Genomic DNA, 114828 nt, shown 5'->3' on the forward strand with positions numbered 1-114828 from the left:
TCACCGATAACCTAGGCAAGGCTAGCGCTGCTGATCAGGTCGTCGTTACCGTCAACTCCACCACGACCACCCCAGCAGGTCAGCAAGTAACGAGCTTCACACTTATCAATGCGGACACGGACCTGCCCATTCGCGACTTGGTCGCGGGCGATGTCCTGAACTTGGCCACCCTGCCCACCAAAAACCTCAACATACGGGCCAATACCAACCCGACGGTGGTAGGGAGTGTGGTGTTTGTCTTAAGTGGTGCCGTCAACCTGACCGAGAGTGAGAGCGATCCAAATGCGCCCTATGCCCTTTTCCCTACGACGGGCTATAATTACCACCCCTGGACCCCACCCGTCGGTAGCTACTCGCTCAAAGGCACCCCCTACACACAAAGCAATGGGGCCGGCACGGCGGGAACCGCGCTCACTGTCAACTTCACCGTCACTGATCAGACTGCTCTAACGGCTTCTACTACCTCCACTACTCTTAAAGAAAAGGAATTAAGTTTTTCAACCTCCCTAGTAAATGTGTATCCAAATCCCTCATCTGATGGGCATTTTACTGTGGAATTGCCAGAAGCTTTCCAGGGTGAGATTACCTATACATTAGTGTCTTCCACCGGGTCGAAGGTGAGTAGCGGCAAGGCTATTTTGCCTGCTGCCACTTCCCTGCTACAGCTCAATTTCGCAGATCAAATGAGCATAATAGGTGAATATTACTTGCATTTACAAGGAGCTAAGATTCAAACTCACCTAAAATTAATTCGTAAGTAAGCGGTACTCCAAAGTAAAGAAGCCAGCAGGAAGCAGTATACGTTAATAATGTATGCTGCTTTCTGCTGGCTTTCTGACTTACAGTATTGAGCGGCATAGAAGGCGACACCACCGAGGCGGAAGTAGCGTTCAATCATGGCATCGATCTTTTGCTTGGTCTGGTTCTTAGTAAAATGAAAGTGCAGGTTGGGCGAGCCGTCTAAGTATACTGATTCGCTTTTTCGGGTGGAGCGAAATGCACGGGCTTTTGCCCGGCTTAGTGGACACGGAGGAGCCTGGCCTACCAGTGGGGTGCTAAGAAGATACAAGGGCAAGGCAGCGGTTCCTCGATAGCCAGCACGGCGGCGTAGCCGAGGCATGCATAGCTTTCTGGATCGGAGTGATGCTGCCGCCTACTTCGGGAGACTATCAGGCTTTTTTAGGCGGTTTGCGCCCTCTCTCCTAGCCCATGGGGTGGGCTCTGAGAGCAGAAAAAGTTTCTACTTTAGGCTTTGAGCTAAAACATAGTCTTATAAACTCGGACTCTGGTCTTACCAACCTGAATTGCAAGACCACAATTTGGTCAAAATGTAAGACTATGTTTCAAATTACTTTAACTGAAATAGGCCAAACCTTATAAGGTTATATAGAAACATATTAGAAACAAAAAAGCCACACGGTTAAGAGTGGCTTTCGTGATCCCGCTGGGATTCGAACCCAGGACCCATACATTAAAAGTGTATTGCTCTACCAGCTGAGCTACAGAATCGTTTATTTGCAACTGGAAAACGCCTTCCTTGATTGCGGGTACAAAAGTAGAGGGCCGCCCCTTAACCACCAAACGTTTTGCTAAAAAAGCTGTATCTTTTTTTTCTTTTTTGGGCTTTTTACAGCCAACCTGTTCTGGGCCAAAAGAATAGCTTAGCTCTTGCTAAAGCAGATTCTCTGTTTGAAGCTAAGGCTTATCAGCAAGCTTATCCCTTATACCGACAGGTATTAAGGCAGGAGCAATTGGTTTCGACGCGCTTGCTGCTGCGTATGGCTTACATCCAGGAAGGATTGGATCATTATCCGGCCGCGCTTTATTATCTGAGTCTTGCACAAGCACATCAGCCTCGAGCGGCGACCTGGCGCAAAATGACGGAACTGGCCCAAAATTATCGGCTTACTGGCTATTCGAACACCTGGCAACAGCAGCTGCTCATTACTATTCGACGGTACTATTACCGCATTCTACAGGCACTATTAGTGGGCGCAGTTATAGGCGGCACGCTGCTTTTGGTGCGGCACCGCCAGATGGGCGCTGGCTGGTGGGCGGTATACGCTGCATATTTAGGGTTAACGGTTGTGTACCTGAATACATTCGGGCCAGAGAAGGTGGGTATCGTGTCCAAATCTGCCGCGGCACTGATGGGGGCTCCTAGCCCTGGAGCTGCTTGGCTAACCACCGCAGCCGCCGGCGACCGGCTGGTGGTAGTAGGCCAGCGCGACATTTGGTACGAAGTTCAATGGCGCGGGCAGTCAGCTTACATCAGACGCCATGACTTGATGCTGGTACAATAAAAAAGCCCCCCAGCCCCTACTTAGAGGTGACTGGGGGGCTTTTTTAATTGGCGGTCAGGCAGAGCGTCTTATGGATGGTTAATCCTTCATGCTTATCTCACCGGCGAGCCTTCTTCCTTGCGAAAGTGATTGAGCACCAGTTTGTCCGTAATACCAGGCAGCCATTTATTCAGGAAAACGGTCAGCTTGCCTTGGCTAGTGAGAACAAGGTCGCGGCGGCGCTGCTGCACGGCGCGCAACAGGTGGCCGGCTACTTCTTCGCTGCTCATCATCTGGCCTTCGTCGCGGGGCGATTCGCCTTGGGCCGATCCGTCGGCAGCCAGGGCCGTTTGGCGGATGTTGGAAGAGGTGAAGCCAGGGCAGGCTACCAGCACATGCACACCTTGGGGCAATAGCTCTGTGCGTAGGGCTTCCAGGAATCCTTGCATGGCGAATTTGGAGGCGGAATAGCCCGTGCGGCCCGGCAACCCACGGTAACCGGCGATGCTGGAAATACCCACGATGGAGCCTTTAGCGGCCAGAATATGAGGCAGAGCAAACTTAGTGGTGAAAACAGTGCCGAAGAAGTTGGTCTGCATCAGTCGCTTAATCACTTCCAGATCAGCATCCTGAAACAAGGCCCGCATAGAAATACCAGCATTATTGATCAGAACATCGATGCGGCCAAAAGCGGCTATAGTTTCCTCGATGGCACGGGCTGAGTCGGCTTCAACGCCTACGTCGGCGCGTACGGTGCGGTGCTGAATGCCGAGTTGGGTGAGTTGCTGGGCAGTTTCGGCGAGCTTGGCTTCGTCGCGGCCCGTGACGACGACACGGGCGCCGGCTTGCCCAAATACCACGGCGCAGGCCCGGCCGATGCCTGAGGTTCCGCCGGTGATGAGCACTACTTTATCTTTCATATGCAGTTGTTCAAGCAGAAGTGGGCCTACGACTTTGCAGCCCACCGGAAGCAAAACTACGGTTTTTGCAGCGCCGCGGGGGGCTTTTTCGAAAGCCTTACGCTTGGCTAATACGCCTCATCTTCTGGCGAGGCCGCTACTTTGCCCTACCTTTGCACTCGTGACTACGACAGCAAAAAAACTCAAGACGGAAGGACTCCGCGAAATAGAAATCACCACTATGGTAGCCGAGGGCAAATGCCTCGTGCGCCATGATAATCTGGTCATCTTCGTGACTGGCGTAGCGCCCGGCGACGTGGTGGATCTGCGCATTACCAAAGCCAAGAAAAGCTTCCTAGAAGCCGTGCCCACGCGTTTCCACAAGTATTCCGACCTGCGGGTGGAGCCTTTCTGCCAGCACTTTGGCACCTGTGGGGGCTGCAAGTGGCAGCATTTGGGCTACGATACTCAACTTCAGTACAAGCAACAGCAGGTAGAGGACACCTTGCAGCGCATTGGCAAGGTAGAAATGCCCCCCGTGGCGCCTATTCAGCACTCGCCGGCCCGCACATACTACCGCAACAAGCTCGAATACACCTTCAGCCACAACGGCTGGCTTACCAACGAGCAGATTCAGTCGGGCGCGGAGATTGAGCGCCGGGTGCTGGGCTTTCACACTCCGGCCCGCTTCGACAAGATCATCGATGTGCAGCACTGCTGGTTACAGCCCGAGCCCTCGAATGAAATCCGGTTGGCCGTGCGCAACTACGCCCACGAGCACGATTTGCCCTTCAATAACCTAGTGACGCAGGAAGGCTTCCTGCGCAACCTCATCATCCGCACGGCCAATACCGGCGACCTGATGGTGATTTTGCAGTGCTATTACCACCACGATGCCCTAATACCCCTGCTGGATTATCTGCACGCGAAGTTTCCCCAAATCACTTCGCTCAACTACGTGCTCAACAACAAGGGTAACGAGACTTTCCACGACCTGGATGTGGTGTGCTACAAAGGTGAGCCCCACATTCACGAGGAAATGGAAGGGCTGCGCTTCCGCGTGGGGCCGAAGTCTTTCTACCAGACCAACTCTGAGGGGGCATACAATCTCTACAAAATAGCCCGCGACTTTGCCCAGCTAACTGGCAACGAGCTGGTGTACGACCTATACACCGGCGCCGGCACCATCGCCAACTTTGTGGCCCGTCAGGCTAGCAAGGTACTTGGGGTTGAGTATGTGGAGCAGGCCGTGCAGGATGCCTACGTGAACTCAGAAATCAACAATATCACGAATACGGCCTTCTTTGCTGGCGACATGAAGGACGTGCTCACCGCCGACTTCACCGCCCAGCACGGTCGCCCCGACGTCATTATCACCGACCCGCCCCGTGCCGGCATGCACCCCGATGTAGTGCAGCGTCTGCTCGAAATACGCGCCCCCCGCATCGTGTACGTCAGCTGCAACCCTGCCACCCAAGCGCGGGATTTGGAGCTACTAGACCCTGCGTACCGCGTGACGCGTGTGCAGCCCGTGGATATGTTTCCGCACACGCATCATGTAGAGAATGTGGTAGCGCTGGAGCTGCGATGAGTTTTCATTAAATAACCGCCTGTCATCCTGAGCTTGCGAAGGACCTTATCACGCCTGAACAAGTCGCTGCAAAACCATTTACACCCAATTAGCGATGCCGTATTACGTGTACATCACGACCAACCCGGCCAAAACGGTTTTGTACATCGGCATCACGAATAGTCTTCTTCAGCGAATGGCGCAGCATTACAGTAATCGTGGCACGAACCAAACTTTTGCTGGACGCTATTTCTGCTACAATCTGTTGTATTTTGAAGAATACTCTGATAGCAAGGCAGCTATTGAGCGCGAAAAGGAGTTGAAGGGCTGGAGGCGAGCGAAAAAAGAGGCGCTAATTGCTTCGGATAATTCTGACTGGCTTTTTTTGCAGCCGCAGAAAACGCAAGACTGCATCGGCGATAAGGTCCTTCCTTCGTCAGGATGACAATGTTAACAACGACTGCTACGTATTATGGATTACTCTAACGACCCCGAACTGAACGGCAAATACCTCGGTACCATCACCAAGGACTTCGCCACGGTATCGGATACGCTGAAAGAAGCTTCTTATCAAATTCGGAAGCGGGAGATTTCGAAGTATCCCATTTTCGTGTTTGCCCGGCAGGAGGTGCCGTTGGGGGGCCTTTTGGTGAATGCCGACGAGCTGAATCTGGAGTGGCACGTCTTCGCCTCGTATCTGGATGTATTCGTGCAGCAACGCGTTATCAGCCCTGAAGGCATTGAGGCTTTTGAACAGACGTATAAAGACCCGGAGGAGTATTGCTGCTTATTCGTGCTGGATGAGGAGTTTACGAATTTCGTGTACGTGCCTTATCCTGAGGATTAGGTTTCAGATGAGTTCTACCAATAAAAAAGCCCCCCAGACTAGCCTGGGGGGCTTTTTTATTGGTACTTCACACGATACTATGATCTAGAAATGTTGGAACCCTTGCGCAGTAATTGGGACGGGCTGGCCGGCTTTGGTGATGAGGTTTACGCCATCGCTTTTCTCCGTGATGTGGCCGAGGATGGTGATATCGGGGTGGTTTTTGATTTTGGCGTGATCGGCCAGGGGCAGCGTGAAGAGAAGTTCGTAGTCCTCGCCGCCGTTGAGCATACACATGATGGGGTCGAGGTTGAACTCGTTGGCGACTTCCAGCATGGGGTTGGCGGCGGGCAGATTCTCGGAGAAAATGCGAGCACCAGTGCCGGAGGCCGTGCAGATGTGCAGGATTTCGGAGGCTAGGCCATCGGAAATATCGATCATGCTGGTGGGTGTGAGGCCCAGGTCGCGCAGCTCGTGGATGATGTCCAGGCGGGCTTCGGGGCGGAGTTGGCGCTGGAGTACGTAGGTGTAGTTGGCTAGCTCGGGCTGCATTTCGGGGTCGGCGAGGAAGGCGGCTTTTTCGCGTTCGAGCACTTGCAGGCCCAAAAAAGCCCCCCCGAGGTCGCCGGTTACGCAGATGAGGTCGTTGGGCTGGGCGCCGCTGCGACGCACGGCGCGGCCGGTTTCTATTTGGCCCATGGCCGTGATGCTGATGGTGAGGCCGCCGCGGCTGGCGGTGGTGTCGCCGCCTACTAGATCTACGTTATACGCCTCGCAGGCTAAGCGCATGCCTTCGTATAGCTCCTCAATGGCCTCCACGGAGTAACGGCTGCCGATGGCGAGGCCCACCACGATTTGCGTGGGCAGAGCATTCATGGCGGCAATATCCGACACGTTGACGGCAACGGCTTTGTAGCCCACGTGCTTCAGGGGGCAAAATGTAAGGTCGAAGTGGACGCCTTCCACCAGCAGGTCGGTGCTCACCACGATGTCGTGTTGGGCAGCGGGTGTCAGGATAGCGGCGTCGTCGCCGATGCCGAGCGTGGTGCTAGGCTGGCGCAGGGTGATGGTTTCTTGGATGCGGCGGATAAGGCCGAACTCACCGACTTTATCGAGAGGTGTAATGTCGCTCATAGGTGCAAAGGTACGTGAGGTTTTGGGCTGGCGTTGGCAGCATTTTGCTCAAGAGAGCTACCGTTGAGCAGGATCGCGGTTATGCGGTGATTTGCAGCACTATACTAAACGCAACTTCTGCTTGCTAACGAACGTTAGGAACCTTAGCTTTGTTTACTAGAATATGGAAGCCACTGCCCCTACCCTTTCGCGGAAAGCCCAAATCGACCAGACGGCTACGGCCCTGTTTCGGACGCGGGGCTTTGCAGCCACTAGTATGCGTGAGCTAGCGGAGGCCTTAGGCTTGGAGGCAGGTAGCTTGTATTCACATATCAAGTCCAAGCAGGAGTTACTGCACCGTATCTGCTTCCGCTTGGCCGACGACTTTTTTGCTGGCTTTGCCGCCGCTACCCACGATGCGGCCGAGCCGGCTGCTGTGCAATTGCGTCGGGCCATTGAAAGCCATGTGCGAGTCCTGACGCAGGATGTAGCTGCCTCCGCGGTGTTTTTGCACGAGTGGCGCCACCTGAGCGAACCCGCCCGCACCGAGTTTTTGGCTTTACGCGAGCGATATGAAGCCGGCTTTCGGCTTTTAATTCAGCGGGGCATTGAGCAAAACGACCTGCGCACGCCTGATGTCGCTTTTGCAACGCTCACTCTACTGGCCAGCCTGAATTGGCTGCCTTCTTGGTACAAACCTGACGGCAAATTGCCCCCCAGTGAAATTGCGCATCGCTTGGCCGACCAGTTGTTGCTTGGTCTGGCTAACTCCTAAATCTTAGCATTCCACCCTCATAATCCCACCCTTATGTACGGCTCCGCAAGCACCCACGATATTCCGGTCAGCGCCACTACCGGCCTCGAAAACGAAGATCCAATCCTGTTGGCTGAGTTTGAGGCGCGCATTGCCCGCGGCGAAAAAATCGAGCCCCGCGACTGGATGCCGGCCTTGTACCGCAAGCAGCTCATCCGTATGATTGAGCAGCATGCGCACTCCGAAATCATCGGCTCCTTGCCCGAAGGCACCTGGATTACGCGGGCTCCGGGCTTCCGTCGCAAGATGGCGCAGATGGCCAAAGTGCAGGACGAAGTCGGCCACGCGCAACTGCTATATTCGGCGGCTGAGACATTGGGCAAAACCCGCGAGCAGATGCTTTCTGACCTGATTAATGGCAAGAGCAAGTATTCCAACGTCTTCAACTACCCCGCCTTCACCTGGGCCGATTCCAACGTTATTTCCTGGCTGATTGATGCTGGTGCTATCGTTAACCAGATGGCGAATGCCAAAGGCAGTTACGGCCCCTATTGCCGGGCTCTGGAGCGGATTTGCGCCGAAGAGAGCTTCCATCTAAAGTATGGCCACGATGCCGTAGTACACTTGGCTACCGGTACCCTTACCCAGCGCCGCATGATTCAGGAAGCGCTGAACCGTTGGTGGCCGCCGATTATGACCTTCTTCGGTCCTTCGGATAAGATGAGTGTGCACACTGAGATTCTGATGCGCTGGAAGGTAAAAATGGCCTCCAACGACCATTGCCGCCAGCAATTCCTCGATATGTACGTACCTAAAATTTGGGAACTAGGACTTACGGTGCCCGATGCTAAACTGCGCAAAAACGAAGATGGCGTGTGGGAATTCACCGAGCCTGACTGGGAAGACTTTAAGCGCGTAATCAACGGCGACGGTCCCTGCAACGCGGAACGCTTAGCCGTGCGTCGTGCTGCCGAGGAAAATGGCGCTTGGGTACGCCGGGCTTTACTTTCGCCCAAAGCGAAATACGTGAAACCGTTGGCATAAGCAAGTTGAAATAAACAAGAACGTCATGCTTCGCTACCACTCTGCATGACGTTCTATCTGTTTGACATACGATTTTCCAATGTCCCTTTCCTCTCTTGATCCCCGCATTGCCCGTTTAGGGCTGCCCGATTCGCCTCCGCCTCCACCGGATAAGCCCGCTTTAGATCAGTTCGAGACCTACGAAGTATTCCACCAGAAAAAGGAAGGCACTGCCTACGCTTATGTAGGGCCAGTGCATGCGCCTTCTCTGGATGTGGCCTTTCTGTTTGGTAAAGAGCAATATAGTCGTCGTTTTGCCTGCACCGGTTTGTGGGTGACTCCAACCAGCGCGGTGCAGGTAACTGCTTACGGCGACGACACGGGCTCAGTGTACGATACGCTGCCTGGGGGGCAAAATGAGCCTACTGAAGCACCGCTTTCCGAATCTGCGGAGGAACAAGTGGCTTACGCGGCTGGGGAGGAAGATTACGACATTTTCCACCTGAAGAAGCGCGGCAAAGCGCACGTTCATGTTGGGAAGGTGCGGGCCAGCTCGCACACGATGGCCTTGCAGCAGGCAAAAGCAGTGTTTGGCGACCAGCGGCCAGTAGTGAATGTATGGGTGATTCGGTCGGCCGACATCTTGCGCTCGGACGAAGATGACCGCGACATCTGGTCGACTACTCCCGAGAAAAAATATCGCGATGCCCTGGCTTATAAAGTGCAGGACAAAATTGAGCGCTTCAAAGCCGAGAACCCCGAAAACGCCCCCCAAGCATGAACACCGACGCGCTAAAAGACCTGCTCTACCGCCTGGCCGACGACCAGCTTATCCTGGGTCACCGCAATTCCGAGTGGAACGGTCTGGGGCCTATTTTGGAAGAAGACATTGCCTTCTCTTCCATGGCCCAAGACAAGCTGGGCCACAGCCTTCAACTCTACACGCTGCTCCACCAGCTCGGCGAAGCGGAACCCGACACGGTAGCTTTCACCCGAAATGCCCCCCAGTTTCACTGCGCGCAGCTGGTAGAGCTTCCCATCGGTGAATACGACTTCAGTTTGATTCGCCACTTCCTGTATGACCACGCCGAGATTCTGCGCTTTGAAGCGCTCAGCCACAGTAGCTATGAGCCGCTGGCGCAAGTGGCGCGCAAGCTGAAGGGCGAGTTGAAATATCATACGCTGCACGCCAACACCTGGATAAAGCAACTCGGCAGCTCGACGGAAGAAGCTATTGAGCGGCTGCAAAACTCACTGAATTACACCTTGCCTTTCGCACTGGGTTTGTTTGAGAAGACAGCAGCCGAAGACCAGATAATCTCGGAAGGCATCTTCGTAGGCGAGGACGAAATAAAGGCACGCTGGCAGGAGAATATCACCAAGATTCTCAGCCAGACAGCTTTAGATATACCTGACCTGGCTGCATTGACACCGGTATTTGGTGGTAGAATAGGCGAGCATACGGAGTATTTGCAGCCGTTGCTCGATGAAATGGCGGAGGTGTTTCGGGTTGATCCGACAGCGGAATGGTAATTGGATGCAGCTTGTTATATAGCCGCTCATCGGAAACCTGCACTACCTATTCCTAACCTAATCATGGACAAAGCCACTATTCTTACTTGGCTCGAAGCGGTAAAAGACCCTGAGATTCCGGTGCTTTCGCTGGTGGATTTGGGGGTAATTCGCGACGTGCTGATAGACGAAAGCGGCCGCGTGACGGTGAAGATGACGCCTACGTTTTCGGGCTGCCCGGCCATGGACTACATGCAGCGCGATGTGGTGCAGACTTTGCAGGCGCACGGCATAGCCGATGTTCAAACAGAAATGAGCTTTGAGGAACCTTGGGACACGAATATGGTTTCGGAGAAAGGTCGGGAGGCGCTTAAGAACTTTGGGCTGGCTCCTCCGCCCGCGTACCAGGGAATTCTGGATCTGGACATCTTGGAATACGCTCAATGCCCTTTCTGCAACAGCCACAATACGGAGCTGCGAACGCCTTTTGGAGCCACTTTGTGCCGCTCCATGCACTACTGCAACGACTGCCGACAGCTATTTGAACAATTTAAACCCGTTTAACAACCTAACAGCATATGCTATTCGCCGATTTCCGGCGTTATTTCCGTTATGAAAAAAATATTTCCATTGGCCTTCATTCTTTTTATGGCCGCCTTCTCTTCCTGCAAAACTGACCGCGCTAACAAAGTAGCTATTGTCGATCCGGTATCGCCGGCGGCGGCGAAAGCTCAGCTTGATGTATTCCGCGATACACTGGACGTCCGCTGGACTCGTATGATAGCCAGTGACGACGCCAAAATGAGCGCTACTACACAGGTTTTAAGCGAATTGCGCAAGCAACCTGATACCAATGCAACGCAGATACAGCAGCTTGCCCGCGCCAACGAGCGACTCAAAACGTTGCGCTACTCCCAACAAAGCATGGCTGCCTCTGAGCGTATCGATGCCTATGACGCAGCCCAGGATTCGGTACTGCGGGCGATTTACGAGGTAGCTCTTCCTGCCAGCGGCCCTGCCAACGAAACCGTCCAGACGCTCACTGAAAGCATTCAGTCAGCTGATAGTGAAGTAGTTGGTCACCGTGTCCGCTATGATCAGGCAGCGAAGCAGTTCAACAACTACCTCAAGCTACACGAGTCTGAGATTTCCAAGATAGGTGGCGAATACAGCCAGTTGCAGCCCCTACCCTTATTTGAGTTGCAACAATAATTGTAACCTCTAAACCTAAAAAAGCCCCCCAGAAATATTCTGGGAGGCTTTTTTAGGTTTTATTTCTACTAGGAGGCGGTCATGCTTCGTGGCCTCAGCATGACCGCCTCTTACTTGTTTATACTTCTTACAACCGGGCCATTTCCTCGCGCACGAAGTCGGCTAAGGAGCGCAAATACTCAGTGCTAAAATCGAAGCGAATACCGGCGGCAGCATAAATCTCGCCGATGGGGGCAGTATAACCCAAAGCCAAAGCGCGCTTGTAAGCCTCTAAGCCCTGTTGCGGATTCTGGCGGAAGTTGCGCCACACGGCAATAGCACCAAGCTGAGCCATGGCGTACTCAATGTAGTAGAACGGCACTTCGTAGAGGTGCAACTGCTTTTGCCACAAGTACGGCTTGTATTGCTCCAAGCCCTTCCAGCTCACTGTGCGCTGGTTGAACTCGTCGAACACCTGCACCCAGCGCTCGTGGCGCTGCTCCGTGGTGTGCTCCGGGTTTTCGTAAATCCAATGCTGAAACTTGTCGATGGTGGCTACCCAGGGGAAGGTTTCGAGCACACTTTCCAGGTGCGTCTTCTTGGCCCTGCGTAGCTCATCGGCATCCGGGAAAAACTCGTCCCAATGGTCCATGCTCATCAGTTCCATGCTCATGGAGGCCAGCTCAGCTACCTCACTCGGCGGGTGCTTATCGGCTGATAGCGGCAAGGTGCGGGTCAGGAAAGAATGCACGGCGTGGCCGCCTTCATGCAGCATCGTTACCACGTCGCGCAGGGAAGAGGTGGCATTCATGAAGATGAACGGCACGCCGGTTTCATCCAGCGGATAGTTGTAGCCGCCGGGCGCTTTACCCTTCCTCGACTCAAGATCGAGGTGCCCCATTTGCCGCATTGTGCGCAGACAGTCACCTAGATAAGGGTCAAGGTGTTGAAAAACGGTGATGGTTTTTTCGAGCAATTCCGCACCCGTCTCGAAGGGCCGCAAGGGCGCTTTGCCGCTCACATCCACATCCAAGTCCCAGGGCCGAAGCTCCGGCAGATTCAGATCCTGACGGCGCTCCAAGTCGAGGTCGTCGATGAGGGGCACTACCGTTTCGCGGATAGCGCGGTGGAAGTTGAAGCAATCCTGCGGCGTGTAGTCGAAGCGGCCCAGCGCGGCAAACATGTAGTCGCGGAAGTCCTTGAACCCCGCATTCAGCGCCATCTGGTGGCGCAGCCGCACCAACTGCGTAAACAGCTTATCGAGCGACTCTTTATCCTGTAAGCGCCGCTCCTGAATAGCTATATACGCCTGCTCGCGCACGGCCCGGTCGGGGTTTTTCAGAAAGTCGGCGGCCCGCGGCAGCGTCATTTCCTCCCCATTAATGCTAACCGTCATCGCGCCCACGGTGGCCGCGTATTGCTGCTGCTTGGTGCTGATATCGGTTTTGAGCGGAATATTCTCGGCCCGGTAAATCTCCAGCGCCTGCCGCACCGACCGAATGAAAACGCGGTAGCGCTGCGGGTCCAGCTCGCCCACGTACTCTGATTGAATGAGCTTTTCGTTCAGGGCGTGGTCGTAGGGCGCTACATTGGGCTCTATCTCGCTCACGAAATACTGGAAGGCTTCGGCGCGCTCTTCGTCCTGGGTGTCGCAGGTCATGCGGATGTAGCGCCAGGCCAGGTTTTCGCTTAACGCGCTTTCCAGCTCACTCCGATCGAGCAGCCACTCTTCCAGTTCCTGGGGGGCATTTATCTGCCGGTCGCGCAGCTCAATGAAGTAGGACTCCAGAGCAGACCAATCCGTTACAATAAAATCTTCGGGCAAATAGCGGCGGGCGGGACGCTGGGTATCAGTGGCCGAGGCGAGCTGTATTTCGGGGGCGGCGTGTAGCATAGGAAGTACAAGATAAGCCAGCGATTTAATGTTGTCGAAAGTTGAGGCAAATTCCAATCGACTTACTACAAATCTACCTCAACAGGAGATATTTTCGCGAAATCCCGTTTCGCTAGTTCCTTACGCTATCTCAATAACAACGTCGGCTGTCAGCGGATGACCCACGCAGGTAAGGACGTAGCCTTGTTTCATCTCAGAATCGGATAAGCCTTCACGCTCGTCCAGGTGTACTTTGCCCGACAGGCACTTGCCGCGGCAAGCCGTGCACAAGCCCGCCTGGCAGGAATAAGGCAGGTCGATATCCTGATCGAGGGCGGCTTCGAGAATCGTTTGGTTGGGTTCAACCACCAGTTTGTATTCGCTGCCTTCGTAATTGATGGTTACCGTGCGGGTCACGATTTTGCCGTCATCGTCGGCCGATGATACGTCGCCGTGCCCATTGGGCTGAGCAACAGCAGCTTCAATAGTGTCGGCGGCCGCAACAAAGCTTTCCCGATGGATACGGGCAGCAGGAACGCCTAGCAGCTCCAGCGCGGAACGAGCTTCCTGCATCAGGCCATCGGGGCCGCAGAGGTAATATTCGGCTTGCTCGGCCGGGAACTGGTGGCGCTGCTCCAGAATGCGCAACAGCATCGTGCGGTTCAGACGGCCTTTATGCTGCGCAGCTTCCGGATTGGCAGGCTGGCTATACACATGCTCGACCTGCAAACGCCCCCCCGACTCCTGCTCCAGCGTAGCTAGCTGCTGCCGGAATATTACTGATTCCTCATTCCGGTTGCCATACACGAGCAGAATATGACTCTGAGGCTCCTCGCGCAGCACCGATTTCAGAATACTCATCAAAGGCGTAATACCGCTACCGGCACCAACCAGAACCAACGAGCGAGCCGATTTGGGACTGGGCTTTACGGTAAAGTTGCCGAGCGGCGCCATGGCCTCTATCTGCTGGCCTACGCGCACTGTATCAAGCAGATAGTTGCTTACCAAACCTCCGGGCACCCGCTTCACCGTGACGGACAAGCGCGGGGCTTCGTGCGGCGTGCTACTCAGGGAGTAAGCGCGGCGCTCTTTTTTGCCCCCCGGACCGCAGGGCAGAATCAGGGTTAGAAACTGGCCGGGCTGGCAGGCAATGGGCTGGCGGGTGGGTAGCTCAAGGTGAATCGTAACGGCGTCGGGCGTTTCGTGGGTGAGCTCGACAACGTGGAGGGTGAGGTAAGGACTGCTCATTCTGGATGGAAGACTGGGGCTTAGGAACTTGGAAACCTAGGGGGCAAAAGTACGGGATTAATGCTGCTCAGACCTTAGCTTGCGCCCGACTTTATGTGGTAAAGCCAGCGCGTGTATACGCTTTCTTCATTTTCAAATACCTCATAAACGGTCATTTTCTCCCGAAATTAATATGACTGAACTTTCTCAACTCTTACAACGGCATCAGGCGCAATTCGGTCCGGTGCTGCCCATCGACCTGAACAGCCCGGAGGTATGCCGGCTCGATTTTACCGACCGCAATCCGAGGGTAGTATCGGCTGATTTGCGCGATACCGCTGCTTTCGAGGTGTTAGTAGCTGAGCTGCTGGAGGCTCAGGAGGGACTGATTGGGGTGGGTGGCTATTTGGAGAATCGTATTATCTACCGCCGCAGCCCCGGTTTGTTTGGCGACCCGACTGTGCATCCGCGTTCTTTGCACTTGGGCGTCGATGTGTGGGTGCGGGCCGGCACGCCCGTTTGGTCGCCCTTGCCCGCTACTGTGCACAGCCTGGCCGATAATGAGAATTTCGGCGACTACGGGCCAACCGTTATTTTGGAGCACGAGCTGGAAGGCACCACTTTTTATACCCTCTACGGCCACTTAGGCCGCCGCGAAGTTGCTTTGCTACGGCCGGGAATGCTGGTCGAGCCCGGCGTCACCTTTGCCGAAGTAGGCCCGCACCCCGAGAATGGCGACTGGCCGCCTCACCTCCATTTTCAGGTAATAGCTGACATGCAGGGCCGACAGGGTGATTTTCCGGGCGTGGCGCCTTTGGAGGAGCGCGAGAAGTGGGCCGCGTTGTGTCCCAATCCTAACCTGATTCTGCAAAGCCGGCACCTTGACTAATACAGAAATTGTGGCTAGGTATTTCATCAATAAAAAAGCCCCCCAGCGCATTGCTAGGGGGCTTTTTTATTGATGAAATACCTAGTTTAGTCGAATTTGATAGCGGCTACGGGCATGATGCGCGAAATCAGGTACGTTGGGATGAGCACGGCCAAGAGTGAAGTGAGGAAGGTAGCCACGTTCAGGACGATGATGATGGTGAGGTCCCAGTGAATCGGCACGCGGTCCATGTAGTAGTTCTCGGGGTCGAGCGGAATGAGGTGGGTGTAGTACTGCACGGCACAGAAACCCAGACCAATCAGGTTGCCGATGAGCATGCCGCGCAACGTCAGGCTCAGGCCCCGAAAGAAAAACATGCTCCGAATCTGGTTGTCGGTAGCGCCAATGGCTTTGAGTACACCAATCATGTTGGTGCGCTCCAGAATCATGATAAATATGGTGGCCACCATGTTAAAAGTAGCCACGAAGATGATGAGGATCAGGAAAATAACAACGTTCTTATTCAGCAGCTTCAGCCAATCAAACAGCTGCGCATACTGATCAGTTATCTTATCCAACTTTAGGTCGTAGGGCAGCGTTTCGTACAGGTTATCCGACACGGGGTCGAGGCGCTGAAAGTCGCGCAGCGTTACCTCTAGCCCACCCACCAAGGTATCAGGCCAAGCGTTTAGCTCCCGGATTTGCCGAATATCGCCGATAATGTACACCTCGTCAAACTCGTCGAGGCCAGTCTGGTAGATACCGCGCACCTGGAATTTGCGCACGCGGGGTGGGTTCTGAATAAAATAAAACAGCGCCTCGTCGCCTACCTTCAAGCGCAGCTTATCAGCCACTTTACGGGAGAGCAGTACGTCGTTGCTGGCGCTGGAATCGGGAAAGGTCAGAAACTCACCGGCCACCAGATTTTGGCGCATAGGCGAGCGGCTCGTCTTCTCATCAATTCCTTTGAGCACGATGCCCAGCACCTCTTCCTTGGTTTTGATAATAGCCGTTTTGCGGGCAAAAGGCTGAATAACATCTACCTGCGGCGAGCGGCGCAGCGTCTGAATAAGACGCGGCCCGCTAATGGGCTCGGCGTTCAGGGAGTTGTTGGTGTCGTACTTGCTGATTTGCAGGTGCGCGCCAAAGGAAAAAATCTTGCTTTGGATCTCGTTTCGGAAGCCCTCCAAGATGGAAAATGACACAATCATCACAGCCAGCCCGAGGGCAATGCTGATAATGGCTATTTTTGTCACCGACGAAGTAAACGACCCAGAGTCGGCTCCGTCAATCTTACTGGAGATGTAGCGCGATATATTCACTGCCGTAAAGCTACTCTAACCCGTCCAGTTTTCTAGCCCCATTTCCGCATGTATTCAACCTTCCTTCCCGGCCTATTAAGTTTGAGCGTATTGATGGCCAACTGCTCCGCAGCCCAAACTACGCCAACTTTGCCCCCCAGCGCAACCACCGAAGCCAGTACGACAGTCGCGCCGGTAGCAGTGCAGTCGGCGCCGCAGCAAATCGTGGAGGAGCCGCGCATGGGCGCTGAGTTGGGCAACCGCTACTTGCCGCTGCTGAAGGGCAAACGCGTGGGGCTGGTCGTAAATCAAACCTCCCTGGTGGGCCGCTCCCATCTGGTAGATACGCTGCTTCGGCAAGGCATTCAGGTCAAAACCATTTTTGCCCCCGAGCACGGATTTCGGGGCGAAGAGGCCGATGGAGCGACAATTAAGGATGGGCGCGATGCCCGCAGCGGCCTGCCCGTGCGCTCCCTTTACGGCGCCACCCGTAAGCCCACCCCCGAAATGCTGAAGGATCTGGACGTATTGGTATTTGACATTCAGGACGTTGGCGCCCGGTTCTATACATTTAGCAGCACGCTGCACTACGTGATGGAAGCCGCTGCCGAGCAGGGCAAGACGGTAATCGTGCTGGACCGCCCCAACCCCAACGGCCACTACGTAGATGGCCCGGTGCTGGAGCCGCAGTTCAAAACGTTCGTCGGTCTGAACCCGGTTCCCGTGGTTCACGGCCTGACTATGGGCGAGCTGGCTCAGATGATAAATGGGGAAGGCTGGCTGGCGGGGGGCAAAAAATGCTCCCTGACGGTGATTCCGGTGGAAGGCTACACGCATGCCACGCGCTATAAGCTGCCCGTTCGCCCCTCGCCCAACCTGCCCACCGCGCACTCAGTCGATCTATACGCGACGCTGTGCTTGTTTGAGGGCACCGATGTGAGCGTGGGCCGGGGCACAGCTATGCCTTTCGAAGTGATTGGCGCGCCTACTCAGCCTTCTACCCGCCCGTTCAGCTTCACGCCTACTCCCAATCCTGCCTCCACCGCGCCTCCCCAAAAAGGTAAGCTTTGCTACGGCCTCGACCTGCGCCAAACCAACGGCGACATCGGTTTTACGCTGAAATACCTGCTCGACTTCTACCAGCAAAGCACCGACAAAGCGAACTTCTTTAATAAAGGATTTGAGCGCCTGGTTGGTACCGCAGCCCTGCGCCAGCAAATTATAGCGGGTAAGTCGGAAGCCGAAATCCGTAAGACCTGGGAGCCGGCGCTGGGTCAATACAAGGCCATGCGCAAGAAGTATTTGCTGTATCCTGAGGCATAATTTCCCGCAGTGTTACGCAGTGTGTTGACACCTGAACACTGCGCAACACTGCATTTTTTCACTGCGTAACACTGCGAGAAATCAATTATGCTTCAACCCCTGCGCATCGTCTTCATGGGTACGCCCGAATTTGCCGTACCCACGCTGGAAGCCTTGCTTTCCTGGCCCGGTTGTGTGGTGGTAGCTGTCATAACGGCTCCCGACAAGCCAGCAGGGCGCGGACGCCAGCTAGCCGAATCGGCAGTGAAGCAAGCCGCGCAGGCGCACAACGTGCCCGTATTGCAACCCACGAATCTGAAAGATCTGGAGTTTCAGGCTGCACTGAAGCAGTTAGAAGCTGACTTGCAGGTTGTCGTGGCGTTTCGGATGTTGCCGCAAGCGGTGTGGAGTATGCCTCCTATGGGCTCTATTAATATACATGCCTCCTTGCTGCCGCAGTATCGGGGAGCGGCGCCAATCAATTGGGCCCTGATTCATGGAGAAACGCAAACCGGCGTAACGTCTTTTTTCCTGCGCCACGAAATTGACACCGGCGACCTGATTTTTCAGGATGTCGTGCCGATTACGGACGAGGATGATTTTGGCTCCTTGTATGAGAAGCTGAAAACGGCCGGAGCGGCCCTAGCTCTGCGCACAGTGCAAGCTATTGCGGACGGCACCGCGCCCAGCTTACCTCAAATGGAAAGCGGGGAGCTACGCCCTGCGCCCAAGATTCAGAAGGAAACCGGCCGCCTCGATTTCAAGCAAAATGCCCCCCAGCTGGTGAATCTGGTGCGTGGCCTCTCCCCCATCCCTACAGCCTTCACTACCCTGCCCGACGGCCGCATCCTGAAGGTATTTCGCGCCCAGGCCCTCGACGATGAGGACTCTACCGGCCCGACCACCACGTATCCAGGCACCTGGTTTTCCGACGGTCGCACCTATTTGCGCGTACAAACGACCAATGGCCTGCTGGATCTATTGGATGTGCAGCTAGAAGGTAAAAAGCGGATGCCGATTCAGGAGTTTCTGCGTGGTTTTAATCAGTCGGCATTGCAGAAATAGCCGTTTGCCCTTCGACCAGTAAATAAGCTGCTAGTATGATCCGGCTGAGCTTGCTGCAGCACGACATTACTCAGCAGAGTGAGGAGAAATTACTTCTCGTTAATCAAAAGAATTATATGATTGCTTTAGTAGTTGCAGTAGCTCAGAATGGTGTTATTGGTCGTGATAATCAGCTTATCTGGCACTTACCGAAGGATTTAAAACACTTCAAAGCCCTGACTTTGGGCCACCCAATTATCATGGGACGGCGCACGTTTGAGGCAATCGGAAAGCCGTTGCCGGGGCGTCAGAATATTGTGGTTACGCGCCAGCCCGATTGGAAAGCCGACGGCACAGAAACAACTTATTCCGTGCCCGAAGCAATAGAACTGGCACAAACCCACGATGAAAATATCTTCGTTATTGGCGGCGGCGAAATATACCGTCAGTCACTATCAGCAGCCGACACGATTTACCTGACCGAAGTCCACCACGACTTTGAGGGCGACGTTACCTTCCCCGACCTCAACCACACCGAATGGCGCGAGGAAACCCGTGAACGCTATGAGCCCGACGAGAAGCACGCCTATCCATTCAGCTTTGTAACCTTGCGCCGGCGTTAATTGCGAATGCATATTACTAAAAAAGCCCCCCAGATAAGTTCTGGAGGGCTTTTTTATTTGAATATTCGAGGCTAACGCAGTAGCACCAGCTTGCCCCAATCCTTCTTAAAGGCTTGGTCGCCGGCGGTGCGGCGGCGCTCAAACTGGCCGGGGTTGTCCATCACCACGCGGTAGAGGTAGGTACCGTTCGCCAGCTGGTCGCCAAATTCGTCGGTGCCGTCCCAGGCATAGTCGGTGATGTTGTTGCCGATATGCAGAGGGCCGAGTTCAGCCATCATTATTTCACGTACCACTTTGCCCGTCAGCGTCATCACCTGAATTTTTAGGTCGCGGGGCAACTCGGCGCCTGTAAGCATGAAGATAAACTTGGCTTTGCTGGTGATAGGATTAGGATACGGATAAAAGTTGGTGATGGTAGACTCATTAATCACCTCGAAGCGAATAGAGTAGCGCTGCGTACTGGCCGCCAGATTAGTAGCGTCGCGGCCTTGTACTTCCAGCTTATAAATGCCATTTGGTAGAGGCGTTTGCTTGCCAGGCTGATACTCTACGCGAGCGATGCCCTTCTCCACGTCGGTCGTGAAGAGTACGTCGGAGCCCGTCATCGGCACCTTGATTGGGATAGATTCGCCGGGTTTGGTCAGGAACAAATCAAAGTTGCTGGGGTCGCGGACGGCGCGAAGTTTATCCTCATCATTGAGTTGTACCATGATAACGGGCATCGGCGACACGATGTCTCCATCCAGAATATGCTGCCCATCGAAGGCCACATCGAGCACAGGTGGCGTATTGCGGTCTTCTATGGTGAAAGGCGGCAGTATCAACTCATTATTAAAGTAGAACTGCTCCGGCAGCAGGCGCGGATTCACGTTTACCTGCCCCGTAATGGCCCCCAACAAACCGCGTACATCGAGGCGGATGTTGAAGGTAGCCGTCGAGTCAGCTTTAAGTGGGCGGAGAGATTGAATCTTGGCCGTACGCACATTATTGCTGGCATCGCGCACCGTGATTTCGGCAACAAGCGGCTGGCCGAAATCTAAGGACGACACATTTTGGAAGTAGACAGGGAAGGTCAATTCGCCGCGGGTCATGGCCTGTTGGGCCAACGTCGCAGCATCGTACACTTTCGCGTCCTTTGCTTCCGCTAAGTCGCGGCGAACAATTCCTTCCGGTAAGCCCTCATAGGTTACTAGCCATTGCTTCAGTTGCGGTGCCGTCCTATTGAGCGTGTCGCGCATCTGTAAAACCAGTTGCAGGTATGGGTAATCCTGCGCCGATACCCCAGCCAAGGCCAGCTGACGGTTCTTCACATCAGGGTTCAACTGTCGCTGATTACCGTCTTTGTCGATGCCAATCAGACGAAGCGTGTAGCTGTCGGACGGCTCCGTGCGCACGGTATGGAAGAGCGTGCCCCACTGCTTGGCCGGCCCGATCAGGGTAGAAGTTATCGTGCCGCGGGCGGCGCGGGTGCGCAGGAAAGCGTCCAGTGTTATGATCTGCTCAGCGCGAGCCACGGTGCTAGCCGCGTCAAACGTGCGCTCCTGAGCCGGCCGGGCTCCGGGACCCTTTTGTCCCAAGAACACGAACGGGTCACCATCCTGCAGCTGATCAATCAGCTGAGAGCCAAGGGCCTTCAAAGCAGCTTTTAACTCGGGTGAGAAGGCAGAGAAGTTTACCTTATTCATCGAGACCAGCGCCACATACTGACCGGGTTTCAGGTTGGTCAGCAAAGCCAGCAGCTGGGCTTGGCGGGCAGGCGTATTCAGGTTATCAGCCGTGCCTTCGCGGGCAAAGTGATAGTACATATTAGGGTTCAGGCCGCAGGAATCGTATGCGCCCGGCACGTTGCGAACGGCCTTCAGGGTCAGGCCATCAAACACTGCCGCCAGCATATTGGGCGTGGAGGGCGCACAGTTAATGACGTACGGGCTGGTTCCCTCGGGAGCAATACCATAGGAAGTGAGGAAAGTAGGGCCAGTGCCGGTGCTTCCGCCGCGGGTAGAAAGCTTCACGCCAATACTTTGGTCGCTAAAGTCCCACTTGCCCGAAGGTGCCGCGACGTCCACGGTCGTGCGCCCGTCGCGGCGAAACTGCCCATGGTGGCTCTGCGACCAGCCGCCGGGGCTACCGTTTATGAGGCGGAAAGAGCTGACGGCCCACTCCTGGTTTTCGCTAGGACCACTGGTTTGAAACCGCAACCGCCAGTACCATACTACACTGTCGCGGCCGGCCGCGGGGGGCAAAGTTGGCTTCCATTCTGGGGCAACTGCAGCCTGCACGGTGGTGCGGCGCACCAATGGGCTGTTAAACGTCGGCACCGTATCCAACTCCATTTCATAGAAGCGCAGCTGGCCTTTGGGGTCATTGTTTTGCCCGATTAAGCGTACGGCCGGGCTGGATACAATCGCAAACTCGGGAGGGCTGAGGGCCGTAACGCCGCCTTGCAGGAAATTGAACTTAATAGCCGCTTGATTATTCGTCTCGCTTAGCTCAGTTACCTTATTATCAGGATCCAACACCACCACAAACTCGTTTTCCCCGAACACATTACCCGTGTTTGGAAGCTCAAAAACATAGGTCGTATCGCGGCGGGGCTGCGGAACCTCGAAGCGCAGCACCTCGGCGGGCCGGGCAGCACTAGCCGGATAGCGGCGCGTTACGGAAATACCCAGGCTTGTGCCGCCAGAGCAGAGGCTACCGGCATTGCTGACACCCACCCGCAGCTGAAACCGGGACGACGAAGCCTGAACGGTGGTTTCGGGTGCCTGGGGGGCAATTTGCAAGCGCGAATCAGCCGTGGCAAAGTCCGGCTTGTCGGGGGCATAAAGCTTCAGCGCGGGGTCGCCTTGCCACGTCGTGTTCATCAGCAGCGAAACACCATTCGGGTTATTGCCAAACACTGCCTGCAAGCGCCGGTTCGCTTCTGCCTGAATTACGGCAATGGGCTTCCCATACCAATTCGGGTCATTGAAGAGCAGCTGGTACATCCGGTCGCAGAAAGCATCCAGCTGACCATCGTAGCCAAAGTCGGAATCAGCCAGAAATCCGATAGCGCCCTTGTCAGCCGCCAGCGTCCAGTCTTCACCAATAGAGGTAAAAGAACCATAAGCGAAGCCCCCGGCACAGCCATTAACGATAAAGACCGGGTACTTGCCCCGGTTGTTATAGTTGTTGCTGGGGTCGTTGATATCGCCCAGGTTCAGGTCGAAGACTAGCGGAGAGCCGTGGCCGAAGTAGGTTATCAGGCTTAAGCCAGCGTTCAGCTCCGGCGCAATATTGATGGTGATCGGAAAGCGCTGATAATCGCCCGGCGTGTCGCGGGTGTAGGTTTTTACTACGGTACCTCCAAAGCAAGGCTTCTCGGCCCGCTCTTTATAGCCGTTTACATAACTTTGAAACTGAGCGAATTCACTTTCATTGGCACCGCCTGCCATGTGCAGCAGATTCTTGCGCCAGGGTTCTGGCCCGAGGCCTTCATGCTCCCGCAGCTTGTTGAGGTAATTAACGACCTGCTGGGGCGTTTGGGCCGATACGCGCCCCGTGGGAATGCGAGCTACGTATTGGTTACGCTGCCACTCAGCCGTAAAAAATATATCAGATGGCGAGCGGGTACTGGTTGGCACCAAATCCAGTACCGGAGCATCTTTTTCCGGCACTTGCCGATGATAAAAAGAACCGGCAGCAGTGCGTACACCTTCTGCTGTGGCCAGCCCTTTACCCAAAAGCAGCAAATACTTCTCGCGGTTGCTTGTCAGCATCCACTGCGCAAACTGTCGAATAGCGAGGGGAGATTTCTCACCGTAGTGAAACTGGTCGTAGAGCTGCTGACTTGTTACCACGAGGGTATCGTGGCGGCCGCCGGCCGCGGAGGCACGGTAACTAGCGTAGGCCCGCACAGGGTTTGCCACATTCCCGACGGGGCGCATTAAAGAACCGTGACTAACTACCAGAAAACTGTAAGCGGCAGGCGTAATCGTGCGAAACCGAATAAGGCGGGCCGGCAGCGGCACCCTGGGACGGGCGGCATCGACCAGCAACAGATTGCGTGTGCGGCCTGCCGCCGCCGGAAACACGTAGCTGCGCTGGGCACCGCCTGTGCTATTGCCTTCAATTCGTTGAACTGCCGCGGCATCCGTAACATCGTAGCCGCGCAGGGTAGCGGGCACATTTTCGAGCACGTAGGTAGCGGGCCCCTGCAAAGTAGAATCATTGCTAAAGGCGGTACTGCGCCGTTCGCTGAATACGCGATTATCGCGGGGAGCGACCACCGTTATATAAGCCAGCCGCGACCGGTCGCGGGGGAAGCGGCTATCATTGGGGCCAGTGTTTTCGAACCGCAGTTTTACTTTTCCATCAGAGCCAATATCTGAGCGCAGCAGCGGAAACTGCGCCTTCACTCTATCAAAGCTGTCGTAATTAGCTACCGTACCTAATAGTCGCACCGTGCCGCCAGGCTGCACCACCGATACCTGCGTGATGTGTATGGATGGACTAGTCCCGACCAGCCCAACAACTACGTGCGGCGTACCACTGCTGGCTACATTCTGCAGCGAATCCACCTCAAAATCAGCTGGATTAACTGCGTTACGACCAAACTGGCCCGACAAAAAGCCTTCTCCCGCACTAGCCCACGGCATATAGGCAAGCACACCTTCTGTTATATCAGAGTATTCGCTAGAAAATATACGCTGCCGCTGCTGTAAGTGATAGGGCTGGCCACCAGAGGCAGCTACTGTTGGCTCCGCCATGCGCCGGCCGGTAGCTGTGGGGGCCACCGTCAGAAAATAAGCAGCCGTATCTGTGAAGAGGCTGTACAGCGGCTGCGGCTGATCAACGGCCTTCTTATACATGCCGCGGTCCAGACGCCCATCATTGCGCTGGCCGTAAAACTCGATGAAGGTGCTGGGGTCGAGGCTGGTTTGGTTGCCGCCCACATACATGGCTACTTCCTGGCCCCGCCGCCAGAGTTGGAGGCGGCGCGGATCGGTGCCGTTGCTGAGGCCAGCGCGGGTCAGGTATTGGTTGTCGAGGCGGTGAATACCATCCTGCGTTACCCGGATTTTATAGTAAGACTGGCCCGGCACTATCCACTCGTTGCCGTAAGGTCCTGACTGTGCGACGGCTTGGAAGCTGCTTAGTAGCAATATCAGCCCCAAAAAGCCCCCCAGCAGGTAGCGTAACTTGTAATGTTGTTTCATGCTAATTGTATGGCTGAATAATCGGATGGCGGAATGGCTAACCCAAAGCCACGTACTCATTCACTTTCTTATTTAAATCCGTAGCCCAGCGAAACGATAATGGAGTTGGTTTGGGAGCGCTGCCCCAGCTTCTCCACCGCCAGCCGCGACAATGCCAGATCCAAGCGGAGGCCACTGGTGGCTATGCCCACGCCAAGGCTGGGCTGGGCTTTCCATTCCTCTTTGCCGCTGAAGGCCTGTATCTTCTGAAAATTGCTAACCCCGCCGCGCAGAAACACGACGTTGTTGTAGCCGATTTCCAAACCAGCGTGCGGATCAATACTGATTAAGCCTGTAGAAATAGGCGTGTTGCGCTGCCCATCGGTGGTCATCTCCAGATCGGTGGCGACGAGGGCGGTAAACTGGCCCGGCAATTTGATTGAGCGTCCCACACCTAGGATGAGGCGCGGCAGGGTTACTTCCGAGCTGTTGCTGGGGATTTCGTCGATGGTAGTAGCGGATCCTTTGAACTCATCGGCATCAATAGACCAGACATTGAAGGTGGTGGTAATATCGCGGGCCATCAGGCCGAGGCGCCAGCCTTGATGCTCGTATTGTAAGCCTGCATCAACGCCAAACCCATAGGCGTTGGCGAATTTGCCGACGTTGCGGTAGATAATCTTAGCGTTGACGCCCAGTTTCAAGCCTTCGATAGCGCCAATGCGCCGCGCATACGACAGCAACAAGGCGTAATCGGCCACGGAGAAATAGCGGATTCGATCATACTGAATGTAGCCGTACTCATTCACGAGGTCGCGGGTGTCGGCAATATCATCGACGCCCAGCCGAATTAGGCTGGCCCCGATGGCGCTGTTCTCATCGAGCGGCATAGCGAAGGCCGCGTAGTCATTCTTCACGATGCCCGAAAACAGCTCGGAGTGCATGAGCACACCGTCGTATTTAGTTTTCAGATCGAGCAGACCGGCTGGGTTCCAGTAGCCAGCGGTGGCATCCTGCACAATGCTGACCTGGGTATTGCCCATGCCGAGGGCCCGACCGCCTACCCCAATATTGAGGAACTCATTGCTGTACTTGGGAGTGGCATCGTTCGACTGTGCCCACGCGGCGGGCGCCGCGCCCAAGCTCAGCCCCAAGCCAATCAGCAAAGGGACTACTTTGGAGAAGTGCAGCATAGAATAAAGTAGGGGAAAACGAATAATTGCAGCAGCAGCGCAAGTTACTTATTTCTAGTGCGTCTGCTGGTTTAATCGAGCTAATAGTGTCTGCGACGTCCGCATAAATCGGGCCGGGCGATGGCTGGGGGGCTTTTTTGAGCGCGATAAATGCGCACAAGGCCAATTTCCAATCCTCCGCTTCCAAGCATAAGCTACTGCATGAGGGCAAGCGCTACCATTTGAATTCATCTGGTATCCTGATTTTTATTAGTCAGCGAAAGCCCTTTATTTTTTATTTCAGTTGCTGCGAAGAAATAATTGATATCCAAAAAAGCCCCCCAAGATGCCAGGCGGGGCTTTTTGCTTTCATTTTACTCGCCTTTTCTCTCTATAAAAATTGTCCTTAGAGTACTTCACAAAAATTATTTTGACAAGTACCTTGCGTTACATAGTACCTTCTGTTATCTTTGACTCATTCTTCACCGATATCTGCCTCAAGCCCATGAAAGTAGAGAACACCCAAGTGCAGATGCGGAAGGGCATCCTGGAATTCTGCATTCTGGAAATTATCGCCCGCGGCGAGGTCTACGCCTCCGATATGCTGGAAGAGCTAACTTCCGCTCGCATGATCGTAGTGGAAGGCACGCTGTATCCGCTCCTGACCCGACTAAAAAATGCGGGTTTACTTGATTATACTTGGAAGGAGTCCACGTCAGGACCACCGCGCAAGTATTATACCCTAACCTCCGTTGGTCTGGAGTTTTTGCACCAGCTGCGCTTGACTTGGGAAGAGGTCGCCGACTCTATCCGCATCATTCGCCAAAAGCCGCATGTGAACGGCACTGCTCCGGCGCAGCAGTAGCGCCGCTTCCACCTTTCTTTCGAAGTTTTCCTGACTTGCAGCACTGAGATGAAAAAGAACATCAGTATCAACCTCCAGGGCATCATCTTTCACATCGAGGAAGATGGCTACGACGTACTCAGCCGCTACCTAGCGGAGGTAAAAGCCCACTTCAGCGGCTACCGCGGACACGAGGAAATCGTGGCCGACATTGAAAGCCGCATTGCCGAGCTATTCGTGGCTCGTCTCTCCCCTACCAAGCAAATTATTTCGCTGGAGGATGTAGAGGCCATGACCGCCAAAATGGGCCGGGTGCGCGATTTCCAAGCCGCCGACGATGCCGAGGACGACGAAGAGCTGTTAGCCTCCGCCGTAAATAGCGGTACGGCTGCTGGCACTTACGCTCGCCCCGAGTACGCTTATAATACCACTGGCGCTGGTGCTGGGGCGGCTTCCGCTACCGCCGCCGCTGATGATGCCGAACCCCGTCGTCTTTTCCGCGATGTGGCCAACAAAAAGATAGCTGGTGTATGCGCCGGCTTGGCCCACTACTTCGGCATCAATGCCGTCTGGATCCGGCTGATAGCACTGGCCTCCCTGTTCTCGGTAGTTATCGGCGACTTTGTGGGTGCGCTGCCTGCCTTCACCATTCTGGCCTATGTTATTCTGTGGGCCGTGCTGCCCAAGCGCAACGACCTGCCCGATCCCGTGGGAATCGGCGAGACAGCCGGCGAACGGAAGCTCTTCCGCGACACGGATACCGGTAAAATCGGTGGCGTATCGTCCGGTCTGGCCGCTTACTTCAAAGCCGACGTCACGCTCATCCGCATCCTGTTTGTGCTGAGTTTGTTTACCGGCTTTGGCCTGTTGCTCTACCTGTTGTTGTGGATTGTGATACCCGAAGCCCGCACCGTATCTGAAAAGATGCGGATGCGCGGCGACGCGGTAACGCTCTCCGGCATCGACAATAGCCTGCGCAACAACGCTTTTGAAGCTGGCGGCACAACAGGGAGCGGCCGCCAGGTAGGAACATTTTTGGAAGAGCTAGCCCGCAACCTCCGTCCGCTGGTTAACTTCCTCGGCTCCCTGATTCGTGTGTTTGCCGGGATTCTGCTCGTGATAATCGGCTTTTCTATGCTGCTGGGCCTCACAATAGCCTTGGGTATCGGCCTAGGCATGGTTCCAGCTACGAACAGCTTCATGACAGGTGACATTCCAGCTCACGTCTTCCTCAACGGCGTTCCAGTATGGGCAATGTTTGCCTTCTATCTGACCGCTGCCATTCCTGCTCTTGCGTTGCTGCTAGGCGGCCTGGGTTTATTGCTCCGCCGCTCCATTCTTACTCGCACTGTTGGTCTGACGCTGCTCGGCCTGTGGTTGCTGGGTGTAGTGGGTACTTCCATTGGTGCCACCCGCATCAGCCATGATTTCCAGGAAGAAGCCGACGTAACTCAAAATCAGGCCTTTCCAACCCTGCGCGCTTCCAATATCTATCTGGATATCCGAGGAACCGACAATGGCCACGACCAGTGGGTGAACGCGCAGATAGCCGCCGTAGACAGCAATCAGGTTGTTTCAGTTGACAAAACATTCCGGGCTGAAGGCGCTACCGAGGAAGAAGCCCGCCAGACGGCCCTTAGCAGTGTAGCGTATAACGTACGCCAGGTGAACGACACCACCCTGCGCTTCGATGACCACTTTACTTTTCGCCCAACCGCCCGCTTCCGCGATCAGGAAGTGAACGTGACACTCAAATTGCCGCGCAACCGGACCATTCGGTTGAGCCAAGGCGCTGCGCACTGGCTCGGCAGCGACAACTTCGTCGACAATGACATGCCCGAGAACGTGGAGCAACACCTCTACCGCCTAAAAGGCAACGAACTCGAGTGCGTGGACTGCACAGAAGAAGATCTGCACGGAACTACGGACGAGGACGAGAACACAGACGAGGAAGGTGAAATCAACATCGACATTGATGAAGACGAAGAAACCGGCGACACAAACGTGTCGCTGGACTACGGCGGCGCGCCTAGCTTCTCCACCAACGCCGATGACTATGGCTCGGGCCGTGAGACGTATAACCAGGACGGATTTCGCGAAGTAACCGTGGCTGGTTCCTACCGGACAGTTATTCGGCCGGGCGACACCTTTCGGGTGACGGCTGCTGGTCCAGAGCGGGAATTGCGTGATCTGAAAGTAGACCGCGAAGGCAATAAGCTGTTAGTACGCAACCGCAACCGTTCGCTTTTTGGTGGCAACTGGGGCCGTGATACAAACCGCGAAAAGGTGCTGATTACCATTGAGATGCCTGCCTTGGACAAGCTAGTTCTAGCAGGAGCCGTTCGAGCCGACGTATCGGGCTTCACGAATCAATCGACCCTAGAAGTGGACCAGGCCGGCGCCAGCCATTTACGGCTGAATGGCGACTATCGCACCCTGAATCTGGATTTGGCCGGTGCCTGCCGCACTACGCTGCAAGGCCGCGCCGAGACGCTGGAAGTGGATGGTGCCGGAGCCTGCGAGCTTGCGGCAGCCGGCTTCACTGCCCGCTCGGCCGATGTTGATCTGGCTGGCATGAGTAAGGCCCGCCTGCGGATCGAGGAGTCGCTTCGTGCTGATGCCGTAGGTGCCAGCGTGATTGAGTACAGCGGCAACCCTGCCAGCGTGAAAGTGAGCGACGTAGGTGCCTCGCGCATCACCCGCATTAACGAGTAAAAAAGCCCCCCAGCACCTAACCGGGGGGCTTTTTTACCAAGCATGTAGGCGAGCCGCTAATTCTGCGCAACAAAAACGTGACAACCGGGCAACCTTGCCTTCACAATCACCATCTATTATTGCGGTGAACAAAGGTGAACAAAGTATAGGGTCTAAAAGTGAGTGAAAGGTGGACCCTGAGGAAGTCTTTCTACCATCGAGCTGCAACTGGTGGTAGAGGCTTCCTCACATTTGTTTCAGGGCCAAGCGGTCCGCATTCAATTGAGTGCGAACCGCTTGGCCCTGAAACTTTTAATCGCAGTGTATAAACAGCTACTGCTGAGCTGAGGGCTGAACCGGAGTCAGCCCTTTTGCTTTTCCAAGCTTCAGTAAGAAATCATACGCCTCCTCCAGCTCGTTCCGCACCTTTCCATCCAGAATAGCTTCCAGTACGGCCTCCTTTAACTCCCCCACTTCGCGGGAAGGCTTCAGATTGAAAGTCTCCATGATGACTTCGCCGGTAATCACCGGCTTGAAGTTGCGCAGGTGGTCCTTCTCTTCTACCTCTTTCAGCTTCTGCTCTACCACGCCAAAGTTGCGCAGGTAGCGCTCCTTCCGCTGGTGGTCTTTGCTGGTAATATCGGCCCGGCAGAGCAGCATGAGGCGGTCGATGTCGTCGCCGGCTTCAAATAACAGCCGCCGCACAGCCGAGTCGGTTACGGTTTCCTTGACCAGGGCAATGGGGCGCAGATGCAGCTTCACCAGCTTTTGTACCTGGCGCATTTCTTCACCCATGGCCAGCTTCAGCTCCGTGAATATCTGAGGCACCCAGCGCGCCCCGCGGTCTTCGTGGCCATGAAACGTCCAGCCTACTTTGGGGTCGAAGCGCTTGGTAGCGGGCTTGGCAATGTCGTGCAGAATGGCAGCCCAGCGCAGCCACAGGTCGCCGCCGGCCGCCACCACGTTGTCGAGCACCTGTAGGGTGTGGTAGAAATTGTCTTTGTGTGCGTGCTGGCCTACTTTGTCTACGCCTTGCAGCAAGGCCATTTTCGGAAAAATAAGCTGCAACAAGCCTGTCTGAAACAGCAGCTTAAAGCCGTAGCTAGGCTGGGGGGCTAATATAATCTTGTTCAACTCATCGGTAATCCGCTCCTGCGATACAATGCGGATACGCTCTTTGTTGCGGGCAATGGCGTCGTAGGTATCCGGCTCAATGTCAAAGTCGAGCTGGGTGGCAAAGCGCACGGCGCGCATCATGCGCAAAGGGTCGTCGGAGAAAGTAATATCCGGATCGAGGGGCGTGCGGATGGTTTTGCGCTTGAGGTCGCCCATGCCATCGTAGCGGTCTACCAGCGCCCCGAAATCATCCGGGTTCAGACTCAAACCCAAGGCGTTGATGGTAAAATCGCGCCGCGCTAGGTCCTCTTCCAACGTGCCAGCCGCCACTTCCGGCTTCCGCGACTCACTGCGGTAGCTCTCCTTACGGGCACCCACAAACTCAATTTCTACCTCCGGCGTAGGCAGCATGGCCGTGCCGAAGTTTTTGAACACCGTTACGCGAGGCCGGCCGGGCAGCTTTTTGCCCACGGCCTGCGCCAACTGTATTCCGTCGCCCACGCACACTACATCGATGTCCTTACTGGGCCGATTCAGGGCCAAATCGCGCACGTAGCCGCCAATCACGTAGGCCGGAAAATTCAACTCACCGGCGGCATCGGCAATAACTCGAAAAATAGGCAGGTCGGGTAGCTCGGGAGACTTCATAAGAGTACTGGGGGCATTTTATGCCGCAAAGGTAGCACTCCCACGTTGGCTGGGGGGCAAATTCGTGGCCTGAGCCTCTACTCGCGCACCACTTCCAACTGTCCATCGGCGCCAAAACGCACCACTCGGGAAGGCGCGGTGCTGCCCACATCTTCCTGCCGCCAGCCTACCACGTGGTCCACGGCACGCACAAGCTTTGGGTCAACGGTGGCGTAGGTAGCCGGCGTGGGCTCCCCGGCCCGGTTGGCGGAGGTAGAAACCACACCGTGACCGAGGCGGCGCACCAGTTTGTGGCAAAACTCATCCTGTGGAATTCGCAAGCCTATAGTGCCATCCGGCCCCAATAGCTGTGAGGCCAACCGATGATTGGCCGGAAGAATATACGTAGTGGGGCGGGTTTGCTCGGCTATAGCTTGCTCCAACCCAGCGGGCACCTCAGCAGTATAGTGGCGCAGCATATCCAAGTCAGCAACCAGCACAATGCTGGGTTTGCCTTCGGGGCGCTCCTTTAACTTGTAGAGGCGCTCTACGGCACGTGGCACTTCGGCGTCGCAGCCGATTCCCCACACTGTATCGGTCGGATACAGGATGATTTGCTGAAAGAGCAACGCCTCGACGGCAGCTTCTACTTCTTGTTGAAAATTGGCCACGGAGGTAGTAAATGGAGGACAGAATAACGTTTTGCTTGCTCAGACAATCTCCTGACACAGCTCTACCAATACGCCGGCCGCGCTTTTCGGATGCACGAAGCACACTAGTTTATTGTCGGCACCGCGCTTGGGCTCCTCATTCAGGAGCATGAAGCCCTGCTCCTTTAGCCGCGCCATCGTCGCCCGAATGTCAGCCACTTCAAACGCTACGTGGTGAATGCCTTCGCCCTTCTTGCTCAGATAGCGCGTAATGGCGCTATCGGGCGTGGTACCAGCTAATAACTCAATCTTAGAGCCGCCCACCCGAAAGAAGACCGTATCTACCCCTTCGCTGGCTACATGTTCCTTTTTGTACGGCTCTTGGTTTAAGAGAATAGTGTATAGCGCAGTGGCGGCTTCTAGGTCGTGTACGGCTAAGCCGAGGTGTTCTAAATTTGTAAACATAGGGGGCGAACGATGCGGGTGAAGAAGCTTACTTAGAATATCTCTACTTTTGTGGGCGCAAAGTAAAACCAGTTTGTTTGTTTTGCTGTTCTAGATGCGAATGATTCTCCACTGAGTTACCTTTGGACTTTCATTGGTTTTCCGCTGACTTACTGAAATTCGAGCCATGCTCAAGCTACCTATTTACCTCGATAACAACGCCACCACGCCCCTCGACCCGCGTGTACTGGAAGCGATGATGCCTTACCTCACAGAGGTATTTGGCAACGCGGCCTCCCGTAACCACCCTTTTGGCTGGGCAGCGGAAGAGGCTGTGGATTATGCCCGCGAGCAGATTGCTCAACTCATCAATAGCGACCCCAAGGAGATTATCTTCACCTCAGGCGCTACCGAATCAGACAACTTAGGTATCAAAGGCGTGTTTGAGATGTATTCCCAGAAGGGTAATCACATCATCACCGCTACCACTGAGCACAAAGCTGTACTTGATACCTGCAAGCATATCGAGAAGCTCGGGGGCAAAGTGACGTATCTTCCGGTTAACCGCGAAGGTCTCATTAGCCTAGCCGACCTCGAAGCCGCCATGACTCCCCAGACCATTCTGGTGACCATCATGTACGGCAACAACGAAACTGGCACCATTCAGCCTATTCGTGAAATTGCCGCCATTGCCCACAAGCACGGCGCGCTGTTCATGACGGATGGTACCCAGGCTGTTGGCAAGATTCCAGTTGACGTTCAAGCTGATGGTATCGACATCATGGCGTTCACTGGTCACAAGATGTACGGCCCGAAAGGTATAGGTGCGTTGTACGTACGTCGTAAGAACCCTCGGGTAAAAGTTACTGCTCAGATGGACGGTGGCGGACACGAGCGTGGTATGCGTTCTGGTACGCTCAACGTTCCTGGCATCGTCGGTTTAGGCAAAGCTTGTGAGTTAGCTCGCTTAGAAATGGACAGCGACGCCAAGCGCCTCTCCGCTATGCGCGACCGGCTTGAGAACTCTCTGCTGGAACTTGAAGAAAGCTACGTAAATGGCTCCCGCGAGTATCGCCTACCGCACGTAACCAATATTTCCTTCACGTATGTAGAAGGAGAAGGCCTGATGATGGGCGTGAAAGACCTAGCCGTATCATCCGGTTCTGCCTGTACTTCAGCCTCTTTGGAGCCTTCTTACGTATTGAAGGCTTTAGGTCTGAGCGACGACTTGGCGCACTCCTCCCTTCGTTTTGGATTGAGCCGCTTCACCACCGACGAGCAGATCGACTACGCCATCAACCACGTGAAAGAAGCGGTGAACAAGCTTCGCGAGATGTCTCCGCTATGGGAGATGTTCAAGGAAGGCGTTGACCTCAGCAAGATTGAGTGGGCTGAACATTGATTTAGACCTAAGTATTGAGACATGAGAAGTGAGACTCTTTTGTCTGTTGCTAGTTTTAGTCTCACATCTCATCTCTAACTTCTCAACTCTACCATAATGGCTTACTCCGATAAAGTAATTGATCATTACAGCAACCCGCGCAACGTGGGCACGCTGGACAAAAGCAAAAAGAACGTAGGCACCGGCCTAGTGGGCGCTCCTGAGTGCGGCGACGTAATGCGTCTGCAAATTGAGGTAGACGAAGCCACCAATACCATCACCGACGCTAAGTTCAAGACGTTCGGCTGTGGTTCGGCTATTGCCTCTTCTTCGCTAGCAACTGAGTGGCTGAAAGGCAAAACGGTAGACGAAGCACTGAGCATCGACAACATGGAAATCGTGGAAGAACTTGCTCTTCCTCCCGTGAAGATTCACTGCTCGGTACTGGCTGAAGATGCCATCAAATCGGCCATCAACGACTACCGCGTAAAGAATGGCTTGCCAGCCCTGGAAGAAGCCAAATCGCACCATTAATCTGTTGCGAATGTTAGTATGAAGAGCTTGCTTTTGATTGAAGGCAGGCCCTTCATAATTGACAACTTACAACTCGTAACTGGCAATTCACATGATTACTGTATCTGATAAAGCAAAGGAAAAAGTAACGCACCTGATGCGCGACGCACAGCTCGACGAGACGTATCGTCTGCGTGCTTCCGTGGCAGGGGGTGGCTGTTCGGGCCTTTCCTACAAGCTTGATTTTGATAACGAAGTTAAGCCTATGGACCAGGAGTTTGAAGATAAAGGCGTGCGTGTAGTCGTAGATATGAAGAGCTTTCTTTATCTGGCTGGCACTGAACTCGACTTTTCCGACGGTCTCAATGGCAAAGGTTTCTACTTCGATAATCCCAATGCATCCCGCACCTGCGGTTGCGGCGAAAGCTTTTCTGTATAGATTCCATTATCTATAAAAAAGCCCCCCAGACTAGTTCTGGGGGGCTTTTTTGTGATTAACAGGTTCTCTTTGTGCTGACTAGTCCGCCTGCTTGATAAACTTACGAACTAGCCGTCCTTCCGCGGCCGCTATCTCCAGATAATAGAATCCAGCAGGCAGCTCTGATATATCGAGTGTAGTTAAGTCGCTGGAAGACTGTCCTTTTTGTAAAGTCCGACCAGTTGAGGACAGAATCCGGTAGTCGGCCGCCCCATTGTACGGCAAACGAAAGGTAAGCTGGTGGCGAGCAGGATTAGGAAAAAGCGCCTCCTTATACTCACCCTTCACGACTACAACGTTCGAGTAGGTTACTGTACCATCGAAGTCCAGCTGTCGCAAGCGGTAGTAGGCTGTAGAACTGCTGAAAGGTGCTGTATCCACGATGCTGTACGTTTGTTTTTGAGTGCTCTGGCCTTGCCCTTTTACGTTACCGATAGTCTCAAATAGGCGACCGTCAGCGCTACGTTCTACCTCAAAGCCAGTGTTGTTCTTTTCACTGGCAGTAGCCCACCGCAGCAGCACGCCTTGCGCCCGACGTTCAGCTGAAAATGAAATAAGCTCAACAGGAAGCGGATTATTTCCGGTCGTAGAACTCACTTCTGTACTGGATAAAACAAAAGTGCCGAGGCTAGTTAAAGGGACTGTGGAGGTAATAATACCAGCAGGTATAGCGCTGCCCGTTCCGCCAATATTTTCCCAACTCTGATTATCAAGTGAGGATTTAACGATACGCAGTTTTTCCGCATTATCTACTTGATCATCGGTGCCATAGCTGAGCTGAATGCTACCACTAAGTAGGTTGCTGGCAGCAGTACTGCTGCTCACGTTGAAGTATCGTACCGCCGATACTTTATTGACTTCGGCAGAGAAGAGCCGTGTGGTTGGTTTCCCCTTTATTTGCTCAGCCGTATAGCGCACTTCTGTCCCGTCGCTGTGATTGACGCTCAGTATCAAGGGACGAAATGCCGTGCCGAAGCCAAGTGGAAATGTTAAGCTAGTGTTGCCGCTTGCCGCCACCACTCTGGTAAGCGGACCGCTCACAAAGCTCTTATCATGAGCTGCAACAGTAGCCCCAGCCAGTAAAGTAAGCGTTCCGGCAGAAGTGTTTACGACCCCATTGACAAGGGTTAATGCTTTGGATATCTGAACAGGTGTTTGCAGGGTTACACCAGCAGCATTGTCAACGGCAAGCGTAATATTGTTACCAAACAGGACAGGTATGGCAGCTGTACTTGTAACAAGCTGGCTACTAGCGCCCTTGAAAGTTATAGTAGATGCGCCTATTGTATTTGCTAAGGTGCCGCCATTCATTATCAAATTGCCCTGAATAGCAATATTGGCAAGATTCAGTCGAACATTTCCTGTTGTAATAATTAAGTCGTCAAGAATTAGCAGAGGCAAACCGGTGAGGCTCACAGTGGCGCTGCCTCCGACAATGCCGGTAGCCGTAGTCGGGCGATTATATTCTATATAACCGTAAGTGCGACCAGGTAATTGTGGCCCAGCTGCAGTCGACGTAACCGAGTATATGTAGCGATTGCCTTTTTCCAGAATAGTCACTGGGGCAGTAGGAAGACTTGTGCCAAATGGCGCTCCACCGCCGCGATGATCGTAGGTAGAGCCGCTTTGAAAAATAGTGGTGCCACCAGACTCTGATTTATCATTAAAAGGAGAGCCTGTAAATGTCTTATCGGCCCTAAAAGTGCTACCGGCGACAAAATGGATAGTGTTAAATCCCTTCTTCTGAGAAATTAATTGATGTGGGTCGTTAGTAAGTGATGCTGTACTACTGCTGCCGAATATAAGGGCACCAGCAATAGTAGCTGTGCCTTCTGTACCCAGATGAAAGCCCATTCCAGCCGTTGACTTCACTCCATCTGGGCTTTTTACCTGCACAGAGCTACCGGCATCAATCTCGAAATTGGCCCCCGTTAAAGCAGTAGCCATCGACAATTGCCGGGCTGGCGGAGCTGCAGTTGCATCAGAATTAGGCTGCACCATCAACACTACTGTTATGTTGTTAATAAACCGTAACTGACCAATAACCTGTGGTGAGGCAAAGTCTACGTACACGCTGGCCGAAGCCGTTCGGCTGCCGTCAAAAATCAGCACGTCATCGTTGGCTGGAGTGCGTGCCGGATCCCAGTTATTGGCATTAGACCAATTATTATTACCGCCTGTTCCTACCCATGTATAGGATGCTGCATAGACTGTTGGTACGAATAGAAAACAGATAAGTAAGGTACCAATTGTAAACAAGGCGTGTCGTAAGCGTAAGTAAGCGGCAAAAAATCTCATGCTTTAAATAAGAGGAAGAATATGAATAAAGAACGAAGTGAGGATGCCGCTTACCTCAAACCGTGCCAAGTCAGTTGACTAAATAAAAAAAGCCCCCCAGAATCTGGGGGGCTTTTTACTAGCTATTTATATACAGGTTAGTTCTTCACGATTCTGCGAGTAACCTTCTTCACTCCATCATTCACGGTCACTAAATAAGTACCGTTGACCAAAGAACTGATGCTTACTTCACCGTTGGCAGCCAACTTCTCTGTGCGTACTACACGGCCGCTCAGATCAGTTATGGTTACCTGCGCTTCTGCTTTGCTGGTGTAGGGCAAGCGGATATTCAGGACGCCGTGGGTTGGGTTAGGATACATCGCAACTTCCGCTAACTCGGTGTTAGTAATGGTAACGATTCCTGACAAGCTGATCTTGCCATCATTATCGATCTGCTTGAGACGATAGTAAGACACGCCAGACAATGGCTGCTCGTCAACAGCAGCGTAAGTGCTCTTATTGTTCGTAGATCCCTTGCCGTCTTTGAACAGAATAGTGGTGAACGACGTGGCATCTTGGCTGCGCTGAATTTCAAAGCCTTTGTTGTTCTTCTCAGAAGCAGTAACCCAGCCTAAATTGACTTTATTGTTTTGCAGCTTAGCCGTGAACGACACGAGTTCTACTGGCAGGATGATAGGAGGCAATCCCACAGACTCAATTCCCACCAGCGTGGTTGGAGTAGTGGGGGTAAGGTAATTCTCTGCTCCTGTTACGCTGATATTCTGCGTAGGGTCGATGTTGTTGTAGCCATAAACGTAGAAGTAGTATGTCTTGTAAGGATCCAGACCGGTAATGGTTGTGCTTGGAACAGCAGTACCCGCAAATACGGTGTAGAAGCCCGGAGCGATTGTTCCCTGATTTTGACCATTATACACGCCATTAGCTGTCTCATACCCCTCACCATCATTAGGCTGGCTAGCCGGAGCGTTGGTTAAAGTACCATTCTCACTCGCTACAATCAGACGGCCTTCGCCGTACGTTGAAGTGCCGGTACGCTCTGGTACTGGATTAAAGGTTACTGTAGCTGATTTTCCATCAGCGCTACGAGTAATGGACTGTTGTGCCGCTACCAATGTTTGAGCGGGCTCAGTAGCAATCGACTGGCCAGTAATCAAACCGTTAGCAGTAAAAGACTGGGCTGTCTGCACTGCGAAGTCACCACTTTGATACTGCAATGCAGCATCTGCAACACCTAGGTAAGTAGGATTATAGCGAACATAAACTGGCTGATCTACAGTATAAATCGCCGCGCTACTTGGGTCCAAGTTGGGACGCAGAACTACTGTTGATCCAAACGTTTTGCCGTCCAGTGACAGTTGATACTGAGGAGTTACATTCGGGTTGAACGAATTAGGCGATTGCGCTACTGAGAGAGTAATATCGCGCTGTACTCGTGAGGCACGCACAGTAATCGGGGTTGACGCATCCTTGGAAGTGTAGATCACTACCTGCTTGATAAGAGCAACATCGGCCGTTTGAATAGACGGAACGCTGGTCGCAGATACTGGAATGCTGGTACCAGTGGCCGGAGCGCTTGTGTTTCTGACACCATCCGAAACCGTTGTAGCAGTAGTAGGATAGAAACGTACATAGACATTGACAGCTGGCGTTAGATCACTGCCTTTATTAGGAGCAAAAGTGATTGCGTTACCAGTCGCTCTTGGGTCTGCCAAGTCACTGAAATCAGCAAACTTTGATACTTGAAAAAGAAGGGGGGCAGTTACGGTAATAGGCTGTAACAGGTTTTGTCCTGATAGCTGATAAGACTGTACCGCCGAAGGCACATTAGGAACAGTGGTAAACTGTGAAAATGCGCCAGGAGACGTTACAATAACAGACTGATTACCGGTACTATTGGCTTCAATTGTCACAACCGTCTGTCTGCCTGAGCTGCTCAGAATTATGGAGCCACGAAATTTACCAGTGGGTATTGTTCCAGCCAGGTTCACTTCAATCGTACGAGTCTGAATGTTACCGTTTACTTGGTTAATCGTCAGCGGACGGTTTTGAAATAGGCTTGGCACCGAAGTATCACGGAACTCAATATTGCGAATCTCTTCACCACCAGAAGTAATGAATGAAGGAGTCAATACGAGGGCCTCAGTAAGGCCGGTGGCACTCAAAGTAAACGTCAGGGTAGTAGCCGAACCATTGCTGCTTACCGTTCCAAAGTCAAGTAGAGTTGGTGAAGCAACAATTGCAGGCTGGCCAACAGCTGTACCTGTTCCGCTAACCTGAACTTGGGCAGATGTAACACCTGAAGAGGCAATGGCAATTGCACCACTTACTGCACCAGTAGCAGTTGGTGCAAATACTACATCAACCGTGGCCTCTACCGAACCATCATTGGCGATGTTTAAGGTGATGGTATTAGTAGAGAAAGTGCCTGTTCCCGTACGGATCCGGAAAGAACCATTGGCGGGAGCAGCAACAGTCACTTGGCCTTGCAAGAACGAACCCGTTACCCTGAAAGACTGAATAAACGAGGTCTGTCCTTGTACAACTGCCCCGAAATCTGGTAGGCTAGTAGGCTCTACTACCAACAGAGGCTGCGGAACTCCTGAACCATTAAGTTTTATTATTACAGCAGGTGTAAGGTTAGTGCTTGTAATCTGGAGGGGCACTTCATTGTAGTCCTTCACCGCAGTAGGCGAAAACACTACGTCAAAACTAACATTGGTTAGCCGGTTGTTCGCTTTATTAGGGATCGTAACTGAATTGGCTGTAATACCATCATATACAATTTGATAGCCTGAGTTAGCAGGAACTGTGAGCGTTAAATCTCCTTGTAGATCTTCTCCATTTATAATTACTTGCTTTGTAGATGAAGTGTTGATTGTAACACTACCAAAAACTAAGCTATTGGTACTGGGCGTAACAGAAGGAGCAATACCTGTGCCTGCTACGTTGATCCTTTTTGTAGCTGCATTTGTGCTGCTTAGCGAAACTTTATCATTATAAGCTTCTCCTAAAGTCGGAAAGAATACAATATAAAGTTGTCCACCATTTGCTGGAAGATCGATAGAAGTACTATAAGCGCCACCGCTTGTCAAACTAACAAGAAAACCATCGGGAGCGGTTACGGTAATAGGAGAAGTTAGGCCAGTACCTGTTACTGTGTAAGTTACTTCATCCGAATATGTATTAACCGGTGTTGGATCAGGCTCGAAGAAGGTTCCTCGGTTAGGTGTGAAATCAATTCTCTGCGCCATGCCTAGAAACGGCAAAAGCATCAAACATAAAAGAGTCCAAACTCGAGGTCGCATCTGTCGGAATGCGAGACTTAGGTAAGTGTTTTTCATACGCTTGGGAAAGAAAGTTTAGTGGGAATGAGAAGTGACTTGTTCAAGATCATTTTAAAAGATGATAGATTTAACTCTAATACGAATTTTACAAGAACCTGTTGTTAAATATTTTAAATACTATTTATAACTTTTCTATACAATTAATACATCTAAAAGTTTTCACAGCATATAAAATTGACATATATCGTGCTTAACAAGCAAGTGTAAAATCAAACTATTACTGTATCACTAGATGCATTGAATCACAAGAGGTACGAATATATTGCGACAGGTGCATATATAAATTCCGTTATTAAAATAGCGATGAAATACAATTTTTTTTTGGATTAGCCATACTGCTGATTCTCAGCATTATGCAAACTCGCTTTTTAGACCTCCTACTACAATTAGCATACCTTAATTCTGTCGTCGGCTTATTTTTTTTCGACAATAGAAAACCCAGCCTACATAGTTTTCACCATCTGCATGGCGACCTATATAGGCTGGGCATTTTGTAAGTCTTCCACCTCTACCAGACTAAGTAGAAGTGCTTGCATCTATACACTGAATGAAGCGTCATTGCTGTCAGCGTAATTGCGTTCGTTCAGCAATGGATAGCAAACTAAGTTCATGCTATCATAAAGGGGTAACTTCAACTTAGAATATGAGGTACAAACTCTGAAAGGTTGGTTATAAAGCCTTTGTCACGACGGAAGCCCAAAGCGCAAGCTTCACCAGCCCAGAACACACCTGCCTGATACAGCCGCTGCTGCTCATCGGTGGGGAGTTCGGCCCAGCGCTGACGCACTTGGGGCTGGGGGGCAAACTCGCCCGGAACTTCGTGAGCCACCTGCCCATTTTGCATCTCAGCTACGTTTTGGCCTTCGCGTCCGAAAAGCGGCTTGCGCACGTTATGGCCCGGCAAATCCTGCAAGGCTGCCTCCAGCAGCAGCGGGTGATGTGGGTATACTTGCCAAAGCCACGCTAGAATACCCTTACTTTGAAACAAAAGAGCATACGCCGGATTAGCGATAATTACGTCGCGACTTAACAGTAACTCGCTTAAGTCAGCGGTAAGTGCGGGTTCTTCCTGGGCCAGAATTTCCCACGGTACCAGCTTAAACAGGAAACCGAAGCGTTGCCATTGCCCATCTTCAATCGGGGCCCATACGCCTCGCTCCTCCCCTGCCACCGATACCTGCATGTTATCTACCGGACATAGCTCTACCTGCTCGAAACCAGCCTCGCGGGCAGCTTCGGCCAACACGGTACAGTTGGCTTCATCTTCTGGGCTGCCGGGCAAATACACGATTAATAAGCTGGGCTCCAAATCAGGATTGAGGTCAAGCCACTGGGTAAATTGTGCGCTCAGCCCCTCAAACAGCCCATTAGATTGCCGGCTTTCGTCGGAAGTGCCTGAGGCCACCAAGCTAGCCCATTGCACCACGGCTGTTTCGGGAAGACTGGTTGCCGTGTCGGCGTTAAACTCAAGCAGCTTAGGCCCATCGGGCGTGGCAGCGAGGTCAAACCGACCATATATGTGCCAGTGGCGGTCATCATTCCAGGAGTGGCGCACTGCCGCCCAAAGGTTAGGAGGAATAGCCAGTAGTTGAAGAAGATCATCCGGAATGGGGTCGGGAATAGAGGCCACGAGCATCTCGTAGAGCGTATCGGCAGCTTGGAGAAAGGTATCGGCCTCGGCCTCAGTCAACACAATGGCTTCGCGCGCTACGTAAGCCGCACAGGCTTCCTCGATGGCCCAATCCCAGCCTAAGCCACGGACAGCAGGCACAATATCACCTGTCAGAGGTAACAGCTTTATCATACGTTGGTAACTGTATACTATGTATTTGCCCCCCAACTCCTTATATAAGGTGCTGGGGGGCAAATTATAAGAGGAACACTGTTTTTTATCTAACCACCGAAGCTGCCGCCTCCCCGATTCGAGAAGCCACTGCTACGTCCGGCCCGCGGTGCGGTACTACGCACCCCCGACCGGTTTACTGAGGTACTCGGACGAATGCCAGCGCCAGAAGTGCGGCTGCCAGTAAAGCCACGTCCGAAGAAGCCACGGCCCTGTTGTTGCTCCCGCGCTACATTCTGGCGCCAGCCGGCATTCTGCTGCAGCAGGCCCGGGTTGGCATATGCCCCTCGATTGGGGGTCAGGAAGCGGCCAGCCATGTAGCCGATGCCACTCCACATCAGAATATCCATCATGCCGGTGCCAGCCACCCGGTTTTCGGGATGTTGCTGGCTGTAATCCTGCATTTGCTTCTGTAAAGCTTGTCCCTGCAGCGTGTCTACCTTGCCATCAAAGTGCTTCAAAATGGCGGCCACTTCCTCTTTGCCAGCGGGGCGCTCAGCGGTTACTTTCCACTCGCCAGGCTGCACCTCGGTCATTTCCGTGATAACACCCTGCGAATAGGTTTCGCCCCCACTCCACTGTTCCTGATTAGTTTCGGAGCTGCTATTGCCCGAGCAAGCCGGCAGCACCGACAAGCCCAAAGTAGCAGCTGCCGCTACCATTAATGTATTGCGGCGCCAGTCGCCGAGACGGTGATAGGTCTTTTTCATGGTTTTTAACTCCTTGATGCGTATGTCGGAGGCTTTGCGGGCCTCATGAAAGGCAAATTAATCCGACTTCCTAAACGTGAATAGTGCTGAAAAAGGTCGAATCCACTTTCGCTTATTATTAGCTGCCAAGCGGGTCCAAAGTGCTGTAAAATAGCCCGCTGGATTCGTTGGTATATAGACTACTCCCAGAGCGGATAGTGCTCCAGATGAACCTCCTGCCCAAAGAAGATACGGGTGCTTTCCTCGAAAGACTGGGTGAAGTCAGAAACGTAAAAATGATGCGTGGGAGGCTTTTTGGCGGGCCGCGCAGCCAAGTTGTGCTCTTCCAGATACGCTTGAGCGTGGGTGGCCACGGCGTCGGAGGCGTCCAATACTTCTACTTTGCCCTCGTAGAAGTGGGCAATTTGCTCCTTGATCATGGGATAATGCGTGCAGGCCAGCACCAATGCCTCAATATCGTCAAGGGCCGGATTGGTGAGATAATTCTGAATAATCTTGTCGCTGACACTATTATTAAAGAAGCCTTCCTCTATCATCGGGGCCAGCAGCGGCGTGGCCAGGGAGTGTAGCTGCACGCCGGCGTCGAGGTCGTCCAGCTTTTTTTTGTACACGTTGGAATTGACGGTTTGCTTGGTGCCAATAAGCCCCACAGCGCGACCAGCGTACGCTTTGCCCACATGCGCTACAATCGGGTCAATTACATTGAGTACCCGCGCTTTAGAGCCCACATATTCCCGCACCAGCTCGTAGGCCGCTGCCGAAGCCGAGTTGCAGGCAATCATAATTACCTTACATTGCTGCTTGAGTAGTAAGTCGCAGATTTTGATCGAGTAAGCCTGAATAGCAGCCGTGCTTTTGTCGCCGTAGGGCAGGTGGGCCGTGTCGCCGAAGTAAATGAGTTGCTCGTGGGGCAAAAGGCGGCTGACAGCCCGTGCCACGGTAAGCCCACCGATACCACTATCAAACATTCCAATGGGCCGGGTCCGCAAATCGGCGGAAGCAGAAGAAGATGCCATGGAGGCGAAGGTACGGGCTTTAGGCAACCTCGCTGGCAATTTGAGGTCTTCTGAATTACGTAATTTTTAGTAATCTTCTATCTTGGCGCTTCTCTCGCTCAAGTTCTCCCTTTCCATGAGTAAGATTCTGAATGAAATTGACCATGCCCTTGCTGCCTTCGATCTTAGCCGAGGTCGACCGGTAGCTATTGAGTTGGGTGAGCTGAAATACACGCAGCTCGTGCTCGACGTAGCTCACCTATACCGCGACGGTGGCGAGCTAACAACCAATACTGGCCGCCCTCTTGCCTACAAAGGCCTCGAAATTCTGCGCGACGAGTTGCATGTAGACCGCGTGCGGGTCATCTAGGCTTATCCATAAGCAGTGTATCGAAAGTGGGCAAGCGCAGTGCCATGCGGCTTACTGTCGAGTTTGCACGTTCTCGAATTTTCTTTTTGAATGTCCAGCAGGATAAGTGTTAATACTTATTTGGCATCGGTATTAACTCAATATTTCTCCTTTTCCCTGTATATTGTTGAGATAAACTGGGCTCTTGAAGCTGCAGTTTCAGTGAATTACCAATAAGTAAATTGAGATTTTATCTATAAAAAGAAGGCCGACGTGCTGTTAATGCGATGAAGCGAAGTGGTGTTCACACGTCCTCGATACCAGCGCGGGTGACTCCCAGCAAACTGCTTGAGGACACCACGCTGCCCATTGGCTTAACGGATCAGTTGAAACAGGCGCTACTACTGATTCAACAAGCTTTTGCGGCCGTGGCTATCATCGACGACCAAGGCCGTCTGGAATGGGTGAACGAGAGTTTTTCTACGCTTTTTGGTAACACGGCCAGCACGCTATCAGGGCAGATCCTATGGCAAATTTTGCCCCCCGAGCACGCTGATGTAGCGCCACATTTGCCCCCCACAACCAGCCTGAACGCTCAGACTTCTTTGCACTACGAAGGCCAAGCAATTGCCTCCGATGGTAGCACTCGTTGGTTGCGTGCCAAGTTGCAGGCCAGCGCGCCGACCACTCCGCACGAGCCTACTCGCTTTTTTGTACTGCTAGAAGATATCACCAAATGGAAAGCTGAACAGGTAGCAACCCAAGCTTACCAAACGCTACAGCGCCACTTATTAGAGCAGGTTCAGGGCGTACTTTTTCAGTGGCGAAATAATTACGACGGCGCCTCGCACCTCACCTACCTGAGTGACAATGTGAGGACAGTATTTGGGTTTGAACCAGCCAATTTAGCCCAACTAGAAGAAGTCATTCACCCCGACGACTTGGCAGCGTGGGTTAAGTTCTGGAAGCAGCCTCCCAGCGCCGAAGCAGCCTCGTTTGAGGGCCGTCTGGTGGTACCGGGCAAACCATTACGCTGGATTCAAGCTAATTATCAACCCACGACCACCGATTCCGAGGGTGTTCTGTACAGCGGAATTATACAGGATATTACCCCCCTGAAAGAGGCTGAAGAAGCGGTGCAGGATAGCGAACAGCGCTGGCACTTAGCTATAGAGCGGTTTGGCGACGGCGCGTGGGAGTTTAACTACCAAACGGGCGATGAGTACTTCTCCAACGCCTACCGCACGATGCTGGGTTACCCGAACGAGGACTTTCCGACGGGCTTTCATGCCTGGCAAAACCACGTTCATCCCGACGACCATGTGGCCAGTATGCAGGCCTCCGACGCTTACCTGCGCGGCGACCTGCCCATTTATTCCGTTGAGCGCCGGCTGCTGTGCAAGAATGGTGAGTACAAATGGGTGCTGACCCGCGGCCTTATAACCAAGCGTGACGCCAATGGTGCGCCGCTCATTATGACCGGCGTACACACGGATATTTCGGCTATCAAGCAAGCTAATCTGGCTATTGAAGCCTCTACTCGTCGTTTGTCGACTACCATTGCCAACTTTCAGGAAGGTATTTTGATAGAGGATGAACACCGCCGCGTGGTGCTGGTAAACGAGGCCTTCTGCCGGATGCTGAACACGCAGGTGTTGCCTGAGCAGTTGGTAGGCGTAGAAACGGCGGCGCTGCTGGCCGCGGGCGGGCTTCCCACAGAGCTGGGCTGGCTGGAGGGCTCCGATGGCCGCGTTCTGGAGCAGCAGGCCGTAATTGGCGAGTTGCTTCCGCGCCGCAATGGCAAAGTATTCCAGCGCGACTTTATCCCCATATTCAGCCACAACGCCTCGCTGGGCTATCTATGGAAGTTTCAGGACGTTACGGAGCAGAAAAACGCGGAGGATATTCTGAAGCGGCGCGAAGAGAAGTACCGGCGCATCATCGAGCGGATGAATCTGGGCCTTATCGAGACTGATTTAACGGAGCAGGTTCTGTATATCAACCAGGCTTTCAGTGATATGCTCGGGTTTTCCAGCGCCGAAATTCTGGAGCAGCAACTCTTGCATTCGCTGCTGGCGCAGGAGGCATCGGCGGCGGTGCAGGATGATCCGGATGCTTATGAGCGCATGGTGTTAAGCAAAGATGGCAGCCAGAAGTGGCTTATGGTAAGCCGTGCGCCAGTATACAATGATGACCGCCAGGCCATTGGCTCCATTCATATCACGCTGGATATCACCCATCAGAAAACGCTGGAGCATAAGCTGCGGAAAGCCAAGGAGCAAGCCGAGGACTCGTCGAAAGCCAAAGAGCTATTTCTGGCTAATATGAGCCACGAAATTCGGACGCCCATGAACGCCATTCTAGGCATGGCGCAGCTTCTTGCCAAAACCCCGCTCGCTCCAGATCAGGATGAGTACCTGCGCGCCATTACTATATCGGGCGAGAACCTGCTGGTCATCATCAACGATATTCTGGACCTTTCTAAAATTGAGGCAGGCCAGCTGCAAGTCGAAAATATCGGCTTCAGCGCCAGCCAGTTTATGGCTCAGATTGAGCAAACCCTGCACTACAAGGCGGAAGAGAAAGGCTTGTTCTTTGAAACGAAAGTGTCATCGGAACTGCCGCCGGTGCTGCTCGGCGACCCTTACCGCATCACCCAGATTCTGCTGAACCTGGCCGGCAACGCCATTAAATTTACGGAGAAAGGCCGCGTCACGATTTCATGTGATTTGATTCGACAGTTTGATGACGCCGTGGAAATCAGGTTTGCAGTAGCCGATACGGGTATTGGCATCGACCCAACCTACCTGCGTCATATCTTTAAAGAGTTTAGCCAGGAAGACCCCTCTGTAACCCGCAAATTTGGCGGCACCGGCCTCGGGCTCAGCATCAGTAAAAGTCTGGTGAACCTGATGGGGGGCGAATTGCAGATTGAAAGCGAGAAATACCAAGGCACAGTCAGCTCGTTTTCTCTGGTGTTGCAGATAGGCAGCGAAAGTGATTTGCCACGCAAGGAATCCGTCGACCAAGGCCTACGCGAAAAGCTGCGCGGGAAGCAGGTGCTGCTAGTGGAGGACAACAAGTTTAACCGGCAGATTGCAAAGGCCTTACTTAACAACTCTCATATTCAGGTAGTTGAGGTGGAGAACGGCGCGCTGGCAGTAGAGTTATTGCAGACCCGGCGCTTCGACCTGATTTTGATGGATATGCAAATGCCCGTCATGAATGGACTGGAAGCTACTGCTATACTGCGTGAGCAGCTGGACTTAAGAACCCCAATTATTGCGCTAACGGCGAATGCCATCAAAGGCGAGCGGGAAAAATGCTTGGCGGCTGGCATGGATGACTACCTGGCGAAGCCGTTTCGGGAAGATGAGCTGCTAAAACTGATTGGCGACTGGGTGCTGGGGCCCGCTGACGCTGACCTGGCTGCGCTGCCCATAGCTCCTGCCCCGTTCGTCAGTTCCAGCTCGTCTCTTTATAAGCTTGACCTGCTGCACCAAGTAGGCCAGGGCGACGACGATTTCGTGGTCCTTATGCTCGATAGCTTTATGGAGAGCTGTGAGGAAGCAGTGCGCGACTTTGCGCAGGCGTTGCAAACCCACGATGTGAAGCTGCTGAAAGCCGCTACTCATAAGCTTAAGCCCAGCCTCGATCACCTACATGTGCAGCAGGCACGTCACCTGGTAGAGCAGCTGGATTCATGGGAAGGCGACTTCAATCTGCAGGCCTTGAAACCCCGCATTGAGGCCGTGAATAGTCTGCTACGACAGATAATTGAGCAGATGCGCCTCGATGTGAAAGCGTTAGCCGAGAAAAAAGCCCCCTAGCGGCTTATTCGGCAGTATAAAGCGTATCGTTTATGCCCTGCTGGCCAGATTACTCTTCCGGGAATCGACTCTTCTGCTTCCTTGCTGGAATGCCTTGCCTACCTTTGTGGCATGAATCTGTTATCAGCTGAGAATATCTCAAAAAATTACGCCGACCGCTGGCTGTTCCGCGACCTTTCTTTTGGCCTGAGCCAGGGCCAGCGGGTGGCTTTGGTGGGCATCAACGGGTCGGGCAAAACGACTTTGCTTCGCATTCTGGCTGGTTTGGAGCCCGGCGACACAGGCTCGGTGAGCGTGCGCAAGGATATCCGGGTGGCTTTTTTGGGTCAGCAGCCCATTTTTGATGAGGCCCTGACCGTAGAAGAAACCATTTTTGCCAGCCAAAACGACACGCTGGCCGCCATCCGCGACTACGAGCACGTGGTGAATGACGCCAACCACAAATCCGACGACTTGCAGCGCGTGATGGAGCGCATGGACGCGCTCAATGCCTGGGACTACGAGTCGCAGGTAAAGCAGATCCTGGGGCGGCTGGGCATTCTGGGTGACTTGCTGGAGCGGCCCGTTAGTAAGCTTTCAGGGGGTCAGCGCAAGCGCGTAGCGCTGGCGCGGGTGCTGATTGAGGAGCCGGAAGTGCTTATTCTCGACGAGCCTACCAACCATCTGGACCTCGATACCATTGAGTGGCTCGAAAACCGGCTGGCGTCGCCTAATTTGACCTTATTGATGGTGACCCACGACCGCTACTTTCTAGATAAAGTGGCCAACGAAATTGTGGAGCTCGACCAGGGCCGCGTGCACCGGTATCAGGGCAATTATTCCTACTTCGTAGAGAAAAAGGCCGAGCGCGAGCAGATTGAAGTAGCCGAAGTAGAAAAGGCCCGCAACCTGCTGCGCAAGGAGCTAGACTGGATGCGGCGGCAGCCGCAAGCCCGCGGCACCAAGCAAAAGGCGCGCATCGATGCCTTCTACGAAACCCAGGAAAAGGCCAAAACCAAGATCAGCGGGCCGCAGTTGGAGCTGTCGGTGAAAACCACGCGGCAGGGGGGCAAAATCATTGAGGTGGAGCACCTGCACAAGCAATTTGGCGACAAAGTGGTACTCGATGACTTCAGCTACGTGTTCAAGAAAAAGGACCGGATTGGCCTGATCGGGCCGAACGGTGCCGGCAAGTCGACGCTGCTGAATATGCTCACCGGCCGTCAGGAGCCCGATAGCGGCACCATCGACAAGGGCCAGACCACCGTTTTTGGCTATTACACCCAAACGGAGCTGGAGTTTGACCCTACCCAACGCGTCATTGATATTGTGAAGGAAGTGGCCGAAGTGGTGGAAATGGCCAACGGCGAAGTGGTGACGGCCTCGCAGTTTTTGCAGCACTTCCAGTTTCCGCCGGCCCAGCAATACACGCTGGTCAGCAAGCTCTCGGGGGGCGAAAAGCGCCGATTGCAGCTGCTGCGCGTGCTGATCAAGAACCCGAACTTCCTAATTCTGGACGAGCCAACAAACGATCTGGACATCATCACGCTCAATATTCTGGAAGATTTCCTGCTGAATTTCGGCGGCTGTCTGCTCATCGTGTCCCACGACCGCTACTTTATGGATGCGCTGGTGGAGCACGTGTTTGTGCTGGAGCCTGGGGGGCAAATTCGCCACTTCCCCGGCAACTACACTGATTACCGCGAGTGGCAGAAGGAAAATAACGCCGAAGAATACGCGAAAGAGCAAGCCAAAACGGCCAAAGCTGCCGCTGGCGTGGCGCCCTCAGCCGCACCAGTAAAAGCGGTTGCGGCTGCCCCCGCTGAAGCTCCGAAGCGGAAAGCCACGTTTGCTGAGAAAAAGGAGTACGAAACCCTAGAAAAGGAAATCGAGAAGCTCGAAGAAACTAAGCAGCAGCTCATCGAAAAGCTCAACGCTGGCACCGGCTCCCATAAAGATATGGCCGATTGGGCCGCCGAGCTCAAGCGCACCGACGCGGCCCTTGACAGCAAAGGCGAGCGGTGGCTGGAGCTGGCCGACTTGATCTAGCAGCGCCAGCATGTTACATAAAAAAGCCCCCTAGATATCTGGGGGGCTTTTTTCTTGGATCAAACTTCATCTTCCAGCTCCGGCGGCAACGTGTGCTGGCCATCGGAACCAGTTTGGAAAGGCAACGCCCGCACAATGGCCGCCAACGGAACCGGCGCGAAAATGTGAGGAAAATAATCGTTGCGAGCTTCGGCGTACTCGCGCTTCACGGGCACGGCTGCCACCCACAGTTCCGATTCATCTAGTTCCAGGAGCAGAATATCGGAGCGGCCGGCGTAGTAGCCGTTGGCGGTGGCTTCTACCTGGTACAGCTCGGAGGCGTGAATAAAGCCTTCCGCCGATAAGTCGGCGCTGGCGAAGAAGCCGGTTTGCTGGGCTGCTTGCCAGTCGGCAAGCTCCGCGATTCGGTAAATCATGCTGCTATTCTATTCAGAAAAACAAAGACTGAAAAGCCTGTCATGCTTCGCTACCGCTCTGCATGACAGGCTTTTCAGTCCCTACTGCAAGTTGTCCTGACATACGTCAGCACCATAAGCTTACGCCTGCCACACTTCCTTGCGCACCTTTTTGCCTACCGACAAAATCAGGCGCGTGGGATTGGGCACGAGCACCAGGCGAGCTTCTTTGCCCGGAAATTCATCCGAATCGACCCAGACGCCTTCCTTATGCGAAGGCTCGTAGCCAGTGTCGCCGCCTACATCGTTGGGTAGGTAGGCGGTGGGCAGCAGCACGTCGGTATCGGGGCAAAGCTGCTGGTGAACTTTTTCCAGTACTTCTTCCAGATAAGCGCCGTACTCCTCGTTGAAGTCGTCTTCCAGATCGTGCAGTTCCTCCTCGATGTCGTCGTAGCTGTCGTGGTTGTAAGGCAGCTTGTGCAGTTCCTGCTTCTTCTCGATCAGGGCGACCAGGGCTTTATTTAATTCCTCTTTATTCATAGCTACTCAGGCATAAGTGTAGTACAAAGGTGCGTAGGATTCGGCAATTCTGTTTCGGGTCCGACACCGCAGAATTTTGCCCCCCAGCCTACCGGACTGGCGTGCTTGCCCGAACGATTTAGGCTAAACTCTTATTTTTACCAAACTAACATTTTTCTCACCCGATTTCCACCCCATCCGCTATGCAGACGATGACCTCGCCGGCCGTGCAGGCCCACCCCGCCCACGACTTCCTTCCCCTGAACGGTACCGATTACGTCGAGTTTTATGTCGGCAACGCCAAACAGTCGGCCTACTATTACCAGGCTGCCTTCGGCTATGAGCTGGTAGCCTATGCCGGCCCCGAAACCGGCCTGCGCGACCGGGCCAGCTACGTGTTGCAGCAAGGCAAAATCCGGTTGGTACTCACCACTTCCCTCCTTCCCGACTCCGACATTTCGGAGCATGTGCGCAAGCACGGCGACGGCGTAAAAGTGATGGCGCTGTGGGTGGATGATGCCCGCAAATCCTTCGAAGAAACCACTAAGCGCGGCGCCAGGGCCGCTTTCGAGCCCTATACCATCAGCGACGCAGATGGGGAAGTAACGCTGTCCGGCATTTATACTTATGGCGAAACCATTCACACGTTTGTGGAGCGCCGCAACTACCGGGGGGCATTTATGCCGGGCTTCGTGGCCAAAACCAGCTTGGTGCCCCAACAAACTCCTGTGGGCCTCCTGCACGTGGACCACTGCGTAGGCAATGTGGGCTGGGGCGAGATGAACCAGTGGGTGAAGTTTTACGAGGACGTGATGGGCTTCAAGCTCCTGCTCACCTTCGACGACGAGGACATTTCCACCGAGTATTCGGCCCTGATGAGCAAGGTGGTGAGCAACGGCAATGGCTACGTAAAATTTCCCATCAACGAGCCGGCCGAGGGCAAGAAAAAGTCGCAGATTGAAGAGTACCTCGACTTCTATCATTCGCCCGGCGTGCAGCACATTGCCATTGCCACCAAAGATATTCGCCACACCGTCACGGAGCTGCGCCGCCGCGGCGTAGAGTTCCTGACCGTGCCGGCCGTATACTACGACGACCTGCTGGAGCGCATCGGCAGCATCGATGAGGATTTGCAGACGCTGAAGGATCTGAACATTCTGGTGGACCGCGACGAGGAAGGCTATCTGCTCCAAATCTTCACCAAGCCCGTGGAAGACCGCCCCACGGTATTCTATGAAATCATTCAGCGCAAAGGCGCCAAGAGCTTCGGCAAAGGCAATTTCAAGGCCCTGTTCGAATCCATTGAGCGCGAGCAGGCACTGCGCGGCAACTTGTAAAATCTGTAGCAAGGCGCTCAAGAAAGACTGTCATGCAGAGGCGAAGCCGAAGCATCTCGCGTGTTTGGTGAGAATACTAACCTCACTTCCACACGCGAGATGCTTCGGCTTCGCCTCTGCATGACGTTCTTTTGCTAGGCTGCTTTCAGTAAACCTCTTTTCTTTACACTCGTTCTTCAGCCAAACCGCATCTAATCTCTTTTCTCCCAATGGCCATAACCTCCGACGTTCAGCAGAAAATAAACACCTGGCTCAAAGGCAACTACGACGCCCAAACCCAAGCCGACATCCAACAGCTGCTAGACAGCAATCAGGAAGAAGCCCTGAATGACGCCTTCTACCGCGATCTGGAGTTCGGGACCGGCGGCCTGCGCGGCGTGATGGGTACGGGCTCCAACCGTATGAACCGCTACACCCTGGGCATGGCTACCCAAGGCCTGTGCAATTACCTGCTGGACTCATTTCCGAGTCAGGAAATAAAGGTGGCCGTGGCCCACGACTCGCGCAACAACAGCTCCGAGTTTGCGCGTATTGCTGCCGGTATTTTTTCCGCCAATGGCATCACGGTTTATCTGTTTGAAGCCTTGCGCCCCACGCCGGAGCTGTCGTTTACCATCCGTCATTTGGGTTGCCAGAGCGGCGTGGTTATCACAGCTTCGCACAACCCCAAGGAGTACAACGGCTACAAAGTATACTGGAACGACGGCGCCCAGGTAGTAGCCCCCCACGACACGAATATTATCCACGAAGTAAATCAGATTCAGAGCGTGGATGCGGTTAAGTTCAAGGCCGTTGAGTCGCGTATCCACCTGATTGGGGGGCAAATTGACGATGCATATCTGAGCGAAGTCCAAAAGCTCAGCATCAACCCCGAAGCCATTAAGCGTCAGCACGACCTGAAAATCGTGTACACGCCTATCCACGGCACCGGCATTACGTTGGTGCCAAAAGCGCTGGAGCGCTTCGGCTTTACCAATGTCAGCATTGTAGAGGCGCAAGCCACCCCCGACGGCAACTTCCCAACCGTGCAGTCGCCCAACCCCGAGGAAAAAGTAGCCATGCAAATGGCCCTCGACCAGGCCCGCGAGCTTGATGCCGACCTTGTTATTGCCACTGACCCCGACGCGGACCGTGTAGGCATCGGCGTAAAAAACACGAAAGGCGAATGGGTTCTGGTAAACGGCAACCAAACCGCCGCTCTGCTAACGTATTATCTGCTGTCGGCGCGCCAGAAAGCGGGCAAAATGACGGAGCAGGATTTCATTGTGTATACCATCGTAACCAGCGAAGTGCTGGGTGATATTGCCGAGGCCCACGGCGTGAAGTCGTACCAGACGCTGACCGGCTTCAAGTATATCGCCGGCCTCATCCGTAACCTGGAAGGCAAGGAAACCTATATCGGCGGCGGCGAGGAAAGCTACGGCTACATGATTGGCGACTTTGTGCGCGATAAAGACGCCGTGTCGGCCTGCGCGATGCTGGCCGAAATGGCCGCCGTAGCCAAAGACAACGGCCGTACCCTGTATGAGGAAATGGTGCAGATGTACGCCACCTACGGCCTCTACCGCGAAGACCTCATTTCTCTCACTAAAAAAGGCCAGCGCGGCGCCGAAGAGATTCAGGAAATGATGCGCGACCTGCGCGCTCAGCCGCCTCACACTATTGCCGGCTCGCCGGTAGTAGAAATCCGCGACTATCATACGGGCATCGTCCGCAACCTGCGCAACGGGCAGGAAACACGCACTGGTTTAGAGGCATCCAACGTGCTTCAGTTTATAACCGAAGATGGCAGCAAAATATCCGCCCGCCCCTCCGGCACCGAGCCAAAAATCAAGTTCTATTTCAGCGTAAAACAGCCGCTCGATTCAGTAGATAAATTCGAGCAGGGCTACGAAGCGCTGGGGGGCAAAATAGCCAGCATAATTGAGGATATGCAGTTGAAGTAAATCACTGAAATAGTGTAGATAGCAAGTAGCCCGGTAAGCGTTTTTGCCGGGCTACTTGCTATTTAAATACATTTATTTATTGCGTGCATTCTTTTAAAACATACGCTTCGTCCAATACAAGCACCCTTTCCTGTTAATGAAAAAACTTTTACTATTTGCTATTTCTTGCTTGATTTTCAAGGGTGTAAATGCTCAAAGCAATGGACCTTATTATGTAGTAACGGCTAAAGGCGACACGTTACGTGGACGTGTACAGCTTGTTGGAAAACAAAACAACAAAGTGCGTCTCTACCGCCCAGGCATAGAGCCAATTGAGTTTGGCGCCGAAGAAATCAGCAGCTACGGCAGCAATACCGGGCCCGTCAGAGTTAGTAAAAAAATTGGTTTAGGTGGCCCCTCTCAATTTCTGGTTCCACTCGTAGTAGGCTATGCTAGCTTGTACACTGCTGAGAATGAGAAGCAAGAAAAGCTGTACTATTTGCAAGTAGCCGACTCCGCCCATGTAAAGGTGGTTGAACGGGCTACGCATCAGCTTACGTTAGCCCAAACGCTACCTGGATGCCCATCGCTCAACTTTGGCTCCGATGAAATTCAAAGCCGTTATCCCTATACTACTCAGGGAATGATTCAGCTCATCATGGCTTACAACCAGTGTAGTCACCCAACACAACCTAGCACTGTAGTTAAGCATGCGTTAGGTTGGCAAGCTTCCTTCGGCGTGAAGGCAGGTATTAACAGTTCAAGGTTTGACTTGGATGGAATATCCTACGCTGGTTTTGGTGAGCGGAAAGACGCAACTGGTTATCAGGTAGGTGCTAGTGTCAATTTCTCTACCCTAACGCATTTCTCGCTACAACTGGAAGCTAATTATGTACAGTTGCGGGGCTCCTATGGCCCCTATGAACTTTATTACTATAACCTCGGGAATCCGGAGAATATCCACACGATTCGCATCAATTATTCTCAAATTCAAATCCCTTTATTAGTACGTTACGAGTTTGGGCAAGGTGTGTGGCGGCCTTACTTGAACGCAGGCCCAAATGTGGCAATCAAAATCAGTGACTCCTCGGCAGACACATTTGCCCCTACTACTAGCCCGCAGAGTGACCCCATCGAAGTAAGTAAACGCGCCTTTGGTGTAGCAGCCGGAGGTGGAATTATGATTCACCGGCCTTCTTCACCTATTCTTAGCCTTGAGATGCGCTATAATAGAATGAATCATGGAGTCGCACATACAGGCTACGCTGTGCATTTAAGACGACAGCATTCTATTCATCTGGTTTTAGGTATTGCTTTCTAAAAGTTGTACGAAGTAGAAAAGGCCAAGCTTTAAATAGCTTGGCCTTTTCTACATTTATTATCTATTTCCACGAAACCTATGACTGAAAACTCTACCGTTATTATTAAGCCATCTAGACCTTCTAATGCTGTATTCATATTAGGTCAAGCCAGTGTATGGCAAGCGTTACTACTGGCAATAGGAGGATTGTATGTCATTTATCACGGCTATATGTTTCAGGGCTTTATCGCAATTATCATTGCGATACTAACCGGTACTACACGTAAAGGAATTGAGGTAGAAACAGACGCCCAGCGTTATCGTTTTTTTACCCTAATACTAGGATTTAGAATTGGTGAGTGGGAAATATTGCCGAATGTTCAACGCGTAATCATGAAGTATTATTCCGACTTAGTGACGCACGGTAAACCTGGCCGTATGCGGACTGACGCGGACCAACGCTACATCATTATGTTTTCCATTCCTAATTCTACAGAAGGAGTAATCATCCATAAATCGTATGGCCGCCAGTCTGCTTTAGATCTGACTTATGCTCTCGCCGATTTTCTTGGTGTAGAAGCAAAGGTTTATGACAAAGTAGTTTGAGCATTTGCTTTACAAAGCAAATGCTTAATGATCTAGTCTCGCGGCTTCCGCAGCCCCATTATCACCAGCACCAATAATAGAAAGCCCGTTACGCCCAGCCCGAACCACGTCAGCATGGGAATGCCGCGGTGATAGGCCATTTCGGCTGAATATCTGCCCATCAAGCTCAGACCTGAGAACAGCAGAAAAGCCACGGCCAGCAGGGCAATAATTGTGCGGCTCACCAACTGATCGGCTTTGCGCAGCAGCGACTGATAACCGCCCAATTCTACTTTCACCCGCAAATCACCGCGGGAAATTTTGCGCATAATCTGCCGCACATCCGTGGGCAATGTGCTCAGCAAAGACAGGAGCTGCACGCCCGTATATTGGGCTTCGCTCATCAGGTTTTCGGGCGAGTATTGCTCGGCAATGATGCGGGCGCCGTAGGGACGCACAAACTCAAATGTGTTGAATGACGGGTGCAGCACCTTGCCGATACCTTCCAGAATTACCAGCGCCCGCAGAATCAGGAAAACGGCCCCCGGCACCTGCAATTTGTAATCGTAGATGATAACTTGCAGGCGGTCGGCGAGGTCCGACATGCTCATCTCCTTCACGTCGAGTACCGTAAAGTCCTCAATCAGCTCGTTGAGGTCGGCTTCGAAGCGGCGCATATCCGGAATTTCGGCGTGGAGCGCGAGGCGGCGGAAATTGAGCGCCATGCTGCGTGCGTCCTGCCGCGCCATCCCGATAAACACGCCGGCAAACGCGTATTTCTGCTGCTTGGTGAGCTTGCCTACCATGCCGAAGTCGATGAGCACGATGGTGCCGTCGGGCCGCACCAGTACGTTGCCGGGATGCGGGTCGGCGTGAAAAACGCCAAACTCAAAAATCTGAGTCAGGTAGATATCCATGCCCGTTTCGGCCACTTTAGCCGGGTCGAGGCCCCATTCCAGCAGCTGCGGCTTGTTGGATATTTTGCAGCCGCTCACAAACTCAATAACCAGAATTTTGCTGGTAGAGAACTCGCGGTAAGGCTTCGGCACATAAAACGTCTCGTAGTCTTCGTAGAGCTTGCGAAACTGGTCCATGCTCCGGGCCTCTGAGGTGTAGTCCAGTTCCTTGGTCATGCTGCGCTCGAAGGCGTCTACAATATCTTGCGGATTGCTCAGGCCCTGCTTGCGCAGAAAGCCGGCCGTGAGGCGCACCAGCTCGCGCAGCAAGCTCAGGTCGGTGCGGACTTTCTCCTGCACGCCGGGCCGCTGCACTTTCACCACCACTTCCTCGCCCGTGAGCAGGCGCGCCCTGTGTACCTGCCCGATGCTGGCCGAACCCAGCGTCGTATCATCAAACTCGCTGAAGACTTCCGAGATGGGCCTTCCCAATTCTTCCTCGATCAGGCGGCGAGCCGTGACCACTGGGAAGGGCGGCACGTCACTTTGCAGCTTTTCAAACTCGTCGATCAGGGCCTCGGGAAGCAAATCGGGGCGGTTGCTCAGGGCTTGGGCCAGTTTGATAAACGTGGGACCTAGTTCTTCAATAATCAAGCGAATGCGTTGCCAGCGGTTGGTGTCAAACACCGTTTTCTCCGCGTGCTGCCACGATACCCGGCGTCCCTGCGGCACTAAGCGGCGCAGCGCCGTACTGGTTACTACATCCTCAAACCCGTAGCGCACCAGCACCTCCATTACCTGCCGGATGCGGCCCAGATTAGAAATCGTGTTTTTGAACATGCCCGAAAAAAGAAGCCCGTGAAAAGGTAGCTTGGCCAGCCTCGACAGGAAAGGTAAGCAAAATGCCCCCCAGCAAAGCAAAAATCAAAACTGCACTGCTGCTATTGCAACACGTAGTGTTTGCCTACGAAAAAGCCAGCGCCCGCAGAAGCGGCGCTGGCTTTTCACGCGTTGCGCTAACAGCAGAATTACGAAGCGCTGGGGGCGGCGCTGCTGCCACTGTCAGCAGCCTTTGGCGCATCTTTTTTAGCGGCTGGCTTGGCGGCACCTGCTTTTGCAGCGGCCGATTTCTGGGCGGTGCCAGCGGCGCCGCTCACTTTGTCGGCGGCCTTCTTGGTAGCACCAGCGGCTTTGGCCGTAGTGCTGGAGGCAGGCTTCGCGCTGCTTTTGCTGCCGGAAGCAGAGCTGGTTGCCGCTTTAGTGCCACGCACACTGCGCTTTAGCTCCTCTACGTCGGCGTTGGAGGCTACACCCACACCTTTCATGAGGCGGTTGGCGATGCCCGTGATCTGGGCTTCCAACTCCTTACGCTTGGTGTCGGTGTTCTTTTTCAGATCGTCCATGATTTTCTGCCCCTCCTTCTCCGACAACTTGCTTTCCTTCACCAACTTATCGATGGTGGTTTGGACACGGTCGTTGGTCAGCGATACAAAGCCAACGCCTGCATTGATGAATTTTTTAAACAGATCTTCCATGTTGTTGGGTTAGTTAAAAGGAGGTGAAATGAAACGAAAAACGGCGTTGCGGTTTCGCTCGCCGGGAAAAATAGTATGCAAGCCGACTACTTTCGACAAACCTACGAAAACATAGCTATATAGTTGGTGCTGAGGCAGAAATTTTTCAAGCTCCTTATCACAGCCATGCTATACTATCAGGTTTGGGGGGCTTTTTCACCTATTTAAAGTGCCCGGGGGGCTTTTTTTCGTCTCCATTTTATGCGGCCCTTTTGCGGGGGCGCGCCGCACTTGCAATGACTATCGGGCTAGTGGGCCTGAGAGTGGGCAAGTGCAACACAACCGGCTGAGTTGCCCAGATGCTATCTACGAATATGGCTACACCGTCCAGGGCTTCGCGGGCTTCGGGCAACAATCGCCAGAACAGGTGCCACCAGTGCACTAAGCCTGTAAATGACTGTAAAGTAACCTCTACGCCCGCTGTGCGGGCTTTATCGGTGAAGCACAATACGCTTTCGCACAGCACTTCCGAATCTGATATTTGAATGAGCAGCGGCGGCAACCCGTGCACCGCGGCGCGGGCCGGCGACACTAACGGGTGAGAAAGAGGCGTTTCGCCGGCGTAGTGAGGGCCCCAGCCGCGCATTTCAAGCGCCTCCAGCAGCTGGGTTTCCTCGCGTGCCACCCGGCGCAGCAGGGCATCGGGCATATCGAGGTCGGTCCAGGGAGAGAGGCCGACGGCAGCAGCCGGCAAGGGCTGGCCTTCTTCGCGCAGGGCAATAAGCAAGGCCAGCGCCAAGCCGCCGCCGGCCGAGTCGCCGGCCAAAATGATGTTGTGGGGGGCAAATCCTTGCTTCAGCAGCCAGTGGTAGGCCAGCAGGGCATCGTCGAGGGCGCCGGGGAAAGGATAGTCGGGCGCTTTGCGATAGTTGATGGCTAAGGCATTGGTATTGCAGCGTTTGGCTAGCGTGCCCACCAGGCTCCGGTGGGTATTCAGGGAGCCCAGCACGTAGCCGCCACCATGCAGGTACAGCATCACCCGGTGCGGATTGGCACCAACAGGGCGGGCCCACTCGGCACTCATGCCTTCAATCGTTGTCTTTTCGAGGTGAACACCCCACGGCATAAACTGAAACAACGAGCTCATTTCCATGGCTAGGCGCATGGCTCCAAGGCCGGGCCGCCGCCGGGCAAGGGGCCCGGTTGCCGCCGTCAGGATTTGTTTGAGCAGTAAATGCTGGGTGGAGGGCATTTTTCTTAATTAGTAATTAAGAACTAGTAATGAAGAATTTCTTTATGTGTTTACGCCAAATTTCTTTTCAATCTCTCTCGTTTTAACAAACATCTTATAGATATAATCACACGCATCATTCTCAGAATCAAAACTTTTCTCATCGTTTCTTCCCCCTCGTTCATCTAAATAAAATACTTCCCATTTATAGTAGTTACGAACTAATACTACAGTATCCGGTGTCAGCTCGCCAAACAATGAATAACTTTTGGATTTGACTCCTAATAAATCAAGCTGTCTTTTTAATTCACTTGTACTCATGACTCGCCAATTATTAATTGCTAATTCTTAATTAATAATTGATTTCCCAATCCGATGACCTTTGTAGCCCCGGATAGCAATGGGTATCCATCCTAATACGGGAATGAAGAAAGTGAGGGTGAAGGGGTTGCGCCAGATCATGCGCAGCCAGGAGCCGGGCTTGGTGAGGCGAAGATCTACACCCTCAGGACCTCGCTCGGCATACTGGCGCTCAAACTCCCGGAAGAGCTCGGGCCAGGCGAAGGGCAGAAAGAAGGGGAAGTAGCTCCAATTGGCCTTTATCCTTTGCCAAAGCTCGCCCCAGCGGTACGGCTGCTGCCCGTGGGCACGCACGGCGGCATCCAGCTCGGTCTGCATTTGTTGGCGCACCTGCTCCGACAGCGCCAAGTAATCTTCGCGGGTCAGCTCGCTGGGGGGCTTTTCGGTGAGCTCGTAGGGCTTGATGCGCGTGCCCAGCACAAAGGTGAGCTTGGCCGGGTAAGCCAGATAAAAAAACCAGGGCTGAAGCAGCACCATGATAATAATGGGCCCCACGGGAATAAAGGGAATACCAATCTTCTTGGTCCATTTATTCAGCCAGTCCCAGCTGTAGGCGTAGGGGTTCAGGTATTCCCCATTCACGGTATAATAGGGCATAATATCGGTGCGGTGCTCGATGCCGAGCCGGATAATGCTGGTAGCGAGGCGCTGCAGCTGATACTTGCGGTTGAAGCCTTTGCCAATGCCCGGCACGCCCTCGGGGTAGAGCATCAGGTTGTGGTCGTTGCAGTACATCATCGTCTCAAAATTGAGCGTGGTAGCATCAACACAGCCGCATTTCTTCCAGAAGTTCGGTATCAGATACGGGTTCATTAGCACCGACTGGGAGAGCATAGGCGCTGAAAGGGGCCGCGGTAAGTGGTACATACCAGGCAGGATGCGCAGCAAGTGCGACAGGGCCACCATCGCATCCCAGGGAAACGCCATGCCCGAATGGTTGCTGGCAAAAAGCAGCGGGCGCTCCGGGTTATTGCGCTGCGGATAGTTTTCGAAACCCACCAGCTTGGAGCGAAACCACACCCGGTCGAGTAGCTGCAAAAGGTGCTTATCTACCGCTCGCACGTAATCCTCGTCGAAGTAATCGGAGTAGATATGCTGATTAGCCAGGATGGCAGGCGACGGTAGCGGCAGCGCGGGCGAAGGGGCCGTTGGCATCAGGCGAAAAGCAAAGTAGGTGGGCTTCTAATGTAGTGGTTTTACGGGCAATTTGTAAGCAAGGTCAACCGCCGCCGATTGCTCAGATGGCTAAATCTGACGCCTCAGACGCACACTGGTTGTAATCAACTCACCATTGGCGCGGCGCACGATGAACAGGAGCTGGCGGCCATCGTCGGAGTGCAGAATCCGGCTGATCTGAGTGAGCGAAAGGCCCGCGACGGGTATCAGATTGATGGCGATAATCTCGTCGGTGGGCTGCAGACCGGCTTCGGCGGCCGGCGAGCCTTCTTCTACTTTGAGAATAATATATTTATGATAGTCGGAGCCGGTAGCCAGCAAATCCAGGCCGCTCATGTCGTGCTCGAAAGGGTCGCGGTAGAGACTATTGGGGCGCAGCCAGAGCTGATTACGTGAGTAATCAATGATAATATCAAAACGCTTGAGCAGCTCCAAGCCGATGTTGCCATTGCGAAATACCTCTGCCCGGTGGCTTACATCGGCAGCATCGGGGAAAGAGGTAACCAAGGATTTGACCTTGTATTTACCTAGCTGCAAAGAGGTTACTCGTCCCAAATACCCATTGATCAGGCCATTGAGCCCCCGGCCCAGCTGCGACCGCACCCGCCGGGGCGGCAGGGTAAGGCGCGGGTCGGAGGCAGTTTCGAGCGACAACGCGTGGCCCGCGCCGGTGTCGAGCACGAGCTTGAGCGGCAATTTCAGCGAATCGTGCACCACGGCCTCGGTACGCAAGTAGGCTTTGCTGCCTTCCAGATCGATGCCCATCGTAGTCCAGCGACGCCCCTTAGGTGCCCGAAACGACGCAGGATTAATGAGGATTACCCGGGACTCGGCGGGGTGAATGCGCACCACAAAGCTGCGGAAGACATCGTAGCCCAGAATGCCGTGAATGGGCATACCCACGTAGCCCGACAGGTTGAGCACGTCGCTGGAAAGAATCAGGAACGTGAGTGCCGGCGCTACCACCTTTCCATCGGCTAAGGTTACGTGCACACTATCGGTCTGGAAGGCTTCCAGGGCCTGATCCTCGCCGGCCCCGGCTACGCGAAAGCGCTGCCCCAGCCGTAGCCCCAACTTCGTGCGCAGCGTCGGGTCGGTGAGAATGGACGTACTCACGCCGGTATCCAGCAGAAAGTTGAAAGGCCCCTGCCCGTTGAGGGAAGCGCTGATAATAATCAGGTTGCGCTGCATTTCTACGGGCACCGTGAGGCTGCGCGTGCGGTCGCTCTTGAAAGCGAACAATGCTGCTGTGGACTTAGCCGGCTGGCCAGTGGCTGTTAAGCTTAGCAGCAACCCCAAAAAAGCCCCCCAGCCCCGTAGGGTTCTACCTAAAAGCAGCAGGGTAACGAGCCAAGAGGCAATCATGTAGGGAGGGTGGTGGGTTGGGTAAGTTACTGAAAAAACCGCCTTACCACCAGTTCTCAACAACCTATGTTAGCACGGAATTTCCCACTCCCCTGCCGGGTCATAATGCAGGTGGCCGGATGCTATTCGGAGCGGTGCCGCCACGTTGTTATGATAAAGCTGGCCCGTGCCCAGCCCTTGGGGAAAATCGGGGCGAACGTACTCGCCCGCTAGCTGGCTAACGGCATTCAGCCCCACATTCGACTCCAGGGCCGAGGTCAGCCACCAGTCGGCATTATGGGCCTCTGCCGTGCGCAGCCACTGCCGCGTAGCATGCAGCCCGCCCACCAGCGTAGGCTTGATGATAATGTAGGCGGGCTGAATCTGGGCAAGCAGCGCGTGTTGCTGCTCGGGCCGCGTTACGCCAATCAATTCTTCATCCAACGCAATAGGAACCGGCGACTGCCGACACAGGTCCGCCATAAGCGCCGGCTGTCCGGCGGCAATGGGCTGCTCAATGGAATGCAAATCGAAGCGGGCCAGCTGCTCCAGCTTGCTCAGGGCTTCGTGGGGGGCAAATGCACCGTTGGCGTCCACGCGCAGCGTCAGCTGCTCGGGGCCAGCCACGGCCCTGATTTCGGCCAGCAGCTGTAATTCAGTGGCAAAATCAATTCCCCCGATCTTCATCTTCAAACAGGAATAGCCATCGGCCAGCTTTTTCTGAATCTGGGTTTGCATGAAGGCCGCTTCGCCCATCCAGACCAGCCCGTTGATGGGAATTCCGGCCTCGCCCCTGCTGAAGGCATTGTCGAAAAGCTGGCGCCGGCCGCCGTGCTGCCAGTCCAGCAGAGCCGTTTCGAGGGCGAACCGCAGCGCGGGCCAGGTTGGCTCTACCAGCTCATCGACCAGCTCGTTGGTAGCGCTGGGGGGCAAATCGGGGAGCTGGCAGCGGTTGAAAGCGGCGCATAACGCGGCTACGCGCGGCTCGAAAGCTAACCCAAAATCGGGGCTGAGACCAGCTAGCGGCGCTGCATCCCCTATACCCAGATGCTCCGGCTGCGCCGAATCGCGCAATAGCAGGTAATAGGCTACATGCTCCGTAAGCGCACCGCGCGAGGTACGGGCCGGAAAGTTGAAGCGCAAGGCGCGCTGGCAATAGGTGAGATGGAGCATTAAAAAACAGGAAACGATGTTTCTTAAAACATCATGCTTCGTATCCTCAGCATGACAGACACGTTGGAACATATTCAACCATCGGACAAGTAACTAACAAAAAAACCAGCCTTCGCGCTAAGCGCGGAGGCTGGTTTTTAAAGTCGGCGGCACCACTACGGGAGCAGTGCCGTCGTTACATCAATGGAAACTATCGGGTAGCACCGCCCTGGTTGCTCCGTCCGCGGCTCGCCTGACCCCCCTTACGGCCGGCGGCGCGGGCTTCCTCTGATGTAAACCGGTGGCCGCGGCCGCTTTCGTGCGAGGCTTTACCGCCTTCGCTGGCGATGCGGCGCTGTTCGGCAGGGTCCATGGCAGCGAAGCCGCGCAGGCTTTTGCCTGAAGAAGTTGTCTGCTTAGCCGCACCAGTGCGGCCAGAAGATTGGGCTGCGGCAGAGTCGCGCTTGTTTTGCTGGTTCGTTATCATAGCGTTGAGAGTTAGGGAGAGTTAAGTGTGTTATTTAAATCGCGTGCAAAGGAGTGCAAAAGGGAGGCGGAACCGCTTATAAGTTGAACGGGATACCGACAGTAAGGATAGCGATTTCGGAAGCAAAAAACGCCTTTACAGCTCAAAATACCGCTTTGTACCGACGTGCGCTCCGTAGTCGAGCTTGCTATAAACGCGATAAGTACCCGCTACTACTGTCGTGCTACGTACTAGCCGCGAAGCATCATTTACATAGTCTTTTTCGAGCGTTTTAATCCGGTATTTTCCGAAGTATTAGAGCCGATGAATTGGGCTCTAAGCCACCAGAGGCAAAACCCGTCGTCGTTTTTTCAGTTAAGGTTAATAAGTAGTTAACCCCACTCCCTTGTCTATGTCTTCCTCCGTATTTGTCCCCCAGATCGTCGCCGAGCCCGCGCTGGCGCAACTGCCTGTCCGCTACCACGCCGTGCGGCAGCAAACCGAGGAACTATGCCGGCCCTTGCTGCCGGAAGATACCGTGGTGCAGCCCATGCTCGATGTGAGCCCGCCGAAGTGGCACCTGGCGCATACCACCTGGTTTTTTGAAACCTTCCTGCTACGCGAATATCTCACTGACTATCAAGTCTTTCATCCTGATTACGCTTACCTGTTCAACTCCTACTACAACTCGCTGGGCAGCCGCGTAAACCGCGCCGACCGGGGCACGATCTCCCGCCCTGCCCTCGCCGATGTGTACGCCTACCGCGCCCACGTAGATGAGCACATGGCGCGCTTGCTTACCACGCTCGCTGCCAACGATTTGCCCCCCAGCTTCGCCGAAATCTTTGAGCTGGGCCTTCAGCATGAGCAGCAGCACCAGGAACTGCTCGTTACGGACATCAAGTACATTCTGAGCACCAGCCCGTTGGCTCCGGCGTATAAGTCGGCGCCAAAAGCAGCGCCCACGCCCGAGCCCACCCCGGCTACCTGGCTGCCGGTTGCGGGAGGCGTTTACCGGATTGGGTTTGAGGACGAAGGCTTTTGCTTTGATAATGAAAAAGCCCCCCACGACACCTATGTGGCTGATTTCTCGCTGCAAAACCGCTTGGTGACCAACGGCGAGTACCGCCAGTTTATGGAGGCCGGTGGCTACCACGATTTTCGCTACTGGCTGGGCGAAGGCTGGGACTTAGCACAGCAAGCTGGCTGGGAAGCACCGCTGTACTGGGTGCAGAAAGAGGGCGTGTGGCACCGCTTTACGCACCACGGCCTGCAACCCATCGATTGGGCCGCCCCCGTCACGCATATCAGCTTTTACGAGGCCGATGCCTATGCTCACTGGACTGGCTATCGTTTGGCCACTGAGCAGGAATGGGAAATAGCCGCCCGTCAGTTTCAGCCGCAGATTGAGGCCGGCAACTTCCTGGAAAGCAACCTACTCGACCCTCAACCACTTCCCGCCGATGCTGACCCCGAGCAGTGCCATCAGCTGTTAGGCGACGTGTGGGAATGGACGTATTCGGCTTATCACCCGTACCCCGGCTACGAGCGCGCCGCCGGCGCTTTAGGCGAGTATAATGGCAAGTTTATGCTGAATCAGCTGGTGCTACGCGGCGGCTCCTGCGCCACTTCCGCAAGCCATATCCGACTCACATACCGCAATTTCTTTCACGCGGATAAGCGCTGGCAGTTCACGGGTATCCGCCTGGCACGCTGAGTTTTGACTACCATTCCTGGTCAAAGTCTCTAAGCTTATTATAGCTGCGGAGTCAAGCCGAAAATACTACTGATATATCTGTCGTCTGTAACTGCTCTTTATGCCCCACCTTGCCACTGCCACCACCGAACTTGCCCGTCATGTAGCGGCTGGTTTGCAGAAAACACCTAAAACGCTTTCCTCTAAGTACTTCTACGACGATGCGGGCAGTGAGCTGTTTCAGCAGATTATGGCGCTGCCAGAGTACTACCCAACCCGCACGGAGTTTGGCTTGCTGACTACCCATCGGGCCGCCATAGCCGCTGCCCTGCGTCCGACTTCTGACGAGCCGTTTTACCTCATAGAACTAGGCGCCGGTGATGGGCTCAAAACCAAGATATTACTGCGTGAGTTACTGACACTGGGGGCCAATTTTAGCTACGTACCCGTTGATATTTCGTCGGGCGCTTTGGATGGGCTGGCAGCTAGTCTGCGTACCGAGCTGCCCACACTGCGGGTAGAGCCGGTAGCCGCCGAATACACGGCGGCACTGACGTTGATGGCCGCCCGGCCGGGTCGCAAGGCGGTGCTGTTTCTGGGGTCGAATATTGGCAACTTTTCCCCTTCCGACCGCCGCGAGTTTCTGCGCGCCCTCACCCAGCCTCTTTCCCCCGACGACCGCCTGCTCATCGGCTTCGATCTGCAAAAAGCCCCCCGCCTGATCCGTGCCGCCTACGACGATGCGCAGGGCGTAACAGCGGCCTTCAACCTCAACCTGCTTACCCGCCTAAATAGGGAGCTGGGGGGCAATTTTGACTTGGCTTATTGGCATCACTACACCGATTATGATCCGATTGCGGGGGTCGTGCGGTCGTTTTTGGTCAGCACCTGCGCCCAGCAGGTGCATCTGGAAGCGCTGGCTCAAACCATTGATTTCGCGGCCTGGGAGATTATTCATACCGAAAATTCATACAAATTTACCCGGCCCCTCATCAGTCAGCTAGCGACGGAAGCGGGGCTGGAAGTGCAGAATTTTTTCACCGATGAGCAGGCCTATTTCGCTGATGTAGTCTTGGCTCCGCAAGCATAAAACCCGTGGCCGCTTTGCTCCCCGATTCCTTACAGACCGCACCGCCCGCTGCGGCGAATTTCCCGGCAGTTATCAATCTGGCTTCGGGCTACGGCAATTTTGCTACGCCAGCAGTAGCCGCGGAGCGGGCCATAGCCGCTATCCAGGCTGACCGCCTGCTGCAGGGGCCGGTGGAAGGCTTGCTGGCGCTGCGAGAGGCAATAGGAGTCAATTTTCATCGCCAAAATGCCCCCCAGGTCACGCCCGTCCATATTATGATCACGCCTGGAGTGAAGGCGGCGCTGTTTGCATTGTTGAAAACCATTCTGCGCCCCGGCGACGAGGTGTTAGTACCCACCCCCAATTGGTTTGGATTTGGTGAGTTAATCACGCAAGCGGGCGGTATCATTCGCCCACTCCCGCTTGCCCCGTCCGATGGCTACGCCTTGCCACCCGAGGCATTGGAGGCCGCCATTACGCCCCGCACTCGGGTGTTTCTCTTCTCGAATCCGAACAACCCAACGGGCCGAATCTACCAGCATGATGAGATAGAGGCGCTGTTAACCGTCACGCGCCGCCACCCAGGTTTGTTTGTTCTTTCCGATGAGATCTACAACCTCATCAATTTCAGTTCGGCTCCGGTGCCTTGCCTGCTGGCGTTTCCCGACCCACACGGGCAGCACCTGGTCGTGAATGGTTTCTCCAAATCGTTGGCGCTGATTGGTTGGGGCGTGGGTTATCTGGTAGCGCCGCCAGCCGTAGTTCAGGCCGCTGCTGGGGGGCAATTTGCCACCGGCGCGGCCGTACCGGTGCCAAACCAGCACGCGGCACTGGCGGCTACGGAGCATAGCGCGGCCATTGCGAAGGAGCTGCTGGTGCAATTAGCTCCCACCCGTGCTTTGCTGCTGGAGGCCTTGTCGGCGCTGTCTGGCGTCCGCTTCGTGGAGCCGGAAGGCACGTATTACGTTTTTGCTGATTTACGGCATTTTTTGCCCCCCACTCAATTACCGGCAGAAGCTTCGGCTGCATTGGTGGCCAAGCTCCGGACCGGCGGGGTGGATGTAGTGGATGGCGCCACCTGCGACGCTCCGGGCTTTGTGCGCATCTCCTACGCCCTACCGGAGCCAGAATTGCGGGAGGCACTGCGGCGTTTGCAAGTGGTGCTCCTGGAGCAGAAATAGCAGGTAAGCCAGCAGTAAGATACCTGTTTACTAGTATCTGACTGATTCATAGCCCGAATTAGAGGCGTACCTTTGCGGCTCTTTTTCTGCTTCATCATGCCGCTCACCGCTGTTCGTCCGCATATCAAACCCATGCTGCTACTGGCTTACCCAGTAATACTGAGCCAATTAGGCCACGTGCTGGTAAACGTAGTCGATAGCGTGGTAGTCGGCCAGACCGGCAAAGTAGCCTTGGCGGCCGTGTCGTTGAGCGTGAGCGTGAGCACCGTGGTGATGGTGCTGGGGCTGGGTTTATCGATGGGTATCACGCCCCTGGTGGCGGCCGCCGATGGCAAGCGTGATATGCCCCTGCTGGGGCGGCTGCTGGTAAATGGTGTGTTGCTCAGCACCCTGGCTGGCGTAGGATTGGCTGGTTTAGGGTTAATAATTGCCCCCCAGCTCCGCTACCTCAATCAGCCTGCGGAAGTAGTGGCGTTGGCAATGCCGTGGGTACGCCTCATCTTCCTGTCGTTTCTGCCCCTGATGATTTTTCAGGGCTTCAAACAGTTTGCCGAGGGGCTTGGCCTTACGCGGCAGGCCATGTATTTGTCAGTGGGGGCCAATTTGCTGAATGCCCTGCTGTGCTACATGTTCGTGTTCGGTAACCTTGGCGCCCCGCAGATGGGCATGATTGGAGCGGCCTGGGCCACGCTCATTTCCCGTGTTCTGATGGCCATCCTGATGGCTACGTATGTGTTGCGGGCGGCCCGCCTGCGGCCCCACCGCGAGGCAGCGGCAAGCGGGCTGGGCCTCCACGGCCCCACGCTGCGCCGCCTGCTGGGTTTGGGCTCGCCTATTGGCGTGCAGATGATGTTTGAAATGGGCGCGTTCAGCTTTTCGGCCATCATGATTGGCTGGTTGGGCACTACCAGCCTTGCGGCCCACCAAATTGCCATCAATGTGGCTTCGGCTACCTACATGGCGGCCAGCGGTATTGCGGCGGCGGCTACCATTCGGGTGGGCAATATGCGCGGCCTCGGCGACGCGGAAGGTGCGCGGCAGGCTGGCTTTACCGCCTACGGCCTCACGTTCCTGTTTATGAGCCTGATGGCTCTGATCTTGATCTTGGCCCGCGACTTTATTCCGTACTTCTACAACAACGATGCGGCCGTGGTAGCGCAGGCGGCTACGCTGCTCTTAATTGCGGCGCTGTTTCAAATTTCGGATGGCTTGCAGGTAGTAGGGCTGGGCGCACTACGCGGCCTGGAGGATGTTAAAATTCCTTCGCTGGTGGCTTTGCTGGCTTATTGGGCCGTGGCGTTGCCGCTGGGCTACTTCCTTGGCTTTAAGCTGAATATGGGCGCAATCGGCATTTGGATAGGCTTGCTTACAGGCCTTACGCTGGTAGCCGGGCTGTTGCTCTGGCGCTTCCGTCAGCATAGCGCGGTGCCGGTGCCGGCCGCTATGGCGGTGCATTAAAGCCAGGCTGGCATTATTTTTTAGAAAGAACGTTTGCACGCAACCGGCAGGTAGCTGCGTTCATACCCCAGAATCGCTTTTCTTTCCTAAAAAGCCCCCCAGACTCCTCTCTTATGTTGCATGGCTTATCGCTTTCCTTTATTTCCCTTCTGCTGCCTTTCCTGACGGTTGTTAGCCCACCCCAAAGCACCCCGGCACCGGCCGATGCGCCTGGCACCATCGTTTGGTCGGCGAACCGGCCGCTTACCTGGGCCGACTTTAAGAGCAAGCCTACCCCGGCCGACCGGCTGGCGGCTCTTACCTCAGCCACCATTGATGTAAAGGCGGGCTGCGTCGATTTCAAATTCACGTCTTCGGTGCAGGCCGTATTCGTACCTACCGAATCATGGGTGCGCAACTCAGCCACGGCCACGCCCAACTTGCTGCGTCACGAGCAGATCCACTTCAACATAACGGAGCTGCACGCCCGGCGCATGCGCCAGAAAATAGCGCTGCTTAAGCTGGACTGCAAACGCCTGCAACCCGCTTTTAAGAACGCAACCAACGCCATTTTTACGGAGTGGCAAAAAGAGGAAGCACGCTACGACCAGGAAACCAACCACGGCCTGAACCTGGACCGTCAGAAAACCTGGGAGATTCAGGTGAAGCAGCGAATGGCTTTGCTGGAGCAGTACGCGTCTAAGCCTACGTCCGCGAAATAGTTGTTTTTGCTACTTTTCGGGCATGGAAACATCCTTAGCTCCGCTTACCTGGTCAGAGTTTGAGCGCGTTGATTTGCGTGTCGGTACGGTGTTAGAAGCCCGAACTTTTCCCGAAGCACGCAAACCCGCTTATCAGCTGTTGATCGACTTCGGCCCCGAGATTGGCACCAAACGCTCCAGCGCTCAGATTACCCGCCATTACCAACCCGAGGATCTTGTTGGCCAGCAGGTGCTGTGTGTGGTTAATTTTCCGGTTAAGAAAATTGGTCCCTTCCGTTCGGAAGTGCTGGTCACCGGCGCTGCCGACGAAAACGGTGATATCGTATTGGCGTCGGTGGCAGGCGCAGTGCCCAATGGCAGCCGGCTGATATGATTCTTAAATAAGCATTAAGTCAACGAGGCCATTCGGCCGTCATGCAGAGCGGAGCGAAGCATCTTGCGTGTTTACTAAGATTAGTAATCCTTCATCAGCACGCGAGATGCTTCGCTCCGCTCTGCATGACGGCCGAATGGCGATTAAATAAAAAACTTCTTACTGCCGACGCTTGGCGGCTTCCGCCTGATCTTTGGCCCCCAGCTTCGCTTCGCGGGCTGAGAGGCTGTCAATTACGGCGCCATAAATGTCGTCCAGGTCTTTGTCGTGGATGGCGTAGTAGCGGTAGCTGCGCTGAAAAATGGTGTCGGTAACGTTGTAGCGAGTAAGCAACTGACGATGCAGCAGGTTGAAGGCAGCGCGGGCCGAGTCGGGGGGCAAAGCGGCGGCATCCACGCGGCTCTCGTTCAAATGCACGTCTATGAGCATAGCCACCATTTTGGCTTTAGGTAGCAACGGCTGTGGCGCCAAGGGCTCTTCGGGGCGCTGACACTGCGTAAATGCCAGCACTAGCAGCAGAGTCAGGGTAGATAAAAGGGATGCAGGGAGCTTTTTCACAACGGCAAAGTTAGGAGGAACCCGTAGTTTAGCTGAAATGAATACCGCCGACCTCACTCCGCTCCAGCAACTCATACGTAAGCTTCGGCAGATGGAGATACGCATCATCAAGACAGTGGATGCGCAGCTGCAGGGCAATTTTCACTCCGTCTTTAAAGGAACGGGGCTTGAATTCGACGACGTGCGCCTCTACCAGTACGGCGATGAGGTGCGGGCCATCGATTGGGCCGTATCGAGCAAAGGGCACGGCACGTTCGTCAAAACCTACAAGGAGGAGCGCGAGCAATCAGTTCTGCTGCTGCTCGATGTGAGCGCCTCCCAGCAAGTTGGCGCGGCCGGCCGGCGTAAGCTCGATGTGGGCCGCGAAATCTGCGGCCTGCTGGCGTTGGCGGCGGCCCGCCAGGATGCACAGCTCGGTATCCTTGCTTTTTCCGACCAGAAGGAGCTGTATTTGGCCCCCGGAAAGGGCATCCGGCATGCCTATAGCCTCATTAAGCGCCTGTTTGAATTGACGCCCCGCTCCCCGCGTACGGCAGTAGGGCCCGGCATCAAACAGGCCTTGGGAATGCTGAAGCGCCGTAGTATTGTGCTCCTGATTTCGGATTTTATCGACACCAACTACGAGCGGGAGCTGACCATGCTGGCCCGCAAGCACGACTTGGTGGTACTACAGTTGCTCGATAAGCGCGAACGGGAATTTCCGCCGCTCGGCATTGTGCCGCTGCATGATCAGGAAACCGGCCGTACCATGTGGGTAAATACTTCGTCTGAGTCGTTTCGGGCGCGGTATCGGGCCACGTATGAGCAGAACCGCGAGCAGATCGGGCAGATCTGCCGGCGCCACCGCACGGAGTTTTTATCCATTGCCACCGACGCCGACTATGTGACGCAGTTGGCCAGCTTGTTTCGGCGGCGCAATCAGCGGGGCGGCCGTGCGTAAGGTTTCAGCTAAAAAAAGCCCCCCAGCCAGGCTATTGTGGAGCTATCTACAGTCGATGGCACTTAGCGCAGGGCTGCTGTTTCTTCCGTTTTTTGTGCAGGGTCAGGAATTGCCCCCCGAGCAGCCACAGGGGCGATTTTTGCGCCAAACGGTGCGCGTGGGAGAAATCGTGAGCTATGAGCTTACCTTTCGGCACGACCCCAAGCTGGAGGTAGTGTTTCCTGACTCTACGGCCGCGTTTAAGCCTTTCGAGTATGTAGGCAAAACCTTCCAGCCTACGCTCACCCGCCGCGGCCGCAGCTTCGACCGCACCGTGTATCGGCTCCGCACGTTCAGCCTCGACTCGGTGCAGCGCCTGAGTCTGCCGGTGATGATTCTGCGCGGGCACGACACGCTGACGGTCAACACTTCAGCTGCCAGTATTCGACTGGTACGCACGGCGCCCGTGCCAGAAGTTATTCCGCCCACTACGCCCGTGCTGAAGCAGAACACTACGTTACTGCCGGTAGATGAGGCTTTTAACTACCCGTTTTGGCTAGCTGGGTTGGGCATTGCAGTCCTTGTGAGCGCGGGCTTGTGGTTTGGGTTTGGCAGCTACTGGCGCCGCCGCTACCAGCTCTACAAGCTGCGCAAAAACCACGCGTACTTCCTGGCTCAGTATGCGCGCCACATCGAGCGGTTTGAGCTGTCGCGCTCCCTCACCAATATGGAGCGCGCCATCACGCTCTGGAAAAATTACCTCACAACCCTCGAAAACAACACCATCAACAGCCTCACCACGCGCGAAATTGTGGCTTACTATCAAAACGACGTGTCGGTGAGCCGCGCCCTGCGCATTACGGATCGGCTGATTTACGGCAATCAGTTCAACGAAGACGATACGGAAACCGGCACCGCGTTCGACCTGCTGCGCGACTTTGCTGACCGGCGTTATACCTTGCTTAGCGGAGCTGCCCGAAGCTGATAATAACGGGGGGGGGTTGCGGCAGCGACAGAAAAGCATGTGATGCATAGCGGGCATATTTGCGCAGTATTTAAGGACTAAAACCAACCATGATTGAACAGCTTTGGCAACGCTTTTTGGCTCCCGTAATCGATGGGCTGCGCTATGCCACGCTGAGCAGCTACACCTGGCAGGAGCCGCGCCTGTTGTTGCTGATTCCGGCCTTGCCCCTGCTGTTTGGCTTGCGCTGGCTGCTGGTGCATCGGCGGCGCCCGCACCTTGATGTGGCTTTCGTGGCGGGCCAGGCCCGGCGCGACTGGAGCGCTTTGCTGCGCTTTTTGCCCGATATCGTGCTGCTGTTCAGCCTGGCCTTCGGCATCGTGGCGTTGGCGCGGCCCCAGCGCACAGACGAGCGCGTAGTGCAAACCGGCGAGGGCATTGATATCCTGCTGGTTATGGATGTATCGGGGTCAATGGAACTTCAGGATTTGCTGCCCAACCGGCTGGAGGCGGCCAAGCGCGTAGGCCGGGAGTTTGTTGCCGGGCGCATCGGCGACCGGCTGGGCCTGGTGGTTTTTGCCGGTGATGCCTACTCGCTGGCGCCCCTCACCACCGATTACGATTTGCTGCGCGAAAGCCTCGACGGTCTGCGGCTGGGCATGATTGCCAACGATGGCACTGCCATCGGTACGGCCCTGGGCGTAGCCACCAACCGCCTGCGCGACTCCCGCAGCCGCACGAAAGTCATCATTCTGATTTCGGATGGCGAAAACACGGCCGGCAGCCTCGACCCACTCACCGCCGCCCAGTTGGCCCACGCTTTCGGCCTTAAAATCTACACCGTGGGGCTGGGGCAAGATGGCACGGTGCCCTACGGAACGGATGAAACTGGCCGGGTGCGCTACGTTGAAACCCGCCTCGACGAGACCACGATGCGCCAGATTGCCGAGGCCGGCGAAGGCCAGTTTTTCCGCGCCACCGACAATGCCGGCCTGCGCCGGGTGTTTCGCCAGATTGATACGTTCGAAAAATCAGAAATTAAACAGACCCGTTTTCGCAACACCAAAGACTATTACCGCTTGTATCTGTTCTGCTGTATAGGTTTGTGGCTTGTTTGGCTGGGGTTGAAAAATACGTTTTTGACCAATGCCTTGGAGGACTAAATCAAAACTTGCACTGTCCAAAACGTATGTCATGCAGAGCAACGCGAAGCATCTCGCATGCTGACGAGAGATTAGTAATCCAACGGTGTGAGCGAGATGCTCCACTTCGTTCTGCATGACGGGCTGATGTTAAGCAGCATTAATTGATCATTACTAATCGAAATTAAATGTCTATTGCTGAGAATTTCCATGCTTTTCAAAACGAGTTGCAGGGCACTAACTGCCGCCTGGTAGCCGTCACCAAAACGCATCCGGTAGAGCGTTTGCGCGAAGCGTATGATGCTGGCGCGCGGCTTTTTGGCGAGAATAAAGTACAGGAAATGGCCGCCAAGCAGCCCGATTTGCCCCCCGACGTGGAGTGGCATCTTATCGGCCATCTGCAAACGAACAAAGTGAAGTATATCGCCCCATTTGTACATACCATTCAAAGTATCGACAGCCTAAAGCTGCTACTCGAAATTGAAAAGCAAGCCGCTAAAAATAACCGCGTTATCTACGGGTTGCTCCAGTTTCATATAGCCGCAGAAGAAACAAAGTCGGGCCTGAGCCTGCCTGAAGCGGAAGAAATCCTGCAATCAGAGGCATTCCGCACCTTGCAGCACGTGCAGCTGACGGGCGTGATGGGCGTGGCCACCTTCACCGACGATGAGGACCAGCTCCGCCGCGAGTTTCGGGAGCTGCGAGGCTATTTTGAGTTGCTGAAGCAGCGGTATTTTGCCCCCCAGCCCGAGTTCAAGGAGATTTCGATGGGTATGAGCGCCGATTATAAGCTGGCCATTGAAGAGGGAAGCACGCTTATTCGGGTGGGCAGCGCTATTTTTGGTGCCCGGCCAGTTCCACAAGACTAACAACAAAATTCAAGCTCAGTAGCCACTTTCTTTCCTGGTTTAAAAACCGCTTCTCCATCACACGATACATCTCATCCGATCTACTATGACGGCTCGCTTAATTCTACAAATCGCGGCTTTACTTGGCGCTTTAGGCGTGGGCATTGGCGCCTTCGGGGCACACGGCTTGCGCAAAATGCTGGAAGAAACCGGCCGCTTCGATACGTTTGAAACCGCTGTGCGCTATCAGTTTTTCCATACGCTGGCGCTGCTGGCCGTGGGTATTCTGCTGGCCATGCGCCCCGACATTCGCGGGCTGAGCTTAACCGCCTGGCTGTTTCTGGGGGGCATTTTACTGTTTAGCGGCTCGCTCTACACGCTTTGTTTTACTGGCATTACTAAAATGGGAGCCGTAGCGCCCATTGGCGGCCTGCTGCTGATTGCCGGCTGGTTAGGACTGCTATGGGCGGTCCGCCAACTATAAGGGCAGGAATTCACTTTGCTATCAGCCCACAAAAAAGCCCCCCAGAAGCTTATTTAGCATCTGGGGGGCTTTTTTGTGGGCTTTCTAATTACGAAGACTTACGCTTCGCTTTGATTTTGCTGTCGCCAATCTTGGTTTTCTGCTTGGCGTCGCCTTCCCCGGTCGAAACGTCGGTTTTGGCCGGTATAGCTTCGGTAGTGGCCGTGGCGGCGTCTTTTATTTCGCCTACCAGCGCTACCATCGTGTTTCCACCGGCTGAGTTCGACTCAATGGTGAGGACTTTATTCTGCATTCCCAGCTTACCGGCGCTGTTGAACTTGGCCGTTACGGTACCCGATTTGCCGGGCATAATGGGCTCCTTGGTCCAGTCGGGCACGGTGCAGCCGCAGGTAGTACCGATATTAGCAATGACCAGCGGCGCAGTGCCTATGTTCTTGAATTTGAACACGTGCTCTACGATATCGCCCTGCTTCACGCTGCCGAAGTCGTACTTCATTTCCTCAAACTGAATCTGCGGGCCAGCTACTTTTTGCTGGGCGTTGGCCGGCTTCACGGCCGCCGTTTGGGCTTGGGCGGCAAAGCCAGCCAGCGAAAGCGACAAGGCCAGAACAAGTGCTTTTTTCATGAGTTGAATGCTTAAAGTGTTGAGAGGTAGAAATGGTTGAGTTATCGATTTCAGATAAGAAAGGCTTAACACAAATTGCTTGCCCCAAGTCAGATATACGTTTTAACTTATTCAGCCAGCAGCTTACTATTGAAATTAAGCAAAAATAACCGATCGGCGGCACGCGTGATGGCGGTGTACAGCCAGCGGGCAAATTCGGCGTTCACCATGTCTTCTTTCAAAAATCCGTGGTCGACGAATACGGCCTGCCACTGCCCGCCCTGCGCCTTGTGGCAGGTAAGAGCATAAGCAAATTTCACCTGTAAAGCGTTCAAATACGGGTCTTTGCGTAAAGCGGCGCTTTTCTCGCGCTTCGTGCCCAAGTGCGCATAATCGGCCAAAACGGTTTGGTACAAGGCGTTGCTGCGGTCGGCGGGCAGGGCGGGCGCGTCGGTGTGCAGGGTATCCAGGAGCAGCTTTACCTCTATTTCTTCCTCGTCGGGGTAATCGACGAAGCGGATGCGGGCATCGGCGAAACGGAAGCCAAATTCCTCCTGCCGCCGCACGATTTTGCTGACCTGCACGAAGTCGCCATTGGCCAGAAAGCCCATTTCGGAGTCTTTGGGCAGCCAGAAGTAGTTGTTGCGCACCACCATGAGGTAGTCGCCGGCCTCTATCTCCTCCTCCGCCCCAAACAGCGCGTGCCGGATGTGCTGGTTATACATATTCGCGTTCTTGTTGGAACGGCAAATGATGGTCGTATTCTCGTGGCCGAAGTTTTTGTAGGCCCAGCGCAGCCCGTCTTCCAGCTTTTCGCCCCCCACCGGAAAAATATCGGAGTAGCCGCGGGTATGAAACTGGATGTGGGGCTTTTCTTCCCGCAATTCTTCCCGCAGGATAGTCGCATTCACCAGAATCCCCGATTCCTCGGCCTGACGCATCACCTGGCGCAGCTCCACCGAATCTACCTTCGCTCGGAAGCGCCCGGCCAGCAGCTCAGGGTCGAGGGCAGGGCTAAGCAATTGGCCTACAGGCGGCAACTGGGCCGTGTCGCCGATAAGCAGCAGGCGGTTGGTGGGCTTTTCGAACACGTAGCCCAGCAAGTCATCGAGCAAGCCATTCTCGCCAAACGCTTTCTCGTCGGAAATCATGGAGGCCTCGTCCACGATATAGAGCGTATCGGCGGTGCGGTTGGGCTGGCGCTGGAAGCTCAGGCTTTCGGAGGGCGTACCGGAGGTTTGGCGATAAATTTTCTTGTGAATAGTGCTGGCCGCTACGCCCGAGTAAGCGCTCATCACCTTGGCTGCCCGGCCCGTAGGCGCCATCAGCGTGTACTTTCGACCCAGCTGATGCAGCCATTGCACCAGAGCACTGACCACGGTGGTTTTGCCCGTACCCGCGTAGCCGCGCAGCACAAAAACCTTGCGGCCGGGCAGGTCGTCTTTCAGAAATTCATCGAGCTGCCGAAATAGCTGGGCCTGATCCTGAGTGGGTTCGTAAGGAAAATAATCGCGGACAGAAGGCGTGCGGACAGTGAGCATAATTTAAATATGTTAAAACCAGAACGTCATGCAGAGCAACGCGAAGCATCTCGCTCGCGCCGTTAGGTTACCATTGCAATCAAACACGCGAGATGCTTCGCGCTGCTCAGCATGACGTTCCGTTCATCTAAAGTAGATATACCCTACTGAGGTTCAATCACGGCCATTGTCGCGGTGGCTTTGGCAATCAGCACGTCATCGCACCACACCTCAGCTTCGCAGAAATGCAGGCGGCGGCCGGCTTTCAGCACCCAGCCTTTAGCTACTATTTTTTTTCCAACTCCCGGATTCAGGTAAGACACTTTCAGATCGGCCGTCACCATGCCGTAGTTATCCGGGATGAGCGTGACGCCGGCAAAACCAGCTACCAGGTCGGCCATGGTGGCAATAACGCCGCCGTGCACGAAGCCGCGCTGCTGCTGGTGCTTAAGTTCGAGGGGTAGCTCGGCTTCGACGCGGCCGGGCTCAATGAGCGTGAGGTTGGCACCAATGTGGTGCATAAACTGCTGGCGGGTGAGCTTTTGCCGGATTCGGTCGACTAAATCGGGCGCTGGGGCGGAGTTTTGCGTAGGAGGCATCAATAGTCAAAGATACCCGGTTTTGGCCGGCCCCACCAATCCATTTATGCCCCCCGAATCCCACCCCGATTTGCTCAACGCCTATACTGGCCAAGTGCGCGTGCGCGTTTGCGGCCTGCTCGTGCACCAAGGTGCCATCTTACTTACTGGTCACCGCGGAATGCTGCCCACTGCTGCTCTCTTTTGGTCGCCGCCGGGCGGGGGCTGGCATTTTGGCGAGTCGGTGAAGGAATGCTTGGTCCGGGAGTTTAAGGAAGAAACCGGGTTAGATATTAAAGTAGGCCGCTTTCTACATCTCCACGAGTTTCAGCGCGATAATCTGCAGGCGTTGGAGCTGTTTTTTGAGGTAAAACCCGTAGATGCCGCTGCCCTTCCCAAGCTCGGCTCCGACCCAGAACATGCCGCAGATGCACAGCTACTTACGCAGCTGGCCTTCCACACGCCCCGGCAGCTGGTTGGAATGCCTCTTCCACAGGTTCACCCCATTCTCCATCAAATCATCAGCCCTGATGACATCTACATTCCGAATATCCAGTTTAAGTAAATAGAACAATGGTTAGACACCTGGCGGTTAGATAGTTAGTTGCGTCTACAGCTCGTTGAACAATCAGCCATTTAACCGCCAGCCATTTAGCTATCTAGCCATTCAGCCATTCTCTCATTACCTTTAGCGGCCTACCTGGCGCTTATTGCCCTTTCTGCCGTGTCCGCTTCCTCTTCTACTTTTTCCTCCTCGTCGCCTACTTCCCTGCTCGATCTGCGCGACGAAACCTTCGATGCTGCCCAGCTAGGCACTTACAATCTTTACCTGACAGCAGGACCTGCGGGTTTGCGCGTAGGTGTAGCCGATGTGCGTCGCAATAAGTTTGTGGTGTTGGAAGAATACTCCGCACCCTCCGCTACCTCGCTGGCCGGACAATATCGCACCCTGGCTGCCCAACACGATCTGGTAGGTCAGGCGGGCTGGAACCACGTTCGGCTGGCGGTGCAGAACCGTCATTTTACGCAGTTGCCCCAGCCTCTTTTCCGGGCCGGCGACGAGAGCCGTTATCTGCAATTGCACCACGCCTTCGATCCGGGCCATGAAACCGTGCATCACTACACGCACCCGGGTTTGGAGATGGTGAGTGTGTTTGCAGTCGAAAGAGCGCTTGCTGATTGGTTTCGCAGCGTATATCCCACTGGACGCCTCATCCACCAAACCAGCGCTCTGCTCGAAGGAGTAGTACATCAGAGCCAGCAGGCCACGCCCCGCCGCCTGTATCTGAGCATTGGCCATCAGGAGGTTACGATTGTGGCCGTGCGGGGCAAGCGTCCGGAGTTTTGCAACACGTTTGCCTTCACCACGGCCGAAGACCTCATTTACTACACCATCCTGGTGATGCAGGAACTTCAGCTCAATCCTGATCAGGACCCAGTGGTGCTGTGGGGCGATTTAATGCACCACTCCGAGCTGTTTACTATTCTGCGCAAGTACATTCGCCACCTCAAGTTTGGCAATCGCCCCCTGGATCTGTCGTACAGCTATCGGCTGAATGAGGTGTTTGAGTACCGCTATTTCGAGTTATATAGCCTGCATCTTTGTGAGTAAAGCAGATTGTCTGCTTGCTTATCCTGTGCGTGCTCAAATTCTTTGTACTGTATGAAAACCCGCGTTGCCTTATTTCCCGGCTCATTTGACCCGTTTACCAATGGGCACCTTGATGTAGTGCGCCGGGGGGCAAATTTGTTCGACGAGGTGATTATTGCCATCGGCAACAACAGCAGCAAAAGCCGCTACCTGCCCGTAGAGCAAATGGTGACGATGATTGAGGAAGTTTTTCGGGATGAGCCGCGCGTGTCTGTACGATCCTACAAAGGATTAACGGCTGACTTTGCCCGCGAGGTAGGCGCGCGCTACCTGTTGCGCGGACTGCGCAACACCACGGATTTTGAGTACGAGAATACCATCGCGCAGGCCAACCGCCACCTGAATCCGGAACTGGAGACCGTCTTTCTGATTACGGCGCCTGCCTTAGCCGCCATCAGCAGCACCATCATCCGGGAGGTTCACCGCTTTGGCGGCAATGTAGACAGCTTTGTGCCCTTCAAATTACCGGCTTACGCAGCTGCTAGCGGCGCTTAATTACCCGTACGCCCAATAGTTCTGTGGCTGCCTCAGGGGCAAATACTGGCAGCACGATGTATGAGGGTGCCGTAAGAGTCAGATTACCGCGCTGCATGAGTTCTTCCTCATTGCTGCCGGTAAGCACGATATCGCGCACTTTACGGGTGCGGGCGTTGAAAGTAACAATGAGCGTAACGCCGCCTGTCTCAAACGTGTTTATCCAGCCCTCATCTATTATCCGAAACGACCTGCCTTTCCGTGGTTTAGGCTGGGCAGCAGGCGGCTCCACCTGCGTTTCGCGCGGTGCGCCAAGGTGTTGGCGAACTTCCTCGATTGAATAGCCAATTAAGGAAGGCAGGTCTACGGCCACTGGTACAGTGACGGGAGGCTCTACCGCAGTGGGGGGCTTTTTTTCACTCGGTGACTGCGAGCGGGTGCATGCCCCCGCGCTCAGGACCAAGACTACAAAAACAAACGAGTAAAATAAACGCATAGGCTCCCACGTAGCGAAGATGCTACTTCGCGGGAGCTTCTTCGGCAGAGGTCGTGCCAACCTTTTCGCTCAAGTAGTGCCGCACGACTAAAGTGATTGATGCATATGACTCCGAAAGTACTGCCAGCGCCTCCTGAGGCGTCATCCAGCGTACTTCCTCAATATATTCCTCGGCCTGAGGCTTGATGAGCGAATCGTCGAGGCATTTCATCACGTACCAATTCGTCTTCTTCAGAATCTTATTGCCATTGTAGGCATAGGAGTGCCAGGTGCTGGGCAGCTCATCACCTAGCTCAACCTTCACGTTGCACTCCTCCTCTACTTCGCGCAGGGCGCCCAAAGCCGGATCTTCATCCTTTTTGAGTTTGCCTTTGGGCAAATCCCACTTGCCAAGCCGGTAGATCATCAGCACCATACCATCCTTCACTACCAAGCCCCCGGCCGCTTTCACGATGCGGAACTGGTCTTTAAGATGCAGAATGAGGCGCTTCTTTTTGCGGGCTAGCAAGGTCAGCGAGGTCAGCTTTTTCAGCTTTTTCACTTCCATCAGCCGCAATAACCGATCGACGAACACGTCGGTTACGTCGCGTATCAGCACGTCGCCTACCAGATCCTTGGAGATAAACTCATCTTCCGCGTTCAGAATCAGGTCGTAGCGGTGCTTGTATACTTTCTCGCTGTTCTTCTTGATGATCAGCGGAATGTCGTTGATGAACACATTCATCGGGGCAATATGAAGAGAGGGCGGAAAGAGAAAAATCAGGCAAAGCTTGCCGTAAAACACCGGATAAATATCCGCAAACGAAAATTACTTAACGGATGGGCAAGATACGAGGTAGTATGTTTAAGAGTTGGTGAATGCCGTTGTTTCAACTAGTATAGTTGATTTCTAAGCCGTATTCAATGTTTTATGCGTTTTATACTCTCCTGCCTCCTATCCTATTCCTGCTTTGAATGAAGAAAATTGGCTTACTATCAGATACCCACAGCTACCTCGATGAGCGCATTTGCCACCATCTTACCGGCCGCGACGAAATATGGCACGCCGGCGACTTCGGAACTGCTGCTGTAGCGGAGGAACTGGCCGAAATTGCCCCCCTACGCGGCGTCTACGGCAACATTGATGGCCAGGATGTACGCCGCACCCAACCGCTGGTCCAGTCGTTTGAGATTGAGGGCCTGCACGTGCTCATGACGCATATTGGTGGGTATCCGGGCCACTACAGCCCGGCGGCCAGACCATTGCTTGCCCAAGAGCGTCCGGGCTTATTTATCAGCGGTCATTCTCATATTCTCAAAGTAATGCCCGACCCGAACCTGGGATTATTACACCTAAATCCGGGCGCTGCTGGCCGGCATGGCTTTCACAAAGTGCGCACGCTGTTGCTATTTGAGGTGCTGGGGGGCAAAATTCAAAAGCTACAGGTGGTAGAGCTAGGGCTGAAATAACTATTTCCTCTAACTAAATCTGCAACAAAAAAGCGTCTTTCCCTTGCAAGAAAGACGCTTTTTGTAATTTATAGAGCCAACCGACACCGGTGGCAGGCCAATTTAGAGGGCAATTTCAGGCTTAGGCTTGTCGCCTTCCTGGCCGTCTTCGTTTACTGGCTTGGTTACGGCTTCAGCCTCGTCGAAACCTTCAGTACCAGTCTGGTTGGCTTCTACCGACTGGGTAGGAGCTGACTGAGATGCTGCATCGGCAGCGTTAGCATCAGCCTGCTTTTGTGAGCGGGCAGCAGCTTTTTCAGCCTTCGTTGCAGATTGGGCAGGCGCAGCGCCGCCATTGAAGCTGGCTTTCAGCTCTTCGATGTCCACGTTCTTAAGAACGGGCGTGAGGAGTAGCTGCTTAATGATACGCTGCTTGTTATTTTGGCGCGCAATGTTCTTGCGGTGCTTGCGCTTCAGTCGGGTGACGCTCATATCCGGGTCGGTTAAAGTCGATTTGTAAAGGAGGGGCAAAAGTAAGTCTTATTTTTGAATCCTGAAACCATCGTTTGTATATCTGTATTCTCACGCCCAAGCCCTATGTCTGAACCTATTATCGATTTGCGCTCTGATACCGTCACCCGTCCAACACCAGCCATGCTGGAAGCCATGTTCCGCGCTCCGGTCGGCGACGATGTGTACGAAGAAGACCCCACCGTACGGGAGCTAGAAGCAACCGCCGCCGCTCAGTTTGGATTGGAGGCCGGCCTGTTCTGCCCTTCCGGCACCATGACTAACCAGATTGCTATCAAAGCGCAGACTGAGCCTTTGGCTGAGGTTATCTGCGAGCAGACTGCTCACGTCTATCTCTGGGAAGTGGGGGGCATTGCTTTTCACTCGGGTGCCTCAACGGCCCTACTCCCCGGCGACCGTGGCCGCATCTCAGCGGCGCAGGTGGAAGCAGCTATTCGCCCTGTTCATAACGTGCACTATCCTGACACCCGCCTTGTGTGCCTCGAAAATACCAGCAACCGTGGCGGTGGCAGCTGCTATTCGCTGGAAAGCATTCAGCAAATAGCAGAAGTGACGCGTCGCCACAGCCTGAGCCTACACCTTGATGGTGCCCGCGTTTATAACGCTTTGGTTGCCACTGGCCAGTCGGCGCAGGAATATGGCGAGTACTTTGATTCTATCTCGGTATGCTTGTCGAAAGGCTTGGGCGCACCGGTTGGCTCTGTGTTGCTAGGCAGCAAGGCGCTGATTCAAAAATCGAAGCGCATTCGGAAGGTGATGGGCGGCGGTATGCGGCAGGCGGGTTATATAGCAGCAGCTGGTTTGTATGCGCTGCAAAATAACGTAGCGCGCCTGGCCGACGACCACCGTCGGGCGCAGCAACTAAGCACCGTGCTCCAAAACCAGCCCTATGTAGCTGAGGTACTGCCCGTTGAAACTAACCTAGTAATCTTCCGCTTAGCCAACGAAATGCCCCCCAAAGCTTTCCTAGAGCACTTGGAAGAACAAGGTATTCGGGCGTCATCATTTGGCCCTCAGATGATTCGCTTCGTCACCCACCTCGATATTGATGACGCTATGCTGACCCGCGTAGAAGCGGCGCTGGCGTCGGTGCCAGTAGCTGCGGTAAGCGCTTAGACTTCCTTAACCAACTCGGGTTTTTCGGACGTTGCGGCAACCATATTTGGGCGTGGACGCAGCAGGAAAATACCCACCAGGGCAGAAAGGACGGAGCCTAAAATGACGGCTAATTTGGCTAAGTCAATGCGGCTGGCATCGGAGAAGGAAAGGTTGGCAATAAATATTGCCATCGTGAAGCCGATGCCAGCCGTGAAGCCCAGCCCCAGCAAGCGCCGCCAGTTCACGTTGGCCGGTAACGAAGCCATTCCGGCTTTAATCATCAGCCAGCAGGCGCCAAAAATCCCGATGGGCTTGCCCAGTAGCAGCCCCAATACAATACCTAAGCTCAGCGGTGTGCTTAACTCCCGCAGCGTATCAACAGAGAGGATGATGGCCGTATTAGCCAAGGCAAATAAGGGCAGAATGATATAGCTGACAGGCTTTTGCAGGGCATGCTCTACTCGCTCGATAGCGTCGGTGGGGATAGTGAGCGCCAGTAATACTCCCGCTATGGTAGCGTGTACCCCCGATTTTAGCACGCAGTACCACAAACCCAGACCAAGTAAAAAGTACAGCGGCAGCCACCCTATTCTCAGCCGGTTGAGTGTGATCAAAACTGCCAACAAGCCCGCACTACCGAGCAAATAGGTTATGTTCAGATCGGCAGTGTAGAAGATGGCGATAATCACGACCGCCATTAAATCATCGATAATAGCCAGCGCCGTCAGGAAAATACGCAGGCTGAATGGCACTCTATCTCCGAGCAACGACAGAATACCTAGCGAAAAAGCAATGTCGGTAGCGGTGGGCACAGCCCATCCGTGCGTCAGGTCGGTGCCCGCTGTAAATAGCAAGTAAATCAGGGCCGGCGCCGTGACTCCACCCACAGCCGCCACTACTGGCAATAGTGCCGCCCGCAGGTTAGTTAGCTCACCGTAGAGTACTTCGCGCTTGATCTCCAGCCCTACCAAAAAGAAAAAGATGACCATTAACCCATCATTTATCCAATGGGACACGGTTTTCTCAAGCGGAGCAACACCTACATGCATTTCCCACAGGCGCAGATAGCTTTCACCCCAGGCCGAATTACTGATTGCCAGCGAAAATATCGTAGCTAGCAGCAGAAGCAGGCCCGAGAGCTTTCCACTATCTGATAACTCGCGGATGGGACTGATAATTATTCGAAACGATATAGACATTAGGGGCAGTGGTAAGGCGCAGGCAAAAGAATAGTACGGATGGGGGGCAAATTTACGGCTCTTACCAACGATAACTAAAAAATAGGCGACCTTAGGCACGTTCGGGCCGGGTGCCCGCCATCTATTTTCGTTTATCGCTGCGCATGAAGCTCTATAATGTATTCGCCGTTTTAATGGTGGTGGCCGCCTCTTTTGCCTACCTCAATCACCGGTTTTTGCGGCTGCCATCAACCATCGGCCTGATGATATTGGCCCTGGTTTCGTCGTTGCTGGTTGTTGTGCTGGGGCGCCTGGGAGTGAGCAGCGTGCTTACCATAGTGGAGTTGGTTCGCAGCGTCGATTTCAACACCATACTCATGCAGGTGATGCTCAGCTTTCTGCTTTTTGCGGGTGCCATTCACGTGGACGCACAGAGTTTGGGCGAGGAGCGGGTACCGATATTTGCCCTAGCTACTGTGGGCATGCTCATCTCCGCCCTACTGGTAGGCGGCACTATGTACCTGCTGCTGCCGCTGTTCGGGCTGACCATCAATTTTATTTACTGCCTACTATTTGGCGCCCTCATTGCCCCCACCGACCCCATCGCAGTGCTCGGTATCCTGAAGCAGGCCCGTATTCCCAAGAGTCTGGAAGTTAAGGTCGTGGGCGAGTCCTTATTCAACGACGGTGTTGCCGTGGTTGTTTTTGTAAGCTTATTTCAGATTGCTCAGGTGGGTTGGGAAGAGCTAGGGCCGAGCGGCGTAGCCCTTTTGTTTCTGCAGGAGGCTGTGGGGGGCATTTTGCTGGGCGCACTACTCGGCTATGGCGGCTACCACCTGCTCCGATCCATCGACAACTACAAAGTCGAGGTGCTGATTACCCTGGCGCTGGTAACAGGCGGCACGGCCTTAGCAGCGGCACTGCACACTTCCGGGCCGCTGGCTATTGTGGTGGCGGGTCTTATTATTGGGCAGCAAGGCCGCTCGCTGGGCATGTCGGATATGACCCGCGAGTACGTGGATAAATTCTGGGAAATCATTGATGAGATTCTCAACGCCGTGCTTTTTGTGCTCATTGGCCTTGAGATATTGGTTGTGGATATCGGCACCACTGATTTGCTAGTGGGCGCGGTAGCTATTGTGGTGGTATTGCTGGCCCGTTTCGTGGCCGTATCTCTGCCCCTAAGCGTTCTGCGCCTCCGCCGCAGCTTCACCCAGCATTCCGTCAAGATACTGACCTGGGGCGGGTTGCGGGGGGGCATTTCTGTAGCCTTGGCGCTTTCATTGCCTCCTAGCCCCGCCCGCGACCTTATTGTGGGTATCACTTATGTGGTGGTTATTTTTTCTATCATCGTGCAGGGCCTCACCATCGGGCCATTGGTAAAACGCCTGGGCTTAAGTATCTCGGAAGTGCCGGCAAAAGAAGAAGACAACAACTAGGGTTTGTGCTACTTTTGCTCAACCATTCCGCAAAGCTCCCCTGTGGTTCGTCAGCGCGTATGTGGGCGGCCACCACGGAGGTCTGTTTTTGTCCTCCGGCTTTTAGCTTGATTGCTTTCGTATGAACCTGTTTATAGTTGGTGATGTGCATGGCTGTTATTTCACCTTTCTGGAGCTGTTGCAGCACTGGAACCCAGCCCGGGAAATGCTCATTCAGGTGGGCGACCTCGTAGATCGGGGTAACTTCTCGCCCGAAACGGTAGCCGCCGCCATTTCTCTCAACCTGAAGCACCCTAAGCAGACTGTATTTTTGAAAGGCAACCACGAAGCTGGTATGCTGAAGTATTATGGCCCCCAAGGCCCGTATCCGAACTGGCTGGAGTGGGGCGGGCGCGAAACCATGGAGCAGTATAATGTACAGCCTCATTTGCAGTTGCCCCACCTTATCTGGCTAGCTCAGCGGCCCTTGTACTGGGAAAACGAAGCCGTGTTTGTGAGTCACGCGGGCCTGGCCAATACGCCCAACCCGCTGGATGAGGATGACCAAGATGGCGTGCTGTGGCGTCGGGGGCCCTTGCGTAATATTGGCCGCTTGCAGATAGTTGGCCACACGCCTACTCAGGATTGTCGGCCGGCTTTCGATGCGGCGCATCAGGCCCTATACCTCGATACGGGCGCCTATATGGGTAACTGCCTGACCGGCGTAAAGCTGACTGCTGACGGCGAGGTTCTCGAATATATTGCCGTAGACACGCACCGCACTGATATCAGTTTTCGTTAAGCCAGCTTTTGCTCCTATGCTTACTGACTTTTCCCAAGAAGAAGCCTTAGCGCACCTGCGCCGCGACCCTGCCCTGGCCGCCGTTATTGATAGCTGCCGCCCCGTTCAGCCCCGCCCCCACGAGGATATCTATCTGGCCCTGCTCAAAGCCATCGTCAGTCAGCAAATTTCGACCAAGGCTGCTGCCGCCGTTTGGAAAAAGGTAGAAGCCTTGTTTATGCCCGATGGTTACCCCGAGCCCAGTATGCTGGTGCTGATGAGCGATGATGAGTTGCGCGCTGCTGGCCTGTCGCGACAAAAAGCAGGCTACCTCCGTGCCATCGCCGAATTCTCTCTGCAAGACAAGCTCGAATACACCTTCATTGCAGGCTTGAATGAGGAAGAACTCACGAATCATCTTACGGTCATTCGAGGGGTAGGACGCTGGACGGCGCAGATGATTCAGATGTTCGCTCTGGACCAGCCTGACGTGTTTCCTGAGGGTGACCTGGGCGTGCAAAACGCCATGCGCCGCATGTATCAGCTGGAAGAAACCGGCCGGCCGCTGCTGCGCCGCATCACGCAAATAGCGGAAGACTGGCGCCCTTACCGAACGCTGGCCTGTAAGTACCTATGGCAGTCGTTGCCAACTACCCCAAAACCAGAAGAGTAGCCGTATTCTGCCTGGTGGGGGGCTTTTTACCGCACTTTTCCCCGCTTCACCAGATACGCATAGAGCGCCTTATCAAACGGCTCCCGGATATCTACCGGCACGAAATCAATCTTATACTGCCCACAGCGCAAAGCTAGTTCCTGCTCGTAGCGCTGCATGGCGGCGCGGTATTGGTCGCGTACTTGGTTGGGCTGAAGCTTGATTTGCTCCCCGGTTTCTATGTCCTCAAACAGATACGGGCGGTCGGCAAAAGCAAACTCCGACTCTGTGGCGCGGTCCATGATGTGAAACAGTAACACCTCGTGATGCTGGTGACGCAGATGTTGCAAAGCCGCCAACATGGTAGTTTGCTCCTCAGGAGCCCGACCCAGCATATCACTAAAGAGCACCACCAACGAGCGCTTGGGAATTTGCTGGGCAATCTGATGGATAACATGCGCTACATCGGTAACGCGGCGCGTGGGGGGCCTTTCCAGCAGTTGTTGCAGTGTGAGCAGCAATGTATGGCGGTGGGTGCTGGTGGAACGAACCGGCGTTTGCAGCTCTACTTGGTCGGCAAAAGTTACCAGACCTACAGCGTCGCGCTGCTTTTGGAGCAAGGTGATAAGGGCAGCGGCGCAGAGGATGGAGAAGCGCAGTTTGTCGTTGCCCGGCGCCGGATAGTACATACTCGGGCTCACGTCGAGCAGTAGGTGGCAGCGCAGGTTGGTTTCCTCCTCGTAGCGTTTTACAAACAGCTTATCGGTGCGGGCAAACACTTTCCAGTCGAGGTGGCGGGTACTTTCGCCGGGGTTGTAGAGGCGGTGCTCCGAAAACTCCACCGAAAACCCGTGATACGGCGACTGGTGTAAGCCTGTAATAAAGCCCTCGACCAGCTGACGGGCCAGAAACTCCAGGTTCTCAAACGAACTAACGGCAGCTAAATCAAGCGGTTGGGCCATATAAAACAGGGATATGATACGCTGAGAAACAGCCTAAAGAAACAGGCAGGCATGCAGAGCAATAGCGAAGCATGACATTCCTTTATAGGTGGTTAATTCTCGCACAAATTATAAGTACAAGAGTAAAGATACGTAGCAAATTGCCCCTGATGATAGTAACTGCCGCTAATACGCGCAGCCGAGCTACTCCTATTCTGGGGGGCTTTTCTATTCAAAAACCTGAGATTAAAATTTTTATATCCCATTCGAGAAGAGTACTTTGGTCGGCCATTCAACTATTTAACAAGAAAACTTTACCGTAGGAACCGTGGAAGACCGTCACGATCAGGAAGAAATTTATTCGCAGCGCATTAAAGCCGGTAAACGCACGTACTTCTTCGACGTGAAAGCCACGCGCGGCCAAGACTATTACCTCACCATCACCGAGAGTAAGCGTAAGCTCCGCGACGACGACACCTTCTCCTACGAGAAGCACAAGATTTTCCTCTACAAGGAAGACTTTGCCAAGTTCGTAGATGCCCTGCAGGACGCCGTGGATTATGTACGTGAAGAGTTGTTGACAGAGGAAGAAGTGGCCGAGCTAGACCGCCCCCGCCCCGCCTACAACGACGAGCCCTACAACGGCAACACCACCGACACGACTTACTAAGCAAGCCTAGCGAAACAAGCTTTTACTCCGATTTATCGCGCGGCGCGCTTTGGCTTCGGCCAAAGCGCGCCGTTTTGTTGTTAGCAAGCGGCGTCATAGGCATATCGTTGGCCCACCGTGCTTTCCCGGTGAACAACCCGTACCTTTGCCCCTCGAATTTGCCCCCCAGGGCTAGTTCATCCCTTACTATTCATCCCTCAAAACTTCAAAAGAATGGGTCTCCGCTGCGGAATCGTCGGTTTGCCGAACGTGGGTAAGTCCACGCTATTCAACGCCCTCTCGAATGCCAAGGCCGAATCGGCCAACTATCCTTTTTGCACCATCGAGCCCAATGTGGGCATCATCACCGTGCCCGATGAGCGCCTCCAGATACTCGAAGCGCTGGTAAACCCCGAGCGCGTGCTGCCTACGGTTATTGAGTTCGTAGATATTGCCGGCCTCGTAAAAGGTGCCAGCAAAGGCGAAGGTTTGGGTAATAAATTCCTGGCCAACATCCGCGAGGTTGACGCTATCATTCACGTGGTACGCTGCTTCGATGACCCCAACATCGTTCACGTAGCCGGCTCCGTTGACCCTGTATTTGACAAGGAAGTTATCGACACCGAGTTGCAGCTCAAAGACTTAGAAGGCATTGATAAGAAGCTGATTAAGTCAGAGCGCTCGGCGAAGGCCGGCGATGCGAAGGCCAAGAAGGAAGTAGCGGCTCTGCAACGCTTCAAAGCCCACTTGGAAGCTGGTCAGAATGCCCGTTCACTCCAAGTTGATGCCGATGAGCTGGAAGCCGTAGAAGACCTGCAATTGCTTACTATTAAGCCCGTTATCTACGTGGCCAACGTAGACGAAGCCACCATCCGCTCCACCAATAACCACCTGGAAGCGCTACGCGAGTACGTGAAAAGCGAAAATGCCGAAGTAGTGCCAATTTCGGCCGCTATTGAGTCGCAGATTGCTGAGATGGAAGACCCTGAGGAAAAGGAGATGTTCCTGGGTGAGTACGGTCTGAAGGAGTCGGGCCTGAGCCGCCTGATTCGTGCCAGCTATGAGCTGCTCAACCTGATTACCTACTTCACGGCCGGCGTAAAAGAAGTGCGCGCGTGGACCATTCACCGCGGCGATAAAGCCCCCCAGGCCGCCGGCGTCATCCACTCCGACTTCGAAAAAGGCTTTATCCGCGCTGAGGTAATCAAGCTGCCTGATTATCAGAACTATAAAACGGAAGCCAAGATCAAGGAAGCCGGCAAAATGGCCGTGGAAGGCAAAGAGTACGTGGTGCAGGATGGCGACATCATGCACTTCCGCTTCAACGTCTAACTCCGTCGCTTTTCAGCTAGCCACATGGAAGTAAAAGACAGCAACGGCACGCTGCTCAACGAAGGCGACTCCGTTACGCTCATCAAAGACTTGAAGGTAAAAGGCTCGTCGCTCACGCTGAAGCGCGGCACGATGGTGAAGAATATCCGTCTCACCAACAGCGATAAGGAAATCGAAGGCCGCGCCGGTGGCAGCACCATGGTGCTAAAAACTGAATTTGTGAAGAAGGCTTAATCCCCCGGCACGTCATGCAGAGCGGAGCGAAGCATCTCGCTCGCGGTAGTGAGATTAGTAATTATACATCAGCACGCGAGATGCTTCGCTGCGCTCTGCATGACGGACGAAAAAACTGCAGTTTCTTTAGCGGCAATCAGTAACTTAAACGCCCCGGCCAGTATTTGGTCGGGGCGTTTAAGTTGTTATTCAAACAAAGCCCAATATGAAGCTCCTTATTTTTCTTTTGTCCCTGATTATCTGGGTTTCGAGTTGCAGCCAGCGTAAGAAATATATTCATGAGAACGGCATATTGGTATTAGACAGTGCTCGAAATCATGGCAGCTTTGATTATTTTATTCCGTGCAATATTAATGACACTATCAATCTATGGAAAAATCTTAATAATATCAAATTCCCTATAGCAAGACGTGTCAATCCTAGCATTTATGAATTTGACATTCTTGATGTATCCTGGATTTCAACTATTGATTCTTTTTATATCTTTAATAAGACCACTAATGCGCCGCTTCGATATATAACAGCGGTTCAACTGACGCTTGAAGAGAGTAAATATTTTAAAGAAGAAAATGATATAGTAAAACGTGTGGATACTGTACGTTTAGCAGGAATACTAAATATTGACAAGTTTCACAATAAATATTATCGAATAGTAAGAGTAAAGAAATTCATTTTGCCAAATTACAGCGAAGATGAAACAAGAGAGAATATGCACTAATGTGATATTCTCTCTTGTTTCATTAATCTCAGTCTGGACTATTTCCCAACCACCTTATATAAGCTCCCCGCGCTTAGCGGATCTGTGAGCTTCATACCATTCAGCACAGCTAGCTCTTCGCGGCGGGCGGCGGGAATACCGTTAGCGGCCAGCGCCTGGGCCAGCGTAGTAGCTTTGGCGGCCGTTTTAATGCGGATTTTCTCCGACTGGCGGTTTAGCTTGCTGGCGTCCGTAAGGCGGGCGAAACCTTGGGCGCTGCGCTGAAACTGGGGGGCATATGTGTTGAAATCGTTGGGCGACGTAAGGCCTACCAGGGCGTAGATGGTCTGGCCATCCTGGATGAGGTAGGAAAGCGTGCGGGCGCTTACCCCCTGCTGACCATTTTGGGCCTGCTGTACCTGGTCGGCCTGGATGGCAATGGCGGGGAAGCTGTTGATGGTAGTGCGTTGCGCCTGAGCCGACTGCAAGCTCAGCTGCTTCACTAATGCTTCAGCGGCAGCGTCCAGAGAGTTGCCGGGAGCAGGTAAAAGCACCAGGATGGCTTTGCCATTAGGCTCGGCCATCTGAAACTGGGAAGGCGAATTCTGCGACTTCCAGCCCGACGGAATAGGAAAGCGGAACTTCAGATCGGGGTGGTAAAAGGTGCCGGCTTCTACATAGCCCTGGCGCGGGTCCTCGCCGTAGGGCAAGCCTTCAATCAGGCGCAGATACTGCTCGCGGTTAACGGCCAGCTGACGACCAGCTTGCTGCTCGGCCTGCTGGGCCAGCTTCTTTACGTTCTGGTAGCGGTCGGCGGAGTTGGGGTGCGACGAGAGAAAGGTAGGAATAGGAGACGCGCCGTTACTTTGCTCGGTGCGCTGCAAAGTCAGGAAGAAGTCGGCCATAGAGGCCGGGTCGTAGCCGATTTTGCTGGAATATTTCACGCCCAACTGGTCCGATTCGTTTTCGTCGTCGCGGCCGTATTTGAGCAGGCCCAGCCCAACTACCTGCGAGGCTGGCTGCGCAATAGAGGCAATGCGTTTGGAAAAGATAGAGCCCAGCAAAATGGCCCCCGTGGCTACAGTGGAGCGCGTTTGCTGCTTCTGGCCGTGGCGGGCCGTAATGTGGCCGATTTCGTGGCCCAATACGCCGGCAAACTGCGCCTCATTATTAAAATGAGCCATGATGCCCCGCGTGAAATACACATGGCCATCGGGTGTGGCGAAAGCATTAATAACCGGCGAATCGACGACGGTAAAGCCTTTGACATCGGCGGGCCGGTCGGAGATTCGGCCCATCTCCATGCCTTTGCTATCGATGTAGCTCTGTAGCTTGGCATTATCAAGCAGACCAAACTGCGCCACAATCTGTGGATCGGGCTGCGCGCCTTGCACGGGGGCAGCGGCTTTAGTAGGGTCTGAGTTCAGGCTGACAGCACTGGACAGGGGCAGAAGTGCTGTCAGCAAAGCTGCGGCACTCAAACGACGAAATTGGGTGGATTGCATAGGAATGAGGTGTGAGTGAGGTGGCCGCCGGGCGAAGGTAAGACTCATAAAACCAGCAGGTTGTCCTCGCTCTAAACGGCAGGGCTGCTGGATTTTATTTTGCTACCACCTTAATCAGCGTGCCGGCCGTCAGGCGGTCGGTGAGCTGCATGCCATTCAGAATAGCCATTTCTTCGAGGCGGTCATTGGGTACCTGGAAGCGGGTCATGGCCTGTGACAAGGTAGTGGCACTGGTTACCGATTTTATCCGGATGCGTTCAGGCTGGCGGTTAAGCTTGTCGGCGTCGGTGAGTCGGCGGAAGTTTTGCATCGAGCTGCTAAACGTCGGGAAGTACGTGGCAAAATCCGGGCCGCTGCTGGCTCCGATCATCGCATAGATGGTTTTGCCATCCTGAATAAGGTAGATCAGCGTGCGCACGGCCGGCGCCTGTTGTTGCTGTTGCTGAGGCTGTTGCTGCTGTTGGTCGGCCACCTGATCTGCCACGATAGCAATGGCCGGGAAGCTGTTCACCGTCACCTGCTTCGACTCGACGGGCTGCAACTTAAACTGCTGCACCATCTGCTGGGCCGCTGCCTCCAATGACTCGCCGGGGGCCAGAGTCAGCAACATCATGGCTTTGCCATCAGGGGCGGCCATCTGAAACTGCTGGGGGGAGTTTTGGTGCTTCCAGCCAGTCGGAACCGAGAATTGAAATTTCAGCTCAGGATGATAAAAGGTACTATTCTCCACGAAGCCTTGCTTGGGATCATCGCCATACACAAGCCCCTCAATCATACGCAGATACGAATCGCGGCCTACTGCCAGGTTGGTCGCCCCAACCTGCTGCTGCGTTTCGGCGGCGAGCTGCTTTACCGTATTGTAGCGGTCTTCGGGGTTGGGGTGGGAAGAGAGGAAACTGGGAATGGGCTCGGCGCCAGCACTAGCTTTCTCTTGTTCACGCTGAAGCGTGAGGAAGAAATCGGCCATCTCCTTGGCATCATAGCCGATTTTGGTGGAATACTCCACGCCCAGGCGGTCGGATTCGCGCTCGTCGTCGCGGCCGAATTTGAGGAATAGCACCTGCAAGCCCTGCATAGCCTGCTCGCCATACTGGGCCAGCTGGGGCGAGGCAATCATGCCGCCGATAAGCAGCAATTGTCCGAAGGTGGCTTTGGTTTGCTGCTGAGCCGAGTGGCGGGCTGTGATGTGGCCGATTTCGTGGCCCAATACGCCGGCAAACTGCGCCTCATTATTAAAATGAGCCATGATGCCCCGCGTAAAGTACACGTAGCCGCCGGGTACGGCGAAAGCATTAATGACTGGCGAATCGACTACTTTAAACTCGTATTTCAGTTCAGGGCGGTGCGAGACTGCGGCCATCTTCTGACCTTTATCCTGAATAAAGCGTTGCAAAGCAGGATTTTCGACCAAGCCAAACTGAGCAAGCACCTGGGGGTCGGACTGTTGGCCCAGTGCTACTTCCTGGCTTTCCGACATCAGGCTGACTTGCTTTTTGCCCGTGACGGGGTTCGTCGTGCAGGCCGCCAGCAGCAACAGAAACGCTGCGTTGCAGGCGAAGAGAAAGGGTCTTTTCATAGGAGTGGGTGGCAAAAAGCCCCCCAGCGCTAGTCTGGAGGCGTGGAAGAAGCAGGGCACTGGGAAGTGTTCCTGCAACGACAACGTAGCTGAATGGTTGCACTGTTCACCCTCAGGAATACACTATAGCAGCTATATATTCCTATGTATCTTCTAATTATAGATATTAGGGCCGCCGGAATGCACGCGTATTTCATACTCAGACAAGCGCAGCATCATCTGAATCGAGCTTATCGACAGCAAAAAAGCCCCCCAGCGCCGCCGTATGTTCTCCTGACGATTGGAAAGCATATGCTGGAGCGCTGGGGGGCTTTTTTGCCGCTACTCTGACAACTCAAGTGCCTTGCTTAGGGTCGCCGGCCGTTTGCGGTTATCGTCTGGTAGCCGATTAGCAAATCGGCGCGGGTGCCGGGCGGGCGGTAGTAAACCAGCAGATCATACTGGTTTTCGGTTTCCTGGTGGCTGCCTTCCCATACTACGCTGTTCGGGCCCTGGGGCGTTTGGGTGGCGTAGTAATAGTTGTAGTAGCCTTGCTTCAACAAAGCGGTGGTGCTGTAAATCTGGTTTTCAGCGTCGTACGTAAGCTTGAACTCGTCCTTGAACTGCCAGTCGGTGAGGGCGCCAATGATATAAACGGGTCCCGCGGCGGGTTGCTCTGCCTTTAGCTCGAACGTAACGTTGGCGTAGTCGGCGTTGGAATCGCCGTTGCCGAACTCGCGGTTTTCGAACACTCGCTGGCCGTTGATGTCCTCGTACTGCGTGTAGCCCTGGCCGTTTCGGGTTCCTTCCAGGGTAAGCAGCACGGCGCGCGGGTTTGCTTCGGGGTCCAGTTTGGCCATGCCCTGGCCCAGCACGCGCAAGGAGCGGGTATCAAAAAAGCGAAACTCACTGAGGCCAGGGAAGGCATTTTCGAAGTTGAAATACTGGTACTGAAGCAGGCGCTCCGCATCGCGCACGAAGGTGGGCCGCAGGTTGATTTTGGCGTTATCCCAGCGAAAATTCTGCCGCAGAATCACCTTTACCTCCTGCGCCGGATTCACCAGATTCATGGCCCCATAGCGAATGGCGAAGTCTACCTGCTGCAAGGTGTAGCGCTCCTCCCCTGCCACCGGAATGCCCTGGCGCAGATCTACTTCCACGTCGTTCTGGTACACCATTAGCCGCCGGGTGAGCAGCGGAACCCGGCCGGCGCTTTGCACCACCAGCAGGTAATTGCCGCTAATTTTGACCGGCGGCACGCGCAAACGGTAATGGTAGTAAGGCACTTTGGTACCTACGCCGGTACGGTAATCGGTGAAGAGAAACTCGTTTATCTCGTTCAAAAACTGCATATCCGTCAGCACGGAGGGCTTCCAGTCCACATCGCAGTGCACGAGCTTGGCCGTCAGCCGCTCCGACTTACTGCCCAGCAAGTCAAACTCTAGGGTGAAAGCCTGCCCTTGCAAAGGCGCTACGGGCGGCTGAAACACCTCCGTGGGCTGTCCCGTGGCCACGTAGCACTGCACCGACTTTACATCGGGATTATAGATGAAGTCCTGATAGCGCAGGGTTTTGTCGGCGTAGTACTCCGGGGGCCGCTGCTGACCGGGCGAGCGAGCGGCGTTGGGGTCGGTGATAGGCGTACCCAGCGGCACGCAAGCAGTGGCAAGGATAAGAAGAGAGAGGTATCGACGCATAAGCGAATGTAGTATTAAGCTTCCGCTTCGCGTGCCGTTGCTTAGTTAAAGAATTTAGCTAAATAACGATAATAAAAGCCCCCCAGATGTCATTGTTCAACGATACGCGAAGCAGAAGATTGGCTCTGCTGTCCTTCGGTTCGCGCTACCCTCGTTCTATCGGTCGCTTAATTGAAATGAACCTCCCTCCATACACCGTTTTTCCAACTATTGCGGGCGATAATATTTCGCTAAGGGAAATTATGCCAGCGGATATTAAAGACCTTGTTGAGATTTCATTTTATGACTCTGTTCAGGCCATAACGGTGCAAGAGGCGACAGAAATGCAAGCTAAAATCGACAAGGATTATGTTGACGGCAATTCAATTCATTGGGGTATTGCGCATAAAACAACTAATAAAATTGTAGGGACTTGTGGTTACTATCGGGGGTTTGATAAAGGTGAGGGCGAGCTTGGCTGTGTTTTGTTGCCTCACTATCGTGGACAAGGCTACATGACTTCGGCCATGGTATTAGCCATTCAATTTGGCCTACATACAATCGGACTAAAGCGTATTTGGGCGAGCACAAGTCAACATAATCTGGGAGCAATTAAGCTTCTCGAAAAAATTAACTTTATAAAAGTTGCCAATTTAGACGGCCAAGAAGTAGAGTACGAATTAAGATAGTGTGTACTAAATAGGAAGCTGATGGAGTCTACCCACAACCTGAGTTCACAGCCGTTTTATCATGGCACGAAGGCCAATCTGAAGCCGGGAGACCTGATCGAAGCCGGCTTTAATTCAAACTACGGTAAGCGGAAGCAGGCAGCCTATGTCTACCTGACCGCCACCTTGGATGCGGCTATTTGGGGCGCGGAACTTGCCGTGGGCGAAGGACGCGGCCGAATTTATATAGTAGAGCCAACCGGCCCGATTGAAGATGACCCTAATTTGACGGACAAGAAGTTTCCTGGCAATCCAACCAAGTCCTACCGCTCTCGGCATCCGCTTCGGGTCGTGGGTGAGGTGCTGGAGTGGCAGGGGCACTCCCCCGAGCAGCTTGACGCCATGCGTGAGAACCTGGAGCAACTGAAGCAACTTGGGATTGAGGCAATTGAGGATTGAGTAGAAAGGTGATAATTAATTTGTCGCTTCACATAGCTAAAACATCCAATTAATATTGGGGTCGCAGTATATCATTTGATGCACTGTTATCATCAATTTTATGAGCACGAAATAATTATTGCGGACCGACAACACGTAACACTAGTTGAAGTATTAAAAAACGAAAAACAGCAAAAAAATGGAATCAAAAAGCATGTTCAAAGAATTAAAGAGCGACCTGCCCGCCAGTATTGTGGTTTTCTTTGTAGCCGTTCCGTTATGTCTCGGCATTGCGCTTGCCTCCGGCGCACCTTTATTTGCAGGTATCATTGCCGGCATCGTCGGTGGTATTGTTGTGGGGGTGGCAAGTGGTTCAGCTCTCGGTGTTAGCGGCCCTGCTGCCGGGCTTGCGGTTGTAGTTTTGAACGCTATTGCTTCACTAGGGTCGTGGAACACGTTTTTATTAGCTGTTGTCATTTCCGGCGTTTTTCAGCTAATAATGGGGTTTGCCAGAGCCGGCTTTATAGCCTACTACTTTCCATCCTCTGTTATTAAGGGCATGCTCACAGGCATCGGATTGCTGATAATTATCAAGCAAATACCCCACGCCTTAGGGTATGACAAAGATGCAGAAGGCGATTTAGCATTTATGTCTACTACGGGAGGAGAAAACTCATTTTCTGCCCTGACCAACGCTTTGCAGCATGTTACACCCGGCGCCGTATTGATTTCGGCAATATCGTTAGCGATACTTATATTATGGGATTCGGTGCTCAGCAAGAAACATAAAATATTCCAACTGATACAAGGGCCTATAGTAGTGGTTATTATAGGCATTGCAATGAATTACTTGTACCAGTCAGGAACTCTTAATTTTTCCCTTGAAAAGGATCAACTAGTACAACTACCTGTGGCAGGTAATTTAAATGAGTTTTTTAGCCAGTTTACTTTTCCTGATTTTTCGCAGATAACAAATCTGGAAGTTTATAAAGTAGCAATTGTATTAGCTATTGTGGCCAGCCTCGAAACTCTGCTTTGCGCAGAGGCAACCGATAAACTTGACCCTTATAAGAGGGTTACACCAACCAACAGGGAATTAAAAGCCCAGGGGCTCGGAAATATGGTATCTGGCTTAATTGGGGGACTGCCGATTACTCAAGTGATCGTGCGCAGCTCTGCCAATATTAACTTCGGAGCGAAAACAAAAATGTCAGCCATACTGCATGGGGTATTCATCCTGATTTCTGCTATAACAATTGCAGAAATAATGAACATGATACCGCTCGCAAGTTTAGCCGCCATTTTATTAATGGTAGGCTATAAACTGGCCAAACCGGCTCTCTTCAAACAGATGTACAAATTCGGTTGGGAGCAGTTTGTACCGTTTACCGCTACGGTAGTAGCTATCCTACTTACAGATCTGCTGAAAGGTATCACTATAGGTCTTTTATTCGGCCTCTTCTATACCCTTAGGCATAGCTATCGTAACTCCCACCACATGAAGGATGTGGCAACAACGGAAGACGGACGCGAAGTGCATCATCTTGTACTGGCTGAGGAAGTATCTTTTTTCAATAAAGCGAATGTTCTAAAAACATTGAATGCAATACCTGAAAATTCAAAAGTGATTATTGATTTTGGAAAATCAAAGGCTGTTGCCCATGATGTACTTGAACTGATAGATGATTTCCAAGCGAATGCAAAAACAAAAAATATAGCTGTTGAAAAAATACATATTAATGACTACAACACGCTTCATCTCGATTGATATCAATAAAACCAAGAAGATCCTACCGCTCTCGGCATCCGCTTTGGGTCGCAGGTGAGGTGCCGGCTTGGCAAGGCACTCCCCCGAGCAACTCAACGCCATGCAGCAGAACTTGGAGCGACTGAAGCAACTTGGGATTGAGGCAATCGAGAACTAAGTAAAAATCAAATCAACCTTGGTTTGCCATTACTTGCGAAATTCAAATGTTAGCGGTAATGTGCTGACATCAAAAACGAACTATAAATATTCAAACTTGAGGAAGTTCGAGATACTTTCAATCCTGGTGTCAGCTCTCACGATTATTAACTTAGTTGTTGACTATTACCACGTAGAAGAATTTAGAGTTGAAAGTGCTTTCCTTTTTACATTTGCCATTCTTCTGATGTTCAATATAATACGACACACGAACCCAAAACTTTGCAAGAAATTATACTTGGGTCTTTCAATTAATACATTGATAGAATCCTTTTCACTATTTGGATTTTATGTTTTAATAATAACCCTATTTGGATACGGCTTCACAGGCAAAGAGATACAAATAATTTGGTTTACAATGACATTCAGCAATAGTTTGCTATTCATCTTGACATTCGTTGACATCAGACGTATTTTGTCAATTAAACGGGAAGTTGGTGGCATTTAAAATAATGGAGGATTTATGACTCAATTAGTATTAGCATTAAATTTTTCTTCTTCGAAAATTCTGAATTGCAATCCGGTGTAGCCGAAAGAAAAAGCCCCCCAGAAATATTTCTGGGGGGCTTTTTGCATATCCAAGAGGCTACTTTATATTTCCTCACACTAGTTCTTCCCAGCGCTTAGTTTGGGCGGTCAGTTCTTTCTGCACTTGCTCAAATTTCAGCGTGGCGTCTTTTAGTTGGGCGGCGTTGCTGTAAATGTCGGGGTCAGCGAGCTGGGCTTCGTACTGAGCCAGCTCCTTTTCAAGGGTGGTAATGCGGCTTTCTACTTCCTGTAGTTCCCGGCTACTTTTGGCGCTGCCGTTGCTGGTTGGTTTGGCCGGCTCGGCTTTAGCAGGTGCTGACTTTTGGTTGGAGGTTGCTTTAGCGGAGGGCGCGGGGGCAATTAGGGCAGCTTTCTTGGCGGCTTTGTCGCGGTCTTCCTGCCACTGCTCAAACTCGGAGTAGGTGCCGGGGTATTCCTTGAGCTGGTAATCCTCGATAAACCAGATCTTGTTGGCCACATTCTCCACGAAGAAGCGGTCGTGGCTGATGACGATGTAGGTGCCTTCGTACTGCTCCAGGGCCTGAATCAGGATGTTCACTGACTGCATGTCCAGGTGGTTGGTCGGCTCGTCAAGCAGGAGGAAGTTGGCTTCCGAGATAAGCGTTTTGGCCAGGGCCACGCGGCTTTTTTCGCCCCCCGATAGCACCTTGATCTTCTTGTATACCTGCTCGCCGGTGAAAAGGAAGGAACCCAGCACGGAGCGCAATTCCATCTCGTTGCGCTTGGAGCCGGCCTCGTTCATCTCTTGCAAAATCTCGTTGTTCACGTTCAGGCTTTCCAGCTGATGCTGGGCGTAGAACGACATAATCACGTTGTGGCCGAGCTGGTGGTTGCCGTTAGAAGGCGCCTCCTGCCCCGCTACCAGGCGCATCAGCGTAGATTTGCCCTTACCATTAGCCCCGACGAGCGCGATTTTGTCGCCGCGCTCGATGTGCAGGTTGGTGTCGCGGAAGATGAGTTTGTCGCCGTACTTCTTGCCCACGTGCTCCATGCGCAGAATGTGGCGGCCGGGCTGCACCGTGAAGTTGAACTTGATGTTCACGCGGGCCGCGTCGTTGGCTACGTCGTCGATGCGTTCCAGCTTGTCGAGCATCTTCACGCGGCTTTGCGCCTGCTTGGCCTTGGAGGCTTTGGCTTTAAAGCGCTCAATAAACTTCTCTGCCTGCCTGATTTGGGCCTGCTGGTTCTCAAATGCGCCTTTCTGAATGGCGTTACGCTCTTCCTTTTCCTCTAAGTAATAAGAGTAGTTACCGGCGTATTGCACCAATTTGCCCCCCGTCACTTCCACCGTCGTGTTGCTGGTGCGGTCAAGGAACTCGCGGTCGTGCGATACGATAATAACGGCGCCCTCGTAGTCGGCCAGGTAGTTCTCGATCCACTTGATACTGGGAAGGTCCAAGTGGTTCGTTGGCTCGTCGAGCAGGAGCAGCGAGGGTTTCTGGAGCAGAATTTTGGCCAGCATTACCCGCATCCGCCAGCCGCCGCTGAAGGTTTTGAGCGGACGCTGTAGCTCCTCCGTCGTGAAGCCCAGACCTTCCAGAATCTCTTCGGCCTCTGCCTGCATGGTGTAGCCGCCGAGGGCCTCGAAGCGCTCCTGCAAATCGGCGAGCTTCTGCACGAGGTCGTCGTGGTAGTTATTCTCAAACTCAACCAGAATCTGGTCAATCTTCTTCTGCACGTTCAGGGCTTCCTCAAAGGCCTGCATGGCCACGTTGAGGATGCTCTCGTGGGTATCGTAGCTGAGCAAATCCTGATTCAGGAAGCCCAACGACACTTCTTTACCCATCTGAATGCTACCACCGTCGGGCTTGTACTCGCCCACCAGAATGCGCAGCAGCGTGGATTTGCCCGTACCATTCAGCCCAATCAGGCCGATTTTGTCTTTGGGCTTTATGTGGAGACTGGCCTTGTCGTAGAGCGTACGCGAGCCAAAATGGAAGTCTAAGTCGTTAATGGAAATCATCCTACTTTGCTATGAAGCTGCAAAGGTACGATGTATCAAGTTGTTGGTGAAGGAGAAAGTGTAATCTGAGGCCCTTGTCACTTATAGTCTAGTCAGTATAAGTGACATTGAATCGCCCATTGGTAATGGTAACATAGTTATTGGGTTTAAGGCTATTACTCAAACGTCCCTCGAAAGTGCCTGATATAATATGATTAACAGTATCCAATTTAGTTAAGACAATACGTGTGGAATTTTGAGTTAGACTAACGTATTCAATGGAATTTAACTCATCACTAAAAGTTAAGCCATTGGGTGTATAAATAATGGTGCTGGGAGGCAAATTAACAGGTCGCGTACCAGCTGTATATATACCAGGCCCACGTACCGTATCAATGCGCAAGCTAAATCCTTCATCCCGTGTCCCCCTAACAGTATATCCAGTCCATATATATAAGCAACGCACTCCATTACAGCTTCCGTAATCCACTTGTATTTTATTATCAAAACACCCCGATAAAAGAAAGCAGCGCTGTCCATAATTCACCCATACGCGACCATCCACTTCAAAACCAAGTGTATTGGCACCAACTGCTGAAATAGGTGGTAATGTAAATTCTGGCTCAGGATCAGCCTTGGTACAGCCGTACAATAAAAAGACACAAAGTATTAATAGCCTATATGACCGTTTCATAGCTTCATTAATTTGTTAAAAAGCACATATTAAAACACGCACATTAATTGACTTGACCTACTTACATGCCTGTGCAAACCGACAGAAGAATACAAGTAGGTCAAGCTATAATTGCACCAGTCTTAATCTGCTAGGACCTAGTCTATCAGTGAATCTACCCCACAAAAGGCCCCCGAAACTCCGGTGCCTTGCGCTGCTTCGAGGCTTGCTCGTAGGCATAGGCCAGGCTCAATAACCCCGCCTCCCCGTACGCCGGCCCGACGAAGGACAAGCCCACCGGCAGGCCGTGCGCCTGGCCCATGGGCACCGTAATGTGCGGATAGCCAGCCATAGCGGCGGGTGAGGAGAAACCGGGGCCGGGCCAGGAGTCGCCGTTGATCAGGTCGATGGCGGGGGCCGGACTGTTGGTGATGCCGATGATGGCGGCCAGCCTATTGTTGCGCAGCGTAGAGCTGAGAATCTGGCGGGCGCCGGCGTACGATTTGCGGCGGGCTTCCAGGTATTTGGGAGTGCTCAGGTCGCCGAGCTTCTCGGAGGCTTCTAAAATTTCCTGCTTGAAAAAGGGCATGGCTTTCGGCTCGTTTTGCTTGTTGAAGGCAATAACGTCGGCCAGAGTTTTCACCTTGGCATTGGCCGTAGCCAGATACTTGTTTACGCCGTCCTTGAACTCATAGAGCAGCACATCGTACTCAGCTTCGCCCAGTGGATTGATCTGTTTGAGCACGTCCACTTCTACAATGGTAGCACCCTGTGATTTAAGCACTTCAATGGCTTTTTTGAACAGCGGAATAGCATCGGAGTTACCTTCCAGGTGCGACTTCTCCACGCCGATAATTTTGCCCCCCAGCGCCTGTGGAAACAGGAATTTGGTGTAGTCAGGTGATGTTTTTCCGGCACTTCCTTGGGTAACCGGGTCTGCATCATCGGGGCCGGCGAGGGCGGAGAGCAGGATGGCCGCGTCGCGAACGGTGCGGGTCATAGGTCCGGCGGTGTCCTGGGTGGCGGAGATGGGAATGATGCCGGTGCGGCTCACCAAGCCTACCGTCGGTTTGAAGCCGACCAGCCCATTGCACGAAGCTGGCGACACAATAGAGCCATCCGTTTCGGTACCGATGGCCATGGCGCAAAAGTTGGCAGCCACGGCCGTGCCCGAGCCGGAACTGGACCCGCTGGGCGTGCGGTCGAGGATGTAGGCGTTCTTAGTTTGCCCCCCACGACTACTCCAACCGCTGGTAGAGCGCGTGGAGCGGAAGTTGGCCCACTCGCTCAGATTGGTTTTGCCGAGCAGCACTGCGCCAGCGTCGCGCAGCTTCTTGACAATAAAGGCGTCCTGCGAGGCTTTGTTGCCGGCCAGCGCCAACGAGCCGGCGGTGGTTTGCATCTGGTCGGCGGAGTTGATATTGTCCTTGATGAGCACTGGAATACCGTGCAGGGGGCCGCGCACTTTGCCGGCTCGGCGCTCTTTATCCATCTCTTCCGCAATGCTGAGCGCATCGGGGTTTAGCTCAATGATGGAGCGCAGCTGGGGGCCTTTTTTGTCCATGCCCGCAATGCGGCGCAGGTACAGCTCCGTAATGCTGCGGGAGGTATACTGACCCGCCTTCATTTTCTCCTGCAGCTCCGTCACCGTGATTTCGTTGAGGGCGAAGGTGTCGTCGGTATCAGCAGCGGTGGCAGCGGCAGTCTTGACGGTTTTAGTATCGGTAGTGCAGGCGTCGAGGGAGAGAGTGGAAAGGGCGACGCCAGCTAAGCTGCTATTACGCAGAAATACTCTTCGGTTCATCTTCTCTTTTTTCTTGTCAAGATAAGATGAGTTGGCGTGTGTAGCTAGTTAAGCACGAGAGGAAAAATGGGAATAGATCATGCTACAAATTTCAGAACGTCATGCAGAGCGGAGCGAAGCATCTCGCGTGCTGATGTTGCTACAGTTATTACACACGGTATTTATCTACAATCGTCTGTCATCCTGACCAAGGAAGGACCTTCTCACCGATGAACAACCAGTGGAGCAACTACTCTTGCTGCTGTGAGAAGGTCCTTCCTTGGTCAGGATGACAAATAGGACTGCAACGACCACCTCACGCACTGCCGCTCTGCATGACTGGCTATTTTAACATGAAGGCTCTAAAAACCCGCCCCGATCCGAATACCGGTATCCAGCTTCTGCCCCGAGCGCAGAGCGGTATACACATCTACCCGGAAGATTTTGAAGATGTGCTCGATGCCCGCGCCCAGCTCCACGTAATGGCCTACATTGGGCGTGCGCAGGTAATTCAGCGAGGCTACCTCCTGCCACTTCAGGCGGCGCAGCAACGGTATCTTATTCAGGAAGAAGCCGTTGAAATGATGATTGTAGTGGCCTTCAATGTAGCTGCGGCGCGTGCTGAAGTTGTAGTAGTCGAGGAGCTGGAACTGGCTGAAGTCGGCGGCGAAAATGGTTTGGTTGCCGGCAAAGTGGCGGTAGTCCATAAACGAAAGCTGGGGCCGGCCCAAAAAGCCCCCCACGGTCACGTCGAAGTTGCTTTCGCCGAAGAGGCCCAGCTCCAGCGTTTTGCGCAGGCCGCCCTCCAGACGTGAGTAGCGCACATCGGAGCCGAGTACGCCCCCGAAGCCCTGGCGCAAGCCCAGCCGAAAAGTTGGGTACTTAGAGCCTAGGTTAAACTTGCCCGTGGGTCGGATGATGTACTGCTGCCCCGGCTGCCAGAGCAGCTCCGCATAAGCCGTCAGCGACTGGTTTCGGCCGAAGCTGGTGCCGTTGGGCAATTCTTCGTTTATCGGGTCATTGGGCGTGAAAGCGCGGCTGGGCACGTCCACGATAGTTTTTATAGTGGCGTTTTCCAGCTCGCGCCGGTCGGCGTAGCCGAGGGCAGTACGCAGCGTCAGGCCGTTGACTAGCTCGGTGCGGAAGTTAAGTTCGCCGCCGTCGCGCTGGTAGTATTTGGCGTAGTTGGTGTTGCGCAGCAGCGTGTACTGCGTGTTAATAAAAGGCGTAAGCTGGCTGGCCGGGTCGAAGTTTTCGATGGTGCGACCCACAATAAAACCTACGCGGCTAAACGACAGCGGCTTGTACGTGTAGCCGCCCGACAAGCTGGGGCTGAACAGCTTAGCCGCGAATCCATAGCGCAGCGTGGGCGTGAAGGAGTAGTTGCGGCGGTCCTCGAAGCGCTGGGTGTAGGTGGCTTGCGCATTCACAATAACTCCCTCTACCGTGCTGTATTGCAAGGTGTTGAAGATGGGCTCCAGCCGCACGGTACGCCGCCGAAACGAGTTAGAATACTCATAGCCGGTTAGGAGTATTTCTGCCGGCTCTATCTCATTACGCTTGCGGTCCAGCGAATCCTGGTAGGGCCGCGACCTTTTAATAACCTCCGTGCTGTCCTTCACCTGGTAGTCGCGGGCTTCTTCGTCGGTGAGCGGAATGGGCCGGATCTGGGCCCAATAGGCGGAGTCGCGCTCGTTGGCGCCTTCCTCCACGCGCATTACTTCGCCTTTGGCCAGGGGCTCGATGCCCGCTTCGCGCGCTTGTTGCTCCAGTTGCTTGTCGGCCAGCTTGGTTTGCTTGCGCACCTGGCGAGAAATGCCCCCCAGATCGGGGCGCTGCTTTTTAACATCGGCTACGGTTTCGCGGCCCACGGGTGCGGGCGCTGCTTCGGGGGCAACCGGCGCGGCGGCTACTACTTTTTCGTCGGGACGGTTGGGGTAAGTGGACGTGACACGGTAGTTGGACAGGATGGCGTTGAAGGAGCCGTTGCCTTTGAACCCCAGGCCCTCCCCTACCAGGTTTACCTTCTGCGACTGCATCACCCACACATCCGACGGTCCCGGCGCGGGCGCAAACTGCTGGGCAATGCGAATGCTTTCCACGTACTCGATACCCGAGTTCTGGTTCAGGCTCAGCTCTAGGCTATGCAGGCGCCAGATGCCATCGACCAGATAAATAAAGCCGGTGAATGCCGGATCGTTGCGGCGGCGCGGCGTGACGCGGATTTTGTGGATTTGTCGGCCGTCCTGGGTGCTGGTGCCTACCAGCTCGTAGCGGTAGAACAGCATGGCATTCTGGGCAATGGGCGACACGAAGCCCCGCTCCGAAAAGCCCGACTGAATGAGGTTGTCGTAGAAATTGAAGCTGCGCCCCGAGGCCCGGTTAAAGCTGAATCCTTTGCTGCTGCCGCTTACCCGCGAGGAAATCATGCGTTCCCGAATCTGGCCCGGCTGGCGAAACGACAGCTCCGACACTGATTCTGACAAATACACTACACCCGGCTTCAGGCTAGGATCAGTCTTGATAATGCCCAGAATCCTGCCCGGCACATCCGTAAGCCGGATGATGGCCTTGATGTACGTACGAGCCGAAAACGCGGCTATTTCCGAGCGGTGGTAGCGCCGCCACTGAATGGCGTGCTGCACCATGGCATAGGCTGGGTCGCGGTCGGTGGAGCGCACCAGCACTTCGCCCACGTTGTAGGTTTCGGTTTGCAGACTCACGTTGAGCACCGTGACCGTGTCGCCGCCGGCTACTTTCACCGCCTCGATGCGTGGTTTGTAGCCCACGTACTGAAACACCAGTTCGTAGCGACCGGGGGGCAATTTTAGCTGATAATCACCCTGCTCATTGGCGGCAGTGCTGGTGGCAGTGGTGCGCACCGCTACGTTAGCATAGGCCAGCGCCGTTCCCTGCGCATCCGTCACCCGGCCCCGAATGATACCGGCATACCCGCTAATTGTAGTGAACAGGATAGCCTTGCAGAAGACTAAAGCAAAAAGTAGATAGGAGCGCATCGGGCGGATAGTTCAAACTTCGTCAAGGTAGATAGAAACTAGGGCAATAAGGTTGCTTAGGCGCTTTACTGGCAACCGGAATACTGCCTGGACGCACTGGAAACCGTAATTTTTAAAACAAAAAAGGACAGCCCACGGGGCTGTCCTTTGAAAGATTAAGCGAAATGAATTTACGCTTACTTGATAAAGTTATTGGCAATGGCAAGCACAGTTCCCATATCCAGGGGCTCGTCAAAGGCCTCAGAAGCTTCTGATGGCGACACCTGACTGATGTTCTGCACATTGAGGCCACCCTGAATCACGTTGGCTTCGCTGGGGTATAAACTAGCTGGATTACCGGCTCCATAAATGGCAGCTGTAATGGCTGGTGCCGGACCGCCATTATCATTGCCCGATGGCCAGCTTTGGGGAGTGCTGCTTGGGTCGAGAGGCTCGCCCTGCGGTCCGCCGCGGCGCATGGTGCGCAGGTGCGAAGCATGGCGGGCTTCTACGGAGTGAATATTCAGGGCAGCTTCCAGTACGGTGTTATTGCTGATCAGCAGGGGCGCACCACCTTTGTAGGCGCGTACACCAGTGTCCTCAAACGATTGAGCCAGCGCTAAAAAAGTACCAAGGTTGGTGAATACGTTCGGGAGCAGCGCTGCACGAGCACCACCTTTGGCCCCGGTATAGTCGAAAGCATTAGGAGTAGGATCCGGAATAGCATCGGCGCCCAATACAGAACGCAGAAACTTAACGTGATTCTGCTCATCAATATAAATCAGGTTGATGTCGGAGCGATTCTGGCCCGTGAGCAAACCGGGCGCAGCCAGTCCCAACTGATAGAAGTAGGTTTCCAGATACTCCAGACGCAGGGCAAAATTCAGAACCTCCCGAATTTGAGCGCTGAGTCCGCTAGACTGGCCGTACGCCTTCTGGAACATGGAGCCCATAGCCAGCGGCACAGCAGCCACAGCGAGTTTTTTGCCGAAACCAGCGAAATGCTTGAACATCTGGCGGCGCTGGTCGAGACGCTCGTAGACTTCTGGATCTACTTTCTCGATTTCAGTAATGATTTTGAGAATATTCATGGGTAAGATTTTTTGGCGATAGAAGGAATGGATATGGCAGACGCAGCTTAGTCCTTAGGCAGGCTGCTGACGTCAATTTTAGAGCCTTGAGCCAGGAAGGTATTGGCAATGGCAGCTACCTCGGCAGGCGACTTCGATTTTTCCAAACCTGTGTTTAGATCTACCACGTCGGGTCCTACGAAGGTGCCATTCTGCAACAAGTCGCGGATAAGGGCCGCGTGGCGGGCTTCTACCGACACAATTTTACCGGCAATCGTCAAATACGCCGGATTGCTGATCAGCTTTCCAGCGCCGTTATAGGCTGCTACACCCAAATCTTCAAAAGCTTTAGCGGTACCCAGCACACTAGCCCGACTGGCAAAGTTGACGGATGAGAAATCAGGAGTCAGCTTCTTGATAGGAATAGCTCCTGCCGCTTTAATTGCTGCGTACAGGAATTCAGCATGAATTTTTTCGTGATCTGCCAGATCCTTCAGAATAATTCTTTCAGCGCGGGTGGCATTCTGATAGAACATCTCCTGCATCACCTTAGCGTAGAATGCGGCTTCAAGCTGCTCCAGCGCATATGCATAGTTCAAAATACCAACATCACCACTGCCTACGTTCACTATGCCACTGTTCCGGTCAACCTGCTTGAATATGTCATTCAAACGGTCGTCGGTACAGCCAGCTAATACCAGTCCGCTCAGGGCTACACCAGCCCCAGAGTAGCGCAGAAACGCCCGGCGTTGCAAGGGCACCATTACTTCCCCCTGAGCATTTTCTGCCTCAGAGCTTTTGTGAGAAATATGCGACATAATTATTTGTATTAAGTGGTGAAAATTATTGATTATCTCCATACGTAATTAAGGTACTAGTTATATTTCACAAAATCCAACAACCCGTATTTATATCATTTAAATAAGTATTTATTGCGTTATTTTACTATATTATTTCTAGTGAGATTGCACTTTATACAGGAAAAAGTCATCCATATTTAATGTTGTTTAACACTTTACAACAACCATAATATCAGATAATTGTGCTATTCATAGCTCGACCTTAGCGTTGGTAGAAAAGCTAGTGTTGAGTATGAAACTGAGGCCACCAAGCTACCCGCACAATGCTTCCACAACACTCGGTATGGAGAGTGGGTGGAGCGGTTTAATCCGCAAGGCCGGCACGCTGCCTAAATGGCGGGTGTCGGGCCTGGAAATGCTGAAACTTGTTGGCGTACTTACCTGAGCTTTCAGGTTGAATATCTAAAAAAAAGCCCCCCAGCAGGCTTTAGACTACGGGTTGGGCTACTGGAGCCTGCGGCACGGCACGATGGCGCCGCACATACCAGGTATTCAGCACTACACCCAGTAGCACCAGGCTAATACCTAAGTATACCTCGGGACGGAACGCTTCGCCAAAAAAGACAAACCCTAAGCCCAGCGCATACAGAATGCCTATATAGTTTAGGTTGGCTACGTTGGAGAGCTTTTCGGCTTGGTAGGCTTTGGTCATGCACACTTGGGCGCCTTGTGCGAATATCCCTGCGAGGATTACCCACAGCCAGTCGAGGCCATGCGGTTTTACCCAATGGAACATGCAATAGATAGCGGCAATTGGCAAAGCCACCATTGGGAAGTAAAACACCACAACCAAGGGATGCTCCCGGCCCTTCAGACGGCGAATAGAGTTATAAGAAAACCCCGAGAAAACGGCCGAAGCAATACCAAGCATAAAGTACAGCGGATTCACGCGCGTATCAACCCCCTCAACTACTAAAACCCCGGTGAAGGACAGCAAGAAAAATGCCCACTGCCACGCTTTCACTTTCTCTTTTACAATGAAAATGCCTAGTACTGTAGTGAATATGGGAGCCAAATACTGCAGCGTAACAGCCGTGGCCAACGGCATATTCTGAAGAGTAAAGAAGTAGAGAATAAGGGAAAGCGCGCCAGTAACGCCCCGCGCAATGAGAAAGAAATGGTTGGAACCCCAAGGACGGATATCTAGCACCCGAAGCGTTATGTAGCTAATAACAATGGAGATAACCGACCGAAACAGAATAATCTCGAGGGCGGGCAAATGGGCCAGCAGCTTCACACACACATTCATGAGCGCAAAAAAAAGCGTGGAGAGCAGCATGTAGCGGGCACCCTGGGTAAGCGGCATAAGGCAGGCAAAAAGGAAACACAAAGGTCGGATGGGGCGACCAATGGTGCCTTAACAATTTTATGCGCCTTTTGCTGCTGACCTCCAGAAAAGCCCCCCACGTGGGCCAAAAGCTAGGCGGGCACCGGCGTAGCGCTCAGCTCGCGGTAGCGCACCAGCAGCACGGCCGCCGAGGCCACAATAAAGCCCCCCAGCAAGGCATAGCCCCAAGCTATATTGGAGCCAAGCGTGAAAAAGCGAAGCGAGAACAGCAAAATAAAACCCGTACGCAGCAGCACGTTTACGACGTTAAAAATGCTGTTTACCCGCCCAATCACCTCATTCGGCACGTGCACAAACAAGTAGCTCACCCGCAGAATGCGCGTGCCGGCATTGGTGAAGCCCAGAACCAGCGAAAACGCCAGAAACAGCCCCACCGACCGCGTAGCCGCGGCCACCCCAAAGCTCACCCCGGCAATCATCATCAGCACGATGACGGAGCGCAGCGTGGGGTGGCGCAGAAATACCCGTCGCACAAACAGGCCCGCACTTAGAGCACCGACGGCGTAAGCCACTTCGGCCGCGCCAAACACCGCCGCCCCGGCCTTCAAATGGTTATGTACATACAAGGGCATCAGCGCATTCAGGCTCACCAGCAAGCCCACAAACACCGAGAAGGAGAACAGCCCGAACACCCACACGGCGCGGTGCTCCTGCAGATAGGTGACGCCCGTGCGCAGGCGCTTCCAGAGTGAGCCCAACTCAACTTGGGTCTGAATGATAGGCTGGTGGCGGATAAACGCAATGAGCCCCACGGCCACGGCGTAGGTAATGCCATCGAGCAGAAATATCTGGTGCAAAGGCCAGGCTTCCAGCGAGAAAGGCAATTGCAGCTGTGCTCCAAACAAGTTATACGTCTGGCCCACGGGCAAGCCTTCCAGCAACAGCGCTGCCAGCGCGCCGCTCACCACCGACGTAGCTTGTCCCACTATTTCAATAGCGGAAGTGATGCGCGGGTAGTCTTTGGGCAGACTGATTTCCTGAGCAAAAGCGTAGAGGTTGGGGTAATGAATGCCGTAGCCAAACACGGTGGTGGTGAAAGCCAGCAAAATGCCCCCCAGCGGCACGCCACCCGTGGCAAAGCCATAGCTGGCCACTCCCAGTAGCACCGCCCCTTCCACCACATTCGACGCCAGAAATACTCGTTTGCGGTCGAACCGGTCGACTAGGGCACCAGCATACATTCCCCAAAATAAGGAGGCAAACGTGACCAGTCCATACAATAGGTTAAAGGTGCTGGAAGCATTCTGGCGGGCAAAAAACCAAGGGACAGCCAGCATAGTGATGCCTTGGGCGAAGCCGGAAATAGCGTTGGCCGTAAACAAAAGCGCCACGGCGCGGCGGTTATTTTTCAAAGGAATAAGAATGGGAACAGCTAACGCTGCTGGTATAGTATCGATCTTAACTCATTAGCCACTTGTGCGCACGCCACTTTCGCTGTCAGCTTGCATGAAAGTAGAAGCGGTTGTGGCAGGCACTTATTAAAAGGCAGTTAAAAATAGGGGTCTGGTAGGTCAGCGGCAACGTTTTTGTGCGCCGGCGGCTTCGCTAATTCACTATCTTATGAAATTCCTGTTTCTGTTTTTGTCGGTTTTCTTCCTGACAGCAGCTTCGGCTTTGGCCCAGCAAATTGAGCCCGCCGAACTTACCAACAACTCACTCGACAGCCTCTATGTACAAGAAATAGAAGATGCGCAGGAGCCAGACAAGGTGCTGCACGCTGAGCCTCTGTTCGTTGACCTTATTCGCGACCTAGGCGCTAGAAAAGGGGAACGTGAGTGGAATGTAGGCGCGGGCCTGACCGATAACCTGCGCTACGACAGCTACGAATTGTTGGTAGAATATGAGTGGGCGCCTCTCAACCGCCTGGGGTTGGAAATAGAAGTGCCCTTGACTTTCTACTCCGGCGCCCGCGGAGAGGATGTGCGGCAGCCCCGCAACCAGCTAAATGGGCTGAAAACCGCGTTTCAGTACTCCTTTTTCGTGTCAGAGAAGCTGAAGACGTCCATGGCAGTTGGCTATATCAATGAGCTGACCATGAATGAGTTTCGGGAGCTTAACCGCAAGTTTATCACGGGCAACGTGTACAGCCCCTTCTTTGTAGGCGCCAAGCGCTGGGGCGATAATTACCACTCCCTTATTTATACCGGTCCCATTGCCGACCAGCACTTTGACACGGGCCACGTCGAGTGGTCATATCAGCTCAACTCCAGCTTACATTATATGATACCAGGCACCCGCAACTTTCTGGGCGTCGAGTTCAATAAAGGCTGGCGGCACGGCGACTTTGACATGACCATCCGGCCCCAAATGCGCGTAGGTATAGCCGACAATCTGCTTGTAGGCATTGTGGGGGGCATTCCGGTGCGGCGGGAGGAGCAACGGCTCAGCTCTTTCGTGCGCCTGATTTATGAGCCCGGTCACAAGCACAAATAAGAGTGCTGGGGGGCTTTTTACACTTGGTTTTTGAGCTTGGAACGCTGGCACTTCTCGCCGCAATACTTTACTTCGTCCCAGCAGTTGCGCCACTTCTTACGATACTCAAAAGGACGGCCGCAGGTGGCGCAAATCTTTGTGGGCAGGTTGCCTTTGGTGAGCTTAGCCGGCAGCATAAAACGAGTGTAACGTGTGTTGAAGTAACACTATTGGCGGCTGAATAGTTGGTGGTGGGCTTGCGCACCCGAGGGCTGTGGGGGCAAGAATAGTTGCGCTACCAGCAAAAAACAAAAAGGCTGCCCGTGCATTTGGGCAGCCATTTTTGTAATCTAGCACTTGTTAAACCCTTGTTGCTAGCGCTATGTCACTGCCGCCGAATGATGCACTGGGCCAAGCTGTATTGGCCAATCTGCGCCACACCTTTGTTCAGTATAAAACCTTGGCTGATCGAGCGTTGGCGCAGATTCAGCCCGCCGAATGGCTGTATAACCCTGCGCCGGGTGCTAATAGTGCGGCCGTTATTGTGCAGCACATGGTCGGCAACCTCCGCTCCCGCTTCACCGACTTCCTGACCACCGACGGCGAAAAGCCCGACCGTCGCCGCGACCAAGAGTTTGAGGAACCCAATGCACCCGCCGAGACATATGTGCCGGCTTTGCGGGAGCAATGGGAAGCGGCCTGGCGCATTCTGTTTGACTTACTAAACACGTTGCAGCCCGATGACTTGCTGAGCACAGTTACGATTCGGGGTGAAGCGCACACCGCGCTTGCGGCTCTGGAGCGACAGGTAGCTCACTACAGCTACCACGTGGGCCAACTCGTGCAACTGGGCAAACTGCTTCGGGGCGCTGACTGGCAAAATTTGAGTGTACCACGGGGCCAAAGCGAAAACTTTACCCAACAAGTGCAGCAAAGGGCCAACCCTAAACCCAGTTCTATAGTTTGAGGGCTATGCTCGCAATTACTACCCTGCTCAGTCCGCCCAACGCGGCACGCATCAACCGCATCATAAAGGAGCTGGAAACGGAATTTGGCCTCGACGACGTGCAGGCTACCGCCGATCCGCACATCACCTACCAGCTGGCGGGGGTGCGCAAGCTGTCGTTGCTCAAGGCTGTACTACGCGATGTAGCCCGCACTACCAAGCCATTTCCGGCCTTTACTACGGGCCTGGGGGTGTTTCCGGGCCCGAATCCGGTTATCTATATTCCGGTGCTTCGCTCCGATGCGCTCAATCAGCTGCACATGCGCATCGTGAATGCCACCGCGCCGCTTTGCCTGCGCACCGACAAGTTCAGTGGCCCCGATTGCTGGATGCCGCACATTTCCCTGGCCCTGCACGATACCTCACCGGATCTACTCGGCCCAGTATTGCAACACCTTAATGAACAAACGTTTAATCTGCGGCTAAACATCAACAACATCACTATTCTGCGGCAGGAAGGCGAGCAGTTTGTGCAGGAAAAAGTCTTCAGCTTTGAAGGGCATAAAAATGAGAAAGCACCTCTGCTTTTTTAGCTTTTTGCCTTTTAGTCGCTGCCTAAAAAGGGCCATAGCCAACATTTTGCCCCCCAGCGTGGCATTTTCGTTCCCACTGCCGACCTTTACCGCCT

Annotated in this window: 102 protein-coding genes and 1 tRNA gene; 56 read left to right on the top strand and 47 right to left on the bottom strand. The window is 53.8% G+C overall.

What is annotated here, in order from left to right:
* Nucleotides 1-761 (top strand): T9SS type A sorting domain-containing protein (locus IEW06_RS18060; protein WP_505693792.1); only part of this gene is annotated, 761 nt, incomplete at its 5' end.
* A 675-nt stretch (nucleotides 762-1436) separates the two neighbouring features.
* Here IEW06_RS18060 and IEW06_RS18065 read toward each other — a convergent pair.
* Nucleotides 1437-1509, bottom strand: a tRNA-Lys gene (locus IEW06_RS18065).
* A gap of 269 nt (nucleotides 1510-1778) precedes the next feature.
* Between IEW06_RS18065 and IEW06_RS18070 the strand changes: the two genes are divergently transcribed.
* Nucleotides 1779-2303: a hypothetical protein gene (locus IEW06_RS18070; RefSeq protein ID WP_187731472.1), complete on the top strand. Its 525-nt coding sequence runs from the start codon at nucleotides 1779-1781 to the stop codon at nucleotides 2301-2303.
* Between the two features lie 92 nt (nucleotides 2304-2395).
* Here IEW06_RS18070 and IEW06_RS18075 read toward each other — a convergent pair whose 3' ends face one another.
* Complete coding sequence (locus IEW06_RS18075; RefSeq protein ID WP_187731471.1) at nucleotides 2396-3202, bottom strand: SDR family oxidoreductase; 807 nt, start codon at nucleotides 3200-3202, stop codon at nucleotides 2396-2398.
* A gap of 220 nt (nucleotides 3203-3422) precedes the next feature.
* Between IEW06_RS18075 and rlmD the strand changes: the two genes are divergently transcribed.
* The 3 genes from rlmD to IEW06_RS18090 all read left to right on the top strand — a co-directional run bounded on the left by rlmD (nucleotide 3423) and on the right by IEW06_RS18090 (nucleotide 5598).
* A complete protein-coding gene (gene rlmD, locus IEW06_RS18080) occupies nucleotides 3423-4772 on the top strand; it encodes a 23S rRNA (uracil(1939)-C(5))-methyltransferase RlmD (RefSeq protein ID WP_187734275.1) in 1350 nt (449 codons plus the stop codon).
* 106 nt (nucleotides 4773-4878) lie between these two features.
* A complete protein-coding gene (locus IEW06_RS18085) occupies nucleotides 4879-5196 on the top strand; it encodes a GIY-YIG nuclease family protein (protein ID WP_308422039.1) in 318 nt (105 codons plus the stop codon).
* A 27-nt stretch (nucleotides 5197-5223) separates the two neighbouring features.
* Complete coding sequence (locus tag IEW06_RS18090; RefSeq protein WP_187308949.1) at nucleotides 5224-5598, top strand: hypothetical protein; 375 nt, start codon at nucleotides 5224-5226, stop codon at nucleotides 5596-5598.
* A gap of 84 nt (nucleotides 5599-5682) precedes the next feature.
* Here IEW06_RS18090 and thiL read toward each other — a convergent pair whose 3' ends face one another.
* Nucleotides 5683-6711, bottom strand: coding sequence for a thiamine-phosphate kinase (gene thiL / locus IEW06_RS18095; RefSeq protein ID WP_188548717.1), 1029 nt, complete (start codon nucleotides 6709-6711; stop codon nucleotides 5683-5685).
* 163 nt (nucleotides 6712-6874) lie between these two features.
* Here thiL and IEW06_RS18100 point away from each other — a divergent pair, with 163 nt between their 5' ends.
* The 6 genes from IEW06_RS18100 to IEW06_RS18125 all read left to right on the top strand — a co-directional run bounded on the left by IEW06_RS18100 (nucleotide 6875) and on the right by IEW06_RS18125 (nucleotide 11191).
* Nucleotides 6875-7465: a TetR/AcrR family transcriptional regulator gene (locus IEW06_RS18100; protein WP_187731469.1), complete on the top strand. Its 591-nt coding sequence runs from the start codon at nucleotides 6875-6877 to the stop codon at nucleotides 7463-7465.
* Nucleotides 7466-7498: 33 nt separating this feature from the next.
* The gene (gene paaA / locus IEW06_RS18105) at nucleotides 7499-8488 is read left to right on the top strand and encodes a 1,2-phenylacetyl-CoA epoxidase subunit PaaA (protein WP_187731468.1); all 990 of its coding nucleotides are present in this window, start codon (nucleotides 7499-7501) and stop codon (nucleotides 8486-8488) included.
* Nucleotides 8489-8567: 79 nt separating this feature from the next.
* A complete protein-coding gene (locus IEW06_RS18110; RefSeq protein WP_187731467.1) occupies nucleotides 8568-9248 on the top strand; it encodes a phenylacetic acid degradation b in 681 nt (226 codons plus the stop codon).
* A complete protein-coding gene (paaC, locus tag IEW06_RS18115) occupies nucleotides 9245-10000 on the top strand; it encodes a 1,2-phenylacetyl-CoA epoxidase subunit PaaC (RefSeq protein WP_188548718.1) in 756 nt (251 codons plus the stop codon). The genes IEW06_RS18110 and paaC overlap by 4 nt, the downstream gene beginning before the upstream one ends.
* 63 nt (nucleotides 10001-10063) lie before the next feature.
* A complete protein-coding gene (gene paaD / locus IEW06_RS18120) occupies nucleotides 10064-10543 on the top strand; it encodes a 1,2-phenylacetyl-CoA epoxidase subunit PaaD (RefSeq protein ID WP_187731466.1) in 480 nt (159 codons plus the stop codon).
* Between the two features lie 48 nt (nucleotides 10544-10591).
* Complete coding sequence (locus IEW06_RS18125) at nucleotides 10592-11191, top strand: hypothetical protein (protein WP_187731465.1); 600 nt, start codon at nucleotides 10592-10594, stop codon at nucleotides 11189-11191.
* 127 nt (nucleotides 11192-11318) lie between these two features.
* Here IEW06_RS18125 and IEW06_RS18130 read toward each other — a convergent pair whose 3' ends face one another.
* Entirely contained in the window at nucleotides 11319-13064 is a 1746-nt protein-coding gene (locus IEW06_RS18130) for a M3 family oligoendopeptidase (RefSeq protein ID WP_187731464.1), read from the bottom strand.
* A gap of 120 nt (nucleotides 13065-13184) precedes the next feature.
* Nucleotides 13185-14291 carry a ferredoxin--NADP reductase gene (locus IEW06_RS18135; protein WP_187731463.1) on the bottom strand — a complete coding sequence of 369 codons (1107 nt, stop codon included), beginning with the start codon at nucleotides 14289-14291 and terminating at the stop codon, nucleotides 13185-13187.
* A gap of 172 nt (nucleotides 14292-14463) precedes the next feature.
* Here IEW06_RS18135 and IEW06_RS18140 point away from each other — a divergent pair, with 172 nt between their 5' ends.
* Nucleotides 14464-15159, top strand: coding sequence for a peptidoglycan DD-metalloendopeptidase family protein (locus IEW06_RS18140; RefSeq protein ID WP_187731462.1), 696 nt, complete (start codon nucleotides 14464-14466; stop codon nucleotides 15157-15159).
* 86 nt (nucleotides 15160-15245) lie between these two features.
* Here IEW06_RS18140 and IEW06_RS18145 read toward each other — a convergent pair whose 3' ends face one another.
* Complete coding sequence (locus tag IEW06_RS18145) at nucleotides 15246-16460, bottom strand: ABC transporter permease (RefSeq protein WP_187731461.1); 1215 nt, start codon at nucleotides 16458-16460, stop codon at nucleotides 15246-15248.
* 48 nt (nucleotides 16461-16508) lie between these two features.
* Here IEW06_RS18145 and IEW06_RS18150 point away from each other — a divergent pair, with 48 nt between their 5' ends.
* The 3 genes from IEW06_RS18150 (at nucleotide 16509) to IEW06_RS18160 (ending at nucleotide 19408) form a co-directional block, all read left to right on the top strand.
* On the top strand, nucleotides 16509-17762 hold the full coding sequence (locus tag IEW06_RS18150) for an exo-beta-N-acetylmuramidase NamZ family protein (RefSeq protein WP_223284429.1): 1254 nt from the start codon (nucleotides 16509-16511) through the stop codon (nucleotides 17760-17762).
* An 87-nt stretch (nucleotides 17763-17849) separates the two neighbouring features.
* Nucleotides 17850-18806: a methionyl-tRNA formyltransferase gene (fmt, locus tag IEW06_RS18155; protein ID WP_187731460.1), complete on the top strand. Its 957-nt coding sequence runs from the start codon at nucleotides 17850-17852 to the stop codon at nucleotides 18804-18806.
* Nucleotides 18807-18922: 116 nt separating this feature from the next.
* On the top strand, nucleotides 18923-19408 hold the full coding sequence (locus IEW06_RS18160) for a dihydrofolate reductase (protein WP_187734273.1): 486 nt from the start codon (nucleotides 18923-18925) through the stop codon (nucleotides 19406-19408).
* A 71-nt stretch (nucleotides 19409-19479) separates the two neighbouring features.
* Here IEW06_RS18160 and porU2 read toward each other — a convergent pair whose 3' ends face one another.
* Together porU2 and IEW06_RS18170 are read right to left on the bottom strand one after the other, a co-directional pair.
* Nucleotides 19480-24606: a putative type IX secretion system sortase PorU2 gene (porU2, locus tag IEW06_RS18165; protein ID WP_188548719.1), complete on the bottom strand. Its 5127-nt coding sequence runs from the start codon at nucleotides 24604-24606 to the stop codon at nucleotides 19480-19482.
* Between the two features lie 68 nt (nucleotides 24607-24674).
* On the bottom strand, nucleotides 24675-25778 hold the full coding sequence (locus IEW06_RS18170; protein WP_187731456.1) for a putative type IX sorting system protein PorV2: 1104 nt from the start codon (nucleotides 25776-25778) through the stop codon (nucleotides 24675-24677).
* Between the two features lie 484 nt (nucleotides 25779-26262).
* Between IEW06_RS18170 and IEW06_RS18175 the strand changes: the two genes are divergently transcribed.
* Together IEW06_RS18175 and IEW06_RS18180 are read left to right on the top strand one after the other, a co-directional pair.
* Nucleotides 26263-26622 carry a PadR family transcriptional regulator gene (locus IEW06_RS18175; RefSeq protein WP_133274623.1) on the top strand — a complete coding sequence of 120 codons (360 nt, stop codon included), beginning with the start codon at nucleotides 26263-26265 and terminating at the stop codon, nucleotides 26620-26622.
* A 48-nt stretch (nucleotides 26623-26670) separates the two neighbouring features.
* Complete coding sequence (locus tag IEW06_RS18180) at nucleotides 26671-29316, top strand: PspC domain-containing protein (protein WP_187731455.1); 2646 nt, start codon at nucleotides 26671-26673, stop codon at nucleotides 29314-29316.
* Nucleotides 29317-29628: 312 nt separating this feature from the next.
* On the opposite strand, the gene IEW06_RS18185 is transcribed toward IEW06_RS18180, so the two are convergent.
* The 3 genes from IEW06_RS18185 to mce all read right to left on the bottom strand — a co-directional run bounded on the left by IEW06_RS18185 (nucleotide 29629) and on the right by mce (nucleotide 32153).
* The gene (locus IEW06_RS18185; RefSeq protein WP_187731454.1) at nucleotides 29629-31059 is read right to left on the bottom strand and encodes a CCA tRNA nucleotidyltransferase; all 1431 of its coding nucleotides are present in this window, start codon (nucleotides 31057-31059) and stop codon (nucleotides 29629-29631) included.
* Nucleotides 31060-31136: 77 nt separating this feature from the next.
* A complete protein-coding gene (locus IEW06_RS18190; RefSeq protein WP_187731453.1) occupies nucleotides 31137-31709 on the bottom strand; it encodes an L-threonylcarbamoyladenylate synthase in 573 nt (190 codons plus the stop codon).
* A 39-nt stretch (nucleotides 31710-31748) separates the two neighbouring features.
* A complete protein-coding gene (mce, locus tag IEW06_RS18195; protein WP_187731452.1) occupies nucleotides 31749-32153 on the bottom strand; it encodes a methylmalonyl-CoA epimerase in 405 nt (134 codons plus the stop codon).
* 166 nt (nucleotides 32154-32319) lie between these two features.
* Here mce and IEW06_RS18200 point away from each other — a divergent pair, with 166 nt between their 5' ends.
* The 3 genes from IEW06_RS18200 to IEW06_RS18210 all read left to right on the top strand — a co-directional run bounded on the left by IEW06_RS18200 (nucleotide 32320) and on the right by IEW06_RS18210 (nucleotide 34465).
* Nucleotides 32320-33534: an IscS subfamily cysteine desulfurase gene (locus tag IEW06_RS18200; RefSeq protein ID WP_187731451.1), complete on the top strand. Its 1215-nt coding sequence runs from the start codon at nucleotides 32320-32322 to the stop codon at nucleotides 33532-33534.
* Nucleotides 33535-33630: 96 nt separating this feature from the next.
* Nucleotides 33631-34047, top strand: coding sequence for a Fe-S cluster assembly scaffold IscU (gene iscU, locus IEW06_RS18205; protein ID WP_084446771.1), 417 nt, complete (start codon nucleotides 33631-33633; stop codon nucleotides 34045-34047).
* A gap of 91 nt (nucleotides 34048-34138) precedes the next feature.
* On the top strand, nucleotides 34139-34465 hold the full coding sequence (locus IEW06_RS18210) for a HesB/IscA family protein (protein WP_187731450.1): 327 nt from the start codon (nucleotides 34139-34141) through the stop codon (nucleotides 34463-34465).
* Between the two features lie 78 nt (nucleotides 34466-34543).
* On the opposite strand, the gene IEW06_RS18215 is transcribed toward IEW06_RS18210, so the two are convergent.
* The 5 genes from IEW06_RS18215 to murI all read right to left on the bottom strand — a co-directional run bounded on the left by IEW06_RS18215 (nucleotide 34544) and on the right by murI (nucleotide 43715).
* A complete protein-coding gene (locus IEW06_RS18215) occupies nucleotides 34544-36802 on the bottom strand; it encodes a T9SS type A sorting domain-containing protein (protein ID WP_187731449.1) in 2259 nt (752 codons plus the stop codon).
* Between the two features lie 137 nt (nucleotides 36803-36939).
* The gene (locus tag IEW06_RS18220) at nucleotides 36940-40143 is read right to left on the bottom strand and encodes a T9SS type A sorting domain-containing protein (protein ID WP_188548720.1); all 3204 of its coding nucleotides are present in this window, start codon (nucleotides 40141-40143) and stop codon (nucleotides 36940-36942) included.
* A gap of 634 nt (nucleotides 40144-40777) precedes the next feature.
* Nucleotides 40778-41950 (bottom strand): glutathionylspermidine synthase family protein, encoded by a 1173-nt coding sequence (locus tag IEW06_RS18225; RefSeq protein WP_187731446.1) that lies wholly within the window; start codon nucleotides 41948-41950, stop codon nucleotides 40778-40780.
* A gap of 89 nt (nucleotides 41951-42039) precedes the next feature.
* A complete protein-coding gene (locus IEW06_RS18230; protein WP_187731445.1) occupies nucleotides 42040-42699 on the bottom strand; it encodes a Cj0371 family chemotaxis-regulating polar lipoprotein in 660 nt (219 codons plus the stop codon).
* 179 nt (nucleotides 42700-42878) lie between these two features.
* A complete protein-coding gene (gene murI, locus IEW06_RS18235; RefSeq protein ID WP_187731444.1) occupies nucleotides 42879-43715 on the bottom strand; it encodes a glutamate racemase in 837 nt (278 codons plus the stop codon).
* A 115-nt stretch (nucleotides 43716-43830) separates the two neighbouring features.
* Here murI and IEW06_RS18240 point away from each other — a divergent pair, with 115 nt between their 5' ends.
* From IEW06_RS18240 to IEW06_RS18250, 3 genes are all read left to right on the top strand, one after another.
* Nucleotides 43831-44064 carry a hypothetical protein gene (locus IEW06_RS18240; protein WP_187731443.1) on the top strand — a complete coding sequence of 78 codons (234 nt, stop codon included), beginning with the start codon at nucleotides 43831-43833 and terminating at the stop codon, nucleotides 44062-44064.
* A gap of 308 nt (nucleotides 44065-44372) precedes the next feature.
* Nucleotides 44373-47873: a PAS domain S-box protein gene (locus IEW06_RS18245; protein WP_187731442.1), complete on the top strand. Its 3501-nt coding sequence runs from the start codon at nucleotides 44373-44375 to the stop codon at nucleotides 47871-47873.
* A 111-nt stretch (nucleotides 47874-47984) separates the two neighbouring features.
* Nucleotides 47985-49901: an ABC-F family ATP-binding cassette domain-containing protein gene (locus IEW06_RS18250; protein ID WP_187731441.1), complete on the top strand. Its 1917-nt coding sequence runs from the start codon at nucleotides 47985-47987 to the stop codon at nucleotides 49899-49901.
* Between the two features lie 59 nt (nucleotides 49902-49960).
* Here the strand turns inward: IEW06_RS18250 and IEW06_RS18255 are convergent, their stop codons facing one another.
* The gene (locus tag IEW06_RS18255; protein ID WP_187731440.1) at nucleotides 49961-50317 is read right to left on the bottom strand and encodes a DUF952 domain-containing protein; all 357 of its coding nucleotides are present in this window, start codon (nucleotides 50315-50317) and stop codon (nucleotides 49961-49963) included.
* Nucleotides 50318-50437: 120 nt separating this feature from the next.
* Nucleotides 50438-50836, bottom strand: coding sequence for a hypothetical protein (locus IEW06_RS18260; protein ID WP_133272204.1), 399 nt, complete (start codon nucleotides 50834-50836; stop codon nucleotides 50438-50440).
* Nucleotides 50837-51018: 182 nt separating this feature from the next.
* Here IEW06_RS18260 and hppD point away from each other — a divergent pair, with 182 nt between their 5' ends.
* The 4 genes from hppD to IEW06_RS18280 all read left to right on the top strand — a co-directional run bounded on the left by hppD (nucleotide 51019) and on the right by IEW06_RS18280 (nucleotide 55983).
* Nucleotides 51019-52152 (top strand): 4-hydroxyphenylpyruvate dioxygenase, encoded by a 1134-nt coding sequence (hppD, locus tag IEW06_RS18265; protein ID WP_188548721.1) that lies wholly within the window; start codon nucleotides 51019-51021, stop codon nucleotides 52150-52152.
* Between the two features lie 209 nt (nucleotides 52153-52361).
* Entirely contained in the window at nucleotides 52362-54098 is a 1737-nt protein-coding gene (locus IEW06_RS18270) for a phospho-sugar mutase (RefSeq protein WP_188548722.1), read from the top strand.
* Between the two features lie 136 nt (nucleotides 54099-54234).
* The gene (locus IEW06_RS18275; RefSeq protein ID WP_187731439.1) at nucleotides 54235-55398 is read left to right on the top strand and encodes a porin family protein; all 1164 of its coding nucleotides are present in this window, start codon (nucleotides 54235-54237) and stop codon (nucleotides 55396-55398) included.
* 78 nt (nucleotides 55399-55476) lie between these two features.
* Nucleotides 55477-55983, top strand: coding sequence for a hypothetical protein (locus IEW06_RS18280; protein WP_187731438.1), 507 nt, complete (start codon nucleotides 55477-55479; stop codon nucleotides 55981-55983).
* Nucleotides 55984-56015: 32 nt separating this feature from the next.
* Here the strand turns inward: IEW06_RS18280 and IEW06_RS18285 are convergent, their stop codons facing one another.
* The 8 genes from IEW06_RS18285 to IEW06_RS18320 all read right to left on the bottom strand — a co-directional run bounded on the left by IEW06_RS18285 (nucleotide 56016) and on the right by IEW06_RS18320 (nucleotide 64122).
* Complete coding sequence (locus IEW06_RS18285; protein WP_187731437.1) at nucleotides 56016-57698, bottom strand: ABC1 kinase family protein; 1683 nt, start codon at nucleotides 57696-57698, stop codon at nucleotides 56016-56018.
* A 188-nt stretch (nucleotides 57699-57886) separates the two neighbouring features.
* Nucleotides 57887-58393 carry a phasin family protein gene (locus IEW06_RS18290; RefSeq protein ID WP_187731436.1) on the bottom strand — a complete coding sequence of 169 codons (507 nt, stop codon included), beginning with the start codon at nucleotides 58391-58393 and terminating at the stop codon, nucleotides 57887-57889.
* A gap of 238 nt (nucleotides 58394-58631) precedes the next feature.
* Nucleotides 58632-59624, bottom strand: coding sequence for an alpha/beta hydrolase (locus IEW06_RS18295; protein ID WP_187731435.1), 993 nt, complete (start codon nucleotides 59622-59624; stop codon nucleotides 58632-58634).
* Nucleotides 59625-59666: 42 nt separating this feature from the next.
* A complete protein-coding gene (locus tag IEW06_RS18300) occupies nucleotides 59667-59924 on the bottom strand; it encodes a hypothetical protein (protein ID WP_187731434.1) in 258 nt (85 codons plus the stop codon).
* A gap of 27 nt (nucleotides 59925-59951) precedes the next feature.
* Entirely contained in the window at nucleotides 59952-61118 is a 1167-nt protein-coding gene (locus IEW06_RS18305; RefSeq protein ID WP_223284428.1) for a lysophospholipid acyltransferase family protein, read from the bottom strand.
* Nucleotides 61119-61208: 90 nt separating this feature from the next.
* On the bottom strand, nucleotides 61209-62504 hold the full coding sequence (locus IEW06_RS18310; RefSeq protein ID WP_187731433.1) for an aspartyl protease family protein: 1296 nt from the start codon (nucleotides 62502-62504) through the stop codon (nucleotides 61209-61211).
* A gap of 69 nt (nucleotides 62505-62573) precedes the next feature.
* Nucleotides 62574-63656 (bottom strand): o-succinylbenzoate synthase, encoded by a 1083-nt coding sequence (locus IEW06_RS18315; RefSeq protein ID WP_187731432.1) that lies wholly within the window; start codon nucleotides 63654-63656, stop codon nucleotides 62574-62576.
* A 190-nt stretch (nucleotides 63657-63846) separates the two neighbouring features.
* On the bottom strand, nucleotides 63847-64122 hold the full coding sequence (locus IEW06_RS18320) for a KGG domain-containing protein (RefSeq protein WP_187731431.1): 276 nt from the start codon (nucleotides 64120-64122) through the stop codon (nucleotides 63847-63849).
* Between the two features lie 391 nt (nucleotides 64123-64513).
* Between IEW06_RS18320 and egtB the strand changes: the two genes are divergently transcribed.
* The 6 genes from egtB (at nucleotide 64514) to IEW06_RS18350 (ending at nucleotide 70579) form a co-directional block, all read left to right on the top strand.
* Complete coding sequence (gene egtB, locus IEW06_RS18325) at nucleotides 64514-65818, top strand: ergothioneine biosynthesis protein EgtB (protein ID WP_187731430.1); 1305 nt, start codon at nucleotides 64514-64516, stop codon at nucleotides 65816-65818.
* Between the two features lie 100 nt (nucleotides 65819-65918).
* Nucleotides 65919-66887: an L-histidine N(alpha)-methyltransferase gene (egtD, locus tag IEW06_RS18330; RefSeq protein ID WP_188548723.1), complete on the top strand. Its 969-nt coding sequence runs from the start codon at nucleotides 65919-65921 to the stop codon at nucleotides 66885-66887.
* Between the two features lie 5 nt (nucleotides 66888-66892).
* Nucleotides 66893-68047: a pyridoxal phosphate-dependent aminotransferase gene (locus IEW06_RS18335; RefSeq protein WP_188548724.1), complete on the top strand. Its 1155-nt coding sequence runs from the start codon at nucleotides 66893-66895 to the stop codon at nucleotides 68045-68047.
* Nucleotides 68048-68143: 96 nt separating this feature from the next.
* The gene (locus IEW06_RS18340) at nucleotides 68144-69505 is read left to right on the top strand and encodes an MATE family efflux transporter (RefSeq protein WP_188548725.1); all 1362 of its coding nucleotides are present in this window, start codon (nucleotides 68144-68146) and stop codon (nucleotides 69503-69505) included.
* Between the two features lie 113 nt (nucleotides 69506-69618).
* The gene (locus IEW06_RS18345; RefSeq protein ID WP_187731426.1) at nucleotides 69619-70206 is read left to right on the top strand and encodes a DUF922 domain-containing protein; all 588 of its coding nucleotides are present in this window, start codon (nucleotides 69619-69621) and stop codon (nucleotides 70204-70206) included.
* Nucleotides 70207-70228: 22 nt separating this feature from the next.
* Nucleotides 70229-70579: a tRNA-binding protein gene (locus IEW06_RS18350; RefSeq protein WP_187731425.1), complete on the top strand. Its 351-nt coding sequence runs from the start codon at nucleotides 70229-70231 to the stop codon at nucleotides 70577-70579.
* Nucleotides 70580-70738: 159 nt separating this feature from the next.
* Here IEW06_RS18350 and IEW06_RS18355 read toward each other — a convergent pair whose 3' ends face one another.
* Nucleotides 70739-71137, bottom strand: a complete 399-nt coding sequence (locus tag IEW06_RS18355) for a DUF4296 domain-containing protein (RefSeq protein ID WP_187731424.1) — start codon at nucleotides 71135-71137, stop codon at nucleotides 70739-70741.
* Between the two features lie 37 nt (nucleotides 71138-71174).
* On the opposite strand from IEW06_RS18355, the gene IEW06_RS18360 reads away from it, so the two are divergent.
* The 5 genes from IEW06_RS18360 to IEW06_RS18380 all read left to right on the top strand — a co-directional run bounded on the left by IEW06_RS18360 (nucleotide 71175) and on the right by IEW06_RS18380 (nucleotide 75494).
* Nucleotides 71175-72077, top strand: a complete 903-nt coding sequence (locus IEW06_RS18360) for a DUF58 domain-containing protein (RefSeq protein WP_187731423.1) — start codon at nucleotides 71175-71177, stop codon at nucleotides 72075-72077.
* A gap of 55 nt (nucleotides 72078-72132) precedes the next feature.
* Nucleotides 72133-73041 carry a hypothetical protein gene (locus IEW06_RS18365; RefSeq protein ID WP_188548726.1) on the top strand — a complete coding sequence of 303 codons (909 nt, stop codon included), beginning with the start codon at nucleotides 72133-72135 and terminating at the stop codon, nucleotides 73039-73041.
* Nucleotides 73042-73130: 89 nt separating this feature from the next.
* The gene (locus IEW06_RS18370; RefSeq protein WP_187731421.1) at nucleotides 73131-74183 is read left to right on the top strand and encodes a vWA domain-containing protein; all 1053 of its coding nucleotides are present in this window, start codon (nucleotides 73131-73133) and stop codon (nucleotides 74181-74183) included.
* 167 nt (nucleotides 74184-74350) lie between these two features.
* Nucleotides 74351-75031 carry a YggS family pyridoxal phosphate-dependent enzyme gene (locus tag IEW06_RS18375; RefSeq protein WP_187731420.1) on the top strand — a complete coding sequence of 227 codons (681 nt, stop codon included), beginning with the start codon at nucleotides 74351-74353 and terminating at the stop codon, nucleotides 75029-75031.
* Nucleotides 75032-75116: 85 nt separating this feature from the next.
* Nucleotides 75117-75494 carry a DUF423 domain-containing protein gene (locus IEW06_RS18380; RefSeq protein ID WP_188548727.1) on the top strand — a complete coding sequence of 126 codons (378 nt, stop codon included), beginning with the start codon at nucleotides 75117-75119 and terminating at the stop codon, nucleotides 75492-75494.
* A gap of 88 nt (nucleotides 75495-75582) precedes the next feature.
* On the opposite strand, the gene IEW06_RS18385 is transcribed toward IEW06_RS18380, so the two are convergent.
* The 3 genes from IEW06_RS18385 to IEW06_RS18395 form a co-directional block, all read right to left on the bottom strand.
* The gene (locus tag IEW06_RS18385; RefSeq protein ID WP_187731419.1) at nucleotides 75583-76119 is read right to left on the bottom strand and encodes a DUF1573 domain-containing protein; all 537 of its coding nucleotides are present in this window, start codon (nucleotides 76117-76119) and stop codon (nucleotides 75583-75585) included.
* 107 nt (nucleotides 76120-76226) lie between these two features.
* On the bottom strand, nucleotides 76227-77639 hold the full coding sequence (locus IEW06_RS18390; protein WP_188548728.1) for an ATP-dependent DNA helicase: 1413 nt from the start codon (nucleotides 77637-77639) through the stop codon (nucleotides 76227-76229).
* Between the two features lie 143 nt (nucleotides 77640-77782).
* Entirely contained in the window at nucleotides 77783-78217 is a 435-nt protein-coding gene (locus tag IEW06_RS18395) for a PaaI family thioesterase (RefSeq protein ID WP_187731418.1), read from the bottom strand.
* 46 nt (nucleotides 78218-78263) lie between these two features.
* On the opposite strand from IEW06_RS18395, the gene IEW06_RS18400 reads away from it, so the two are divergent.
* The 3 genes from IEW06_RS18400 (at nucleotide 78264) to coaD (ending at nucleotide 80342) form a co-directional block, all read left to right on the top strand.
* A complete protein-coding gene (locus IEW06_RS18400; protein WP_187731417.1) occupies nucleotides 78264-78761 on the top strand; it encodes an NUDIX domain-containing protein in 498 nt (165 codons plus the stop codon).
* Between the two features lie 159 nt (nucleotides 78762-78920).
* Nucleotides 78921-79808: a DUF3822 family protein gene (locus IEW06_RS18405; protein WP_187731416.1), complete on the top strand. Its 888-nt coding sequence runs from the start codon at nucleotides 78921-78923 to the stop codon at nucleotides 79806-79808.
* A gap of 51 nt (nucleotides 79809-79859) precedes the next feature.
* The gene (coaD, locus tag IEW06_RS18410; protein WP_187731415.1) at nucleotides 79860-80342 is read left to right on the top strand and encodes a pantetheine-phosphate adenylyltransferase; all 483 of its coding nucleotides are present in this window, start codon (nucleotides 79860-79862) and stop codon (nucleotides 80340-80342) included.
* On the opposite strand, the gene IEW06_RS18415 is transcribed toward coaD, so the two are convergent.
* Both IEW06_RS18415 and IEW06_RS18420 read right to left on the bottom strand, forming a co-directional pair.
* On the bottom strand, nucleotides 80329-80817 hold the full coding sequence (locus IEW06_RS18415; RefSeq protein ID WP_187731414.1) for a hypothetical protein: 489 nt from the start codon (nucleotides 80815-80817) through the stop codon (nucleotides 80329-80331). The genes coaD and IEW06_RS18415 overlap by 14 nt on opposite strands.
* Before the next feature lie 22 nt (nucleotides 80818-80839).
* Nucleotides 80840-81541 (bottom strand): NUDIX hydrolase, encoded by a 702-nt coding sequence (locus IEW06_RS18420; protein ID WP_187731413.1) that lies wholly within the window; start codon nucleotides 81539-81541, stop codon nucleotides 80840-80842.
* A gap of 230 nt (nucleotides 81542-81771) precedes the next feature.
* Between IEW06_RS18420 and IEW06_RS18425 the strand changes: the two genes are divergently transcribed.
* Complete coding sequence (locus IEW06_RS18425; RefSeq protein WP_187731412.1) at nucleotides 81772-82266, top strand: metallophosphoesterase family protein; 495 nt, start codon at nucleotides 81772-81774, stop codon at nucleotides 82264-82266.
* A gap of 102 nt (nucleotides 82267-82368) precedes the next feature.
* Here IEW06_RS18425 and IEW06_RS18430 read toward each other — a convergent pair whose 3' ends face one another.
* Nucleotides 82369-82737 (bottom strand): hypothetical protein, encoded by a 369-nt coding sequence (locus IEW06_RS18430; protein WP_187734362.1) that lies wholly within the window; start codon nucleotides 82735-82737, stop codon nucleotides 82369-82371.
* Between the two features lie 105 nt (nucleotides 82738-82842).
* Here IEW06_RS18430 and IEW06_RS18435 point away from each other — a divergent pair, with 105 nt between their 5' ends.
* Nucleotides 82843-83892 carry a threonine aldolase family protein gene (locus IEW06_RS18435; RefSeq protein ID WP_188548729.1) on the top strand — a complete coding sequence of 350 codons (1050 nt, stop codon included), beginning with the start codon at nucleotides 82843-82845 and terminating at the stop codon, nucleotides 83890-83892.
* Here IEW06_RS18435 and nhaA read toward each other — a convergent pair.
* Nucleotides 83889-85073, bottom strand: a complete 1185-nt coding sequence (gene nhaA / locus IEW06_RS18440) for a Na+/H+ antiporter NhaA (protein WP_187731411.1) — start codon at nucleotides 85071-85073, stop codon at nucleotides 83889-83891. The two genes, IEW06_RS18435 and nhaA, sit on opposite strands and share 4 nt — an antisense overlap.
* A 143-nt stretch (nucleotides 85074-85216) precedes the next feature.
* On the opposite strand from nhaA, the gene IEW06_RS18445 reads away from it, so the two are divergent.
* From IEW06_RS18445 to IEW06_RS18455, 3 genes are all read left to right on the top strand, one after another.
* The gene (locus IEW06_RS18445) at nucleotides 85217-86491 is read left to right on the top strand and encodes a cation:proton antiporter (RefSeq protein WP_188548730.1); all 1275 of its coding nucleotides are present in this window, start codon (nucleotides 85217-85219) and stop codon (nucleotides 86489-86491) included.
* A 121-nt stretch (nucleotides 86492-86612) separates the two neighbouring features.
* Nucleotides 86613-87272, top strand: coding sequence for a metallophosphoesterase (locus tag IEW06_RS18450; RefSeq protein ID WP_188548731.1), 660 nt, complete (start codon nucleotides 86613-86615; stop codon nucleotides 87270-87272).
* A gap of 16 nt (nucleotides 87273-87288) precedes the next feature.
* On the top strand, nucleotides 87289-87924 hold the full coding sequence (locus IEW06_RS18455) for a DNA-3-methyladenine glycosylase family protein (RefSeq protein WP_187731408.1): 636 nt from the start codon (nucleotides 87289-87291) through the stop codon (nucleotides 87922-87924).
* Between the two features lie 26 nt (nucleotides 87925-87950).
* On the opposite strand, the gene IEW06_RS18460 is transcribed toward IEW06_RS18455, so the two are convergent.
* On the bottom strand, nucleotides 87951-88865 hold the full coding sequence (locus IEW06_RS18460) for a DUF58 domain-containing protein (RefSeq protein WP_133272171.1): 915 nt from the start codon (nucleotides 88863-88865) through the stop codon (nucleotides 87951-87953).
* A gap of 307 nt (nucleotides 88866-89172) precedes the next feature.
* Here IEW06_RS18460 and IEW06_RS18465 point away from each other — a divergent pair, with 307 nt between their 5' ends.
* From IEW06_RS18465 to IEW06_RS18480, 4 genes are all read left to right on the top strand, one after another.
* The gene (locus IEW06_RS18465; RefSeq protein ID WP_133272170.1) at nucleotides 89173-89514 is read left to right on the top strand and encodes a DUF3276 family protein; all 342 of its coding nucleotides are present in this window, start codon (nucleotides 89173-89175) and stop codon (nucleotides 89512-89514) included.
* A 213-nt stretch (nucleotides 89515-89727) separates the two neighbouring features.
* Nucleotides 89728-90825 (top strand): redox-regulated ATPase YchF, encoded by a 1098-nt coding sequence (gene ychF, locus IEW06_RS18470; RefSeq protein ID WP_187731407.1) that lies wholly within the window; start codon nucleotides 89728-89730, stop codon nucleotides 90823-90825.
* A gap of 24 nt (nucleotides 90826-90849) precedes the next feature.
* Entirely contained in the window at nucleotides 90850-91059 is a 210-nt protein-coding gene (locus IEW06_RS18475) for a zinc ribbon domain-containing protein YjdM (protein ID WP_187731406.1), read from the top strand.
* Between the two features lie 205 nt (nucleotides 91060-91264).
* Nucleotides 91265-91777 carry a hypothetical protein gene (locus IEW06_RS18480; protein WP_187731405.1) on the top strand — a complete coding sequence of 171 codons (513 nt, stop codon included), beginning with the start codon at nucleotides 91265-91267 and terminating at the stop codon, nucleotides 91775-91777.
* Nucleotides 91778-91815: 38 nt separating this feature from the next.
* Here the strand turns inward: IEW06_RS18480 and IEW06_RS18485 are convergent, their stop codons facing one another.
* The 3 genes from IEW06_RS18485 to IEW06_RS18495 form a co-directional block, all read right to left on the bottom strand.
* Entirely contained in the window at nucleotides 91816-93261 is a 1446-nt protein-coding gene (locus IEW06_RS18485; protein WP_188548732.1) for a M48 family metalloprotease, read from the bottom strand.
* Between the two features lie 94 nt (nucleotides 93262-93355).
* Nucleotides 93356-94837, bottom strand: coding sequence for a M48 family metalloprotease (locus IEW06_RS18490; protein ID WP_188548733.1), 1482 nt, complete (start codon nucleotides 94835-94837; stop codon nucleotides 93356-93358).
* 347 nt (nucleotides 94838-95184) lie between these two features.
* Nucleotides 95185-96513 carry a type IX secretion system plug protein gene (locus IEW06_RS18495; RefSeq protein WP_187731404.1) on the bottom strand — a complete coding sequence of 443 codons (1329 nt, stop codon included), beginning with the start codon at nucleotides 96511-96513 and terminating at the stop codon, nucleotides 95185-95187.
* 86 nt (nucleotides 96514-96599) lie between these two features.
* Between IEW06_RS18495 and IEW06_RS18500 the strand changes: the two genes are divergently transcribed.
* From IEW06_RS18500 to IEW06_RS18510, 3 genes are all read left to right on the top strand, one after another.
* Nucleotides 96600-97181: a GNAT family N-acetyltransferase gene (locus tag IEW06_RS18500; protein WP_223284425.1), complete on the top strand. Its 582-nt coding sequence runs from the start codon at nucleotides 96600-96602 to the stop codon at nucleotides 97179-97181.
* 21 nt (nucleotides 97182-97202) lie between these two features.
* A complete protein-coding gene (gene arr / locus IEW06_RS18505) occupies nucleotides 97203-97619 on the top strand; it encodes an NAD(+)--rifampin ADP-ribosyltransferase (protein ID WP_187731403.1) in 417 nt (138 codons plus the stop codon).
* Nucleotides 97620-97797: 178 nt separating this feature from the next.
* Nucleotides 97798-99366 carry a SulP family inorganic anion transporter gene (locus IEW06_RS18510; RefSeq protein ID WP_187731402.1) on the top strand — a complete coding sequence of 523 codons (1569 nt, stop codon included), beginning with the start codon at nucleotides 97798-97800 and terminating at the stop codon, nucleotides 99364-99366.
* 796 nt (nucleotides 99367-100162) lie between these two features.
* Here the strand turns inward: IEW06_RS18510 and IEW06_RS18515 are convergent.
* The 8 genes from IEW06_RS18515 to IEW06_RS18550 all read right to left on the bottom strand — a co-directional run bounded on the left by IEW06_RS18515 (nucleotide 100163) and on the right by IEW06_RS18550 (nucleotide 112134).
* The gene (locus tag IEW06_RS18515; RefSeq protein WP_188548734.1) at nucleotides 100163-102073 is read right to left on the bottom strand and encodes an ABC-F family ATP-binding cassette domain-containing protein; all 1911 of its coding nucleotides are present in this window, start codon (nucleotides 102071-102073) and stop codon (nucleotides 100163-100165) included.
* An 88-nt stretch (nucleotides 102074-102161) separates the two neighbouring features.
* Nucleotides 102162-102746: a Riean_0653 family protein gene (locus tag IEW06_RS18520; RefSeq protein ID WP_188548735.1), complete on the bottom strand. Its 585-nt coding sequence runs from the start codon at nucleotides 102744-102746 to the stop codon at nucleotides 102162-102164.
* 154 nt (nucleotides 102747-102900) lie between these two features.
* Nucleotides 102901-104529: an amidase gene (locus tag IEW06_RS18525; protein WP_188548736.1), complete on the bottom strand. Its 1629-nt coding sequence runs from the start codon at nucleotides 104527-104529 to the stop codon at nucleotides 102901-102903.
* Between the two features lie 341 nt (nucleotides 104530-104870).
* A complete protein-coding gene (locus IEW06_RS18530; protein ID WP_187731400.1) occupies nucleotides 104871-107525 on the bottom strand; it encodes a DUF5686 and carboxypeptidase regulatory-like domain-containing protein in 2655 nt (884 codons plus the stop codon).
* A gap of 176 nt (nucleotides 107526-107701) precedes the next feature.
* Complete coding sequence (locus IEW06_RS18535; protein ID WP_187731399.1) at nucleotides 107702-108595, bottom strand: ferritin-like domain-containing protein; 894 nt, start codon at nucleotides 108593-108595, stop codon at nucleotides 107702-107704.
* 47 nt (nucleotides 108596-108642) lie between these two features.
* Complete coding sequence (locus tag IEW06_RS18540) at nucleotides 108643-109392, bottom strand: ferritin-like domain-containing protein (RefSeq protein WP_187731398.1); 750 nt, start codon at nucleotides 109390-109392, stop codon at nucleotides 108643-108645.
* 469 nt (nucleotides 109393-109861) lie between these two features.
* Nucleotides 109862-110740 (bottom strand): DMT family transporter, encoded by an 879-nt coding sequence (locus IEW06_RS18545; protein WP_223284424.1) that lies wholly within the window; start codon nucleotides 110738-110740, stop codon nucleotides 109862-109864.
* Nucleotides 110741-110853: 113 nt separating this feature from the next.
* Nucleotides 110854-112134, bottom strand: coding sequence for an MFS transporter (locus IEW06_RS18550; RefSeq protein WP_187731397.1), 1281 nt, complete (start codon nucleotides 112132-112134; stop codon nucleotides 110854-110856).
* A 208-nt stretch (nucleotides 112135-112342) separates the two neighbouring features.
* On the opposite strand from IEW06_RS18550, the gene IEW06_RS18555 reads away from it, so the two are divergent.
* A complete protein-coding gene (locus IEW06_RS18555; protein ID WP_187731396.1) occupies nucleotides 112343-113215 on the top strand; it encodes an HAEPLYID family protein in 873 nt (290 codons plus the stop codon).
* Between the two features lie 17 nt (nucleotides 113216-113232).
* Here the strand turns inward: IEW06_RS18555 and IEW06_RS18560 are convergent, their stop codons facing one another.
* Nucleotides 113233-113391, bottom strand: a complete 159-nt coding sequence (locus IEW06_RS18560; RefSeq protein ID WP_187731395.1) for a DUF2256 domain-containing protein — start codon at nucleotides 113389-113391, stop codon at nucleotides 113233-113235.
* Nucleotides 113392-113576: 185 nt separating this feature from the next.
* On the opposite strand from IEW06_RS18560, the gene IEW06_RS18565 reads away from it, so the two are divergent.
* Nucleotides 113577-114161: a DUF1572 family protein gene (locus IEW06_RS18565; protein WP_187731394.1), complete on the top strand. Its 585-nt coding sequence runs from the start codon at nucleotides 113577-113579 to the stop codon at nucleotides 114159-114161.
* A gap of 5 nt (nucleotides 114162-114166) precedes the next feature.
* On the top strand, nucleotides 114167-114733 hold the full coding sequence (locus tag IEW06_RS18570) for a 2'-5' RNA ligase family protein (protein ID WP_187731393.1): 567 nt from the start codon (nucleotides 114167-114169) through the stop codon (nucleotides 114731-114733).
* Nucleotides 114734-114828: the final 95 nt, after the last annotated feature.

It is taken from the genome of Hymenobacter qilianensis (assembly GCF_014638675.1).
Classification (GTDB): Bacteria; Bacteroidota; Bacteroidia; order Cytophagales; family Hymenobacteraceae; genus Hymenobacter; species Hymenobacter qilianensis.

What these genes read in the sequence shown, in the direction of transcription:
- IEW06_RS18075 (WP_187731471.1), bottom strand. Translation starts at nt 3,202, where the DNA reads ATGAAAGATAAAGTAGTGCTCATCACCGGCGGAACCTCAGGCATCGGC.
- IEW06_RS18570 (WP_187731393.1), top strand. Translation starts at nt 114,167, where the DNA reads ATGCTCGCAATTACTACCCTGCTCAGTCCGCCCAACGCGGCACGCATC.
- IEW06_RS18100 (WP_187731469.1), top strand. Translation starts at nt 6,875, where the DNA reads ATGGAAGCCACTGCCCCTACCCTTTCGCGGAAAGCCCAAATCGACCAG.
- thiL (WP_188548717.1), bottom strand. Translation starts at nt 6,711, where the DNA reads ATGAGCGACATTACACCTCTCGATAAAGTCGGTGAGTTCGGCCTTATC.
- nhaA (WP_187731411.1), bottom strand. Translation starts at nt 85,073, where the DNA reads ATGTCTATATCGTTTCGAATAATTATCAGTCCCATCCGCGAGTTATCA.
- IEW06_RS18455 (WP_187731408.1), top strand. Translation starts at nt 87,289, where the DNA reads ATGCTTACTGACTTTTCCCAAGAAGAAGCCTTAGCGCACCTGCGCCGC.
- IEW06_RS18450 (WP_188548731.1), top strand. Translation starts at nt 86,613, where the DNA reads ATGAACCTGTTTATAGTTGGTGATGTGCATGGCTGTTATTTCACCTTT.
- IEW06_RS18140 (WP_187731462.1), top strand. Translation starts at nt 14,464, where the DNA reads ATGACTGAACTTTCTCAACTCTTACAACGGCATCAGGCGCAATTCGGT.
- IEW06_RS18135 (WP_187731463.1), bottom strand. Translation starts at nt 14,291, where the DNA reads ATGAGCAGTCCTTACCTCACCCTCCACGTTGTCGAGCTCACCCACGAA.
- IEW06_RS18290 (WP_187731436.1), bottom strand. Translation starts at nt 58,393, where the DNA reads ATGGAAGATCTGTTTAAAAAATTCATCAATGCAGGCGTTGGCTTTGTA.
- IEW06_RS18340 (WP_188548725.1), top strand. Translation starts at nt 68,144, where the DNA reads ATGCCGCTCACCGCTGTTCGTCCGCATATCAAACCCATGCTGCTACTG.
- paaC (WP_188548718.1), top strand. Translation starts at nt 9,245, where the DNA reads ATGAACACCGACGCGCTAAAAGACCTGCTCTACCGCCTGGCCGACGAC.
- IEW06_RS18305 (WP_223284428.1), bottom strand. Translation starts at nt 61,118, where the DNA reads ATGCCAACGGCCCCTTCGCCCGCGCTGCCGCTACCGTCGCCTGCCATC.
- ychF (WP_187731407.1), top strand. Translation starts at nt 89,728, where the DNA reads ATGGGTCTCCGCTGCGGAATCGTCGGTTTGCCGAACGTGGGTAAGTCC.
- IEW06_RS18310 (WP_187731433.1), bottom strand. Translation starts at nt 62,504, where the DNA reads ATGATTGCCTCTTGGCTCGTTACCCTGCTGCTTTTAGGTAGAACCCTA.
- IEW06_RS18480 (WP_187731405.1), top strand. Translation starts at nt 91,265, where the DNA reads ATGAAGCTCCTTATTTTTCTTTTGTCCCTGATTATCTGGGTTTCGAGT.
- IEW06_RS18295 (WP_187731435.1), bottom strand. Translation starts at nt 59,624, where the DNA reads ATGCCCTCCACCCAGCATTTACTGCTCAAACAAATCCTGACGGCGGCA.
- IEW06_RS18350 (WP_187731425.1), top strand. Translation starts at nt 70,229, where the DNA reads ATGGAAACATCCTTAGCTCCGCTTACCTGGTCAGAGTTTGAGCGCGTT.
- IEW06_RS18415 (WP_187731414.1), bottom strand. Translation starts at nt 80,817, where the DNA reads ATGCGTTTATTTTACTCGTTTGTTTTTGTAGTCTTGGTCCTGAGCGCG.
- hppD (WP_188548721.1), top strand. Translation starts at nt 51,019, where the DNA reads ATGCAGACGATGACCTCGCCGGCCGTGCAGGCCCACCCCGCCCACGAC.
- IEW06_RS18420 (WP_187731413.1), bottom strand. Translation starts at nt 81,541, where the DNA reads ATGAATGTGTTCATCAACGACATTCCGCTGATCATCAAGAAGAACAGC.
- IEW06_RS18500 (WP_223284425.1), top strand. Translation starts at nt 96,600, where the DNA reads ATGTCATTGTTCAACGATACGCGAAGCAGAAGATTGGCTCTGCTGTCC.
- murI (WP_187731444.1), bottom strand. Translation starts at nt 43,715, where the DNA reads ATGGCATCTTCTTCTGCTTCCGCCGATTTGCGGACCCGGCCCATTGGA.
- IEW06_RS18320 (WP_187731431.1), bottom strand. Translation starts at nt 64,122, where the DNA reads ATGATAACGAACCAGCAAAACAAGCGCGACTCTGCCGCAGCCCAATCT.
- mce (WP_187731452.1), bottom strand. Translation starts at nt 32,153, where the DNA reads ATGTTTACAAATTTAGAACACCTCGGCTTAGCCGTACACGACCTAGAA.
- IEW06_RS18285 (WP_187731437.1), bottom strand. Translation starts at nt 57,698, where the DNA reads ATGTTCAAAAACACGATTTCTAATCTGGGCCGCATCCGGCAGGTAATG.
- paaA (WP_187731468.1), top strand. Translation starts at nt 7,499, where the DNA reads ATGTACGGCTCCGCAAGCACCCACGATATTCCGGTCAGCGCCACTACC.
- egtD (WP_188548723.1), top strand. Translation starts at nt 65,919, where the DNA reads ATGCCCCACCTTGCCACTGCCACCACCGAACTTGCCCGTCATGTAGCG.
- IEW06_RS18540 (WP_187731398.1), bottom strand. Translation starts at nt 109,392, where the DNA reads ATGTCGCATATTTCTCACAAAAGCTCTGAGGCAGAAAATGCTCAGGGG.
- IEW06_RS18490 (WP_188548733.1), bottom strand. Translation starts at nt 94,837, where the DNA reads ATGAAAAGACCCTTTCTCTTCGCCTGCAACGCAGCGTTTCTGTTGCTG.
- IEW06_RS18275 (WP_187731439.1), top strand. Translation starts at nt 54,235, where the DNA reads ATGAAAAAACTTTTACTATTTGCTATTTCTTGCTTGATTTTCAAGGGT.
- IEW06_RS18510 (WP_187731402.1), top strand. Translation starts at nt 97,798, where the DNA reads ATGGAATCAAAAAGCATGTTCAAAGAATTAAAGAGCGACCTGCCCGCC.
- egtB (WP_187731430.1), top strand. Translation starts at nt 64,514, where the DNA reads ATGTCTTCCTCCGTATTTGTCCCCCAGATCGTCGCCGAGCCCGCGCTG.
- paaD (WP_187731466.1), top strand. Translation starts at nt 10,064, where the DNA reads ATGGACAAAGCCACTATTCTTACTTGGCTCGAAGCGGTAAAAGACCCT.
- IEW06_RS18560 (WP_187731395.1), bottom strand. Translation starts at nt 113,391, where the DNA reads ATGCTGCCGGCTAAGCTCACCAAAGGCAACCTGCCCACAAAGATTTGC.
- IEW06_RS18545 (WP_223284424.1), bottom strand. Translation starts at nt 110,740, where the DNA reads ATGCCGCTTACCCAGGGTGCCCGCTACATGCTGCTCTCCACGCTTTTT.
- IEW06_RS18380 (WP_188548727.1), top strand. Translation starts at nt 75,117, where the DNA reads ATGACGGCTCGCTTAATTCTACAAATCGCGGCTTTACTTGGCGCTTTA.
- iscU (WP_084446771.1), top strand. Translation starts at nt 33,631, where the DNA reads ATGGCTTACTCCGATAAAGTAATTGATCATTACAGCAACCCGCGCAAC.
- IEW06_RS18460 (WP_133272171.1), bottom strand. Translation starts at nt 88,865, where the DNA reads ATGGCCCAACCGCTTGATTTAGCTGCCGTTAGTTCGTTTGAGAACCTG.
- IEW06_RS18185 (WP_187731454.1), bottom strand. Translation starts at nt 31,059, where the DNA reads ATGAAGTCTCCCGAGCTACCCGACCTGCCTATTTTTCGAGTTATTGCC.
- IEW06_RS18125 (WP_187731465.1), top strand. Translation starts at nt 10,592, where the DNA reads ATGAAAAAAATATTTCCATTGGCCTTCATTCTTTTTATGGCCGCCTTC.
- IEW06_RS18280 (WP_187731438.1), top strand. Translation starts at nt 55,477, where the DNA reads ATGACTGAAAACTCTACCGTTATTATTAAGCCATCTAGACCTTCTAAT.
- IEW06_RS18515 (WP_188548734.1), bottom strand. Translation starts at nt 102,073, where the DNA reads ATGATTTCCATTAACGACTTAGACTTCCATTTTGGCTCGCGTACGCTC.
- IEW06_RS18225 (WP_187731446.1), bottom strand. Translation starts at nt 41,950, where the DNA reads ATGATAAAGCTGTTACCTCTGACAGGTGATATTGTGCCTGCTGTCCGT.
- IEW06_RS18270 (WP_188548722.1), top strand. Translation starts at nt 52,362, where the DNA reads ATGGCCATAACCTCCGACGTTCAGCAGAAAATAAACACCTGGCTCAAA.
- IEW06_RS18475 (WP_187731406.1), top strand. Translation starts at nt 90,850, where the DNA reads ATGGAAGTAAAAGACAGCAACGGCACGCTGCTCAACGAAGGCGACTCC.
- IEW06_RS18230 (WP_187731445.1), bottom strand. Translation starts at nt 42,699, where the DNA reads ATGAAAAAGACCTATCACCGTCTCGGCGACTGGCGCCGCAATACATTA.
- IEW06_RS18250 (WP_187731441.1), top strand. Translation starts at nt 47,985, where the DNA reads ATGAATCTGTTATCAGCTGAGAATATCTCAAAAAATTACGCCGACCGC.
- IEW06_RS18315 (WP_187731432.1), bottom strand. Translation starts at nt 63,656, where the DNA reads ATGCTCCATCTCACCTATTGCCAGCGCGCCTTGCGCTTCAACTTTCCG.
- IEW06_RS18110 (WP_187731467.1), top strand. Translation starts at nt 8,568, where the DNA reads ATGTCCCTTTCCTCTCTTGATCCCCGCATTGCCCGTTTAGGGCTGCCC.
- arr (WP_187731403.1), top strand. Translation starts at nt 97,203, where the DNA reads ATGGAGTCTACCCACAACCTGAGTTCACAGCCGTTTTATCATGGCACG.
- IEW06_RS18370 (WP_187731421.1), top strand. Translation starts at nt 73,131, where the DNA reads ATGATTGAACAGCTTTGGCAACGCTTTTTGGCTCCCGTAATCGATGGG.
- IEW06_RS18365 (WP_188548726.1), top strand. Translation starts at nt 72,133, where the DNA reads ATGGCACTTAGCGCAGGGCTGCTGTTTCTTCCGTTTTTTGTGCAGGGT.
- IEW06_RS18400 (WP_187731417.1), top strand. Translation starts at nt 78,264, where the DNA reads ATGCCCCCCGAATCCCACCCCGATTTGCTCAACGCCTATACTGGCCAA.
- IEW06_RS18170 (WP_187731456.1), bottom strand. Translation starts at nt 25,778, where the DNA reads ATGCTGCACTTCTCCAAAGTAGTCCCTTTGCTGATTGGCTTGGGGCTG.
- IEW06_RS18180 (WP_187731455.1), top strand. Translation starts at nt 26,671, where the DNA reads ATGAAAAAGAACATCAGTATCAACCTCCAGGGCATCATCTTTCACATC.
- IEW06_RS18385 (WP_187731419.1), bottom strand. Translation starts at nt 76,119, where the DNA reads ATGAAAAAAGCACTTGTTCTGGCCTTGTCGCTTTCGCTGGCTGGCTTT.
- coaD (WP_187731415.1), top strand. Translation starts at nt 79,860, where the DNA reads ATGAAAACCCGCGTTGCCTTATTTCCCGGCTCATTTGACCCGTTTACC.
- IEW06_RS18535 (WP_187731399.1), bottom strand. Translation starts at nt 108,595, where the DNA reads ATGAATATTCTCAAAATCATTACTGAAATCGAGAAAGTAGATCCAGAA.
- IEW06_RS18435 (WP_188548729.1), top strand. Translation starts at nt 82,843, where the DNA reads ATGTCTGAACCTATTATCGATTTGCGCTCTGATACCGTCACCCGTCCA.
- IEW06_RS18525 (WP_188548736.1), bottom strand. Translation starts at nt 104,529, where the DNA reads ATGAACCGAAGAGTATTTCTGCGTAATAGCAGCTTAGCTGGCGTCGCC.
- IEW06_RS18160 (WP_187734273.1), top strand. Translation starts at nt 18,923, where the DNA reads ATGATTGCTTTAGTAGTTGCAGTAGCTCAGAATGGTGTTATTGGTCGT.
- IEW06_RS18260 (WP_133272204.1), bottom strand. Translation starts at nt 50,836, where the DNA reads ATGAATAAAGAGGAATTAAATAAAGCCCTGGTCGCCCTGATCGAGAAG.
- IEW06_RS18240 (WP_187731443.1), top strand. Translation starts at nt 43,831, where the DNA reads ATGAGTAAGATTCTGAATGAAATTGACCATGCCCTTGCTGCCTTCGAT.
- IEW06_RS18360 (WP_187731423.1), top strand. Translation starts at nt 71,175, where the DNA reads ATGAATACCGCCGACCTCACTCCGCTCCAGCAACTCATACGTAAGCTT.
- IEW06_RS18425 (WP_187731412.1), top strand. Translation starts at nt 81,772, where the DNA reads ATGAAGAAAATTGGCTTACTATCAGATACCCACAGCTACCTCGATGAG.
- IEW06_RS18210 (WP_187731450.1), top strand. Translation starts at nt 34,139, where the DNA reads ATGATTACTGTATCTGATAAAGCAAAGGAAAAAGTAACGCACCTGATG.
- IEW06_RS18565 (WP_187731394.1), top strand. Translation starts at nt 113,577, where the DNA reads ATGTCACTGCCGCCGAATGATGCACTGGGCCAAGCTGTATTGGCCAAT.
- IEW06_RS18520 (WP_188548735.1), bottom strand. Translation starts at nt 102,746, where the DNA reads ATGAAACGGTCATATAGGCTATTAATACTTTGTGTCTTTTTATTGTAC.
- IEW06_RS18555 (WP_187731396.1), top strand. Translation starts at nt 112,343, where the DNA reads ATGAAATTCCTGTTTCTGTTTTTGTCGGTTTTCTTCCTGACAGCAGCT.
- IEW06_RS18345 (WP_187731426.1), top strand. Translation starts at nt 69,619, where the DNA reads ATGTTGCATGGCTTATCGCTTTCCTTTATTTCCCTTCTGCTGCCTTTC.
- IEW06_RS18200 (WP_187731451.1), top strand. Translation starts at nt 32,320, where the DNA reads ATGCTCAAGCTACCTATTTACCTCGATAACAACGCCACCACGCCCCTC.
- IEW06_RS18220 (WP_188548720.1), bottom strand. Translation starts at nt 40,143, where the DNA reads ATGAAAAACACTTACCTAAGTCTCGCATTCCGACAGATGCGACCTCGA.
- IEW06_RS18430 (WP_187734362.1), bottom strand. Translation starts at nt 82,737, where the DNA reads ATGAGCGTCACCCGACTGAAGCGCAAGCACCGCAAGAACATTGCGCGC.
- porU2 (WP_188548719.1), bottom strand. Translation starts at nt 24,606, where the DNA reads ATGAAACAACATTACAAGTTACGCTACCTGCTGGGGGGCTTTTTGGGG.
- IEW06_RS18485 (WP_188548732.1), bottom strand. Translation starts at nt 93,261, where the DNA reads ATGCAATCCACCCAATTTCGTCGTTTGAGTGCCGCAGCTTTGCTGACA.
- IEW06_RS18150 (WP_223284429.1), top strand. Translation starts at nt 16,509, where the DNA reads ATGTATTCAACCTTCCTTCCCGGCCTATTAAGTTTGAGCGTATTGATG.
- IEW06_RS18130 (WP_187731464.1), bottom strand. Translation starts at nt 13,064, where the DNA reads ATGCTACACGCCGCCCCCGAAATACAGCTCGCCTCGGCCACTGATACC.
- IEW06_RS18215 (WP_187731449.1), bottom strand. Translation starts at nt 36,802, where the DNA reads ATGAGATTTTTTGCCGCTTACTTACGCTTACGACACGCCTTGTTTACA.
- IEW06_RS18300 (WP_187731434.1), bottom strand. Translation starts at nt 59,924, where the DNA reads ATGAGTACAAGTGAATTAAAAAGACAGCTTGATTTATTAGGAGTCAAA.
- IEW06_RS18495 (WP_187731404.1), bottom strand. Translation starts at nt 96,513, where the DNA reads ATGCGTCGATACCTCTCTCTTCTTATCCTTGCCACTGCTTGCGTGCCG.
- IEW06_RS18070 (WP_187731472.1), top strand. Translation starts at nt 1,779, where the DNA reads ATGGCTTACATCCAGGAAGGATTGGATCATTATCCGGCCGCGCTTTAT.
- IEW06_RS18255 (WP_187731440.1), bottom strand. Translation starts at nt 50,317, where the DNA reads ATGATTTACCGAATCGCGGAGCTTGCCGACTGGCAAGCAGCCCAGCAA.
- IEW06_RS18390 (WP_188548728.1), bottom strand. Translation starts at nt 77,639, where the DNA reads ATGCTCACTGTCCGCACGCCTTCTGTCCGCGATTATTTTCCTTACGAA.
- IEW06_RS18395 (WP_187731418.1), bottom strand. Translation starts at nt 78,217, where the DNA reads ATGCCTCCTACGCAAAACTCCGCCCCAGCGCCCGATTTAGTCGACCGA.
- fmt (WP_187731460.1), top strand. Translation starts at nt 17,850, where the DNA reads ATGCTTCAACCCCTGCGCATCGTCTTCATGGGTACGCCCGAATTTGCC.
- IEW06_RS18175 (WP_133274623.1), top strand. Translation starts at nt 26,263, where the DNA reads ATGAAAGTAGAGAACACCCAAGTGCAGATGCGGAAGGGCATCCTGGAA.
- IEW06_RS18530 (WP_187731400.1), bottom strand. Translation starts at nt 107,525, where the DNA reads ATGCGCTCCTATCTACTTTTTGCTTTAGTCTTCTGCAAGGCTATCCTG.
- IEW06_RS18375 (WP_187731420.1), top strand. Translation starts at nt 74,351, where the DNA reads ATGTCTATTGCTGAGAATTTCCATGCTTTTCAAAACGAGTTGCAGGGC.
- IEW06_RS18090 (WP_187308949.1), top strand. Translation starts at nt 5,224, where the DNA reads ATGGATTACTCTAACGACCCCGAACTGAACGGCAAATACCTCGGTACC.
- rlmD (WP_187734275.1), top strand. Translation starts at nt 3,423, where the DNA reads ATGGTAGCCGAGGGCAAATGCCTCGTGCGCCATGATAATCTGGTCATC.
- IEW06_RS18445 (WP_188548730.1), top strand. Translation starts at nt 85,217, where the DNA reads ATGAAGCTCTATAATGTATTCGCCGTTTTAATGGTGGTGGCCGCCTCT.